Source organism: Pararhodobacter aggregans, from assembly GCF_003075525.1.
GTDB classification, from domain to species: domain Bacteria; phylum Pseudomonadota; class Alphaproteobacteria; order Rhodobacterales; family Rhodobacteraceae; genus Pararhodobacter; species Pararhodobacter aggregans.
In genome coordinates this window covers 168966-271142 of record NZ_QDDR01000008.1, presented here as the reverse complement: position 1 = coordinate 271142, position 102177 = coordinate 168966, and the positions used below count along the sequence as shown (strand labels likewise).

101 protein-coding genes, 1 tRNA gene, 1 other RNA gene and 1 pseudogene are annotated in these 102177 nt (G+C 68.4%); 55 read left to right on the top strand and 49 right to left on the bottom strand.

Features of this window, described 5'->3' with window-relative positions; translation table 11 throughout:
• The first annotated feature begins 197 nt into the window (after positions 1-197).
• Positions 198-629: a hypothetical protein gene (locus DDE23_RS16240; RefSeq protein WP_107752971.1), complete on the top strand. Its 432-nt coding sequence runs from the start codon at positions 198-200 to the stop codon at positions 627-629.
• Between the two features lie 142 nt (positions 630-771).
• On the top strand, positions 772-1314 hold the full coding sequence (locus DDE23_RS16235) for a VOC family protein (RefSeq protein ID WP_107753010.1): 543 nt from the start codon (positions 772-774) through the stop codon (positions 1312-1314).
• A 100-nt stretch (positions 1315-1414) separates the two neighbouring features.
• Here the strand turns inward: DDE23_RS16235 and DDE23_RS16230 are convergent, their stop codons facing one another.
• The gene (locus DDE23_RS16230; RefSeq protein ID WP_107753008.1) at positions 1415-2098 is read right to left on the bottom strand and encodes a M48 family metalloprotease; all 684 of its coding nucleotides are present in this window, start codon (positions 2096-2098) and stop codon (positions 1415-1417) included.
• Between the two features lie 40 nt (positions 2099-2138).
• A complete protein-coding gene (locus tag DDE23_RS16225) occupies positions 2139-3113 on the bottom strand; it encodes a glucokinase (protein WP_107752969.1) in 975 nt (324 codons plus the stop codon).
• Positions 3114-3265: 152 nt separating this feature from the next.
• Between DDE23_RS16225 and DDE23_RS16220 the strand changes: the two genes are divergently transcribed.
• On the top strand, positions 3266-4288 hold the full coding sequence (locus tag DDE23_RS16220; protein WP_107752966.1) for a TDT family transporter: 1023 nt from the start codon (positions 3266-3268) through the stop codon (positions 4286-4288).
• A gap of 28 nt (positions 4289-4316) precedes the next feature.
• On the opposite strand, the gene DDE23_RS16215 is transcribed toward DDE23_RS16220, so the two are convergent.
• The 8 genes from DDE23_RS16215 to DDE23_RS16180 all read right to left on the bottom strand — a co-directional run bounded on the left by DDE23_RS16215 (position 4317) and on the right by DDE23_RS16180 (position 10032).
• Positions 4317-5408 carry a 2'-deoxycytidine 5'-triphosphate deaminase gene (locus DDE23_RS16215; RefSeq protein WP_107752964.1) on the bottom strand — a complete coding sequence of 364 codons (1092 nt, stop codon included), beginning with the start codon at positions 5406-5408 and terminating at the stop codon, positions 4317-4319.
• A 57-nt stretch (positions 5409-5465) separates the two neighbouring features.
• A tRNA-Pro gene (locus DDE23_RS16210) sits at positions 5466-5543 on the bottom strand.
• 105 nt (positions 5544-5648) lie between these two features.
• Positions 5649-6542: a MerR family transcriptional regulator gene (locus DDE23_RS16205; RefSeq protein ID WP_107752962.1), complete on the bottom strand. Its 894-nt coding sequence runs from the start codon at positions 6540-6542 to the stop codon at positions 5649-5651.
• Between the two features lie 3 nt (positions 6543-6545).
• Complete coding sequence (gene ihfA / locus DDE23_RS16200) at positions 6546-6857, bottom strand: integration host factor subunit alpha (protein WP_107752960.1); 312 nt, start codon at positions 6855-6857, stop codon at positions 6546-6548.
• A gap of 117 nt (positions 6858-6974) precedes the next feature.
• Entirely contained in the window at positions 6975-7961 is a 987-nt protein-coding gene (locus tag DDE23_RS16195) for a beta-ketoacyl-ACP synthase III (RefSeq protein ID WP_107752958.1), read from the bottom strand.
• Positions 7958-9076 carry a phosphate acyltransferase PlsX gene (gene plsX, locus DDE23_RS16190; RefSeq protein WP_107752957.1) on the bottom strand — a complete coding sequence of 373 codons (1119 nt, stop codon included), beginning with the start codon at positions 9074-9076 and terminating at the stop codon, positions 7958-7960. Before plsX ends, DDE23_RS16195 begins: the two co-directional genes overlap by 4 nt.
• Before the next feature lie 23 nt (positions 9077-9099).
• Positions 9100-9303 (bottom strand): 50S ribosomal protein L32, encoded by a 204-nt coding sequence (gene rpmF, locus DDE23_RS16185; protein WP_107752955.1) that lies wholly within the window; start codon positions 9301-9303, stop codon positions 9100-9102.
• 159 nt (positions 9304-9462) lie between these two features.
• On the bottom strand, positions 9463-10032 hold the full coding sequence (locus tag DDE23_RS16180) for a YceD family protein (protein WP_107752953.1): 570 nt from the start codon (positions 10030-10032) through the stop codon (positions 9463-9465).
• 181 nt (positions 10033-10213) lie between these two features.
• On the opposite strand from DDE23_RS16180, the gene DDE23_RS16175 reads away from it, so the two are divergent.
• The 5 genes from DDE23_RS16175 (at position 10214) to DDE23_RS25730 (ending at position 14655) form a co-directional block, all read left to right on the top strand.
• A complete protein-coding gene (locus DDE23_RS16175; RefSeq protein WP_238150013.1) occupies positions 10214-10705 on the top strand; it encodes an outer membrane protein assembly factor BamE in 492 nt (163 codons plus the stop codon).
• A 40-nt stretch (positions 10706-10745) separates the two neighbouring features.
• Positions 10746-11504 (top strand): GNAT family N-acyltransferase, encoded by a 759-nt coding sequence (locus DDE23_RS16170; RefSeq protein ID WP_107752948.1) that lies wholly within the window; start codon positions 10746-10748, stop codon positions 11502-11504.
• Between the two features lie 148 nt (positions 11505-11652).
• Positions 11653-12426 (top strand): 30S ribosomal protein S2, encoded by a 774-nt coding sequence (gene rpsB, locus DDE23_RS16165; RefSeq protein ID WP_107752946.1) that lies wholly within the window; start codon positions 11653-11655, stop codon positions 12424-12426.
• A gap of 103 nt (positions 12427-12529) precedes the next feature.
• The gene (tsf, locus tag DDE23_RS16160) at positions 12530-13438 is read left to right on the top strand and encodes a translation elongation factor Ts (RefSeq protein WP_107752944.1); all 909 of its coding nucleotides are present in this window, start codon (positions 12530-12532) and stop codon (positions 13436-13438) included.
• A gap of 341 nt (positions 13439-13779) precedes the next feature.
• The gene (locus DDE23_RS25730; RefSeq protein WP_170121877.1) at positions 13780-14655 is read left to right on the top strand and encodes a helix-turn-helix transcriptional regulator; all 876 of its coding nucleotides are present in this window, start codon (positions 13780-13782) and stop codon (positions 14653-14655) included.
• Between the two features lie 270 nt (positions 14656-14925).
• Here the strand turns inward: DDE23_RS25730 and rpe are convergent, their stop codons facing one another.
• On the bottom strand, positions 14926-15627 hold the full coding sequence (gene rpe / locus DDE23_RS16150; protein WP_107753006.1) for a ribulose-phosphate 3-epimerase: 702 nt from the start codon (positions 15625-15627) through the stop codon (positions 14926-14928).
• A gap of 87 nt (positions 15628-15714) precedes the next feature.
• Here rpe and DDE23_RS16145 point away from each other — a divergent pair, with 87 nt between their 5' ends.
• Together DDE23_RS16145 and DDE23_RS24930 are read left to right on the top strand one after the other, a co-directional pair.
• A complete protein-coding gene (locus DDE23_RS16145; protein ID WP_107752940.1) occupies positions 15715-18267 on the top strand; it encodes a DUF2339 domain-containing protein in 2553 nt (850 codons plus the stop codon).
• Between the two features lie 452 nt (positions 18268-18719).
• On the top strand, positions 18720-18944 hold the full coding sequence (locus tag DDE23_RS24930; RefSeq protein ID WP_133239581.1) for a hypothetical protein: 225 nt from the start codon (positions 18720-18722) through the stop codon (positions 18942-18944).
• Here DDE23_RS24930 and betC read toward each other — a convergent pair whose 3' ends face one another.
• Positions 18945-20450: a choline-sulfatase gene (betC, locus tag DDE23_RS16135; protein ID WP_107752936.1), complete on the bottom strand. Its 1506-nt coding sequence runs from the start codon at positions 20448-20450 to the stop codon at positions 18945-18947. It lies immediately after the preceding gene.
• A 150-nt stretch (positions 20451-20600) separates the two neighbouring features.
• Here betC and DDE23_RS16130 point away from each other — a divergent pair, with 150 nt between their 5' ends.
• Entirely contained in the window at positions 20601-21437 is an 837-nt protein-coding gene (locus DDE23_RS16130; protein WP_107752933.1) for an alkaline phosphatase family protein, read from the top strand.
• A gap of 103 nt (positions 21438-21540) precedes the next feature.
• Here the strand turns inward: DDE23_RS16130 and pgi are convergent, their stop codons facing one another.
• Both pgi and DDE23_RS25150 read right to left on the bottom strand, forming a co-directional pair.
• Positions 21541-23163: a glucose-6-phosphate isomerase gene (pgi, locus tag DDE23_RS16125; protein WP_107752931.1), complete on the bottom strand. Its 1623-nt coding sequence runs from the start codon at positions 23161-23163 to the stop codon at positions 21541-21543.
• Positions 23163-23336, bottom strand: a complete 174-nt coding sequence (locus DDE23_RS25150; protein ID WP_157958047.1) for a hypothetical protein — start codon at positions 23334-23336, stop codon at positions 23163-23165. The genes pgi and DDE23_RS25150 overlap by 1 nt, the downstream gene beginning before the upstream one ends.
• On the opposite strand from DDE23_RS25150, the gene DDE23_RS16120 reads away from it, so the two are divergent.
• The 5 genes from DDE23_RS16120 to pgl all read left to right on the top strand — a co-directional run bounded on the left by DDE23_RS16120 (position 23335) and on the right by pgl (position 27586).
• Positions 23335-23964: a DNA-3-methyladenine glycosylase family protein gene (locus DDE23_RS16120; RefSeq protein ID WP_107752929.1), complete on the top strand. Its 630-nt coding sequence runs from the start codon at positions 23335-23337 to the stop codon at positions 23962-23964. The genes DDE23_RS25150 and DDE23_RS16120 overlap by 2 nt on opposite strands.
• Positions 23965-23975: 11 nt before the next feature.
• Positions 23976-24638, top strand: a complete 663-nt coding sequence (locus DDE23_RS16115) for an alpha/beta hydrolase (RefSeq protein ID WP_107752927.1) — start codon at positions 23976-23978, stop codon at positions 24636-24638.
• Between the two features lie 139 nt (positions 24639-24777).
• Complete coding sequence (locus DDE23_RS16110; RefSeq protein WP_107752925.1) at positions 24778-25362, top strand: HNH endonuclease; 585 nt, start codon at positions 24778-24780, stop codon at positions 25360-25362.
• Positions 25363-25469: 107 nt separating this feature from the next.
• A complete protein-coding gene (gene zwf / locus DDE23_RS16105) occupies positions 25470-26918 on the top strand; it encodes a glucose-6-phosphate dehydrogenase (protein ID WP_107752924.1) in 1449 nt (482 codons plus the stop codon).
• Positions 26918-27586: a 6-phosphogluconolactonase gene (pgl, locus tag DDE23_RS16100; protein WP_107752922.1), complete on the top strand. Its 669-nt coding sequence runs from the start codon at positions 26918-26920 to the stop codon at positions 27584-27586. The genes zwf and pgl overlap by 1 nt, the downstream gene beginning before the upstream one ends.
• 3 nt (positions 27587-27589) lie before the next feature.
• On the opposite strand, the gene olsA is transcribed toward pgl, so the two are convergent.
• From olsA to DDE23_RS16085, 3 genes are all read right to left on the bottom strand, one after another.
• Positions 27590-28486 carry a lyso-ornithine lipid O-acyltransferase gene (gene olsA / locus DDE23_RS16095; protein WP_107752920.1) on the bottom strand — a complete coding sequence of 299 codons (897 nt, stop codon included), beginning with the start codon at positions 28484-28486 and terminating at the stop codon, positions 27590-27592.
• Positions 28452-29261: an L-ornithine N(alpha)-acyltransferase gene (gene olsB, locus DDE23_RS16090; protein WP_107752918.1), complete on the bottom strand. Its 810-nt coding sequence runs from the start codon at positions 29259-29261 to the stop codon at positions 28452-28454. Before olsB ends, olsA begins: the two co-directional genes overlap by 35 nt.
• A 73-nt stretch (positions 29262-29334) precedes the next feature.
• Positions 29335-29508 carry a DUF3553 domain-containing protein gene (locus tag DDE23_RS16085; protein WP_107752916.1) on the bottom strand — a complete coding sequence of 58 codons (174 nt, stop codon included), beginning with the start codon at positions 29506-29508 and terminating at the stop codon, positions 29335-29337.
• Between the two features lie 46 nt (positions 29509-29554).
• Between DDE23_RS16085 and DDE23_RS16080 the strand changes: the two genes are divergently transcribed.
• Entirely contained in the window at positions 29555-30118 is a 564-nt protein-coding gene (locus DDE23_RS16080) for a histidine phosphotransferase family protein (RefSeq protein ID WP_157958046.1), read from the top strand.
• Here the strand turns inward: DDE23_RS16080 and DDE23_RS16075 are convergent.
• From DDE23_RS16075 to rplU, 6 genes and pseudogenes are all read right to left on the bottom strand, one after another.
• A complete protein-coding gene (locus DDE23_RS16075) occupies positions 30108-31370 on the bottom strand; it encodes a glutamate-5-semialdehyde dehydrogenase (protein ID WP_107752913.1) in 1263 nt (420 codons plus the stop codon). The genes DDE23_RS16080 and DDE23_RS16075 overlap by 11 nt on opposite strands.
• A gap of 9 nt (positions 31371-31379) precedes the next feature.
• Entirely contained in the window at positions 31380-32504 is a 1125-nt protein-coding gene (gene proB, locus DDE23_RS16070; protein ID WP_107752911.1) for a glutamate 5-kinase, read from the bottom strand.
• On the bottom strand, positions 32492-33526 hold the full coding sequence (gene obgE, locus DDE23_RS16065; protein WP_107752909.1) for a GTPase ObgE: 1035 nt from the start codon (positions 33524-33526) through the stop codon (positions 32492-32494). The genes proB and obgE overlap by 13 nt, the downstream gene beginning before the upstream one ends.
• A gap of 105 nt (positions 33527-33631) precedes the next feature.
• Positions 33632-34189, bottom strand: coding sequence for a GNAT family N-acetyltransferase (locus DDE23_RS16060; protein WP_107752907.1), 558 nt, complete (start codon positions 34187-34189; stop codon positions 33632-33634).
• 89 nt (positions 34190-34278) lie between these two features.
• On the bottom strand, positions 34279-34548 hold the full coding sequence (gene rpmA / locus DDE23_RS16055; protein ID WP_107752905.1) for a 50S ribosomal protein L27: 270 nt from the start codon (positions 34546-34548) through the stop codon (positions 34279-34281).
• Between the two features lie 63 nt (positions 34549-34611).
• Positions 34612-35013 (bottom strand): annotated as a pseudogene (gene rplU, locus DDE23_RS16050) (50S ribosomal protein L21); the annotation flags it as partial.
• Positions 35014-35418: 405 nt separating this feature from the next.
• Between rplU and DDE23_RS16045 the strand changes: the two are divergent.
• The 9 genes from DDE23_RS16045 to DDE23_RS16005 all read left to right on the top strand — a co-directional run bounded on the left by DDE23_RS16045 (position 35419) and on the right by DDE23_RS16005 (position 44599).
• Positions 35419-36924 carry a glycosyltransferase family A protein gene (locus tag DDE23_RS16045; RefSeq protein WP_157958045.1) on the top strand — a complete coding sequence of 502 codons (1506 nt, stop codon included), beginning with the start codon at positions 35419-35421 and terminating at the stop codon, positions 36922-36924.
• A 9-nt stretch (positions 36925-36933) separates the two neighbouring features.
• Complete coding sequence (locus DDE23_RS16040) at positions 36934-37695, top strand: hypothetical protein (RefSeq protein ID WP_107752899.1); 762 nt, start codon at positions 36934-36936, stop codon at positions 37693-37695.
• Positions 37692-38480 (top strand): sulfotransferase family protein, encoded by a 789-nt coding sequence (locus tag DDE23_RS16035; protein ID WP_107752897.1) that lies wholly within the window; start codon positions 37692-37694, stop codon positions 38478-38480. The genes DDE23_RS16040 and DDE23_RS16035 overlap by 4 nt, the downstream gene beginning before the upstream one ends.
• On the top strand, positions 38477-39244 hold the full coding sequence (locus tag DDE23_RS16030; RefSeq protein ID WP_107752895.1) for a sulfotransferase domain-containing protein: 768 nt from the start codon (positions 38477-38479) through the stop codon (positions 39242-39244). The genes DDE23_RS16035 and DDE23_RS16030 overlap by 4 nt, the downstream gene beginning before the upstream one ends.
• Before the next feature lie 2 nt (positions 39245-39246).
• Positions 39247-41298, top strand: a complete 2052-nt coding sequence (locus tag DDE23_RS16025) for a glycosyltransferase family 32 protein (protein ID WP_107752893.1) — start codon at positions 39247-39249, stop codon at positions 41296-41298.
• 45 nt (positions 41299-41343) lie between these two features.
• The gene (locus tag DDE23_RS16020) at positions 41344-41970 is read left to right on the top strand and encodes a class I SAM-dependent DNA methyltransferase (protein WP_107752891.1); all 627 of its coding nucleotides are present in this window, start codon (positions 41344-41346) and stop codon (positions 41968-41970) included.
• An 8-nt stretch (positions 41971-41978) separates the two neighbouring features.
• Positions 41979-42872, top strand: a complete 894-nt coding sequence (locus DDE23_RS16015; protein WP_107752889.1) for a PfkB family carbohydrate kinase — start codon at positions 41979-41981, stop codon at positions 42870-42872.
• Complete coding sequence (locus tag DDE23_RS16010) at positions 42869-43765, top strand: pseudouridine-5'-phosphate glycosidase (protein WP_107752887.1); 897 nt, start codon at positions 42869-42871, stop codon at positions 43763-43765. Before DDE23_RS16015 ends, DDE23_RS16010 begins: the two co-directional genes overlap by 4 nt.
• Before the next feature lie 126 nt (positions 43766-43891).
• Positions 43892-44599 (top strand): DUF502 domain-containing protein, encoded by a 708-nt coding sequence (locus tag DDE23_RS16005; protein WP_107752886.1) that lies wholly within the window; start codon positions 43892-43894, stop codon positions 44597-44599.
• Here the strand turns inward: DDE23_RS16005 and DDE23_RS16000 are convergent.
• Positions 44592-45632 (bottom strand): patatin-like phospholipase family protein, encoded by a 1041-nt coding sequence (locus DDE23_RS16000; protein ID WP_107753004.1) that lies wholly within the window; start codon positions 45630-45632, stop codon positions 44592-44594. The genes DDE23_RS16005 and DDE23_RS16000 overlap by 8 nt on opposite strands.
• A 68-nt stretch (positions 45633-45700) precedes the next feature.
• On the bottom strand, positions 45701-46483 hold the full coding sequence (locus tag DDE23_RS15995; RefSeq protein ID WP_107752884.1) for a 3-hydroxybutyrate dehydrogenase: 783 nt from the start codon (positions 46481-46483) through the stop codon (positions 45701-45703).
• A gap of 249 nt (positions 46484-46732) precedes the next feature.
• Between DDE23_RS15995 and DDE23_RS15990 the strand changes: the two genes are divergently transcribed.
• Both DDE23_RS15990 and DDE23_RS15985 read left to right on the top strand, forming a co-directional pair.
• Positions 46733-48568 carry an extracellular solute-binding protein gene (locus DDE23_RS15990; protein ID WP_337589837.1) on the top strand — a complete coding sequence of 612 codons (1836 nt, stop codon included), beginning with the start codon at positions 46733-46735 and terminating at the stop codon, positions 48566-48568.
• Entirely contained in the window at positions 48565-48687 is a 123-nt protein-coding gene (locus DDE23_RS15985; protein ID WP_107752882.1) for an entericidin EcnA/B family protein, read from the top strand. The genes DDE23_RS15990 and DDE23_RS15985 overlap by 4 nt, the downstream gene beginning before the upstream one ends.
• Positions 48688-48704: 17 nt before the next feature.
• Here DDE23_RS15985 and DDE23_RS15980 read toward each other — a convergent pair whose 3' ends face one another.
• Positions 48705-49328 (bottom strand): helix-turn-helix domain-containing protein, encoded by a 624-nt coding sequence (locus tag DDE23_RS15980; protein ID WP_107752880.1) that lies wholly within the window; start codon positions 49326-49328, stop codon positions 48705-48707.
• A gap of 122 nt (positions 49329-49450) precedes the next feature.
• Here DDE23_RS15980 and DDE23_RS15975 point away from each other — a divergent pair, with 122 nt between their 5' ends.
• The 3 genes from DDE23_RS15975 to DDE23_RS15965 are packed head-to-tail and all read left to right on the top strand — an operon-like array spanning position 49451 to position 52817.
• Positions 49451-50983 (top strand): class I adenylate-forming enzyme family protein, encoded by a 1533-nt coding sequence (locus DDE23_RS15975; protein ID WP_107752878.1) that lies wholly within the window; start codon positions 49451-49453, stop codon positions 50981-50983.
• Entirely contained in the window at positions 50980-51618 is a 639-nt protein-coding gene (locus DDE23_RS15970; protein ID WP_107752876.1) for a DsbA family oxidoreductase, read from the top strand. The genes DDE23_RS15975 and DDE23_RS15970 overlap by 4 nt, the downstream gene beginning before the upstream one ends.
• Positions 51615-52817, top strand: a complete 1203-nt coding sequence (locus tag DDE23_RS15965) for a multidrug effflux MFS transporter (RefSeq protein WP_107752874.1) — start codon at positions 51615-51617, stop codon at positions 52815-52817. The genes DDE23_RS15970 and DDE23_RS15965 overlap by 4 nt, the downstream gene beginning before the upstream one ends.
• On the opposite strand, the gene DDE23_RS15960 is transcribed toward DDE23_RS15965, so the two are convergent.
• The 5 genes from DDE23_RS15960 to DDE23_RS15945 all read right to left on the bottom strand — a co-directional run bounded on the left by DDE23_RS15960 (position 52805) and on the right by DDE23_RS15945 (position 58353).
• The gene (locus DDE23_RS15960; RefSeq protein ID WP_170121876.1) at positions 52805-53950 is read right to left on the bottom strand and encodes an NUDIX domain-containing protein; all 1146 of its coding nucleotides are present in this window, start codon (positions 53948-53950) and stop codon (positions 52805-52807) included. The genes DDE23_RS15965 and DDE23_RS15960 overlap by 13 nt on opposite strands.
• A complete protein-coding gene (locus DDE23_RS24925) occupies positions 53940-54398 on the bottom strand; it encodes a TrgA family protein (RefSeq protein WP_133239580.1) in 459 nt (152 codons plus the stop codon). Before DDE23_RS24925 ends, DDE23_RS15960 begins: the two co-directional genes overlap by 11 nt.
• Before the next feature lie 28 nt (positions 54399-54426).
• On the bottom strand, positions 54427-55638 hold the full coding sequence (locus DDE23_RS15955; RefSeq protein WP_107752870.1) for an SAM-dependent methyltransferase: 1212 nt from the start codon (positions 55636-55638) through the stop codon (positions 54427-54429).
• A 70-nt stretch (positions 55639-55708) separates the two neighbouring features.
• Positions 55709-57115 carry a cryptochrome/photolyase family protein gene (locus DDE23_RS15950; RefSeq protein WP_107752868.1) on the bottom strand — a complete coding sequence of 469 codons (1407 nt, stop codon included), beginning with the start codon at positions 57113-57115 and terminating at the stop codon, positions 55709-55711.
• 17 nt (positions 57116-57132) lie between these two features.
• Positions 57133-58353, bottom strand: a complete 1221-nt coding sequence (locus DDE23_RS15945) for an aminotransferase class V-fold PLP-dependent enzyme (protein WP_107752866.1) — start codon at positions 58351-58353, stop codon at positions 57133-57135.
• A gap of 145 nt (positions 58354-58498) precedes the next feature.
• Between DDE23_RS15945 and DDE23_RS15940 the strand changes: the two genes are divergently transcribed.
• The 12 genes from DDE23_RS15940 (at position 58499) to DDE23_RS15885 (ending at position 67625) form a co-directional block, all read left to right on the top strand.
• Positions 58499-59299, top strand: coding sequence for a FadR/GntR family transcriptional regulator (locus DDE23_RS15940; protein ID WP_107752864.1), 801 nt, complete (start codon positions 58499-58501; stop codon positions 59297-59299).
• 2 nt (positions 59300-59301) lie between these two features.
• Positions 59302-60084: an ion transporter gene (locus DDE23_RS15935; RefSeq protein WP_107752862.1), complete on the top strand. Its 783-nt coding sequence runs from the start codon at positions 59302-59304 to the stop codon at positions 60082-60084.
• 12 nt (positions 60085-60096) lie between these two features.
• Positions 60097-60452, top strand: a transfer-messenger RNA (tmRNA) gene (ssrA, locus tag DDE23_RS15930).
• Between the two features lie 57 nt (positions 60453-60509).
• On the top strand, positions 60510-61289 hold the full coding sequence (locus DDE23_RS15925; protein WP_238150012.1) for a DUF1194 domain-containing protein: 780 nt from the start codon (positions 60510-60512) through the stop codon (positions 61287-61289).
• A 78-nt stretch (positions 61290-61367) separates the two neighbouring features.
• Positions 61368-61832, top strand: coding sequence for an SspB family protein (locus DDE23_RS15920; RefSeq protein WP_107752858.1), 465 nt, complete (start codon positions 61368-61370; stop codon positions 61830-61832).
• Positions 61833-61925: 93 nt separating this feature from the next.
• Complete coding sequence (locus DDE23_RS15915) at positions 61926-62390, top strand: YbaK/EbsC family protein (RefSeq protein ID WP_107752856.1); 465 nt, start codon at positions 61926-61928, stop codon at positions 62388-62390.
• Positions 62387-62824, top strand: a complete 438-nt coding sequence (locus tag DDE23_RS15910; RefSeq protein ID WP_107752854.1) for an RDD family protein — start codon at positions 62387-62389, stop codon at positions 62822-62824. Before DDE23_RS15915 ends, DDE23_RS15910 begins: the two co-directional genes overlap by 4 nt.
• A gap of 150 nt (positions 62825-62974) precedes the next feature.
• On the top strand, positions 62975-63835 hold the full coding sequence (locus tag DDE23_RS15905) for an arginyltransferase (RefSeq protein WP_107752852.1): 861 nt from the start codon (positions 62975-62977) through the stop codon (positions 63833-63835).
• A gap of 306 nt (positions 63836-64141) precedes the next feature.
• On the top strand, positions 64142-65911 hold the full coding sequence (locus DDE23_RS15900; protein ID WP_107752851.1) for an acetolactate synthase 3 large subunit: 1770 nt from the start codon (positions 64142-64144) through the stop codon (positions 65909-65911).
• 78 nt (positions 65912-65989) lie between these two features.
• On the top strand, positions 65990-66559 hold the full coding sequence (gene ilvN, locus DDE23_RS15895; RefSeq protein WP_107752849.1) for an acetolactate synthase small subunit: 570 nt from the start codon (positions 65990-65992) through the stop codon (positions 66557-66559).
• On the top strand, positions 66556-66996 hold the full coding sequence (locus DDE23_RS15890) for a hypothetical protein (protein WP_107752847.1): 441 nt from the start codon (positions 66556-66558) through the stop codon (positions 66994-66996). The genes ilvN and DDE23_RS15890 overlap by 4 nt, the downstream gene beginning before the upstream one ends.
• A complete protein-coding gene (locus tag DDE23_RS15885) occupies positions 66993-67625 on the top strand; it encodes a 5'-methylthioadenosine/S-adenosylhomocysteine nucleosidase (protein WP_107752845.1) in 633 nt (210 codons plus the stop codon). The genes DDE23_RS15890 and DDE23_RS15885 overlap by 4 nt, the downstream gene beginning before the upstream one ends.
• Here the strand turns inward: DDE23_RS15885 and lpdA are convergent.
• From lpdA to DDE23_RS15865, 4 genes are all read right to left on the bottom strand, one after another.
• On the bottom strand, positions 67615-69009 hold the full coding sequence (gene lpdA / locus DDE23_RS15880; RefSeq protein WP_107752843.1) for a dihydrolipoyl dehydrogenase: 1395 nt from the start codon (positions 69007-69009) through the stop codon (positions 67615-67617). The two genes, DDE23_RS15885 and lpdA, sit on opposite strands and share 11 nt — an antisense overlap.
• Positions 69010-69133: 124 nt before the next feature.
• Positions 69134-69712, bottom strand: a complete 579-nt coding sequence (locus DDE23_RS15875) for a DUF924 family protein (protein WP_107752841.1) — start codon at positions 69710-69712, stop codon at positions 69134-69136.
• Between the two features lie 62 nt (positions 69713-69774).
• Positions 69775-71007, bottom strand: a complete 1233-nt coding sequence (locus DDE23_RS15870) for an MFS transporter (RefSeq protein ID WP_107752839.1) — start codon at positions 71005-71007, stop codon at positions 69775-69777.
• 165 nt (positions 71008-71172) lie between these two features.
• Positions 71173-71550 carry a rhodanese-like domain-containing protein gene (locus tag DDE23_RS15865; RefSeq protein WP_107752837.1) on the bottom strand — a complete coding sequence of 126 codons (378 nt, stop codon included), beginning with the start codon at positions 71548-71550 and terminating at the stop codon, positions 71173-71175.
• Positions 71551-71769: 219 nt separating this feature from the next.
• Here DDE23_RS15865 and uvrA point away from each other — a divergent pair, with 219 nt between their 5' ends.
• On the top strand, positions 71770-74634 hold the full coding sequence (uvrA, locus tag DDE23_RS15860; RefSeq protein ID WP_107752835.1) for an excinuclease ABC subunit UvrA: 2865 nt from the start codon (positions 71770-71772) through the stop codon (positions 74632-74634).
• Positions 74635-74747: 113 nt separating this feature from the next.
• On the opposite strand, the gene DDE23_RS15855 is transcribed toward uvrA, so the two are convergent.
• A complete protein-coding gene (locus DDE23_RS15855) occupies positions 74748-76730 on the bottom strand; it encodes an oxidoreductase (protein ID WP_107752833.1) in 1983 nt (660 codons plus the stop codon).
• A 139-nt stretch (positions 76731-76869) separates the two neighbouring features.
• On the opposite strand from DDE23_RS15855, the gene DDE23_RS15850 reads away from it, so the two are divergent.
• Positions 76870-77586: a dienelactone hydrolase family protein gene (locus DDE23_RS15850; RefSeq protein WP_238150011.1), complete on the top strand. Its 717-nt coding sequence runs from the start codon at positions 76870-76872 to the stop codon at positions 77584-77586.
• A gap of 3 nt (positions 77587-77589) precedes the next feature.
• Here the strand turns inward: DDE23_RS15850 and DDE23_RS15845 are convergent, their stop codons facing one another.
• A complete protein-coding gene (locus DDE23_RS15845) occupies positions 77590-78015 on the bottom strand; it encodes a VOC family protein (RefSeq protein WP_107752831.1) in 426 nt (141 codons plus the stop codon).
• A gap of 4 nt (positions 78016-78019) precedes the next feature.
• Entirely contained in the window at positions 78020-79240 is a 1221-nt protein-coding gene (locus tag DDE23_RS15840) for an acyl-CoA dehydrogenase (RefSeq protein ID WP_107752828.1), read from the bottom strand.
• Positions 79241-79327: 87 nt separating this feature from the next.
• Here DDE23_RS15840 and DDE23_RS15835 point away from each other — a divergent pair, with 87 nt between their 5' ends.
• Positions 79328-80209: a LysR family transcriptional regulator gene (locus tag DDE23_RS15835; RefSeq protein ID WP_202863274.1), complete on the top strand. Its 882-nt coding sequence runs from the start codon at positions 79328-79330 to the stop codon at positions 80207-80209.
• Position 80210: 1 nt separating this feature from the next.
• Here the strand turns inward: DDE23_RS15835 and DDE23_RS15830 are convergent, their stop codons facing one another.
• Positions 80211-81353, bottom strand: coding sequence for an MFS transporter (locus DDE23_RS15830; protein WP_238150010.1), 1143 nt, complete (start codon positions 81351-81353; stop codon positions 80211-80213).
• A 190-nt stretch (positions 81354-81543) separates the two neighbouring features.
• Between DDE23_RS15830 and DDE23_RS15825 the strand changes: the two genes are divergently transcribed.
• Positions 81544-82161 (top strand): 50S ribosomal protein L25/general stress protein Ctc, encoded by a 618-nt coding sequence (locus DDE23_RS15825; RefSeq protein ID WP_107752822.1) that lies wholly within the window; start codon positions 81544-81546, stop codon positions 82159-82161.
• Between the two features lie 100 nt (positions 82162-82261).
• Here the strand turns inward: DDE23_RS15825 and DDE23_RS15820 are convergent, their stop codons facing one another.
• Together DDE23_RS15820 and DDE23_RS15815 are read right to left on the bottom strand one after the other, a co-directional pair.
• Complete coding sequence (locus DDE23_RS15820; RefSeq protein ID WP_157958044.1) at positions 82262-82420, bottom strand: Rho termination factor N-terminal domain-containing protein; 159 nt, start codon at positions 82418-82420, stop codon at positions 82262-82264.
• 60 nt (positions 82421-82480) lie between these two features.
• Positions 82481-82735: a DUF7218 family protein gene (locus DDE23_RS15815; protein WP_107752818.1), complete on the bottom strand. Its 255-nt coding sequence runs from the start codon at positions 82733-82735 to the stop codon at positions 82481-82483.
• 113 nt (positions 82736-82848) lie between these two features.
• Between DDE23_RS15815 and pth the strand changes: the two genes are divergently transcribed.
• Genes pth through hemF form a run of 3 tightly spaced genes read left to right on the top strand, consistent with a single transcriptional unit; the run spans position 82849 to position 85481 of the window.
• Positions 82849-83538: an aminoacyl-tRNA hydrolase gene (gene pth, locus DDE23_RS15810; RefSeq protein WP_107752816.1), complete on the top strand. Its 690-nt coding sequence runs from the start codon at positions 82849-82851 to the stop codon at positions 83536-83538.
• On the top strand, positions 83535-84560 hold the full coding sequence (locus DDE23_RS15805) for a DUF2332 domain-containing protein (protein WP_107752814.1): 1026 nt from the start codon (positions 83535-83537) through the stop codon (positions 84558-84560). The genes pth and DDE23_RS15805 overlap by 4 nt, the downstream gene beginning before the upstream one ends.
• A 54-nt stretch (positions 84561-84614) precedes the next feature.
• Positions 84615-85481: an oxygen-dependent coproporphyrinogen oxidase gene (gene hemF / locus DDE23_RS15800; protein ID WP_107752812.1), complete on the top strand. Its 867-nt coding sequence runs from the start codon at positions 84615-84617 to the stop codon at positions 85479-85481.
• A gap of 351 nt (positions 85482-85832) precedes the next feature.
• On the opposite strand, the gene DDE23_RS15795 is transcribed toward hemF, so the two are convergent.
• The 4 genes from DDE23_RS15795 to DDE23_RS15780 form a co-directional block, all read right to left on the bottom strand.
• Positions 85833-88571 (bottom strand): ATP-binding protein, encoded by a 2739-nt coding sequence (locus DDE23_RS15795; RefSeq protein ID WP_107752810.1) that lies wholly within the window; start codon positions 88569-88571, stop codon positions 85833-85835.
• Complete coding sequence (locus DDE23_RS15790; RefSeq protein ID WP_107752808.1) at positions 88568-88864, bottom strand: DUF6611 family protein; 297 nt, start codon at positions 88862-88864, stop codon at positions 88568-88570. Before DDE23_RS15790 ends, DDE23_RS15795 begins: the two co-directional genes overlap by 4 nt.
• 7 nt (positions 88865-88871) lie before the next feature.
• Positions 88872-89315 (bottom strand): response regulator transcription factor, encoded by a 444-nt coding sequence (locus DDE23_RS15785; protein WP_323021931.1) that lies wholly within the window; start codon positions 89313-89315, stop codon positions 88872-88874.
• A 121-nt stretch (positions 89316-89436) separates the two neighbouring features.
• Positions 89437-90768 carry a helix-turn-helix domain-containing protein gene (locus DDE23_RS15780; RefSeq protein ID WP_107752806.1) on the bottom strand — a complete coding sequence of 444 codons (1332 nt, stop codon included), beginning with the start codon at positions 90766-90768 and terminating at the stop codon, positions 89437-89439.
• Between the two features lie 210 nt (positions 90769-90978).
• On the opposite strand from DDE23_RS15780, the gene accB reads away from it, so the two are divergent.
• The 3 genes from accB (at position 90979) to aat (ending at position 93612) form a co-directional block, all read left to right on the top strand.
• Positions 90979-91473 carry an acetyl-CoA carboxylase biotin carboxyl carrier protein gene (gene accB / locus DDE23_RS15775; protein WP_107752804.1) on the top strand — a complete coding sequence of 165 codons (495 nt, stop codon included), beginning with the start codon at positions 90979-90981 and terminating at the stop codon, positions 91471-91473.
• A 10-nt stretch (positions 91474-91483) separates the two neighbouring features.
• Complete coding sequence (accC, locus tag DDE23_RS15770; protein WP_107752802.1) at positions 91484-92830, top strand: acetyl-CoA carboxylase biotin carboxylase subunit; 1347 nt, start codon at positions 91484-91486, stop codon at positions 92828-92830.
• A gap of 149 nt (positions 92831-92979) precedes the next feature.
• Positions 92980-93612, top strand: coding sequence for a leucyl/phenylalanyl-tRNA--protein transferase (gene aat, locus DDE23_RS15765; RefSeq protein WP_107752800.1), 633 nt, complete (start codon positions 92980-92982; stop codon positions 93610-93612).
• On the opposite strand, the gene DDE23_RS15760 is transcribed toward aat, so the two are convergent.
• The 3 genes from DDE23_RS15760 to DDE23_RS15750 all read right to left on the bottom strand — a co-directional run bounded on the left by DDE23_RS15760 (position 93607) and on the right by DDE23_RS15750 (position 97705).
• Complete coding sequence (locus DDE23_RS15760; RefSeq protein ID WP_107752798.1) at positions 93607-95130, bottom strand: phospholipase D-like domain-containing protein; 1524 nt, start codon at positions 95128-95130, stop codon at positions 93607-93609. The two genes, aat and DDE23_RS15760, sit on opposite strands and share 6 nt — an antisense overlap.
• Positions 95127-95846, bottom strand: a complete 720-nt coding sequence (locus DDE23_RS15755; protein ID WP_107752796.1) for an endonuclease/exonuclease/phosphatase family protein — start codon at positions 95844-95846, stop codon at positions 95127-95129. The genes DDE23_RS15760 and DDE23_RS15755 overlap by 4 nt, the downstream gene beginning before the upstream one ends.
• 65 nt (positions 95847-95911) lie before the next feature.
• Complete coding sequence (locus tag DDE23_RS15750; RefSeq protein WP_107752794.1) at positions 95912-97705, bottom strand: bifunctional helix-turn-helix transcriptional regulator/alpha/beta hydrolase; 1794 nt, start codon at positions 97703-97705, stop codon at positions 95912-95914.
• A 457-nt stretch (positions 97706-98162) separates the two neighbouring features.
• On the opposite strand from DDE23_RS15750, the gene DDE23_RS15745 reads away from it, so the two are divergent.
• Positions 98163-99749: a gamma-glutamyltransferase family protein gene (locus DDE23_RS15745; RefSeq protein WP_107752792.1), complete on the top strand. Its 1587-nt coding sequence runs from the start codon at positions 98163-98165 to the stop codon at positions 99747-99749.
• A gap of 152 nt (positions 99750-99901) precedes the next feature.
• Here the strand turns inward: DDE23_RS15745 and edd are convergent, their stop codons facing one another.
• Positions 99902-101707: a phosphogluconate dehydratase gene (gene edd / locus DDE23_RS15740; protein WP_107752790.1), complete on the bottom strand. Its 1806-nt coding sequence runs from the start codon at positions 101705-101707 to the stop codon at positions 99902-99904.
• A 220-nt stretch (positions 101708-101927) separates the two neighbouring features.
• Here edd and DDE23_RS25145 point away from each other — a divergent pair, with 220 nt between their 5' ends.
• On the top strand, positions 101928-102095 hold the full coding sequence (locus DDE23_RS25145) for an RSP_7527 family protein (RefSeq protein ID WP_157958043.1): 168 nt from the start codon (positions 101928-101930) through the stop codon (positions 102093-102095).
• Positions 102096-102177 lie beyond the last annotated feature (82 nt).

The following is a 102177-nucleotide window of genomic DNA, read 5'->3' as shown; positions in this document are numbered from 1 at the left end:
CATACCGGCACCGTCAGCCAGACCGGCGGCAACAACGCCTATGGCCTCTTCCAGTTCGGCCAGAACACCAACGCCGCCGTCAGCCAAAACGGCGGACAGACCGGACTCACCCTCCTGTTCGGGTGGTGAGCCGCCCCCAAGACCGCCAGCCCAAGACCAAGACCCCTCCTGCAACCCCTGTTGAAAGGAATTTCCCCATGACCCGCTTTGCTTCGATCTCCGCCCTTGCCGCCGCCGCCGCCCTGAGCGCCGGGGCGGTGGGCGCCACGACCATCATCTCGACCCAGGGCAGCAACACGCTGCGCATCCAGCAATCGCCGATGGGCACCGTGATCCGTGACGGGATCGGCACGCATTACGTGGCGCCCTCGACCATCAGCCATGAGCCGCTGGTCCTGCGCCATCCGGCCCGCGACCGCATCGAGGAGCCGAGCGGCCTGGCCCGGCTCTTCATGTGGCTGAACCCGTTCGACGGTTTCTTCCGCGACCGCAGCCGCAACCGCGTGATCGAGGATCTGCCGCCCGAGGTCACCACCCGCGGCCGGGCTCGGGCGATGTTCGACGATGTCCCGGGCGAGAACCGGGCGGTCGACATGATGCGCTCGATCATGATCCGCATGGATCGCTGAGCCTGATACACCGGTGGAAGCGGGCCCCCTGACCGGGGCCCGTTTTCATTGTATCAGCAACGATCTTGACAGGGCGGGGCGATTCGTGGTTCCTCACACCATATTGTTGCACTTGCAATGAATGGAGGAAGCCATGCCCGAACTGAAGATCCAGCAGATCCATCACGTCGCCTATCGCTGCAAGGACGCGAAGGAGACGGTCGAGTGGTACAAGAAGAACCTCAACATGGATTACACGCTGGCTTTCGCCGAGAACCACGTGCCCTCGACCCATGAGCCCGATCCCTACATGCACATCTTCCTCGATGCGGGCATGGGCAATGTGCTGGCCTTTTTCGAACTGCCGACCAAGCCCGAGATGGGCCGCGACGAGAACACGCCGAAATGGGTGCAGCATCTGGCGCTGAAAGTGGCCGACCGCGACACGCTGGTGGCCTACAAGGAGCATCTGGAGGCCAACGGGGTCGAGGTGCTGGGCGTCACCGACCATTCGGTGTTCCACTCGATCTATTTCTTCGACCCGAACGGCCACCGGATCGAGCTGGCCTATGACGACCCCGGCGCGGCCGAGATGGCGGCCAAGGCGGCGGCGGTCAAGGATGAGATGCTGGAGGAATGGAGCCGCACCAAGCGCGCGCCGCGTCAGGCCGCCTGGCTGCACGAAAAGGAAATGGACAAGGTCTGAGCGTCACGCGATTGTCACGGCCCTGGGGCAGGGTGACGGCGTTTCGAGCACCTAGTGATCGCCTTTCAGGGCGCGGGGCCTTCGGGCCTCGCGTCTTTTTTCAATCCACCCGCCAGCGCTGTTCCAGGGCTTCAATGGCGGCCACGCGATCCTCGGTCCGGGGATGCGAGGCCAGCCAGACCGGCGGGCCGCCCCGGGCGCCGGTGAGCGACGACAGGCGCGACAGCAGCGATTTCTGCGGCGCCGTGCCGATCCCGGCCTTGGTCAGCAGCGCCGCGGCGTATTCATCGGCGGCGTATTCGTCCTTGCGGCTGAGGCCCGCGGCCAGCATCGACACCAGCACATTGGCGATCATCACGCCCAGACCCGGGATCAGCCGCCCCAGCACCGCCGCCAGCGCCATCCGTACCGCGTTCTGTCCCGAAAAGTCGATCATCCGCCGCCGCGTATGCCCCAGCGCCACATGGCCCAGCTCATGGGCGATGACCGAGGCCAGTTCCTCGGCGCTGACCTCGCCCGCGCGGTAGCGGTCCAGGAAGCCGCGCGTCAGGAAGATCCGTCCGTCCGGCGCCGCCAGCCCGTTGATGACCGGGGTTTCATGGACATGGACGGTGATGACCGGCAGGTCCAGCACCGCCGCCATCTGGTCGGTCAGCCCCTGCAGCGTGTCGTCCTTCAGCGGCGTCGAGCTTTGATCCAGCTCGCGCTTGGTGCGCCAGGCCGAGAAATGCCAATATGCCAGCCCGTAGAGGGCGGCGAGGATGAAGGGGAGGAGGCGCAGCAGCATGCCTCCGATATGGCGGCTCGGGCCCGCCCTGGCAAGGTCAGTGCGGCCGGCCGGCCAGATGCGCGGCGCAGCCCAGGAGGGCCGCGTAATCGTCCTCGACCATGGCGACCGGGAATTCGGCCATCATCGGGCTGAACCGGCCCATGTCACGGAAGGCCTCGCCCATGCCGAGCGCCACCAGATGCGGGGCCATGGCCCGGGCCACGCTGCCGATCAGGAAGATCCCGCCATAGGGCAGGTGCACCAGCGCCAGCGTCGCCAGCGACCGGCCCATGATCCGGGCGTAAAGTTGCCCGGTCTTGCGCGCGGCGGGCTCGCCCGCGGCGATGGCGGCGGTCAGCGCGTCGCCCGCCAGTTCCTGCCCGCTGAGCCAGCGGTGCAGCGCCACCAGACCCCGGCCGCAGAGCACCTCCTCGATGGTGGCGATGCCGTGCAGTTCGGCCAGATGGCGGGCCAGCGCCGCCTCCTGCTCGCCCTTGCGGGGCAGGTGGATATGCCCGCATTCCGAGGGCGCCACATGGGTGCCGCCCGGCAGGTGATGGACCGGCGCCGCGTTGAAGCCGGTGCCGGCGCCGACGACCAATTGCGTGGCGCCTGCGGGGGCGGGCTGGCCGGGCAGCAGCACCCGCAGATGCCGTGGGTCGAGCGAGGCCAGCGCGTGCCCCTGCGCCTGCAGATCGTTCAGAATCGCCACGCGGTCGGTCCGGCCGACGCGGGCCAGATCCCCGGCGGTGATCTCCCAGTCGAGGTTGGTCATCCGCGCCACCCCGTCGCGCACCGGCCCCGCCGCCGCGACGCAGACCCCGGCGCAATCGCCGGTCGCGGTTTCCGCCAGATATTGCTGCAGGATCTCGGCCAGCGAGGCCCGGCCGTGGTTGGGATATTTGCGGATCGAGCCCTGCCTCAGCACCCCGGCATCGGCCAGCGCCACGCGGGTGTTGGTGCCGCCGATATCGGCGACAAGCTGGGGCGCGGGCGTGAAGGGCCAGGAATGCAGGGGTCTGTCGGACATATTTCCCTCGGGTCTTTGCCCCTTCATAGCGGGAACCCGGGCCGCGCTCCACGGGCTTTGTGGGCGGGCAGGGCACCGGCGCGACGCAAAGTCCTCTTGCGCGCCCGGGGTGCAGCGGGTTCAGTGGCGCCGATCCCTGCCGGAGAGCCGCCATGACAGACAGCCCGCGACCCGTTCCCTCGATCAAGCCGCGGCATTTCCCGCCACCGCCGCCGCTGGTGCAGAAGACACCGGGCCTGTGGCGGCGCACGCCACCGGCGATCTTCTCGCCGGTGATGGGGATGTTCGGACTGGGGCTGAGCTGGCGCAACCTCGCGCTGCAGCCGGGCATGGCCCCGCTGCAGCCGGTGGGCGAGGCGATCCTGGGCGCGGTGCTGCTGCTCTATGCCTTCGCGCTGGTCGCCTGGCTTTCGAAACCGCTGCGCCGCCCCGGCGTGGTGATGGAGGAGCTGGCGGTGCTGCCCGGTCGCGCGGGTACCGTGGCTATGGTATTGTCCTTCATCCTCGCCGGTGCCGCACTCAGGCCCTATGCGCCGGATCTGGCCTTCTGGATGGCGGTCGGCGGCATGGGCGCGCTGGCATTGGTCGGCAGCCTGATCACCTGGCGGGTCGGCACCGGACCGAAGGAGGGACGCGGCGTCACGCCGGTCTTTCACCTCACCTATGTCGGCTACATTCTGGCGCCGCTGACGCTGATCCCGCTGGGCTATGTCGAGGCGTCGACCTGGATCCTCTGGCTGACCATGCCAGCCGCGGCGCTGATCTGGCTGGCGAGCCTGCGGCAGCTGATCCGCACCATCCCGCCCGCGCCGCTCCGGCCCTTCATGGCGATCCACGCGGCGCCTGCCTCGCTTTTCGCCACGGTCTCGGCGCTGCTGGGCTATCAGAGCGTGGCGCTGGTCTTCGCGATCGTCGCGCTGGCGCTGATGGCGGTGATGATCGTCAAGGCCAACTGGCTGCTGCACTCGGGCTTCTCGCCGCTCTGGGCGTCGCTGACCTTCCCGATGGCGGCGGTGGCTTCGGCGGCGATCTGGGCGCTGGGGGCACCCGGGCTCTGGATCGGCGCGGCGATTCTGGCCTTTGCCACCGGCTTCATCCCCTGGATCACCTTCCGGGTCTATACGATGTGGGCCAAGGGCGAGCTGGGCCCCAAGACCAACGCCGCCACGGCATGACGGAAAAGGGGCCCGCGAGGGCCCCGTTTCATTTGAAGTGCTTGGCGAGTTTCAGGCCCTGGCCCTGATAATTCGACGCGATCCCCGCACCATAGAGCCGGTCAGGCACCGCGCTCATCCGCTCGTAGACCAGACGGCCGACGATCTGCCCGTCCTCCAGCGCGAAGGGCGCCTCGTGGCAGCGGACCTCCAGCACGCCCCGTGCGCCGACGCCATCCGCCGCGGCATGGCCGAAGCCCGGGTCGAAGAAGCCCGCGTAATGCACCCGGAACTCGCCGACCATGGCCAGGTAGGGCGCCATCTCGGCGGCATAGCCCGGCGGGATGCAGACCGACTCGCGGCTCACCAGGATGTAGAAGGCGCCGGGATCGAGGATCAGCTGCCCGTTCGAGCTGTGCAGCTCCTCCCAGAAATCGGCGCGGTCGTAATGGCCGATACGGTCGAGGTCGATGACCCCGGCATGGGGCTTGGCGCGGTAGCCGACCAGCGTCGTCCCCTCGGGCCGCAGATCGACGGAAAAGCCGAGGCCCTCGGAAATAACCGCCTCGCCGGAGACCAGCGGCACCTCGGCGTTGAGCGCCTTCAGCTCGGTATCCGACAGCACCGCCTGACCCTGCCGCAGCCGGATCTGATTGAGCCGCATCCCCGGCCGCACCAGCACCGAGAACGAGCGGGGGCAGATCTCGGCATAGAGCTTGCCCTTGTAACCCGCGGGAATCCGGTCGAATTCGACGCCGTGGTCGGTGATGACCCGGACCAGCAGATCGAGGCGGCCGGTCGAGCTTTTGGCATTGGTCACCGCGCTCATCCCCTCGGGCAGCGCCAGTGTCTCGGCCAGTTCGACGACATAGACGCAGCCTTTTTCCAGCACCATGCCGGCGCCGAGGGGGAATCGGTGCATCTCGAATTCCGGGAGGCGCTCGGCCACCGTCCGGCCCTTGCCCGGCAGGAACGAGGCGCGCAGCCGGTGGGCCGTGCCGCCCAGCCGCAGGTCCAGGCTGGCGGGCTGCACCTGATCGGGCAAGATGGCGGGACTTGCGCCCAGCACGCCGCGGTCGATCAACAGCCGCAGCGCCTGCGAGGGCAGGACACCCGGGTTCGCCACTGGGTTCTGGGTCATCTCAAGCCTCCCGAAAAGCAAACCGCCCGCAGCCAGAAGGCCACGGGCGGATTGTGATGGTCGGGCTGGCGAGATTCGAACTCACGACCTTCCGCCCCCCAGACGGACGCGCTAACCAGACTGCGCCACAGCCCGACGAGGCGCTTTCTACCCGTTTTCGCGGCGGGGGCAAGCGCCAAAATGCCGGGTCGGACGGGAAATTTTCACGGCCCGCCAAGGCCCCTGCCAGAGCGGCCGGAATCACCAGCGCCCGGCGCCCGAAGCCTCGGACATCCGTTCCAGAAGCGCGTCGATGCGCCGCGCCAGCATTTCGGCCCGGTCGCGCCGGGGGCCGAGACCACCGCGCGCCATGCCCCGCAGCCGCCGCGCCAGCATGGCCCGCTCCGAAGGCTCCATCGCCTCGATCCCGGGGGCGGGCTGGGCCGCAGGGGCAGGGGGCGTCTCCGGGACGGGCTCGGCGTTCGCGGCCACCGGCTCGGGCGCGGGCGCCACGGCGGGCGATTCCGGGGCCTCCTCCAGCCCCTCGGGCAGGATATCGGCCGCGGATTCGGGCGCGAGGTCCAGCGCCTCGGCGGGTTCGATCTCGTCCTCGGTCAGCGTCCCCAGCGGGGGCTCCTCGGGCAATCCGGCTTCGGCCGGACGCGCGCGCGCTTCTGCGAGGACAGGCTCGGGCGTCAGCGCCACGGGCTCATCCTCAACCGGGGCGAGGGTCGCGGTCACCGGCCGGGTGGCGGGCGCGGGGATTCGGTCGGACAGCGGCGGATCGCTGACGATCTCGGCCTCGTCGATGGCAGGATCCTCAAGGTCCTCCGACAGGTCGAAATCCTCGTCTTCGCCAGCGGTTACGGGCTCAAGCTCACGCAGCGGGCCGCCCAGACCCGCGACATGCTTCACGCCCTGTTCCTGCAAGACCCGCTGCACGCCACGGATGGTCATGCCCTGGCTTTGCAGCAGGGCCTTGATGCCGTTTATCAGCGCCACGTCGTCGGGCCGGTAATACCGACGCCCGCCCGCCCGCTTCACGGGCCTGATCTGATAGAATTTGCTTTCCCAAAACCGCAGCACATGCGCCGGGGTATCCAGGATATCGGCCACTTCGCTGATCGTGCGAAAGGCCTCTGGCGCCTTTTTCATGCCTTAGGCCTTGTTGCGCAGGTTCCCGCTGGAGACGCGATCCTTCATCAGATGCGACGGCCGGAAGGAGAGAACACGACGCGGGCTGATCGGCACTTCTTCACCGGTCTTGGGATTGCGCCCCAGCCGTTCGGCCTTGGAGCGGACACTGAAGGTGCCGAAGGACGAGATCTTGACCTGCTCGCCCTCGACCAGTGCATCCGACATGTACTGGATCACCGCCTCGACAAGAGCGGCGGATTCGTTGCGAGAGAGTCCCACTTCGCGGAACACTGCTTCGCTCAGATCCATCCGTGTCAGAGTTTTTTCGCTCATCTCAATCTCCCCGGTGATTGACTGGCTGCACCGCAAGGATGCTGCAAGGAATTTTGACTGTCAACACCGGGGTTTGCGGTGCGTTGTTTGCACAAGGTCTCAAGCGCGGGGCCTTGCCTACCAGCGCAGCACCACGGCGCCCCAGGCCAGACCGCCACCGATGGCCTCGGTCACGATCAGGTCGCCCTGCTTCAGTTTGCCCTGCGCCGCCCCCACCGACAGCGCCAGCGGAATCGAGGCGGCCGAGGTGTTGCCGTGATCCTGCACGGTGACGATCACATGATCCATCGACACGCCCATCTTCTTGGCCGTGCCCTGGATGATGCGGATATTGGCCTGATGCGGCACGATCCAGTCGACATCGCCGGGCGCGACCCCGGCCTTGCCGAGCGCGGTTTCGGCGGTCTCGGTCAGTTTCTCGACCGCGTGGCGGAACACCTGGTTGCCCTGCATGCGAAGCTGCCCGGCGGTCCCGGTCGAGGACACGCCGCCATCCACGTAAAGAAGGTCGCGGAAGCGCCCGTCGGAATTGAGATCCGTGGACAGGACGCCCCGGTCCGAGGGCAGGCCCTGACCCGGCTGCGCCTCGAGGATCACGGCGCCCGCACCGTCGCCGAAGAGGACGCAGGTGCCACGGTCGGTCCAGTCCATGATCCGGCTGAAGGTCTCGGCCCCGATCACCAGGATCCGCTTGGCCTGGCCCGAGACGATCAGCGCATTGGCATTGGCCAGCGCAAAGACGAAGCCCGCGCAGACCGCCTGCACGTCGAAGGCATAGGCCTTCTGCGCGCCGATCTCGGCCTGAACCATGGTGGCGACCGAGGGGAAGGTGAAATCGGGGGTCGAGGTGGCGACGACGATGGCGTCGATCGTCTCGGCGCCGATACCGGCCTGTTCCAGCGCGGCGCGGGCGGCCTTGGCCGCCAGATGCGAGGTCATCTCGCCCTCGGCCGCGAAATGCCGCCGTTCGATGCCGGAACGCGACACGATCCAGTCGTGCGAGGTATCGAGCGTCTTCTCGAATTCCGCGTTTTCGACAACGCGCTCAGGCAGATAGTGGCCGTGACCGATGACCACGGCCCGCGTGACGTTGTTCTCTATCATGCCGACTCACCATTCCCGGGGCCCGCATCCTGAGCCGTCTTGGAAGCGATCACAAGGCGTTCGGCCATGCGACCGCGGTATCCCGATTGCGCCAGCTTGGCGGCCAGGCCGATGGCCGCCGCCACGCCGGTCGAATCGGCGGAACCGTGCGATTTCACCACCGTGCCGTTGAGGCCCAGGAAGACGCCGCCATTGACCCGGCGCGGATCGACCCGGCCGGAAAGGCGCTTCAACGCCCCCCGCGCCAGGATCGCGCCCAGGATGGCCAGCGGGCCCGAGGTCAGGCTCTGACGGGTGAAATCGGAAATGAGTTTGGCCGTGCCCTCGCCGGTCTTCAGCGCGACATTGCCGGTAAAGCCGTCGGTGACGATCACGTCCACGCGGTCGGAAGGGATGTCCGAGCCCTCGACGAAGCCCACGTATTCGTAGCGCCCCGTCTCCTCGTGCCGCGCGATCAGATCATGGGCGGCCTTGATCTCGGCCCGGCCCTTGTGTTCCTCGGTGCCGACATTCAGCAGACCGACCCGGGGCCGGGGCTCGCCGAAGCCGTTGCGGAAATAGGTCACGCCCATGATGGCGTAGGCCAGCAGATCCTCGGCCTCGGCTTTCACATCGGCGCCGACATCGAGCATGGTGTTGAACCCGTGCCGCCCGCGCGAGGGCCAGAGGCAGGCGATGGCGGGGCGGTTCACCCCCTCCATCCGCCGCAATTGCAGCATGGAGACCGCCATCAGCGCGCCGGTATTGCCGCAGCTGACCGCGGCCATGCCGGTGCCGTCCTTCAGCGCGGTGATGGCGGACCACATCGAGGTGTCCTTGCCGTGGCGCATCACATGGCTGGGTTTGTCATGCATGGTCACGATGCCCTCGGCATGGACCAGCGTAAGCCGTCCGGCCAGCGCGGTTTCCCGCGCGACCAGCGGCTCCAGCACGGCCTTGTCGCCATGCAGCAGGATATCGACGCGGGGATTGTCCCGCACCGATTGCGCGCAGCCGGAAACGACGGCCGAGGGTCCCCGGTCGCCGCCCATCGCATCGACGGATATGATGATCCGACCCGAAGCCGAACCAGGCACCGGCTCACCGGCGTGCGGATGTTCCGTCTCGGACGTCATCGTTGCACCGCCGGTCGAGACCGTCAGGCCGCGTCGTCGTCCAGGTCGACGCTGGCTTGCGCGATCACTTCGCGGCTGTCGTAGTGACCGCAGGACGGGCACACGTGGTGCGGGCGCTTCAGCTCGCCGCAGGACGGGCATTCATTCGGATTGCCCGCAACCAGCGCATCATGAGCGCGGCGCATGTTGCGACGGGAGCGGGTCACGCGGTTCTGTTGAACGGCCATGTCAACCTCTGAGTTTAGGCGGGCGCGACCGGGCGGCCCGTGACTGTGGAAACTTGCTGCGACGGGGCATTACACCGCCAGGGCGGCCATTGAAAGACCCATCGTGCATGAGGCGCGGAACATAGAAGCTTTTCCCGTCCGCGCAAGGGCAAATCGGGGCTATTCCCCGTCCTCGCCCAGGTCTTTCTTCAACTTCGCCAGCGCGGCAAAGGGGTTGGGGCGTTCCTCGGGCGGCAGTTCGGTGACCGAGTCGGGCAGTTCGGCCCCCGGCACGCGCGGGTAATCGGGCAGCGCCAGCGCCAGCGCCTCGGCCATCACCGCGCCGGGGTCGATCACTGGGCCCAGCGGCTCCAGCGTGTCATCCTCGGGGATCTCGACCTCGGGTTCGCTGGAGACCGGCATGTCGCGGACGAAACGGCGGGTGACAGGCTCGTCGATGCGGGTGGTGACCGGCTCGGCGGTAATCACGCATTCCTGGACCACGGTCGCGCCCAGCTTGCCCTCAAGCCGCCAGTCGCTGCGACCCTCGGCGACGATCTGGCCGGTGAAATCCAGCTTGCGGATCTTCAGCGCGCCGAGGTCGGCGGCCAGATCGGCCCGGGCCTCGGCCGTGGGGGTCAGGCGAAAGCGCAGGCTGCCCCGCGCGGCAAGGTCGCTCACGCGCAGGGGCAGCGTCAGGGCGTCCGTCTCGCGCAGGGTGGGATCCGGGTGTGCCGGGTGCTCGCTCATGACGTCTTCCTTCCTTGCTGGCCCTCACATGCGCGTGCGGGCGGGTCGGCGCGGGGTTCCATTCTTGAACAGCGCCCGCTCCTCTAGTAATCCAGTTGCCACACGGGGTTCCAGCCCCGAGGCGCCGGGAAGCCGGGGCCGCCGGGGCCTGACCCCGCCAGACAACAGCCGGGAGTGGGGCATGAGCGATCGCGCAGCGAAAGAAAAGACGTCTGCGGCCATGGGGTCGGGACGGCTGACCAAGGGCCGGGGCCTGATCGCCGGACTGGCGCTGGGGGTGCTGCTGGCGGCCTGCTCGCCGATCATGCGCTATCATGGCTATGCCCCCTCGGACGAGGATCTGGCCCAGATCCAGGTCGGCCGCGACACCCGCGAGACGGTGGCGCAGGCCATCGGCCAGCCCGGCATGGGCGGGGTGATGGAGGGCTCGGGCTGGTATTACGTCCAGTCCGACTGGCGCGAACGCGGCTGGCGCGCCCCCGAGGAGGTCGACCGCCAGGTGGTCGCCATCTCGTTCGACCAAGGCGACCGGGTCAGCAATATCGAACGCTTCGGCCTTGCCGATGGCCAGGTCGTGGCGCTGTCGCGGCGGGTGACCGATTCCGGTCCGCGTCCGAGCGTGATGAGCCAGGTGTTGAGCGCGCTGGGGCAGTTCACCTCGCTCGGCGGCTGACGGCCACGGGGGCAGACCGCCCTGAGAGGGAGCGACGGGCATGGCCCAGGCGGATGGCGACAGGCTTTTCGGCGCCCCCATCGTGGCGGGAACGCGCGTGGCGCGTCTGGCGGGGCCCGAGGACATGGCCGGGGTGCTGGCCTTGCGCGGCCGGGCCTTCCGCGCCGGGGCCGAGGACCGCGACGATTACGACGACCTGAGCCTGCATCTGTGGATCGGCCGCCCCGGCGGCCCGGCCGAAGCCACGCTGCGCTTTCGCCGCCATGGCGACGGCGCGGCGCTGCTGGCGGGCTATGCCGCGCGCCATTACGGGCTGGAAGCGATGGCCGCGGCCGGGGGCGAGACGCTGGAACTGGGGCGGCTGTGCACCGAACCCGGGGCAGGGGACGCGGATCTGATGCGCCTTCTCTGGGCCGGGGTGTCGCGGGTGGCGCTGGTCACCGGCGCCGCGCGGATGATCGGCTGCACCTCGTTCCACACCCGCGCGCCCGAGGCGCTGGACCCGGCCTGGGCGCTGCTCATGGCGCGCCATCAGGGCCCGGCCGCCCTGACCCCCACGCGCAAGGCGCCCGAGGTCCGCGCCTTCGAGGCGGTGACCGCCGCGCCGACGCCCGAGGCCGCGCAGCTGCTGCCCGGGCTCCTCAGGGCCTATCTGTCGATGGGGGGCTGGGTGTCGGACCATGCGGTGATCGACCGCGACCTCGGCACCTGCCATGTCTTCACCTGTGTCGAGATCGACCGCATGCCGCCTGCAAGACGCCGCGCCATGGCGCAACTGGCGGCGATAGCGCCCGAGTGACCATCCGCCCCTTGCGCCGCGCCCAAGGGTGCGGTAATGGGCGCGCACTTCACAGGCGGGGCCGGGCCCTGCGGGGAGACATCCCGCAGCGGTCCACCGGTTGGGCGAATGCCCGAAAGCCCCGTCCTAGGCGCAAACCGGAAAGGACATGGACATGGCGCTTCCCGAATTCTCCATGCGTCAGCTCTTGGAAGCTGGCGTTCACTACGGCCACCAGACCCAGCGCTGGAACCCGCGCATGGGTCAGTACATCTATGGCGACCGCAACGGCATCCACATCGTCGACCTGACGCAGACGGTCCCGATGCTGGACCAGGCGCTCAAGGTGATCCGCGACACCGTCGCCAAGGGCGGCCGCGTGCTGTTCGTCGGCACCAAGCGCCAGGCTTCCAAGCAGGTCGCCGAAGCCGCTGAAAAATGCGCCCAGTACTACATGAACCACCGCTGGCTGGGCGGCACGCTGACCAACTGGAAAACCGTTTCCCAGTCGATCCAGCGTCTGAAGAACATCGACGAGGTCATGGAACGCGGCGCTGCCGGCCTGACCAAGAAAGAACGCCTCCAGATGGAGCGCGAGCAGACCAAACTGCAGGCCTCGCTCGGCGGGATCCGCGAAATGGGCGGTCTGCCGGACCTGCTGTTCGTGATCGACGTGAACAAGGAAGACCTCGCCATCCTCGAAGCCCGCAAGCTGGGCATTCCGGTTGTCGCCGTGGTCGATACCAACTGCTCGCCCGACGGCGTGGATTACGTGATCCCCGGCAACGATGACGCCGCGCGCGCCATCGCCCTCTATTGCGACCTCGTGGCCCGCGCCGCGCTCGACGGCATGTCGGCGCAGCTGGGTGCCGCCGGTGTCGACATCGGTGCGATGGACGAAGCTCCGGCCGAGGAAGCGGTTTCGGAAGAAACCGAAGCCTGAGGCCTTTCGGGCCGCCCCGGGCGCCATCGGGCGCCGGGGCTGTCACGCGATTGACACCGGGCGGGGGCAACCCTGCCCGCATCCCCATTCAAGGAGAGAGATCATGGCGATTACCGCTGCGATGGTGAAGGAACTGCGCGATTCGACCGGCGCGGGCATGATGGACGCCAAGAAGGCGCTGACCGAGACCGACGGCGACATGGAAGCCGCCGTTGACTGGCTGCGCACCAAGGGCCTGGCGAAAGCCGCGAAGAAAGCCGACCGCGTTGCGGCCGAGGGTCTGGTGGGCGTTGCCGTCGACAACGGCCGGGGCGTCGCCATCGAAATCAACTCGGAAACCGACTTCGTTGCCAAGAACGAGGACTTCCAGTCGCTGGTGCGCGAAGTGGCGAAAGTCGCGCTGCAGACCGGCGAGTCGGTCGAGGTGGTGAAAGCCGCCGACCTGAACGGCGACACCGTCGAGAACGTCATCAACGGCGCCATCGCCCGCATCGGCGAGAACATGACCTTCCGCCGCATGCATGTGCTGGAAGGCGACACCGTGGTCTCCTACGTGCACAACGCCGCGACCGAAGGCATGGGCAAGATCGGCGTGCTGGTCGCGCTGAAGGGCCCGGCCGAGGCCGCGCAGGCGATCGGCAAGCAATTCGCGATGCACATCGCCGCCACCTCGCCGCTGTCGCTGTCGGAAGCCACCATGGACCCGGCCGTCGTCGAGCGTGAGCTTCAGGTGCAGACCGCCAAGGCGCTGGAAGAGAACGCCGCCGCCGCCAAGCCGAAGCCCGAGCAGGTGATCCACAACAACATCATCCCGGGCCGGATGAAGAAGTTCCTCGCCGAGAACACGCTTCTGGGCCAGGCCTTCGTCATCAACCCCGACCTGACCGTCGAACAGGCGGCCAAAGAGGCCGGCGTCGAGATCACCGGCTATGCCCGCGTCGCCGTTGGCGAAGGCGTGGAGAAGAAGCAGGAAGATTTCGCCGCCGAGGTTGCCAAGACCCTCGCCGGCTGAGCCGCCGCGCCCCGGGGGAGGATCCCGGCGCGACGACGAGAGGGGGCAGAGCCGCGGGCTCTGCCCCTTTTTCTTGTGAGGCCCGTGATTCGGCCCCAAAGGACCATGCTGGCAAAAGGGGTTTCTGCCGCAAAATCTGCGGCCTCCCCGGGCATTTTCGGGTGTGTTTTTATTGAATCAAGGCAAGCCCTTGAATTATTTTGGTAAAACTTGACTAATTGGAAAAATAACGCCCCCGTTCGACGCGGGTTTCAGAAAGGCGGTGTCCGGGTGCCTCGACAAAGGAACAAAATTGGTCCAGCACTCTTATGATATCGAATGGAATATCCCGGGCGCCAAACATGGAGCACCAGAGTTTTCGTCACGTTCCAAGTGACAAGGCCGTTCCCAGCAGGCCGGGGTCGTCTCAGTCGTTTCCGCCGGGAACGGCAAGGCTGCTGGCGCGGATCCTGTCCTGCGGCGATGCCGAACTGATCTGGCGCGACATCTGCGACTTCTTTTCCGGGTTCGGTTTCGAGCACGTGCTCTACGGCTATTCGCCGGATTCGCGTGGCGCCATCCTCGGTGCGCCCGAGGATTATCTGGTCCACAGCACCCTGCCGCAACCCGTGGTCCATGAAATGGTGACCGAAGGCTATTTCCGCATGAGCGTCACCTTCAACTGGGCACTGCGGAATGTGGGCGTGGCCAGCTGGGCGTTGACCGCCAGGGAAGCCGGGCTCGACGAGGATATCCCGGTTTCGGCCGCCGGGGCCGATTTTTTCATCCGCCACGGCCTGCTGACCGGCTGCACCATTGGCTTCATGCCCGAACGGACGCGGGGCAGGGCGGCGATGGCGCTCATCGCCCCGCCGGATGTGCCCCAGCACCATGTCGACGCCATCCTGGCCGAAATGCAGGACCTGATCTTCGCCGTCGCCGCCGTGGCGCATCGCTGCCTGTCGGCCTTGCCTTATCACGCCCCCGGCCGCAGGCTGACCCGGCGTCAGCGCGAGGTGCTGGAATGGGTGGCCGAAGGCAAGACCTCGGCCGATATCGCGGTCATCATGGGCATCACCACGCCGACGGTCGAGAAACACCTGCGTCTGGCCCGCGAAACGCTGGGGGTCGAGACGACGCCGCATGCGCTGGTCAAGGCAACTTTCCTGAACCAGATGTTCGTGACCTCACCGCTTGACACCGGCGTGCGGCGCACCCTGGTCCCCTGGGGCATGTAACCGCGGCAACTTTTCGCAGTTTGCTAAGTTTATGACCTTCCAAGGGTATGGATTCTCATACTGACGCGCTGGAAGCGAAGACTTTACTCTGAAAAAGTTAACGAGTGGCCGGAAGTGCCGCGTCCGATCCCCCAACCTGGACCGGGCGTTTTTTGGCACGACTGGAATGCGTTCTCTTGCCGTGTCCTTTCCCAACCCGATGCAGCAAGACAATCCGGTGCAGCACGCTGCACCGGAATGTCTGCATCAGGTGTTTCCGGGGGAAGGGGCTCAGGCGAGCCGGGCGTTCGTGGCCAGAGCCGCCGCGTCACGGATGGCGCGGATATTGGCGCCATAGGGCGCGGGATTGGCGACCGAGCCACCCTTGAACACGGCAGAGCCCGCGACCAGCACATCGGCTCCGGCCCGGGCCACCAGCGGCGCGGTTTCGGTCGTGACGCCGCCGTCGATCTCGATATGCACCGGCCGGTCGCCGATCATGCTGCGCAGCGTGCGGATCTTGGCGGTCATGTCGATGAACTTCTGGCCGCCGAAGCCCGGGTTCACCGTCATCACGCAGATCAGATCGGTCAGGTCCAGCACATGGGCCACGGCCTCGGCCGGGGTCCCGGGATTGAGCGCAACACCCGCCTTTTTCCCTGTCGCGCGAATGGCTTGCAGGGTCCGGTGAATGTGGGGGCCAGCCTCGACATGGGCGGTGATGATATCGGCCCCGGCCTCGGCGAAGGCCTCGATATAGGGGTCGACCGGCGCGATCATCAGATGCACGTCCATCACCGTCTTCACATGTTTGCGGAAGGCCGCGACGGCGGGCGGGCCAAAGGTCAGGTTCGGCACGAAATGGCCGTCCATCACGTCGACATGCACCCAATCGGCGCCCTGGGCCTCGATGGCCTGGATCTCGCGTCCGAAATCGGCGAAATCGGCGGAGAGAATTGAGGGGGCGATCTTGATCGCGCGCGAGAACACCATGACTTTCTCCATGGGGTTGTGGCAAGGTCCGAGGTCTCCGCCCTATGCCAACGCATCCCGGGCGTCCACTGAAAAAGCGAGGGCGCCATGCTCGAGATTCTGTCCCTGTCGGTCGCCGTCATCGCCCTGATCGTGGCGCAACGCGCGCATGGGCGGATCGCCTGGCTGACCCGCCGGATCGCCGCGCTGGAGGCCGGGCAGGGCGCTCCGGTTGCGGAAACGGGCGCCGTCGCCACGGCCCCCGTTAAGGATGTTCCCCCAGCCCCCGAACCCCGCCCGGTGGTGGCGCGGAAACCGGCGCGTCCCTCGATCGTCGCCCGGTTCCTGCCTTGGCTCAGGGCCAACTGGATCTATCCGGTGGCGGGGCTGTCGCTGGTCATGGCGGCCGTCTTTCTGGTGCAATATTCCATCGAGAAGGGCCTTCTGTCGCCCGCCATGCGCATCGCGCTGGCGCTGGCCCTGGGCCTGTCGCTGGTGGCTGGCGGCGAAGCGCTTCGCCGCCGCTGGGGCGCGGGGCAGGCCGGGCTGGTGCCCGCGACGCTGGCCGGGGCGGGGGTCTTCACGCTCTTTGCCGCGGTGCTGGCGGCCTATCACCTCTATGCCATGCTGGGCGCCGAGGCAGCGCTTCTGGTGCTGGCGCTTGTCGCTCTGGGCGCCATGGCGCTTGGCTGGGTGCATGGGCCGATGCTGGCGGCGATGGGTGTCATCGGCGGCTCGGCGGCGCCGTTCCTGCTGGGCGGCGGCGGCCCGCCACCGGTCCTGCTGTTCGGCTATTTCGGCGCCGTGGCGACGCTGGGGCTGGGCATCGACGGGCTGAGGCGCTGGGGCTGGGTCTCGATCCTGGCCGTGGCGCTGCCGCTGGTCGCGGGGGTGCTGATCGCCGGGGGCGGCGCGCCGTCCTGGGGTCTGGCGCTGCTGGCGCTCTGGATCGCGCTTCTGGGCACGGCCTTGCCCGGCGGCCGTCTGGTCCCGGGGGCCGAGGGCGTCCCGCTGCACCGCTGGCGTGCCCGCCCGGGCCTTGAGGTGATCGTCGCGGGCCTGTCCGTCCTCGGCGCGACGCTCGCCATCCTCACCCAGGTCAAGGCCCCGGAGAGCCTGCTGGCGATGGGCGCGCTGGCGGTGCTGCTGCCGCTCTGGACCGCACGGGCCCCGGCGCTGGCCGATCTGTCGCTGATCCCGGCGCTGGGCCTGCCGCTGGCGGTGCCGGTCGCCGGGATCACCACGCCCTTGCTGCTGTCCATGATCCTCAACCTGCAAAGCTGGTTGCCGCAGGGCAGCGTGGCGCTGGCGGTGCTGGCGGGCCTCGCGATGCTCTGGCGCAGCGAGCGGGCCGGGGGGCTGGCGCGCGACCTCTGGGCGATCCTCGCCGTCGCCACGCCCGGCGCCACGCTGGTCGCGGTCGAGGTCTTCTGGAAACCGATGTCGCTGCTGGGCGCCGCCTGGCCGTTCACGGTGATGGCGCTGGCCGCGGGCTATACCGCGCTGGCGCTCTGGGCGGCGCGGCGCGACGGCGGGCAGGGCGCCCGTCTGGGGGCGGCCGCGGCCGCCGCCATCGCCACCATCGCGCTGGCCCTGATGCTGATCCTCTCGGCCGGGGCGCTGACCGTGGCACTGGCCGTGCTGCTGGCGGCGACGGCGGCGATGGACCGGCGTTTCGACATTCCCTATCTGGGCTGGATCATCGGCCTCGGCACCATGGCGATGGGCTGGCGGCTGCTGTTCGACCCCGGGCTCGACCCGATCCTGCTGGGCGAGATGTCGGCCCTCGATACCGGGCTCACGCTGCTGGCAGTGCTGGCGGGACCGCTGGCGGCGCTGGCGCTGATCCGGGGCCTGCCGGCGCATCCGGCCCGCGACTGGGGCCGGATCATCGCCGAGACCGGGCTCTCGGGCCTGATCCCGGTGGTGCTGGCCGTGGCCATCGCGCGCTTCGTCGACGGGCTGAGCCCCCATGCCTCGCTGGGCCTGCAGGCGAGCGTGCTGATCGCGCTGGCCGCGGTGCAGATGGCGAGGGCCAGGGCGCTGCCGGGCAGCCGGGCGATGCTCTGGCTCCGGCGGGGGTTGGCGGGCCTGCTGGGTTTCGCCGCCGGGCTTTGCCTGCTGGCGAACCTGACCCTGTTCTCACCGCTGGCCGGTCCCGGTTTCCTGGCCTCGCCGGTGCGCGGCTGGCCGGTGCTGAACGATCTGGTGCTGGCCTATCTGGCCCCGGCGCTGATGCTGGCCTGGACGCTGCGCCACCGCCCGCGCGCGCGATTCCTGGCAGCGATCCCGGGCATCTATTGGCTGGCGCTGGTCATCCGCCACCTGTGGCACGGGGGCGCGCGCATGGGCCTCGATACCGGTTTCGCGCAGGGCGAGCTCTACGCCTATACCGTCGCGCTGCTGGTGGCCGGTGCGCTGGCGCTGGCGCTGGCCCTGCGGCTGGGCGTGACCGGCTACCGCATCGCCGGGCTGGCGCTGATCGGGCTCGCGGCGGCCAAGGCCTTCCTGATCGACGCGTCGGGGCTGACCGGCCTGATGCGGGTGGGGGCGTTCCTGGCGCTGGGGCTCTCGCTGGTGGGGCTGGCCTGGCTCAATGCCTGGGTCACCGGGCGCATGGCGGGCAGTCCGGCGGAGCCCCCGGAGGGGGTCATCCGATAGTCCTATAATAGGTATTATGTAATTTATATGGTTAGCCAGAACACCGATCTATGGCTGCGTTTTGCAGTGTTCTTGCCATGAAAACCCCAAATCTTGTTGCAAAACGAGAATGCTGGTTGCCAAAATGCAACAAATCGAACAAACCCGCGCCCGGACCAGGCATCGCCGCTTGTCCTGCCGCCAAATGCAGCGAATTGTTTACCTGTTCTTAAATGTTGCAACGGCATAAGGGCCTGAACAAAGATCGGCGCAATCCAGAATGGATGTCCCGCCAGGAGATTACGGTCGGAATGATACAGGGCAAGCTTCCTCAGGAGGACTGCACCAAGCTGGTTCCGGCTCCGCGGTCAATCAAAGACGCGGGCACGGTCCTGCTCATCTACGCGGCTGAGGCCCTGTCCCTGGTGACGCCACGGCGCGACCGGCAGTCCATCATCTTGACGCAGATGCGCATGCTTAACAGCGGCATGCTGCAGAACATCGCCCCCGAGGCGATCGTGGCCCCCTTGATAACCGCCGATTACGACATCGTCGATCTCGGCATCCTGCTCGAGGATCTGGGCTATGCCGGCGATCTCTACGCGCTGACCAGACCGCTGCCGCGGGCCGAGCTGGTGATCCGCGAAGTCGGCGCTGCCTGCCCGCGTCTCACCGTCCGCCTGCTGGAAATCGGCTGATTATTCCCCGCGCGGAAAGCGCTGGGATTCCTCCAGAATGTTCAGATCCATGTGGTTGCGCATGTAGCGCTGGCTGGCGTCGCGGTGCGGCTGGAAATCCCAATCGGCATAGCACCCGGCTCTGAGCGCCTCGTAAACCACCCAGCGCCGCGCCTGGCTGGCGCGAACTTCGCCGTCGAAGTCCTTGAGACTCCAGCGTGCTTTCGCCATGACGCGGAAGCGGTCCAGCACCGGCGCGAACCCCGGATCGCCCGCCAGATTGACCCGCTCGTCCGGGTCGCTGTCGAGGTTGTAGAGCGTCTCGGGATCGGCGGCGCAGGCAATGTATTTCCAGGGCCCGTCGATCAGCGCCACCATCGGCGCCACCGTCCCCTCGGCCGCGTATTCCATCGGCACCGGCCCCCGGCCGCCGGTGCCATGCATCAGGGGCAGCAGGCTTTCGCCATCGGTCCAGGGCGCGATCCGCCCCATGTCGAGTCCTGCCAGATCGCACAGCGTCGGCAGCAGATCCAGCGTCGAGACCGGCTGATCCACCCGCTGCGCCTTGATCCCGGGGCCCTTGATGAACAGCGGCACCCGGGCCGAGCCCTCCCAGAAATTCATCTTGAACCACAGCCCGCGCTCGCCCAGCATCTCGCCATGATCCGACAGGAAGACGATCACCGCCTCCTGCCGGGTGCGTTCCAGCACATCGAGGATCTCGCCGATCTTGTCGTCGATATAAGAGATATTCGCGTAATATCCTTGCCTTGCACGACGAACTTCATGCTCCGTCGCTTCGAAGTTCCGGTAGTCGAAACTCTCCAGCAGCCGCTTGCCATGGGCGTCCTGATCGGCAAAGGCGATGGCCTCGGGCGGCGTCAGCTCCGGGCAATCCTCGTAAAGATCCCAGTATTTCCGCCGCGCCACGAATGGATCGTGCGGATGGGTGAAGCTGACCGTCAGGCACCAGGGCCGCGCGTCATGCCCCCGCGCCAGATCATAGAGTTTCTGCCCGGCCAGATGCGCCACGTCATCGTCGTATTCCAGCTGGTTGGTGATCTCGGCCACACCCGCCCCGGTCACCGAGCCGAGGTTGTGATACCACCAGTCGATCCGTTCGCCCGGCTTGCGGTAATCGGGGGTCCAGCCGAAATCGGCCGGGTAGATATCCGTCGTCAGCCGTTCCTCGAAGCCGTGCAGCTGATCGGGACCGACGAAATGCATCTTGCCCGCCAGCGCCGTCTGATATCCCGCGCTGCGCAGGTGATGGGTGAAACACGGCGTATCGGATCTGAACTCGGCCGCATTGTCATAGACCCCGGTGCGGCGCGGCAATTGCCCGGCCATGACGCTGGCGCGGGCGGGCGCACAGAGCGGACTCGGGCAATAGGCGCGCGAGAACCGGGCCGATCCCGCCGCCAGCTTCCGCAGATTCGGCGCATGCAGGAAATCGGCCGGGCCATCGCCCATCAGCGTGCCGGTCAGCTGGTCCACCATCAGGATCAGGATGTTCGGGCGGGTCATGGCGGGCCTTTCGTCAATCGGATGCCGGGCGATCCTGACCTACGCCCGACACCCCTGCCCCGTCAAATGCGACCCCGCCGCGCCCGGTTTGCGACGGCGCCCGCGAGCGGCTAGTCTCGGCCCGACTCGCATCGCCAGAGAGGCCCCGCAATGGACACCAAACTCCTGCTCATCATCCTCGACGGCGTGCCCTACGCCAATTGGCGGCGCTATTTCGGGTGTCTCGAGGGCTGGGTCGCCTCGGGCGAGGCGCGGGTCTGGAAGATGCGCTCGGTCCTGCCCTCGATGTCCGGCCCCTGCTATGCCTCGATCCATTCGGGCGTGGCGCCGCAGGTGCATGGGGTGCTGTCGAACGGCCATATCCAGCGGGTCGAACTGCCCGACGTCTTCAGCGAGACACGCAAGGCGGGCGGCGTCACCGGCGCCGTGACCCATAGCTGGTGGTCCGAATTCTTCAACCGCGCGCCCTTCCAGTATGTGCGCGACATCGAATACGACGAGCCCGAGAGCCCCAGCATCAACCACGGCCGGTTCCACACTATGACCGGCTACGACCACCTGAACCAGACGACCCCCTCAGATGTCGATCTCTTCGCCACGCTGACCTCGCTCTGCCTGCGCTTCGGGCTCGATTACGGCATCCTGCACACCTGCACGCTGGATTCGATGGGCCACCGCTTCGGCCATGATTGCCCCGAGATGGACCATGCCTGCGCGCTGCTCGACGCGATGCTGGCCAAGTTCCTGCCCGACTGGCTGGCCATGGGCTATGAGGTGATCGTGACCGCCGACCACGGCCAGTCGCTGCGCGGCCATCACGGCGGCACGGGCGAGGATCAGCAGGATTTCGCGCTCTATTACTTCGGCAAGGGCGAAGGCCCGTCGAAGGACACGCTTCTGGACCAGCGTCAGCTCGCGCCCACGATCCTGACCCGCCTCGGCGCCCCTGTCCCCGAGACGATGAAGCACCCCAGCTTTCTCAGCTGAGCCGCAAAGCCTTATCTTTGTTCTCTAAATATCCTCGGGGGTTTCCAAAGGGGGTGGAAAACCCCCTTTGGCGGGGGGTGCGGGGGGCGGCGCCCCCCGCTTCCTAGACCCCGAACTCGCGCAGCCGCGCCACCAGCGCCGCCGTCGACCCGTCACGGCCCTCCGTCGTGGCCTTGCCCTCGATCATCGGCAGCAGTTGCGAGGCCAGTTCCTTACCCAGTTCGACGCCCCATTGGTCGAAGGAATTGATCCCCAGCACCACGCCCTCGACGAACACCCGGTGTTCATAAAGCGCGATGATCGCGCCCAGCATGGCGGGCGTCAGCTTGGGATAGAGCAGCAGGGTCGAGGGCCGGTTACCCGGAAAGACCCGGTGCCGCGCCTGCCGCTCCAGCTCCTCGCCCGAAAGCCCCTTGGCCGCCATCAGCGCCCGGGCTTCCTCCAGCGTCCGGCCCTGCATCAGCGCCTCGGCCTGGGCCAGGCAATTGGCGGCGAGCAGGCGGTGCTGATGGGCGAGTGCAGGCTCATGCCCCTGCCCCGCCAGCAGGAATTCGCAGGGCACGACATCGGTGCCCTGATGGATCAGCTGATAGAAGGCATGCTGGCCATTGGTCCCGGGCTCGCCAAAGACCACGGGGCCCGAGGGCACCGTCAGATCCTCGCCATCCATCGACACCCGCTTGCCGTTCGATTCCATCTCCAGCTGCTGCAGATAGGCGGGCAGCCGGGCCAGCCGCTGGTCATAGGGCAGCACGGCGCGCGCGGCATGGCCGCAGACCTGCCGGTGCCAGACGCCGACCATGGCCAGCGCCACAGGCATGTTCTCGTCCAAGGGCGCGCTCAGGAAATGCTGGTCCATCGCCGCGGCACCGGCGAGGAAGGCGCGGAAATCCTCGGGCCCGATGGCGATCATCAGGCTCAGGCCGATGGGCCCCCACATCGAATAGCGCCCGCCGACCCAATCGGCGAAACCGAAGACCCGCGCCGGGTCGATGCCGAAGGCCGAGGTCTTGTCCAGCGCCGTCGACAGCGCCACGAATTGCCGGGTGGGCTCGGCCACCGCGCGCGACATCCAGGCCTTGGCCGTCTGGGCATTGGTCATCGTCTCGATGGTGGTGAAGGTCTTCGAGGCGACGATCACCAGCGTCGTCTCCGGGTTCAGCGCCTCCAGCACGTCATGGATATGCGCCCCGTCCACGTTCGAGACGAAATGGCAGCGCGGCCCGTCGGCATAGGGCGAAAGCGCCTGCACCGCCATCGCCGGGCCCAGATCCGAGCCGCCGATGCCGATATTCACCACATCGGTGACCCGGCCGCCCGCGGCGCGGATCCGGCCGTCGCGCAGGTCGCGGGCGAAGCTCTCCATCCGGGCCAGCGTGGCGCGGACCTCGGGCATGACGTCCTGACCGTCGACCATCACGCTGCCTTGCAGGTTGCGAAGGGCCGTGTGCAGGACCGCGCGGTCCTCGGTCTCGTTGATCCGGGCGCCCTGGAACATGGCGTCGCGACGGGCCTCGACACTCCGGGCCCGGGCCAGATCCAGCAATGCGGCACGGGTCGCCTCGTCGATATTCGTCTTTGAATAATCGAACAGAATCGGCCCGGTCGCCGGAGTTTCCAGAATCGCCGAAAAGTTTTGCGCCCGGTTCGGATCGGAAAACAGCGCGCGGATCGGCCGGTCGGCGGTCTCGCGCAGGCGGTCGCTCAATGCGGCCCAGTCGTTCATCAAAACACTTCCAAGAGGTTGCTTCGCTCCTTTCTGCCAAGATGCGCCCGGGTTTCCCAGCGCAAAAGCGCCGGGCGTCTTTTCCCCGCGCCGGTGCTGTCTTCCAGCAACAGGCCGGACGCCCGGTTTCCGGGCCTTGTGGCGGGCGCGACCCCGTGCAGAATGGCGCGCATGACTCCGCGTATCCTGCACAGCGAGGCCTGCATGGCCGAGGGCGCCGAATGGCTTGCCGCCGCCCATCCGCCCTTTGCCCGGGCGCTGGCGCTCTGCGGCCCGCCGCCCTTGCGTCGTCGCGGCGACGGGTTCGAGGCGCTGGTCGGCGCCATCGTCAGCCAGCAGGTTTCGGTCGCCTCGGCCCGCGCCATCGCCGCCAAGCTGCAGGCCGCCGGTCTGGTCAGCGCCGCGCAGTATGCCGCGGCCAGCGAGGAACATCTGCGCGCGAACGGCCTGTCCCGCCAGAAAGCCCGCTATATCAAGGCGCTGGCCGAGGCCGAGATCGACTTCGACGCCCTGCGCGAGGCGCCCGAGGACGCGATCGTCGCCACCCTCACCGCCGTGCCCGGCATCGGCCGCTGGACGGCCGAGATCTATGTCATGTTCAGCCTCGGCCGCGCCGACACCTTCGCGCCGAACGACCTTGCCCTGCAGGAGGCCGCGCGGCTCCTGTTCGATCTGCCCGAGCGGCCGAAGGAGAAGCCGATGCGCGCCATGGCCGAGGCCTGGTCGCCCTGGCGGACGGTTGCCGCGGGGATGCTCTGGCACTACTACCACCATGCCAAAAGCCGTGAAGGCGTTACCTGAAAGGACGATCCATGCCCCCTCGCCCGCTGAAATCCGCCCGCAAGGGGGCGCCGAAGGGCTCCGCGACCTCGGTGGTGATCTTCCTGCATGGCTATGGGGCGAATGGCGCCGATCTGCTGGGCCTCGCCGACCCGCTGGCACCGCATCTGAAGGGCACCGCCTTCTACGCCCCCGATGCGCCCGAGAATTGCCAGGGCAATCCCTTCGGCTTCCAGTGGTTCCCGATCCCCTGGCTGGACGGCTCGTCGGAAGAGGCCGCGAGGGCCGGGGCCGAACAGGCGCGCGCCGATATCGACGCTTTCATCGATCAGGTGCTGGCGGATGAAGGCCTGCCGCCCTCGGCCCTGGCGCTGGTCGGCTTCTCGCAGGGGACGATGATGAGCCTCGCCACCGCGCCCCGCCGGGCCCAGCCCATCGCCGCCGTGGTCGGCTTTTCGGGCCGGCTGCTGGAAAAGGACGGGAGCGACTGGATCGTCACCAAGCCGCCGGTGCTGCTGATCCATGGCGACTCCGACCCGATGGTGCCGGTGCAATCCCTGCCCGAGGCGGCGGACGCCCTGACCAAGGCGGGCGTCGAGACCTATGCCCATGTCTGCAAGGGCCTTGGCCATTCCATCGACAACGAGGGGCTGTCGCTGGCTCTGGGCTTTCTGCACGATAAATTGCCGCGCTGAAGCGCAACTGTCGCCTCTTTGTGATGCAGGACCGGCATCCTGCGCCCGGCACCCGATCTCGCGGGCTTGTCAGAGGCGCAACACCGGATATAGTCGGGGCAACTTCCGCTTCGGCCGGTCCTGCCAGGAGAGACGAGGAATGGACGGCGACTTCAGGCAAAGTTTCGTGCACGAACCCGCGGCGCTGCGGCAATATCCGGCGCTGGTCCTGAACGCCGATTACCGGCCGCTCAGCTATTATCCGCTGTCGCTCTGGCCCTGGCAGGAGGCGGTGAAAGCGGTCTGGATGGACCGGGTCACCATCGCTGCCGAATACGAGCAGACGGTGCGCAGCCAGCGGATGGAAATGCGAATACCCTCCGTCGTGGTGCTGAAAGACTACGTCAAACCCCGAAAGCGCGTGGCCTTCACGCGCTTTAATCTTTTTCTGCGCGACGAATTCGCCTGCCAGTATTGCGGCTCGCGCCATGACCTGACCTTCGACCACGTGGTCCCCCGGGCCATGGGCGGCGTCACCAGCTGGGAAAATGTCGTCGCCGCCTGCGCGCCCTGCAACCTGCGCAAAGGCTCGAAAAGCCTGCGCCATTCCGGCCTGTCGCTGCAGCGCCTGCCGCACCGGCCCTCCTCGGCCGAGCTGATCGACAAGGGCCGCCGTTTTCCGCCGAACCACCTGCATGAAAGCTGGGCGGATTACCTCTATTGGGATACAGAACTGGACGCCTGAGCCGGTTCGTCAAACCCGCCTTAACCTGATACGGCGAGGCTGGACTTTCCCGCCCGCGCGCCCTATTCAAGCGCCGAGTTACCGCTAACAATTCGCAGGAGCCCGGCATGGTCGCCCGCGTCATTCCCGTCGATCCCTTCGATCTGGTGGTGTTCGGCGCCACCGGCGACCTGGCCCGTCGCAAGATCCTGCCCGCCCTCTGGCAGCGCTTTGCCGAGGGGCAGATGCCGCCCGAAGCCCGCATCATCGGCGCCGCACGGACCGAGCAATCGGCCGCGGACTTCCGCCAGATGGTGTCCGAGGCCTTTGACGAATTCATGGGCGACAAGGCGCCCGAGCCCGCCGCGCGCGCCGATTTCCTGGACCGGCTCGATTACGTCGCGGTCGAGGCCACCGGCGATGAGGGCTGGGCGGAACTGGCCGCAAAACTCCGCGACGGCGTGGTGCGGGCCTTCTATTTCTCGGTCGGACCCTCGCTGTTCGGCCCGCTGGCGGCGGGCCTTGGCAAATATGGCATGGTCACGCCCGAGACGCGGATCGTGGTGGAAAAGCCCTTCGGCAACGATCTGGAGACGGCGCGCGCGCTGAACCAGACGCTCGCCGCGCATTTCACCGAGACGCAGATCTACCGGATCGACCATTATCTGGGCAAGGAGACCGTCCAGAACCTGATGGCGGTCCGCTTCGGCAATATCCTGTTCGAGCCGCTGTGGAACGCGCGGTTCGTCGACCATGTGCAGATCACTGTGGCGGAAACCGTGGGCGTCGGCGGCCGCGGCCCCTATTACGACAAATCGGGCGCCATGCGGGACATGGTGCAGAACCACCTGATGCAGCTTCTGTGCCTGATCGCCATGGAGCCGCCGCACAAGTTCGAACCCGACGCGGTGCGGGACGAAAAGCTGAAGGTCATTCACGCGCTGGACCCGGTCGAGCCGCAGCATGTGGTGCGCGGCCAATACGGCGGCGGGGCGGCGACCCCCTCGTATCGGGACGAGGTGGAGAACCCCGCCTCGACCACCGAAAGCTATGTCGCGCTCAAGGTCGGCATCTCCAGCTGGCGCTGGAAGGGCACGCCTTTCTACCTGCGCACCGGCAAGCGGCTGCGGTCCCGCGCCTCGGAAATCGCCGTGATCTTCCGCGACCCGCCGCATTCGATCTTCGGCGAGGATGCGCCCTGGAAGGCCAACATGCTGGTCATCCGCCTGCAACCGGACGAGGGCATGACGCTGAAGGTGATGATCAAGGAACCCGGCCCCGGCGGCATGCGTCTGAAGGACGTGGCACTCGACATGTCCTTTGCCGAGGCTCTGGGCGACGACATGCATATTCCCGATGCCTATGAGCGGCTCATCATGGACGTGATCCGCGGCAACCAGACGCTGTTCATGCGCGGCGACGAGGTCGAGGCCGCCTGGGCCTGGACCGATCCGATCATCGCCCACTGGCAAAAATTCGCTGACCGGCCCTTTGCTTACGACCCGGGCTCGTCGGGACCGGATGAAGCGCTTAAGTTGATCCATCTGGACCAACGAAGCTGGCGCGAGATCCGTTGATGGACTTTATCGAATATTCCGACGCCGACATGATGATGCTGTCCCTGGCCCGCATCCTGTCGCGCGACCTGCGCGAGGCGCTGCTCAGGCGCGACCGGGCGCTGTTTGCGGTGCCGGGCGGCACCACGCCGGGGCCGGTCTTCGACATGCTCTCGGCGGTGGACATCGACTGGGACCGGGTGGATGTGGTGCCCGGCGACGAGCGCTGGCTGCCCGAGGATCACCCCCGCTCGAACGCCGGGCAACTCCGCGCCCGGCTTCTGCGCGGCAAGGCCTCGGCGGCGCATCTGCTGCCCCTCTGGCGCGACCTGCCGCCGGCAGAGGGCGCGGCGCTGACCGCCGCCGATCTTGAGCCGCTCTTGCCCATCGACGTGGCGCTGGTCGGCATGGGCGCCGACATGCACACCGCCTCCATGTTCCCGGGCGCGCCGGAACTGGCCCTGGCGCTTGCCAATGACGCGCCGGTCATCGTGCCGATCACCGCCCCCGATGCGCCCGAACCCCGGGTGACGATGAGCGCGCGGGTGCTGAAAGGCGCCTTCGCCCTGCATGTTCTGATCGTCGGCGCCGAGAAGCGCGAGGCGCTGGAACGCGCGCAGAAACTCTCGCCGACCGAAGCGCCGATCAACGCGCTCCTGTCCAAGGCCAGCGTTCACTGGGCGCCCTGAGACCTAATCCCTGAGGCTGCCCTCGGGCAGTCCCGCGATCAGCCCCGCTTTCACCGCCGCCTCGCACCGGCTGGCCATGGCCTTGCGGCTGGGCGTTTCGGCCACCGGGATCGGCGGGTGATAGACCACCTCGACCTGGCCCTGACGGATCTGCGCCAGCACCCGCACCAGATGCCCGCCGAAGCCCAGCGTCCCCCACCAGGCGTAAAAGCGCGGGTCGCGCCCCGGCGGGCCGGTATAGACCAGCGTCACCGGCTGAATGGACAGGAGCCCCGCCAGATCGGGATCGAAGAAGGCGGCAAAGAGCGTGGGCTTGAAGGGCAGGATCCTGAGCCCGTCGGAACTGGTGCCCTCGGGAAAGAAGCACAGGTGATGCCCGGCCCTGAGCCGCGCCTCGAACACCAGCTTCTGCGCCTTCGCCTCGCGCGGGTCGCGGCGGATGAAGACGGTGCCGGTGGCCTTGGCCAGCCAGCCGATCCCGGGCCAGCCCGCCACCTCGTTCTTGGCCACGAAGTAGATCCGCTGCGGCGCGTTCATGGCGAAGATATCGAGCCAGCTCACATGGTTGGCGACCACCGCGCCGCGGCCCTGCATCGGCCGGCCCCGGGTGCGAAAGCCGATCCCCAGCACCAGAAATGCCGCCCGGCAGACCGCCTGCGTGACGAAGGGCGTGACCGGCCGCTTGAGCCCGAACAGCGGGCGCTCCAGCAGCCGGAGCGTCAGATGCAGCGCCAGCCCGCCGAAGACCACCAGCCCCAGAACCGGCAGCCGCAGCGCCAGCACCAGCCAGCCCAGCGGCCCGATCCTGACCGGCGGCGGATCGCCATCGGGCGAGACCCAGGTGGGATCGCGGGGAGCGGGCGTTTCAGCCGCGAGGGGTTTTGCGGGTGTAGAAGTCAACGGCTCGCTCGGACATGGTGGAGGTGTCCATGATCAGGCACACATCCGTGGTGTTGAAATCATGGTCGATGAAGGCGCCCTGCCCCACGAACCCGCCCAGCCGCAGATAGGCGCGGATCAGGGGCGGAATGGCGGCCAGCGCCCGGGCCCGGTCCAGTGCCGCGGGGTCGATCAGATCCATCCGTTGCACCTGAGGGCCGGGACGGACGGTGACACGCAGGGCCTCGGGCGCCAGATGATGGGCGTTGAGCCAGCTCAGCGCCTCGGCATGGGGCGCGGGATCGGCGCCGTGGAACGAGGCCACACCGAACATGATCTCGATCCCGCGGGCGATCACGTATTCGGCCAGCCCGTTCCACATGAGCAGCATCGAAGCGCCGCGTCGATGGGCGGGATGCACGCAGCTGCGCCCCAGCTCGACCAGCTTGCGACCCGAAGCCCTGAGGGGCGCGAGGTCGTATTCGGCATCGGAATAGAACCGCCCCAGCGCCGCGGCCCGGTCCTGCGGCAACAGGCGATAGACGCCGACCACATGGTCCAGCGTCTCGGGATCGGCGTTGCGGTCAATGAGCAGCAGATGGTCGAAATGCGGGTCCAGCGCGTCCCGCTCCAGCCGGGCGGTGTGATCGGCCCCTTCGCAGCGCGCGCCCAACTCCTCGACAAAGACCGCGTAGCGCAGCCGCTGCGCCGCCTTGAGGTCGCGCTCGTCCTGCGCCAGACGCACCTCATAGGCGATCTCGCGCGGGGCGGCGGCGGGGCGTTGTACATCATTCATCGCTGTTCCTCCCCTCCCGGGGTGCCGTTGACTTGGGGCGGGCTTCGGTCCTAGGCTCGGCCGGATTTCCCGGCTAAAGCCCCGGCACCCAATCGAGATTGATGACCCGTGTATCCACCACGACCTTCCCTGCTTCTTCGAAATTCACCGTCACGCGGTCGCCCACCACGGATTGAACCTGCCCAAGGCCCCAATCGGGCTGGGTCGGGTGGCGGACAAACATGCCGGGCTCCAGCAGCTGGGCCATGGGATCGCTCCTGTGCAGGGGCCGGCCAGACCGTCGAGGCGGGCGCATGAGCGCGCCCGATCTCGCCGCGCTGGTCGGCTCGCGGCTTTGCCATGATCTGGTAAGCCCTCTTGGCGCGATCGGCAACGGGGTCGAGCTGCTGAAAATGCTGCACGAGGGCTCGGACGAGCTGGCCCTGATCGAACAGGCGGTGGCGGCGGCGCAGGCCCGGGTCCGGCTTTACCGGCTGGCCTTCGGCGCGGCGCATCCGGGGCAGGAGGCGAAGGCCGAGGATCTGGCCGAGGCCTTGCAGGCGCTGTCGCTGAACGGCCGCCTGACGGTCGAATGCGGGCTGCGCGGACCCCTGCCCCGCGTGCAGGCGAAACGGCTGGCCCTGGCCGCGCTCTGCCTGGAAACGGCGCTGCCCTGGGGCGGCACGGCGCAGGTCACCGGTCAGCGCGTCAGCGCCCGGGCCGCGCGGATGAAGCTGGACCCCGACCTGTGGGAGGCGCTGGCCACCGGCACCCCGCCCGAGGCCCCGGCGGCCGCCACGGTGCATTTCGCGCTGCTGGCCGAAGGCGGCGCCGTCGAGGTCACCCGGGACGACGGCGGGATCGCGATCAGCCTCTGATCGTGCCCTCGCCGGTCACCAGATATTTGAAGCTGGTCAGCTGCTCGGCGCCCACCGGGCCGCGGGCATGCATCTTGCCGGTGGCGATGCCGATTTCGGCGCCCATGCCGAACTCCCCGCCATCGGCGAATTGCGTGGACGCGTTGTGCATCAGGATCGCGCTGTCCAGCCGCTGGAAGAAACGGTCCGCAGTCGCTTGATTTTCCGTCAGAATCGACTCGGTGTGCTGGCTGCCGTAGCGGCGGATATGGGCGATCGCCCCGTCCACCCCATCGACCAGCCTGGCGGCGATAATCATGTCCAGGAACTCGCGGCCGAAATCGTCAGCTTTGGCCTCTATCGTACCGGGAATGCTGAGCAATTCGCCTTCGGTCCGCACCTCGACACCCGCCTTCAGCAGATCCTCGATCAGCACCCCGCCATGCCTGGCATAGAAGGCCCGGTCAATCAGCAGGCATTCGGCCGAGCCGCAGATGCCGGTGCGCCGGGTCTTGGCGTTCAGGACCACGCGGCGGGCTTTATCCAGATCGGCCTCGCCATCGGCGTAGATGTGGCAGATCCCCTCCAGATGGGCGAAGACCGGCACCCGGGCCTCGGCCTGCACGAGGCCGACCAGCCCCTTGCCACCCCGGGGCACGATCACGTCGATGTACTTGACCATGCGCAGCATCTCGGACACCGCCGCCCGGTCGCGGGTCGGCACCATCTGGATCGCGCCTTCGGGCAGGCCCGCGGCTTTCAACCCCGCGACCATGCAGGCCAGCAGCGCCTGCGAGGAATGATAGCTCTCGGACCCGCCGCGCAGGATCACTGCATTGCCGGATTTGAGGCACAGCGCGGCAGCATCCGCTGTCACATTGGGGCGGCTTTCATAGATCACGCCGATCACGCCCAAAGGCGTGCGGACCCGGCGGATATGCAGCCCGCTCGGCATGTCCCATTCGGCGACGACCGCGCCCACCGGATCCTCCTGCGCCGCCACCGCGCGCAGCCCCGCGACGATGCCCGCGACGCGCGAGGCATCGAGCTTCAGCCGGTCGAGCATGGCGTCGCTGAGGCCCTTGTCGCGGCCGAAGGCCATGTCCCTGGCATTGGCCTCGAGGATCTGCGGCAGCGAGGCCTCGACCGCCTCGGCCGCAGCCAGCAGCGCCGCTTCCTTGGCTTGCGGCGGGGCGAAGGCCAGCTCGGCCGAAGCCTCGCGGGCGCGCGCGCCGAGACCTTCCATCAGCGTGGCGATATCCATGCCGTCCATCTGCCCCTCCTAGAGAACCATATCGTCGCGGTGAATGAGCGCGGCGCGCCCGGCGTAGCCCAGCACCGCCGCAATCGCATCCGACCGCTTGCCCTTGATCTTGCGCGCTTCCTCGGCGGTATAGCGGACAAGGCCGATCCCCAGCGCCCCCTCGGGCCCCTGGATCGCCACCGGCTCGCCCCGGCCGAACGCGCCCTCGACCGTCGTGACGCCCGCGGGAAGCAGCGACTTGCCCTGCCCCAGAGCCTGCGCCGCGCCCGCGTCGATCCGCAGCACGCCCTTGGGCTTCATCGCCGCGATCCAGCGCTTGCGGGCGGCCTGCGGGTCGCCGAGCGCCCCGAACCAGGTGCAATTCGCGCCCTGCTCGATGGCCGTCAGCGGCCGCAAGGGTGCCCCCGCGGCGATGACCATGGCGCAGCCACCATGCGTCGCGGTGCGCGCGGCCATGACCTTGGTCTTCATCCCGCCCTTCGACAGGCCGGAGACCGGATCACCGGCCATCGCCTCGATCTCGGGCGTGACATCGGCCACGTAGTCGAGGCGCCGGGCCGTCGGGTCGACATGCGGGTTGCCGGTATAGAGCCCGTCCACATCGGACAGCAGCGCCAGTTGGTCGGCGCCGATGGTGATCGCCACCTGCGCCGCCAGCCGGTCGTTGTCGCCGTAGCGGATCTCGTCCGTGGCGACGGTGTCATTCTCGTTGACGATGGGCACGACGCCGAGGGACAGAAGCGTCTCCATCGTCGCGCGGGTGTTCAGATAGCGGCGGCGGTCCTCGGTATCCTCCAGCGTCACCAGCACCTGCGCGGTGGTGATGCCATGCGGCTGCAAGGCTTCCTCATAGGCCCGCGCCAGACGGATCTGGCCGACGGCGGCGGCCGCCTGCGATTGCTCCAGCGCCAGCTCGCCCTTGGGCAGGCCCAGCACCCGCCGCCCCAGAGCGATCGAGCCCGAGGAGACCAGCACCACATCGGCGCCCCGCGCCTTGGCCTCGGCCACATCCTCGGCCAGAGCGCGCAGCCAGTCGGATTTCAGCTGACCGCTGGCCGCATCGACCAGCAGCGCCGAGCCGATCTTGATGACCAGCCGCCGCGCCTGGGTCAGCGACAGCCGGGTCTCGGTCAGGGTTGCCACGATTCGTCGTCTCCCTCGGCCGCAGCCTCGGCCCGTTGCGCGGAAATCTCGGCCCAGAGGGCGCGCAGCACCTCGGTCACGCCCTTGCCCGTCGCCCCCGAGAGCAGATAGACCCGCCCGCCCGAGGCCTCTTCCAGCGCGGCGCGCTTCTCGGCGATCTCCTCGTCCATCAGCGCGTCGATCTTGTTCAGCCCGACGATGCGCGGCTTGTCGTAGACCACCTCGGAATAAAGCTCCAACTCGTGGTCGATGATGCGGAAATCCTCGGCCACATCCTCGGACGTGCCGTCAACCAGATGCAACAGCACGGCGCAGCGTTCGATATGGCCAAGGAACTGGTCGCCCAGACCCCGGCCCTCGCTCGCGCCCTCGATCAGGCCGGGAATGTCGGCCAGCACGAATTCGCGCTGGTCGATGCCGACGACACCAAGGTTCGGGTGCAGCGTGGTGAACGGGTAATCGGCGATCTTCGGCCGGGCGTTCGAGGTGGCGGCGAGGAAGGTGGATTTGCCGGCGTTCGGCAGGCCCGCCAGCCCGGCATCGGCGATCAGTTTCAGCCGCAGCCAGATCTCGCGCTCGACGCCTTCCTGCCCGGGATTGCCCTTGCGCGGCGACTGGTTGGTCGAGGTCTTGAAGCGCAGATTGCCCCAGCCGCCGTTGCCGCCCTTGGCCAGCAGCACCTTCTCGCCGATCGTGGTCAGGTCGGCGATCACCGTCTCGCCGTCCACGTCGAGGATCTCGGTCCCCTGCGGCACCTTCAGCACGATGTCGTCGCCGTCCTTGCCGGTGCGCTGGCTGCCCATGCCGGGACGGCCGTTGCCGGCGAAGAAATGCTGCTGGTAGCGGAAGTCGATCAGCGTGTTCAGCGCGGGCACCACTTCGGCCCAGACATCGCCGCCCGAGCCGCCGTCACCGCCGTCCGGGCCGCCGTATTCGACGAATTTCTCGCGCCGGAAACTGACGCAGCCGTTGCCGCCGGAACCCGAACGGATGGTAACCTTGGCGAGATCGAGGAATTTCATGAGACGGTCCAGTTTGGCGCAAGACTTGGCGATAGCCCCATGCGCGCGGCGGATCAAGGCCCGCGCGACGGCGCGGGCCCCGGAGGAAAGGCGCGGCTGGCCCTCTCAGGCCATCTTGCGCAGATAGGTCCAGGTTGGCACGGCGCCAGCCCGGGCGACCGACCAGGCCTCGGCATCGCCGATATATTCGAACCCGGCATTGGTCAGGATCCGCGCCGAGACGGGATTGTCCTGAAACACCTCGGCGAAGACCGTGCAATTGGCATGCGGATTGGCATCGAGCAGCGCCCGCACCGCCGCCGAAGCGATGCCGGTGTGCCAGAAGGCCGGCGCCACCCAATAGCCGATCTGGCTCTGCTTGCGGTCGAGCGCCTTGAGCGAGACGACCCCCACCAGCGGATCGCTGCCGCCGGGGGTGCCGTCGATGGCCCAGACATCCTCGTCCCGGCCGGGCGCGAGGGCCGTGGCGACAAAGGCCTCGGCCGCCCCCTCGGGCAAGGGATGCGGGATCGAGCGCGTGCCCTGCGCCACCCGGACATCGCCGACGTGACGCGCCAGCGCCGGCACGTCGGCCGGGGTCAGCGGGCGCAGCAGCAGGCTGCCGGCCTCGATGGTGGTTTGGGGTGCGCGCGGCAGCGCGGCGAGACTCGGACGGGCGTTCATGACGCGACTCGGACAGGGGAAGAACAAAAGCGAGGGGGCCGGCAGTTTCCTGTCGGCCCCCGGAGTATCAGTCGATTGTATCTACTGAGTTACTCGGCGGCCTCGGCCACCGGAACGATCGACACGAAGCTGCGGCCCTTGAGGCCCTTGGTGAAGGTCACGCGGCCATCCTGCAGCGCAAACAGCGTGTGATCCTTGCCCATGCCGACACCGGCGCCGGCCCAATGCTTGGTGCCGCGCTGGCGCACGATGATGTTGCCGGCGATGCAGACCTGACCGCCATAGATCTTCACGCCGAGACGGCGACCGGCCGAGTCGCGGCCGTTGCGGGACGAACCGCCTGCTTTTTTGTGAGCCATGGGGTCTTACTCCTGCGCTTCGGCCGCCGCTTTTTTGCGGGGCGCCCGTTTCGGTTTCTCGGCAGCGGCTTCCGCGGCCGGGGCGGGCTCGGCCTCGACCGGGGCTTTGGTGCCCGAGCCGATGGCGGCCTTCACGCCCGACGTGTCCGCGCCTTCGGCGAGGATGTCGGTCACGCGGACCAGCGTCAGCAGCTGACGGTGACCCTTGGTGCGCTGCGAGCTGTGCTTGCGGCGACGCTTGACGTAGTGGATGACCTTCTCGCCCTTGATCTGGTCGATGACTTCGGCCTGCACCGCCGCACCCGCGATGAGCGGCGCGCCGATGACGGTCGAATCGCCGCCCAGCATCAGGATCTCGTTGAACTGGATCTTCTCGCCGGCATCAGCGGCGAGACGTTCGACGCGCAGCACGTCGCCCGATTGGACGCGGTATTGCTTGCCGCCGGTCTTGAGGACTGCGAACATGTCCTGTCTTCCTTTTCGTTTCCGCGTTCTGTGGCCCCCGTTGCCGGGCGTTATGGGCTTGCGCCGCCTCGAACTGCGCCCCTTCAAGGGGTGATAAACAACGCGCCCCGCATCGGCGACAACGCGACGAGAGCGGGGCGTGGCGGTCCTCTACCCTCAAGTGGTGGCACAAGTCAAGCCGTCGCCCGGGGAAACCACCCGGCGGAAGGGCGGCAGACGCGACCCTGCGCGCGGCCTGTCCGGGGTCGGCGGGCGGGGCCGATCTGGCACGGAATGCCCCCGCCCCGCAACCGCATGCGCTGTGGCTTTTCGGGATGGACCGGGACTTGGCGCTTCGCATACTCTACGCCCGAGGCGGGTTCAGGGGCCCGCGATCCTTGCGCAGTCAATCGGTTGTCCCAGAACATGACTTCTTCCGCTCCGCGTGTCGGCATCGTCATCCGCACCAAGGACAGGCCGCTCTTCGTGACCCGCGCGCTGCACAGTGTGCTGGCGCAGACGACGGACAGCTGGCGGGTGGTGCTGGTCAACGACGGCGGCGATCCCGCGCTTCTGGAGGCCGCGCTGCAGGCCGCGGGCCTGCTGCCTGCCTTCGACGGCGGCGCCATGCAGCTGCTGTCGCTGCCCCGCTCCATCGGACGCTCGCTCGCCTTCAACCTCGGGGCCGAGGCGCTGGCGACCGAGTTCGTCTGCTGCCTTGACGACGACGACACCTGGGACCCTGAGTTTCTGCAAGCGCTGCTGGGGCTCTACGACCAGACGCGGGAGATGGCGCCCGATCTGGGCGGCGTGGCCTCGCTGGTGACGGCGATCCGCGAGGATCTGCTGGTCGAGGACGGCGCTGAAACGCTGGTGCCGCAGGGCGAGGACGAGCTTCCGGCCTCGTTCCGGCGGCGGGATTTCTTCCTCGACCCGGTGGCCTATGCCACCTATCGGCACGACCTCTATCCGGTGCAATGGATGCTGCGAAGGGCCGAGGCGCTGGAGGTCGGCGGTTTCCCCGCCGCCTTCAACGTCATGGAGGACCGGGCCTTCATGACGCGTTTCCTGCAACGCTGGCGGGTGGCGATCCTCGACCGCAAACTGGCCTTCCACCACCGCCGCACCCGGCGGCAGGACGACACGGCGCAGAATGTCGCGCTGAACACGCTCGACAATCCCTCCTATGACTGGCGGCTCTATTCCGATCTGGCGAAAATGCCGCTCAACTCGGCTCCGGGCGAGGCGGATGCCGGCGTCCTGATCCGCGCCACCGCCGCCACCGTCATCAAGGAGCTGAACGACGAGACCAGCGCGCTCTGGCACAAGATCAACGGCGAGGCGGCGACGCTCAGGGCCAAGATCGACGCGCTCGAGGCCCGGGTCAGTGCCGTCAGCCTCCATGACGAGGTGACCGCCCCGCTCGAGTCCCGGGCATGGTCGCTCTGGCCCACGGTGGGCGAGCTGAACCTCGGCTACCGGCTGGGGGCGGGCACGCCCTTCCTCGACCGGTTCGAACTGTCGCTGGCCGAAACCCGTCCGGGCCTGCTGATGCATGCCTCGCCGGTGGAACGGCGGATGGTGGTGCAGATCCCGCAGACGCTGGATTGGGCGGCCGTGGAACTGTCGCTCGCGGGGCTGGCCCGGCGCGGCGAGGGGCTGCGCTGCGAGGTGATCGTCAGCCATCCGCAAGGTTTCCTCTTCGAGACCGCGCTGTCGGTCTGGCACAAGGATCTGATCGGCCGCCGCAGCCATGCGTTCGAGGAGAACCACGTCCATTCCTGCCCGCCCGGCGGCGCGCTCAAGATCACCCGCGAGTTCAGTGCCAGGCAGCTGGCCAAGGCCGAGACGCCGAAACTGTCGATCGCCCTGCCCCGTCAGGCTCAGGACTTCCGCTTCACCTGCCACGACCTCGTGGTCAGCCGGATCTGAGGGGGGCGCATGTTCGACGACGAATTGCCCGAATTTGCCGTCCGGGGCGAGGCGGGGATCGACCTCTTCGAACGGCGGCCCATGGACAGCCAGCGCCGCTCGAGATTCCGCTGCCTGGCCACGCTGACCCCGGACGGACGGCTTCAGGACCACAGCGGCACCGCCACGCCGCAGGCCGAGCGGCTTGCCACGCTGGCGCGCGCGCTTGCGGAGGATCCGCTGCTGGCGCCGATGTCGCTGGGCGATGCCGGTGCCTGGCCGCGCGCGGCGGCGGCGTACGACCCGCTGCGCCTGTTCCTCTATCTCGATTTCTTCCGCGCCTGGCAGGTGGCCGATCTGGCGGGCGCCCGGTTCGAGGCGCAGCTGGCCCGCGAACCGGGGGCGTTGCCGGTCGATCCCGGGCAGCTGGCGGGTGCCATCACCCCGGTCTTCGACTTCAATCGCCTGTCGCGCGGCCTGGCGCTGGCCCGGGCGCTGGTGCCGCTTCTGCGCCCGGTTCTCGCGCAGCCGGGTGGCGAAGAGCGCCATGAAGGCATCGGCTTTGCCCTGCGCATGCTGGGGGATCTGTGCCTCAGGGCCGGGGCCCCGATCGAGGCGCTGGCCTGTTTCGACACCGCCGTCGCCGCCGGAGACAACCCTTTCCGCCGCCGCAAGGCCATCGAGGCCGCGCGCGCGGCGGGCGATGCCGAGGCGCTGCGCCACCACCGCGCGGGCTATGCCGCCCGCTGGAAACTTCCGGCCGATCTGGCCGAAACCGGAGACACCGAATGAGCCGTGAGAATGCCGCCGATATCCTCGGGATCGGGGCGCAACGAGCCATGACCTCGTGGCTGCATCAGGCGCTGTCGGCCCATCCCGGCACCTGGGCCTTCCCCGATTTCCACCCGGTCACCTCGTCGACCAAGGAGGCGCATTACTGGGACTGGAACCACAAGCGCGGCCCCGATTGGTACAAGGTGCTGATGCGGCCGCTGGATGAGCGGCTGAAAAGCCTGGACGTCACGCCGGAATACGCCTTTCTCTCCGACCGCCAGATCGAGGAATGCAAGGCGCTGAACCCCGGCGCGCGGGTCATCTACATCCTGCGCGATCCGCTGGCCCGCGCCGTCTCGGGGATCCGCATGCACACGCTCTGGGCCAGCAAGAACGCGCCAGCCGAGGAGGTCTCGCTCGAGATGGACCAGGCCTTCCTCGACCGCTGCGAACGGGCGCGGATCTGGGACCATGGCGCCTGCGCCGCGAACCTCAAGCGCTGGCGGCGGCGCTACCCTGACCTTCTGGTCCTGAATTATGAGGAATTGCGCGCCGATCCCCTGGCCGGGTTCCGCAAGATCCTGACCCATTGCGGGCTCGACTGGCAGGGGCTGGACCAGGCCGTGCGCGACAGCCTGACCGAACGCGCCCGCCGCCATGTCTGGGCCACGCCGCGCTACGCGCTCTCGCCCGATTGCCTGCATTTCCTGGCCGGGGCCATGTGGCCCCTGCGCGAGGCTCTGACCAAGGAGACGGGCATCACCTTCGAGGAAGGCGACGCGCTGCTGGAGGGCCTGGCATGACGCGCGAGAACATCACCGACATCCTCTGCATCGGTTGCCAGAAGGGCTCGACCTCGTGGCTGCATTCGGTGCTGAGCACCCATCCCGGCACCCATGTCTTTCCGAACATCGACCCGGTCACCTCGACCAACAAGGAAGCGCATTTCTGGGACTGGAACCACAAGCGCGGCGTGGACTGGTATCGCACCCTGATGGCGCCCGAGGATCCGGCGTTGAAATCCATGGATTTCACCCCCGAATACGCCTTCCTGAACGACGTGCAGATCGCCGAATGCAAGGCGCTCAACCCCGGCGCCAGGGTCATCTACATCCTGCGCGATCCGCTGGCCCGCGCGGTCTCGGCGATCCGCATGCACATGCTGTGGCGCTTCGGCAAGGACCACGCCGAGCCGCTGCACATGGACGACACCTTCCGCTTCTTCCTCACCGCCGCGCGGTTGACCCAGCACGGCGATTACCTGCGCAACCTGACGGCCTGGCGGCGCCATTACCCCGATCTGACGGTCCTGAATTACGAGGATTTCCACACCGACCGCGAGGGCAGCGTGCGCCGCATCTTCGCCGATCTGGACCTCGACATCGAGGCCGCCAACCAGCAGCGGCTGAAAAAGCTGATGGGATCGCGGGTCTGGGAATCCGCCAAGTTTCCCATCGACCGCCCGGTCCTGATGTTCCTGCAAGGCCTCACCTGGCGCTTCCGGCAGGAAACGCAGGCCGAACTCGGCATGCGCTTCGCCGAGGGCGAGCGCCTGCTGGCCGACTGAGCATGGAGGATCTGGCGCGCCAGCTCTGGACCGGGCCGCTGCCGGACCCGTCCGCGCCGGGGCGCGATCTGGCCGGGGTTGCGGATTACCAGACCGCGTTGACCCGGGCCCGGGCGCTGGTCGGCTGGGGCCTGCCGGTCGATCTGGCCGCGCTCAGGGCGCGCTGGCCCTGGTCCATCGACCTCGCCCGGCTGGCGGTCGAGGCCGAGGGCGATCTGGCCCCGCTCCGCGCTGCGGTCACCACTGCCGGCCGCCGCCATGGCGTGCTGGCGCGCGCGCTCTGGGCACGGGGCCAGACGGACGAGGCGCTGACCTGCCTCGACGCACTCGATCCCGCATCCGAGACCTTCGCCGAGGATCACGCCACCCGCGCCGAACTCCGGATCCTCGGCGATCTGCCCGCCGATCCCGTCCCCGGCCCCCGCGGGGTGCACCTGTCGCTGCTGGCCCTCTGGCGGGCCGAGGGGGCCGGGGCCCTTGCCCGCCGCCTGACGAACGAGGCCGCCGACCTGCCCGCCCATCCGCCGCTCTGGTCCTGGCTGATCGACACCTTTCTGGCCGAGCGTGACATCGCCCATGCCCGCGATGCCCTCGACGGTTTCGCCGCCCGCCTGCCCGCCCATCCCGACCTCGCCGCCGCCCGCATCCGCTTGGCGCTGGAGGCAGAGGATCGCACACGCGCCCTCGCCCTGCTCGACGCGCAGGGCGCGGCGGACGCCCCCTGGCGCTGGAATGCGCGGCGCCATGTCCAGCACCTGCGCTGGCTGACGGATGACATCTCGGCCGCCGACCAGCCGGATTTCACCCCTTTGCGCCAGCAGGCCGAGGCCGCGCTGCGCCTCTATCCCCGGAACGCCATCCTGCAGGGCCTCTGGCTCATGGCGCGCGAGCTGACCGAGGAGGGGGACGCCCTCGCCCGCGACCTGACCGACTGGCCCGACGCCCGCGCCGCCGCCGCGCTGCTTCTGCGGCTTGGCCTGCCCGATGCGGCGCTCACGGCCCTCGACCGCGCGGCGCCAGCCCCCCCGGACGAGGCCTTCCGCACCCGTCTGCGCCGCGCCGAGGCGCTGCTGCGCAAGGGCGCGCTGGTCGAGGCGAGGGCGGCCCTTGGCCCCTGCCCCAAGGCCGCGCCGCTTGCCGCCGATCACGCCTATTGGTCGGCCGAGATCGCCGCCGCCGCCCGCGACCTGCCCGCCGCCCGCGCTGCGCTCGCCCCGGCGCTGGCGCAGAGCCCCGGCCGCATGGGCCTGTGGCTGAGTGCCGCCCGCGTGGCCTTCCTGTCAGGCGACGATGCCGGCGCCGCCGAGGCGCTGACCCGCTTCCGGGCGCTGAAAACCGAGCAGCTCGGCGCCCCGCCGCCCGATGATCTGCGCGACCTGATCGCCCGGGACGCCGCGACAGGCCAACCCGGCCCCGGCCTCGCCGCCCGCGCCTTCGCCCGGGCGCTTCCCGTCTTCCGGCCGCTGGACGGCCCGCCGATCCCGCCCCGCATCGCCCATTACTGGGAAGGCCCTCGCTCCGCCCCGCTTGAGCGCGGCCTCCGCGCCTGGGCCGGGCTTTATCCCCAGAGGCTTTACGACGCGGTCAGCGCCCGGGCGTGGCTGGCCGCAAACACCGACCTCGCGCGGCTCTTCGACCGGCTGACCCAGCCCGCCACCCGCGCCGACCTGTTCCGCGTGGCGCTGATGGCGCGGGAAGGCGGGCTTTTCGCCGATCTCGACGAATATCCGCGCGCGCCGCTGGATGATTGGCTGGAGGGCGCGGCGGCCGTGCTGGTGGTCGAGGAAGGCCATGCCACCATCGCCAACAATTTCCTCGCCGCCCGCCCCGGCCTGCCCCTGTTCACCCGGCTTCAGGACCGGATCGCCGCGACACTCGGCGCCACCGACCAGCCCTATCCCTGGTGGCATTCCGGCCCCGCCCCCCTGACGGTCGAGGCCAATGAGGCCCGCGACACCCCGGGCCTCAGGTTCCTGCCGCAGCCCGCCTATGAGGCGCGGATCGCCACCAACCTGCCCTTCCCGCACAAGCGCGGCCCCGGCCATTGGCGCTGAAGGCGGGGGCTGGACAAACCGCCGCCCAGAAGGTCCAATCGCCCTATGGAAAAGCCAGACCTTTCCAACGCCTATGCGCTGAGCGGCGCCGAGGATATCCGCCGCCTCTATGCCGGTTGGGCCGACAGCTATGACGCGGATTTCGCCCAGGGCATGGATTACCGCCTGCCCGCCGAAGTCGCCGCCGCCTTCCTGCGCCATGCGCCGCCAGCGGGGCCGGTGCTGGACGTGGGCGCGGGCACCGGGCTGCTGACGCAGGCGCTGCGGGCGCTGGGGCACGCGGGCCCGGTCGATGCGCTCGATCTTTCGGCCGAGATGCTGGCTCGGGCCGGGACCAAGGGCCTTTACCGCGCCCTGATCGCCGCCGATGTGACGAAACCCCTGCCCTGCAAAGGATATGCCGGGATCGTCAGCTCCGGCACCTTCACCCATGGCCATGTCGGGACCGAGGCCTTCGGTCCCCTGCTGGACGCCGCCCTCCCCGGAGCGCTTTTCGCGCTGTCGGTCAATCAGGGGGTCTGGGACAGCCTCGGCTTCGGCCCGGCGCTGGCCGCGCTGCCCGTCACCGGGCTTGACCGCGCCGAGGTGGCGATCTACGGGCAGCGGGCGGCCCGCAAAGACCCGTTGCATGCCGCCGACCGCGCCCTGATCGTCACCTTCCGCAAAGCCTGAGCCCCCGCGTGACCCGCCCCGACATCCTCTGCATCGGCTCCGTCCTGTGGGACATCATCGGCCGCACCGATACCTCGCTGCGCGCGCGCGGCGATGTCGCGGGCCATATCACCCGGCTGCCCGGCGGCGTCGCCCTCAACATCGCCATGACCCTGGCCCGCTTCGGGCTGCGCCCCGCCGTCCTCAGCGCCATCGGCGCCGATACCGAGGGGACGGAGCTGCTGGCCGCCTGCGAGGCGCTGGGCGTCGAGACCCGCTTTGCGCTCAGGACCGACCTGCCCACCGACCGCTACATGGCCATCGAGGATACGACCGGCCTCGTCGCCGCCATCGCCGACGCCCATTCGCTGGAGGCCGCCGGGGCCTCGATCCTCGAACCGCTCTCGGACGGGCGCCTCGGCACCGCTTCGGCGCCCTGGACCGGCCCGATCGCCGTGGACGGCAACCTGACCGAGGCGCTGCTGGCCGAGATTGCCGCCTCGCCCCTGTTCCGCGCCGCGGATCTCCGCATCGCGCCCGCCAGCCCCGGCAAGGCCGAACGGCTGATCCCGGTCATGCGCCACCCCGGCGCCACGCTCTATGTCAACCGGCAGGAGGCGGGCCTCATCGCCGGCTGCACCCCTACCACCGCCGCCGAGGCCGCGCAGGCGCTGATCGCCGCCGGGGCCGCCCGGGCGCTGGTCACCGACGGGGCCCATCCCGCCGCCGATGCCGCCCGCGGCCAGCCGCTCCTCACCTGCGCCGCCCGCCCCGTGCAGGCCCGTCGCATCACCGGCGCGGGCGACACGTTCATGGCCACCCATCTCTTCGCCGAAACCCGCGGCCACGACCGGACCGAGGCGCTGACCCGCGCCCAGGCCGCCGCCGCCGCCTATGTCGCCTTCGAGGACTTTGCCCCATGATCCATTATTCGCCCGAAGTTGCCGAGGCCCGCGCCAAGGGCCTGCCGCTGGTCGCGCTGGAATCGACCATCATCACCCATGGCATGCCCTTCCCGCAGAATGTCGAGGCCGCGCGCGCGGTCGAGGCCGCGGTGCGCGCGGCGGGTGCGGTGCCCGCCACCATCGCCGTTCTGGACGGGCAGATCTTCGTCGGCCTGACCGACGCGCAGCTTGACCATCTGGGTCAGGCGCAGGACGTGATGAAGCTGTCGCGCGCCGATCTTGCGGTCTGCGTCGCCACCGGCCGCACCGGCGCCACCACCGTCGCCGCGACGATGATCTGCGCCGAACTGGCCGGGATCAAGGTCTTCGCCACCGGCGGCATCGGCGGCGTGCATCGCGGCGCCGAACTCAGCTTCGACATCTCGGCCGATCTGCAGGAGCTGGGCCAGACCGCCGTCACCGTGGTCGCAGCGGGCGCCAAGGCGATCCTCGATCTGCCGAAGACGCTGGAAGTGCTGGAAACCCTGGGCGTGCCGGTCATCGCCGTGGGTCAGGACGAGCTGCCCGCCTTCTGGTCGCGCGCCTCGGGGCTGAAAGCGCCGCTACGGCTGGATACCGCGGCCGAGATCGCCGCCGCCCACCGTACCCGCGCCGCGTTGGGCCTGAAGGGCGGGCAGCTGGTCACCAACCCGATCCCGGCGGCCGACGAGATCCCGCGCGCCGAGATCATGCCGGTGGTCGAGGCCGCGCTGGCCGAGGCCGAGGCGCAGGGCATCAGCGCCAAGGCGGTGACGCCCTTCCTGCTGGACCGGATCTTTGCCGCGACCGAGGGCCGCTCGCTGACCGCCAATATCGCGCTGGTGCTGAACAACGCCCGGCTGGCGGCGCAGATCGCCCGCGAATTGGTCTGACATTCAACGCGCTTTCCGCCCGAATTATGTCTGACATTCGTGACGCCCCGAGCGGCCCTTGCGCCGCCTCGGGGCGCTGCCTATTTAGGGGTTAACGCCCCTCGCCCCAGTGACGAACCGCCTGACATGTCCACGCCCCCCCGCCCGCATCGCCGCGGGTTCTTCGCCGGACTTCGGGCCTCGTTCCTGACCGGTCTTGTCGTGGTCGCGCCCGCGGTGCTGACCATCTGGCTCATCACCGCGGTGGTGGAATTCGTCGACAGCCGGGTCATTCCGCTGATCCCGCGCGAGACGTTGCGCCGCTTCCTGCCGGAAAACCTGGCGCATATGGACCTCATCAGCCTGCCCGGAATCGGGCTGGTGATCGCGCTTCTGTTTACCTTGATTGTCGGCTTCTTCGCCAAGGGCTTCATCGGCCGCAGCCTGATCCAATGGGGCGAGGATCTGGTCTCGCGCATGCCGGTCGTGCGCTCGATCTACAATGCGCTGAAGCAGATCGCCGAGACGGTCTTCGCGCAAAGCTCGACCTCGTTCAACCGGGCCTGTCTGGTGCAATATCCCCGCCCCGGTCTCTGGGCCGTGGCCTTCGTCTCGACCGACACCAAGGGTGAGATCGCCCAGAAGATCGGCGGCGAGAAGCTGATTTCGGTCTTCCTGCCGACCACGCCGAACCCGACCTCGGGCTTCCTGCTCTTCGTGCCGGAAAAGGACGTGATCGCGCTGGACATGTCGATCGAGGATGCGGCGAAGCTGATCATCTCGGCGGGCCTCGTCGCCCCCGACCCGGCGAAACCGGGTCAGGTGGTGCGCAAGAAGCGCGACGAGATCAGCTGAACATCGCCGCCAGATCGACGGTCGCGGTTTTGTTCAGGTCCTGACCATGGGCCCTCAGGAACCGTCCCGCCGCCCGCCGTCCAGACCGGAACAGCCGCTCGATCAGGTCGGGCGTGGGCGAGACCTTGGTGCGCACCGAAAGCTCCCGCATCAGCCGGTCGTCGGCGATGAAATGCACCAGCACATCCTTCATCGCCCCCTTGGTCACATGCCCCTCGGCGATCAGCCGCTTGACGAAGGCAATGGCGCGCAGATCGCGCAACAGCGCCGCGTTGAAGCTTACCTCGTTGATCCGGTTCATGATTTCCTGAGAGGTCTGGGGCACCTCCGGGCGGTATTGCGGGTTCAGCGAGACGATCACCACGTCATCGGGCAGCGCCGGATCATAGAGCGGATGCAGCGCCGGATTGGCCGAATAGCCGCCGTCCCAATAGAATTCGCCCGCGACCTCGACCGCGCGGAAGAAGGTCGGCAGGCAGGCCGAAGCCAGGAGCGCCTGATGCGTCACCTGCGCGCCGGAAAACACCCGGACCTTGCCCGTATGCACATTGGTCGCCGCCACGAACAGCTGCGGCCCCGCGTCCGCGCAGACATTGTCGATATCGAGCGCCAGCACCGCAGGCTCCAGCGGGTTCTTCCACAAGGGGCCCCAATCGTAGGGGCTGAAGACCTGCGCGGCGATATCGGCGGGGGTCACCGGCATCACCGTCTCGGCCAGCCGCGCGGCATAATCGAAGGGATAGAAGAAGGCCCGCATCCACTCGGCGGTGGGCGGCAGGCCGGGGACATCTGGCAAGCCGTCATAGGCGCCGCGTCCGACCCGCTCCCAGAGCGCGCGCATCGTCGCCCGCGCCCCCTCGCGCCCGCCCTGGGCCATGCCGGACTTGAAGGCCGCGCCGTTCAGCGCCCCAGCCGAGGTGCCGGAAATCGCCGCGATCTCCAGATCCTCCTCGTCCAGCAGCCGGTCCAGCACGCCCCAGGTGAAAGCCCCGTGCGCCCCGCCGCCTTGCAGCGCGAGGTTGATGCGTCGCATTCGGGTCATGCCCTGATTCCTTGAAAGACGGATAAGAACGGGGCCGGCATCGCGCCGGCCCCGGGGCGTCACATGGCGGTCCAGCCGCCGTCGACGCTGATCGTCGTACCGGTGATCTGCGCCGCGGCGTCCGAGCACAGGAAGGCCGTCGTGCCGCCGATCTCCTCGGTGGTGGCGAATTGGCGCGAGGGCTGGCGGTCCAGCATGACCTCGCGGATCACCGTCTCGCGGTCCATGTTGTGGGTCTTCATCTGGTCGGGGATCTGCGCCTCGACCAAGGGGGTCAGCACATAGCCCGGGCAGATCGCATTGGCGGTGACGCCCTTGCCCGCCGCCTCGAGCGCGGTGACCTTGGTGAAGCCGACCACCCCATGCTTGGCCGCCACATAGGCGCCCTTGAAGGGCGAGGCGCGCAGCCCGTGCGCCGAGGCGATGTTGACGATCCGGCCCCAGCCCTTGTCGTACATCCCGGGCAGCGCCGCCGCGGTGGTGTGGAAGGCCGAGGACATGTTGATCGCGATGATCGCGTTCCACTTCTCGATCGGGAAATCCTCGATCTTGGCGACGTGCTGGATACCGGCGTTGTTAACCAGGATATCGCAGCCACCGGCCTTTTCGACTAGGGCGCGGCATTCCTCGGGCTTGGACATGTCGGCCTTGATGTAGGTCACGGTGACGCCGAACTTGGCGGCCATGTCGCTGGCCTGCTGGTGGTCGGCCTCGGTATCGGAGAACGAGTTCAGCACGACATCGGCGCCCGCGGCGGCCAGCGCCTCGGCCACCCCGTGTCCGATGCCCGAGGTCGAGCCGGTGACGATGGCGCGGCGGCCTTTGAGAAATTTGTCGGTCATGATTGCCTCATGGAATCTGATGCTGCATGTGCAACATAGACCTCATATAGGGGGGCGCGGCACAAAAAAAAACGCCCGCGCAAGGCGGGCGTCAGTCGTTGAGGCAGGTTTCATACAGGCAAGAAACCTATCGAGCAGTGAGATACTTATAGCGCTTTGTTCAGACTGGGCCAAGCTTAAAGTTTACAGGCACCTAGCCGGGGGAGTACCCAGAGAAACCCCCTCCGCGACGCCAGGATTGTTTCGCCCATGACCTTCTTTTTCCCCTTGCGAGCCTCGGGATTCGCGCTTGCAGCACTGCTGTCGGCGCTGGCCGGCGCGCCGCAGGTTCTGGCGCAGGACGGCCAGAGTCACGGTATCGCTATGTACGGAACCCCTGCGCTACCACAAGATTTCGTGTCCCTGCCCTATGCCAATCCGGAGGCCCCGCAGGGTGGCCGATTCGTTTTCGCCGAAATCGGCAGTTTCGATTCGCTCAACCCGTTCATCCTGCGCGGGTCCGCCCCCTGGGGAGTCAACCTGTTGACGGTTCAGAGTCTTCTGGGCCGTTCTTATGACGAGCCCTTCGGCCTCTACCCGGTTCTGGCAGAATCACTGCGGACCGATTCGTCCCGCTCCTTCGTCGAATTCACCCTGCGCGAGGGCGCGCGCTTCTCGGATGGCTCACCGGTCACTCTCGACGATGTGATCTGGTCCTTCGAGACGATGGGCACCGAAGGCCACCCGCGCTACCGCAATGCCTGGACCAAGATCGCCTCGATGGAACGGGTGGGCGAGCGCACGCTGCGCTTCACCTTCACCGAACCCGACCGCGAATTGCCCCTCATTCTGGGCCTGCGGCCCATCGTGCAGCGGGCTCAATTCGACGTGAGCGCCGGTGGGCGGAGTTTCGCCGAAAGCTCGCTCACCCCGGTCATCGCCTCGGGGCCCTACGAGGTTTCGGCGGTCGATCCCGGCCGTTCGGTCACCTTCCGCCGGGTCGCCGATTGGTGGGCCGCCGACCTGCCCTTCTACCGCGGCCAGATGAACGCGGACGAGATCCGCTACGAATACTACAGCGACCTCTCGGTGGCGTTCGAGGCTTTCAAGGCCGGGCTGATCTCGGTCTGGCGCGAGGTCAACGCCGCCCGCTGGGCCGACAGCTATGACATTCCCGCCGTCCATGACGGGCGCATCCGGCTGGTCGAGGTGCCGCATCAGCGCCCCTCGGGCATGTCGGGGCTGTTCATCAACACCCGCCGCGCGCTCTTCGCCGATTGGCGGGTGCGCGAGGCGCTGCTGCTGGCCTTCGACTTCGAACGCATCAACCAGGTGGTGACCGGCGGCGCCGAGCCGCGCATCGCCTCGTATTTCGGCAATTCCGTGCTGGGCATGCGCCCGGGCCCGGCCGAGGGGCGCGTGTCCGAGCTGCTGGCGCCCTTCGCCGAAGAGCTGCCGCCCGGCGCGCTGGAGGGCTACGCGCTGCCGGTCAGCGACGGGCGCTCCAACCGGCGCAACCGGCGCGAGGCGATGCGCCTTCTGGCCGAGGCCGGGTGGGAACCCGACGCGCAGGGCATCCTCAGGAACGCCGAGGGTCAGGCCTTCACCTTCGAGATCCTGCTCCTGCAGGGCCAGGCCGAGATCCAGTCAACCGCCGCCGCCTTCGCCGAGGATCTGCAGGCGCTGGGGATCCGGGCCCGCGTGGCGCTGATCGATTCCGCTCAATATGTCGAGCGGACCAATCGCTATGACTTCGACATGACCTATTCGCTCAGGCTGATGACCCTGTCCCCCGGCAACGAGCAGGTGCTCTATTGGGGCGCCGAGGGCGTCGACAGCCCCGGCAGCCGCAATTTCGCGGGCGTCCATGACCCGGCGGTCGAGGCGATGATCAACGCCATGCTCACGTCGACCACGGATGAGGATTTCACCGCCGCCGTCCGGGCGCTCGACCGGGTGCTGATGGCGGGGCGCTACGCGATCCCCTTCTGGTTTTCGCCGGTCAGCCGGATGGCGGTGCAGAGCAACTTGCACTTTCCCGACATTTTGCCGATGTATGGGGACTGGACGGGCTTTCTGCCCGAAGTCTGGTGGTATCAGGAATGAAAACGGCTTTCGCGATTGCCTTTGCCCTTCTGACGCTCACGGCCTGCAACACGGTCGAGGGCGTCGGTCAGGACATCTCGGGCGGCGCCAATGTGGTGCGGGGCTGGATGGGGCGCTGACGCCCCCGGCCTCGGCCCTATTCCAGCGAGGTCACCCAGAGGATGGTCGCATCCTCGGGGCTGAGGCTGATGACGTTGTGACCCATCGAAGCATCGTAATAGGCGCTGTCGCCGCGTTTCATGTCGATGGGGGCGTAGAACTCGGTGTAAAGCCGGATCTGCCCGGTCAGCACATAGAGGAATTCCTCGCCGTCATGGCGCACCCAGCCGTCGAAATCCTCGAACCGGCGGGCATGGATCGTGGCGCGGTAGGGCAGCATCGCCTTGCGGGTCAGCGCCCCCGCCAGCAGCTCGTGCTCATAGGTCGTGGTGACATGCGCCTCGCCCTCGCCCGCCTTGGTGAGGGTCATGCGCCCGCCCGGCGAGCCGTGGCGAGGCGGGGTGAACAGCTGCGGCACGCTGATGCCCAGCCCCTCGGCCAGTTTCTTCAGCCCGTCATAGGTGGGCGACATCTGGCCGTTCTCGATCTTCGACAGCGTGGAGCGCGCCAGCCCCGCCGCCTGCGCCGCCTGTTCCAGCGTCCAGCCACGGTCCTTGCGCAGGGTCCGCACCCGTTCGGCAAGGTCGATCGGCGCGGCCAGCGCCTCGCCGCCGTCGGAACGGGCGATACGGATGATGGCGGGGTTGGTCAGATCGCTCATGAACGTGGCCTTGCTCAGGGTAAGGCGTTTTGCGCTATTGTCTCGGCGTTGTCGAGAGGACCCGCCGCCGCGCCGGGCACTCTGGCCTTGCCCTTGCGGCCCCACCGGATTAGCTGGATTTCATGCACGCGTTAATCGATTCAAGCCCCTTTGACCCCTGCCCCGCGCCTTTCAACCTGGCCGCCTATGTGCTGGCCCAGGCCGAGGTCACGCCCGAGAAGATCGCCTTGCAGATCGTCAGCCTGACCGGCGCCGAACGCTGGTCCTATGGCGCGCTGGCACAGGCCGTGCGCGGCATCGGCACCGGGCTTCTCCGGGCCGGGCTGGAACCCGGCGAGCGCGTGCTGCTCAGGCTGGGCAATACCGTCGATTTCCCGCTCGCCTTCCTCGGCGCCATCGCCGTGGGGCTGGTGCCGGTGCCCACCTCGTCGCAACTGACGGCCGAGGAGATCACCGCCATGGCCGCGCAGATCACCCCCGCCGCGGTGATCGCCGCCCCGGGCATCGCGCTGCCCGATGCCGCGCTGCCGGGCGGCACGCTGCCGGTCATCACCACCGAGACGCTGCACCGCTGGCGCGACAATCCGCCCTGCGACTGGGCGATGGGCAGCCCCGATAGGCTCGCCTATCTGATCTTCACCTCGGGCACCTCGGGCAATCCGCGCGCGGTGATGCATGCCCATCGCGCCGTCTGGGCGCGGCGGATGATGTGGGACGGCTGGTACGGGCTCACCCCCGGCACCCGGCTGCTGCATGCGGGCGCCTTCAACTGGACCTATACGCTGGGGACCGGGCTCATGGATCCCTGGGCCAGCGGCAATACCGCGCTGATCCCCGGCGCCGGGGTCACGCCCGCGCAGCTGCCGCTCTTGCTCAAACGCTTCGACGTGTCGATTTTCGCTGCCGCCCCGGGGGTTTACCGGCAGATGTTGCGCGCGCCCCTGGCGCCGATGCTGCATCTCAGACACGGGCTTTCGGCCGGCGAGAAACTGCCCGAGCAGACGCGCGAGGCCTGGACCCAGGCCACCGGCACCCCGATCTATGAGGCGCTGGGCATGTCCGAAGTCTCGACCTATATCTCCGCCTCGCCCGGGCACCCGGCCAGTGCCGGGGCCTCGGGCTATCCGCAAAGGGGCCGCAAGGTCGCGGTTCTGGGCGAGGACGGTCAGCCCGTCCCGCGCGGCGAGGCCGGGGTCATGGCCGTGGGGCGTGACGATCCGGGCCTCTTCCTGGGCTACTGGGGCCAGGAGGCCGAGACCGCCGCCAAGTTCCGGGGCGCATGGTTCCTGACCGGCGACACGGTCAGCATGGACGAGGACGGCGCCATCCGCTACCTGGGCCGCGACGACGACATGATGAACGCGGGCGGCTTCCGCGTCTCGCCGCTGGAAGTCGAGAAAGCGATGAACGCCCATCCCGGCATCGTCGAGTCCGCCGCCATCGAGGCACGGGTCAGCGACACCACCAGCATCCTCGCCCTTTACTATGTCCCCGGCGCCGATGCCCCCGGCAGCGCCTCGCTCGCCGCCCATGCCGAGGCGCATCTCGCCCGCTACAAGCAGCCCCGCCAGTTCATCGCGGTCGAGGCGCTGCCCAAGGGCGCCAACAACAAGATCAACCGCCGCGCCCTGCGCCAAGGATACGAAGCCCCATGAGCACCAAACTCGACATCTTCTCCGACCCCGTCTGCCCTTGGTGCTATATCGGCAAGGCCCGTCTGGAACGCGCGCTGGAACAGCGGCCCGACCATCCGTTCATCATCGAATGGCATCCCTTCATGCTGGCCCCCGACATGCCGCCCGAAGGCATGGACCGGCGCGAGTACCTGCAAGCCAAGTTCGGCCCGCCCGAACAGGTGGCCAAGCTGCATGTGCCGATCCTTGAAGCCTGCGAGGAGATCGGCCTGCCGCTGGCGTTGGAAAAGATGGAGCGCAACCCCTCGACGCTGAACGCCCACCGCCTGATCCATTGGGCGGGGCTGGAGGGGCGGCAGCACGCCGTGGTCAGCGCCCTTTTCCGTGCCAACTTCGCCGAAGGCCGCGACATCGGCGACCGCGAGGTGCTGCTGGACATCGCCGAGGCTGCGGGCCTCGACCGGGCCATGACCGCGCGGTTGCTGGACAGCGACGCCGACGTGGCCGAGATCCGCGCCCGCGACGCCGATATCCGCGCCCGCGGGTTGCGCGGGGTGCCGGGCTTCCTGCTGGGACGGCAATACGTCTTGTCGGGCGCCCAGCCGGTCGAGACCTGGCTCGACGTCATCGACCAGATCACGGCGGCCAGCCAATGACCGGCCCGACAAGGCCGCTTCCGTTCGGCGAATTCATCGCGCTCTTGGCGCTGCTGATGGCGACCGTCGCCTATTCGGTCGATGCCATGCTGCCGCTTCTGGACCCGATCGGCCGGGAACTCGCCCCCGCCACGCCGGAAAACGCCCAGCTGGTCATCACCGTCTTCATGTTCGGCCTCGGCCTCGGCACTTTCGTCATGGGGCCGCTCAGCGATGCGCTGGGGCGGAAATCGGTGATCCTGGGCGGCATCACCCTCTATATGGTCGCGGCCGGTGTGGCCGCCGTCTCGAACGACCTGACCATGCTGCTGGTCGCCCGCTTCGTGCATGGCGTCGGCTGCGCCGCGCCGCGCGTCGTGGCCCAGGCCCTGGTGCGCGACCTCTATTCCGGGCGGCAGATGGCGCGCGTCATCTCCTTCGGGATGACCATCTTCACCCTGTTTCCCGCCGTCGCCCCCTATATGGGCGCGGAACTGGGCGCCCTCTTCGGCTGGCGCGCGATCTTCTGGAGCTTCATCGCCTTCGGCATCGTCTCGTTCCTGTGGATGGCCCTGCGCCAGCCCGAGACGCTGGCCCCCGAGAACCGCCGCCCGCTGGCGCTGGGCCCGCTTTGGCGGGCGCTGGTGACGGTGCTGTCGCATGCCCGCGTGCGGCTTTACCTGATGGCGCTGACCTTCGTCTTCGCCACCATGCTGACCTGGCTCAGCGCTGTCGCCGCGATCTTCGACCAGAGCTTCGGCCGCCTCGACCAATTCCCCGCCTGGTTCGCGCTGGTGGCGCTGCTTTCGGGCACCACCAGCCTTATCAACGCCAAACTGGTCGTGCGGCTGGGCATGCGGCGGCTGATCGGTATCGCGCTCAGCGTGCAGATCGCCATGGTCGCCGTGACGCTGCTGGGCTTCGCGCTGGATCTGCCGCTGGCCGGTTTCGGGCTTTTCATCACCTTCATGGCCCTGCAATTCCTGTCGCTGGGCTTCCTGATCGGCAACATGAACGCGCTGGCGCTGGAGCCGATGGGCCATGTCGCGGGCATGGCCGCTTCGGTGATCGGCGGCGTCTCCACCGTCGTGGCGGCGGTGCTGGCGGCCGGGCTCACGCTCTTGGCCAATGGCACGCCGGTGCCGCTGGCGGCCAGCGTGCTGGGCTGTCTGCTGGCTTCGGGCGCCGCGATGCTGGCCGCGCGGCGCTACGCCGACTGAGCGCCGCGCAGCCGCGCCCGGTTCAGCGCCAGCCATTGCAGCGAGATCACCAGCGGCCCGTTGGCGATCTCGCCCGTCTCCAGCATCGCCATCGCCTCGGCGAAGGGGATGAGGTGGGTGCGGATATCCTCGTGCTCGGATGGCAGGCCATGGATGCCCTCCGCCCCCTCGGGCAGGTCGACCAGCGCCAGATAGCTGTAGAGGAACTCGGCCACCGCGCCGGGGCTTGAGTAATAACGCGCCACGCGATGCAGCGCGCGGATCTCCAGCCCGGCTTCCTCGGCCGCCTCGCGCCGCGCGGCGGCTTCCGGCGTCTCGCCCGCGTCGATCCGCCCGGCGATGGCCTCCAGCGTCCAGGGGTTCGCGTCGTCGCGCACGAAAGGCGCGAAGCGGAATTGTTCGACCAGCAGCACGAGGTCGCGCGTCGGGTCATAGGGCAGCAGCGTCACCGCATCGGTCAGCACAAACGCCGCCCGCTCGACCGGGGCGCTGTCGGTGCCGTCGTGATGGCGAAACCGCACGCGGTTCTCCTCGACCGCGAAGACCATGGCATAGGGCGTCCGGCGCTCCTCGACCGTGACATCCCCGGGCCGGGCAGCGCGGCGCCGCGTCGCGGGCGCGGCGTCGTTTCGGGCCCGGCGACGGCTGGCCACATGCCCGGCCAGCAAGGGGTAGCGCCGCCGCAACACCGCAGCCGGATGCTCGCGCGACAGCGCCATGACCTCGGCCGCGACCTCGGCCGCCAGCCCGCCATGCGCGGCTGCCCAGGCGTCGAGCGACCAGTCCGGTCCGGGCAGCCAATGCTCATCCGCGGTCTGATAGAGCAAGGCCTCGACCGGTCCCCCGGCTGTCTGCGCGATCACCTGCACCGGATGATACTCGAAGATCCGCTCATAGAGGTCGAGCGCCGCCCGCGCCGCCGCCCCCGGCCGGATCAGCGCGCCCGGCGCTTCGGCCCCCGGCCGCGCCACCAGCAGCGGGAAATGCAGCGTGCCGCCGCCCGGCGCCTGCGCTTCGGTCACGGCATGGTCGGAAAGCGTGGCGGGTTCATAGTCAAGCCGGACGCCCGCGACCGCTTCCAGAACCGGCGGATAGCGCAGGGTTCCGAACAGAAACAGCGGCTTATCGGTCATTCCTGCGACGCTCCATGCCGCGGTTAATGACATGCAGGACCAGCCCCAGCGCCAGACCGCCCCCGCCCAGCAGGAGCAGGTATTCCTGCACCATCGCCTTGCCGAACCAGCCGACGAGGATGTCGAAATAGCCGGTCAGCGCGTCCATCACCTCCGGGTAACGGCGGCGATAGCCCAGGATGAACACCTCGCGCACGCCCATGAGCATCGCCGTGAACAGCGCCGTCAGCACCACCGCCTGCACACCCACGTAAAGCGAGAACCACAGCCTGCGGTCCAGCCTGCCGCCCAGGAACACCCAGCCGGTGACGCCGCCCACCCCGGCGGTCCAGAGCGCGAAATTCCCCATCACCGCCTGCGGATCATAGAGCGGCTCATAGGCTTTCGCCGCGTAAAAGGCGAAGATTGCCAACAGGATGGCGGCCACGGGCCGGATCAGCGTGAACATCGCCGCTCCTCGGCAAAGGCCGCCGGGATCAGGCCGGCCGGCGCAGGGTTATCTGGGTCACGTCACAGATACCCGTGTGGAACGCCCCGGCGCAAGAGGTCAGGTAGAAGTCCCACATCCGCCGGAAGCGTTCGTCATAGCCCAGGGTCTGGATACGGTCCCATGCCCCGGTAAAGGAATCGTGCCAGCGCCGCAGGGTCAGCGAATAGCTCTCGCCGAATTCGAGCGAGTCGAGCCAGCCCAACCCCGCCTTCTGCGCCTCGGCGGCAAAGCGCGCGGGCGAGATCAGCATGCCGCCCGGAAAGATGTACTTCTGGATGAAATCCACGTTTTTCCGGTAGGTTGGAAAGCGTTCATTGGGCACGGTGATGACCTGGATCGTCGCCTTGGCACCCGCTTTCAGCCGCTCGCGCAATGTTTCGAAATAGGCGGGCCAGTATTTCTCGCCCACCGCCTCGAACATCTCGATCGAGGCGATGCCGTCGTAGCGGCCCCGCTCGTCGCGGTAATCCTGCAGCTTGATCTCCACCCGGTCGGCCAGCCCCGCGCGCGCCATCCGCTCCACCGCGAAATCGTGCTGCGCCTGGCTGATGGTCAGGCCCGTCACCTTCAGCCCCCGCTGACCGGCGGCATATTCAGCGAACCCGCCCCAGCCGCAGCCGATTTCCAGCACGTGATCGCCCGGTTTCACCCCCAGCGAATCCACCAGCGCGGCGTATTTCTGCTCCTGCGCGCGTTCCAGGCTCTCTTGCCCGCTGCGGAACAGGGCCGAGGAATAGGTCATGCTGTCATCGAGCCACAGACGGTAGAATTCATTCCCTAAATCATAGTGATAGGCGATGTTCTTCTTGGCCTGGGCCCGCGAATTTCCGCGCAGCCAATGCCGCGCCCGTTCATAGGCGCGCACCAGCGCCATGCCGGTGAATTCATCCAGCAGCGCCGGGTTGTCGTGGAAGATGACATCCATCAGTGCCTGCAGATCGGGTGTGGACCACCAGCCCTCGAGATAGGCATCGGCAAAGCCCAGCTCGCCCTCGCGGATCAGCCGGGCGAAGGCATCGGCGTTGTGCACGGTGATCTCGGCGGCGAGGCCCGGCTTCTGGCCCTGGGCGCGAAAGCGGCGGCCATCGGGCAGGATCACGTCCAGCCGGCCCCGCCCCATGCGGCCCAGCTGGGCGAAGACCGGTTTGAAATAGCGCGGCAGCCCGCCCTGTCCCTCGGTCGAAATCAGATGATCCATGCGCGTCCCCGTCGGCTCTTTTGCCTTTTACGACAGACTAATCCGCTTGGATCTTCGTGCAAAAAGAAATTTACGTCTTCTTCAGCGCGGCATAGGCCGCGAGCGCCCTCTCGCGACCCCGGGCCAGATCGACCATCCGCTCGGGATAGGCCCTGGCGGGGTCGAGGCCCCAGGACCGCGGCACCGCCTCGAAATAGGCCAGCGCCTCGGGCCCCGGATTGCGGCTGAGTTCGGCGATGAAGGTCTTACGGTAAACCCCCTTCTGGTCGAACTTTTCCGCCTGCGTCGCCGGGTTGAACACCCGGAAATAGGGCGCCGCATCCGGCCCCGATCCCGCCACCCATTGCCAGCCCATCGCGTTCGAGGCCGGGTCCCAGTCCGTCAGGCAGTCCGCGAACCAGTCGAGGCCGACTTTCCAGTGCGTCATCAGATGCTTGGTCAGATAGCTGGCGACGATCATCCGCACCCGATTATGCATGGTGCCGGTCACGAACATCTGCCGGAGCCCGGCATCGACGATCGGCTCGCCGGTCAGGCCGCGGCGCCAGCGCTCGGCATCGGCGTTGTCGATTTTCCAAGAAAAATCATTCCATTCCGGGCGCCAGTTCGCGTCCAGAAGATGCGGGAAATGGTACATCAGATGATGGGCGAAGTCGCGCCAGACCAGTTCCTTGCGGAAATGCGTGGCGCCGTCGCCCGCCAGCGGCAGGGCGGCATGCCAGATGCGGCGCGGGCCGATCTCGCCATAGGTCAGGTTCTCTGACAGACCCGAAACCGCGTCAAGAGCCGGGAAGTCGCGGTCCTCCCGGTAGCCCTCGACTTTGGATTTCAGAAACGAGTCCAACCGCTTGCGGGCCGCTTCCTCGCCTATCACCGCGTAGCGCGCCAGCACCGGCGCCCCCCGGTTCATCGCCGCGCCCAGCGTCCACCCGGCCAGATCCTCGCTGCCGGGCCATGTCTCGGGCGCCCTGAGCGCCTTGGGTGCGGGCAGCGCCTCGGCCACGTCACGGGCAGACAGGGCCTTCCAGAAGGGCGTGTAGACCTTGTAGGGATCGCCTTGGCCGGTGGCGATTTCCCAAGGCTCGACCAGGGTGTGGCCGTGGAAGGAACGCGCCTCAAACCCTTTGGATTTCAGGGTTTCCTTGATGTCGGCATCCCGCTCGCGCGAGAAGGGATCGTAGAGCCGTGTCCACCAGACACCCCCGGCGCCGATCTCCTCGGCCAGCGACAGCAGCACCGGCAGCGCCGCGCCGCGCCGCAGGATCAGCCGCGAGCCCTGCCCCGTCAGCCGCCCGGCAAAACTCGCCACCGCCTCGCCCCAGCGCCAGCGGGCGGCGGCGCCGATTTCGGTGACCGAGCGGTCGGCAATGAAGACCGGCAGCAGCGGCCGCCCGGTGGCGGCTGCGGCGGACAGCATGGGATGGTCGTCCAGCCGCAGGTCGCGGCGGAACCACAGGATCAGGGGCGTCTGGGACATGGAACCTCGGAGGGGCGTTACAGCTCCCGATCTAGCGCCCCGATCAGTTGGTCAACCTCGGCCCGGGAGGTGTAATGCACGAAACTCAGCCGCAGGACGCCCTGCGCGGGGTCAATCCCCTGCGCCTTCAAGGCGCGCAGCGCGTAGAAATCCCCGGCCCCGGCCATGATCCCGTGCCGCGACAGCCGCGCCGCCAGATCGCCGGCCGGCGCCTCGACCTGCACCGCCACGGTGGGGGCGCGCCCCTCGGCCCGGCGCGGCCCCAGAAGCCGTACCTCGTTGCGGCTGCTCAGATAATCGAGGAGCGGCTGCAGCAGCGCGGTTTCCTGCGCGCGCATCAGGTCATGGGCCAGCGCCGCCTTGCCGCGCGGGTCGAGCCCGGCGCCACCATGGTGATCCGCCAGCCCCTCGATGTAATCGGCCAGCCCGGCGCAGGCCGCGACCTGGGCATGGTCGGGCCCGGCCGGGGTGAAGCGCTTGTAGAGAACCTCGCCGTTGAAGACATGCCCCTGATTGGGCAGCGCCATCCCCGGCGCGCGGCGGATCGCCATGATCCCCTGATGCGGGCCATAGGTCTTGTAGGCGGAAAAGAGGTAGATATCCGCCCCCAGCGCCGCCACATCCGGCAGGCCGTGCGGCGCGTAGCTGACGCCATCGACGCAGACCATTGCGCCCGCTTCATGGGCCATGGCGGTGATCTCGGCCACCGGATTGACCTCGCCCACCACGTTGGAACAATGCGGGAAACACAGAAGCCGCGCGCCGGCCAGCAGCTTCGGCAGCCGGTCCAGCGGCAGATGGCCGGTCACCGGGTCGATCTGCCATTCGCGCACCTCGATCCCGCTGTCCGCGAGCCGCCGCCAGGGGCCGGTATTGGCCTCGTGGTCCTGATTGGTGACCACGATCGCCTCGCCCGGTTTCAGGTGCTGGCGAAAGGCCTGGGCCAGCACATAGGTATTGGCGGTGGTCGAGGGGCCGAAGCTGAGTTCGTCCGTGGCGATCCCCATCATCGCGGCGAGCCGGGTGCGCGCCTCGTCCATCTCCGCGCCGCCCAGGCGCGATGCCTCGAACGGGTGATAGGGCTGGACCTTGCGCTGGTGATAAAAGCGCGTGAGGCGGTCGATCACCGGCTTGCAGGCGTAAGAGCCGCCCGCATTCTCGAAAAACGCCTGCCCCTGAAGCGAGGGTTCGGCGAAAGCCGGAAACTGCGCGCGCACGAAATCAAGGTCCAGCTGCATCCGAATCCCCCCTCACTGTGGTTTCCGCGACCCTAGACCGCCGGCTCGCCCCCCGCCAGACCGGCCCGCGATTGACACGACTCGCCGGACCTGCCATCCTGATTGACAGACATTAAAAAGAACACAAAGACAGTGGGTTGAGGCGATGAGCAGCACATCGGCCCCTGAAGGACGGGCGCCCGACCGGGCCAGTGCGATTGCCACGCTTCTTCAGGAGAACATTCTTTCGGGACATTATGGGCCGGGCGACCGCCTGCCGTCCGAGGCCGACCTCTGCGCGCATTTCAAGGTCTCGCGCCCGACCCTGCGCGAGGCTCTGGGCCGGTTGACCGCGCGGGGCCTGATCGCGGCGCGGCGCGGTGCGGGGGGTGGCGCTTTCGTCACCCAACCCAGCGCCGCCGTGGCGGGCGAACAGATCGCCACGCTGATCGCCCTGTCGACCCGGGCCGAGGACAATGCCCATCGCCCCCTGCTGACCGAGGCGCGGATCCAGCTGCAGCTGGGCTGTGCTGAACTCGCCGTTTTGCGCAAGGCCGATATCGCCGACCTCAGGGCCGAGATCGACCTGCAATCCGATTTCTCCATCCCCGACAGCGATTTCGTCGCCTCCATGCGGCGGATGAATCTGGCGCTGGCAGTGGCCTCGGGCAATCCGGCGATGGCGATGGTGGCCCAGGGGCTGATCGAGGCCGAATTCGCCGTGACGCCGCAGACCGGCTATGCCACGCGGATCCGGGCGCGCTTTCTCTCCTATCACGTGCGCATCGCCAATGGCATCGCCGGGGGGCGCGCCGATGACACGAGGGCCGCCTTGATGGAGCTGTGGAGCTTCGAATCCGACCGCGCCGGGGCCGGCGAGGGCGAGGCCCAGCCGGTCGAGCGCCCGCCGAGGATGCGCGACCTCCGCCTGCCGCCCGTGCAACGACTGAACCCGCTCTCCGAGTAGCCATGGACCTCGCGTCGCTGCGTCATCGCGTATCGGCTGCCATCGACCCCGAGATGAGGGTGCAACCGGGCTTGTCGCCCTTCAACCGGCTGGTCGTGACCGGGATCATCGGCTTGATCGTCATCGCCGTGCTGGAGACCGAGATCCATGTGATCCGCCATTACGGCTGGCTGATGGAGGCGCTGAAGATCGGCCTCTTCCTGTTCTTCGCCGCCGAATACGCGCTCAGGCTCTGGGTCGCGCCGCTGAACCCGAAATACACCAGCCTCTGGCGCTTCGTCCGCACCCCGGCGGCCTTGCTGGACCTGGTGGTGCTGGTGACCTTCGTCACGCCCTTTCTGGGGCTCGAGGCCTCGGTGTTCCGGCTGTTGCAGCTGACCCGGATCCTGCGGCTGGCCCGGCTCGGGCGCTATTCGCGGGCGCTGAACCTGCTGTTCGACGCCTTCCGCTCGCGCGGGACGGAGCTGTTGCTCAGCGCCATGCTGGCCCTCGGCCTGATGCTGGGCGCGGCCACCCTGCTCTATCTGGTCGAGCGCGAGGCCCAGCCCGAAGGCTTCGGCTCCATCCCCCGCGCCATGTGGTGGGCGGTCGAGACGCTGACCACCGTGGGCTATGGCGATGTGGTGCCGATCACGCCGCTGGGGCGGTTCCTCTCGGCCATCACGGCGCTCTGCGGCATCGGCATCATCGCCCTGCCCACCGGCGTTCTGGCCGGGGCCTTTTCCGACGCGATCCGCCGCGCGCGCGAGGACCGGCTGCACGAGCATCCCCACGGACGCGAGTGACCCCGCAGAGCCCCCCTTGAGGCCCGCCCTTCGGCACCCTATATTGACCCTGTTCCGGGCAACCGGGACTATGGACATAAACGCGCTCGTAATAATCGGATCGGACCCGGGGGCGGTACCCGGCGGCTCCACCAAAACGTCCTTCATTGGGGGCGAATGGGGCCGAAACAGGATCGACGAACGTCTAAAGGGGTTTGCTTTGTCCCGGTGAGCTACCACCGATATCGGTGCAAAACGTACAGTTGCCAATGACAACCGTGCTCCGGTGGCCGTCGCTGCGTAAGCAGTTGACCTAAACCGATCTTAAGTCCCTGCGGTTAGCCCCGTAGGGCGGGGTTCGGAGGTACCTGGCAACAGAAACCTCCACTTCCCCCCTCCTTTCACCGACCCGATCACGGCTTCGTGAATGCGCCTGCACGCCCTGCATGGCACCCTACCCCATGCCTGCCGGTCCCGACCCACGCCGACCGACTCTGCGCCGCCTGCTCGGCGCCCTTGCGCTGGCGCTGCCGCTGGCCGCCGCCCCGCAGGCCCGGGCCTGCGATATCGCGCTGATGCTGGCGGTCGATGTCTCGGGCTCGGTCGACAGCTATGAATACGCGCTCCAGCTTCAGGGCATCGCCAATGCGCTCAGGGACGAAGATGTCCGCGCCGCGCTCCTGCAGGGACAGGTCGCGCTCGGGGTCATGCAATGGTCGGGCGCCATGGAACAGACAGTCTCGGTTCCCTTCACCCGCCTCACGGAACCCGCCGAGGTGGCGCAGCTTGCCGCCCGCATCGGCACGCTGCCCCGGGCCCATTCCGGGGGCAACACCGCCGTGGGCGAAGCCATCGCCGTGGCGGTCGAGCAATTCGGCCAGGTCCGCGACTGCGCCCATTGGGTGATCGACATCTCGGGCGACGGGGACGAGAACGAGGGCTATACGCTGGGCACCGAACGCCGCACGGCCTATGCCCGGGGGATCACCATCAATGGCCTCGCGATCGAGGCGGCAGGCACCGGCCAGCCGATCACCAATTTCTACCGCCGCAATGTCGTCACCCCGGGCGGTTTCGTCATCACCGCCCATCAGCACAGCGATTTCGCCCGTGCCATGCGCCAGAAAATGCTGCGCGAACTGATCCCGCCGATGGCCCTCGCCCCGGCCCCGCGCGACACGCAACTGGCCAGCCTGTCGGGTTTTCTGCACCTGCACCCCCGCTGAAGGCTTTTCTTCGGTCGCGAAACGCCTATGCTCAGGGGCAGACGACCCCGACCATCCGGGGGTTCGAAGGGGATGACGATGACGCGCGGAATCGACTACGGAAACCTGATGCACCAGGCCATGCGCGGCCTGATCCGCGAGGTGATGATCCGCACCGCCGAGCACGGCCTGCCGGGGGCGCATCACTTCTTCATCACGCTGAACACCCAGTATCCGGGCGTCGAGATGGCCGATTGGCTGAAGGCGCGCTACCCGGACGAGATCACCATCGTCATCCAGCACTGGTTCGAGAACCTCGCCGTCGATGACCAGGGTTTCGCGGTGACGCTGAATTTCGGCAACCAGCCCGAGCCGCTGTACATCCCCTTCGACGCGATCTCGACCTTCGTCGACCCCTCGGTCGAGTTCGGCCTCAAGTTCGAGACCCATGTCGATGACGACGACGAGGATGAGGACGACGACGAGGAAGCGCCGATGCTGCATTCGGTGCCCGAGGCCCCCAAAGCGGGCGAAGTCGTGAGCCTCGACAAGTTCCGCAAGTAGGCTGCCCTCCGACGTTCATCCCCCCGACGTTCAGCCCACCGTCTTGCAGCCCGGCACCTTGATGCCCATGTTGACCGCAAGACGGAGACAGACATGAGCAAATCGCTGGCGCGCGTCGCCAAGGCCATCGAGGACATCGGACTTCGGGCGGAAATCCTGAACCCCGGCCCCAGCCGCACCGCCGAAGCCGCCGCTGTGGCCTGCGGCTGCGAGCTGGACCAGATCGTCAAATCGCTGATCTTTCAGGGCGAAAGCGGGCAGATCTATCTGTTCCTGACCGCTGGCGGCAACCGGCTGGACCCCGATCGTGCTGCCCTGCTTGCGGGCGAGGCGCTGAGCCGCGCCGACGCCGCCACGGTGCGGGCAGTCACCGGGTTCGCCATCGGCGGCGTGGCCCCGGTCGGGCATCTGACCCCGCCCGCGATCTTCGCCGATCCCCGCCTGCGCGACTTCGCTCTTGTCTATGCCGCGGCCGGAACGCCTGACCATGTGTTCTCGGTCGAGCCCGGCGCATTGATTGCAGCCTGCGGCGCGCGCGAAGGAGCTTTCACCGCATGACCGCCCTGCCCGATCCCTATGACGATCCCGCCTTCTACGACGATCTGATCCCCAAGCGCTTCCTCGCCTGGGTGGTGGATCTGGCGATCACGCTGATCCTGGTGGTGCTGGCCCTGGCGCTGACCGGCTTCATCGCCATCTTCATCCTGCCTCTGGTCTGGATGGGCGTCGCCATCACCTACCGCACGCTGATGCTCGACCGGTTCGGCGCCACCGCCGGGATGATGCTGGTGGCGCTGGAATGGCGCAGGCTGGACGGGCGGCAGCCGGACACGGCGCTGGCGCTCTGGCATTCGGCGATCTACGCGCTGTCGATGAGCTTCATCCTCGGCCAGCTGGTCTCGGTGCTGCTGATGGTCATGACGCCCTACAAACAGGGGCTCAACGACAAGATCCTCGGCACCGTGATCGTCAACCGGAGCCTGGTCTCCTGAAGCCGCGCTCCTGTCGCGCAAGCGTCAAACAATCCCTTGGCGAGGACAATTCGCCTTGCTACGGTAGCTCGGAAACCCGCCTGACCCCGGTCAGACCGGGGCCTCGCCAGTGACAACCACAGCCTCGACCAGGAAGGACGGGCGCCCATCATGCGCCATTCGCTGCCTATCGCGCCGCAGTTCTATGTCACGGCGCCGCAGCCCTGCCCCTATCTGCCGGGGCAGAGCGAGAGGAAATTGTTCACCGCCCTGACCGGCGAAGGCGCGCGCGCGCTCAACGACACGCTGTCGAAACAGGGCTTCCGGCGCTCGCAGAACGTGCTCTATCGCCCGGCCTGTTCGGAATGCGCGGCCTGCCTGTCGGCCCGGATCCGGGTCGCGGATTTCGAACCCTCGCGCAGCCAGCGCAAGAACCTGCGCCGCAACGAGCATCTGAACCGCGAAGCGACCAGCCCCTGGGCCACGGATGAGCAATTCACCCTCTTCCGCCGCTATCTGGACAGCCGGCACGCCGATGGCGGCATGGCTGACATGGATATCTTCGAATTCGCGGCGATGATCGAGGAGACGCCGGTCCGTTCGCGCGTCATCGAATACACCGAAAAGCCCGAGGTCGCCCCCAAGGGCCAGCGCGGTTCCGGCCGCAAGCTGGCGGCTGTCTGCCTGACCGATGTGCTCGATGACGGGCTGAGCCTGGTCTATTCCTTCTATGATCCCGACCGGATCAAGGACGGGCTTGGCACCTACATGATCCTCGACCATGTGGCGCTGGCCCGGCAGGTGGGCCTGCCCTACGTCTATCTCGGCTATTGGGTGCCGGGCAGCGTCAAGATGGCCTACAAGGCCAGTTTCGGCGCGCTCGAGGTCTATCGTGACGGCCAGTGGCGCGATCTGGGCAATCCGGCGGATTACACCGAGCAGCCGCATCCCTTGGCGGTACGGCCGATTACCGAACAAGTGGCGGCGATCACCCTGCCGCCGACCGAATCAGGGCTGAAGCCGGGGCGCTGAACCGCCCCGATTTCCATTTCCTGCGCCGGAAAGCGGCCTTGCGCAACTTTCGCAAAGATTTACCGCCGAATTCGCATCAAACACCCCGCTTTGACGGTTGACGCTGCTTTGCGGCAGACGTAAATTCCGCCCGAACCAAGAGGTGACGAATGCGCTTCGTACTTATCAGTTCCGGGGGCCTGAACGGATCGGTGTAACACCGAAACCGAACGTCCCCCGCATGCCCCCCCTGACCCGGGGGTTTTTTATTGCCCGCGTTGCCGGCCTGAGGCACAGACCGGACCCAGACCAGAGGTGGAGAAGACCATGTCCCAGCAGAAGACCACGTCGCAGATGACCGGCGCGAAGATGGTCGTTCAGGCGCTCAAGGACCAGGGGGTCGAGGTGGTCTTCGGCTACCCGGGCGGCGCGGTGCTTCCGATTTACGACGAGCTGTTCCAGCAAAACGAGATCCGCCACGTGCTGGTGCGCCACGAACAGGGCGCGACCCACATGGCCGAGGGCTACGCGCGCTCGACCGGTAAGCCGGGCGTCGTGCTGGTGACCTCGGGTCCGGGGGCGACCAACGCCGTGACCGGCATCACCGATGCGCTGATGGATTCGATCCCGATGATCGTGCTGTCGGGTCAGGTGCCGACCTTCCTGATCGGCACCGACGGCTTCCAGGAGGCCGATACCGTCGGCATCACCCGTCCCTGCACCAAGAACAACTGGCTGGTGAAGGATCCCGACCGTCTGGCCGAGACGATCCATCAGGCGTTCCACGTCGCGACCTCGGGCCGCCCGGGTCCGGTGCTGGTCGACATCCCCAAGGACGTGCAATTCGCCGAGGGCACCTATACGCCCCCGCAAAAGGCCAAGGTCGACCATTACCAGCCCCGCGTGAAGGGCGATATCGACGCGATCACCGCGCTGGTCGAGATGCTGGAACAGGCCGAGCGCCCGATCTTCTATACCGGCGGCGGCGTCATCAACTCGGGCCCCGCCGCCTGCCAGCTGCTGGTCGAACTGGCCGATGCCACCGGCATCCCGGTCACCTCGACCCTGATGGGTCTGGGCGCCTATCCGGCGTCCGGCAAGCAGTGGATCGGCATGCTGGGCATGCATGGCCTCTACGAGGCCAATATGGCGATGCATGATTGCGATCTGATGGTCAACATCGGCGCCCGCTTCGACGACCGCATCACCGGCCGGGTCAATGCCTTCAGCCCGAATTCGCGCAAGGTCCATATCGACATCGACCCCTCGTCGATCAACAAGGTGATCCGCGTCGATCTGCCGATCCTGGGCGATGTCGGCCATGTGCTGGAGGACCTGCTGCGGATCTGGAAATCGCGCGGTCGCAAGACCAACCGCGAGGGGCTGGCCCAGTGGTGGAAGCAGATCGACGCCTGGAAAGCCGTCAACTGCCTCGCCTACAAGGGGTCGGAATCGATCATCAAGCCGCAGCTGGCGCTGCAGCGGCTGGAGGCGCTGACCAAGGGCCGCGACCGCTACATCACCACCGAGGTCGGCCAGCACCAGATGTGGGCGGCGCAATACCTCAATTTCGACGGCCCGAACCGCTGGATGACCTCGGGCGGTCTGGGGACCATGGGTTACGGCCTGCCCGCCTCGATCGGCGTGCAGATCGCCCATCCCGACGCGCTGGTCATCAACGTGGCGGGTGAGGCCTCGTGGCTGATGAACATGCAGGAGATGGGGACCGCGGTGCAGTTCCGCACGCCCGTCAAGCAGTTCATCCTCAACAACGAGCGTCTGGGCATGGTCCGCCAGTGGCAGCAATTGCTGCATGGCGAGCGCTATTCGCATTCCTGGTCGGAATCGCTGCCCGATTTCGTCAAACTGGCCGAGGCTTTCGGCTGCAAGGGCATCCGGGCCGAGCATCCCGATGAACTGGACGACGCGATCATGGCGATGCTGGACTACGACGGGCCGGTGATCTTCGACTGCCTGGTCGAGCGGCACGAGAACTGCCTGCCGATGATCCCTTCGGGCAATGCGCATAACGACATGCTGCTGCCCTCGGACGATGTGCGCGGCGCCATCACGGGCATCGGCCTGACGCTGGTCTGATCCTGACGGACCCGGCGGCCCCCCAGCGGGTCGCCGGACCCCGGCCCCTGTCCTTCCCGCTTACCGAACGGAACCCCCATGTCCCCGCTACACATCCAGCAAGGTTCGTCCAAGCACTCCGCCTATGACCTTCGCGACCCGCATTCGGACATTATCGAATCCCACACCCTGGCGGTGATCGTCGCCAACGAACCCGGTGTCCTGGCCCGTGTCATCGGCCTCTTCTCCGGGCGCGGCTACAACATCGAAAGCCTGACGGTCGCCGAAACCGACCACAAGGGCCACCTGTCGCGCATCACCATCGTGACCAAGGGCACCCCCGCCGTCATCGAGCAGATCAAGGCCCAGCTCGGCCGCATCGTGCCGGTGCACGAGGTGCATGATCTGACGGTCGAGGGCGCGTCGGTCGAGCGGGAACTGGCGCTTCTGAAGGTCGAGGGCAAGGGCGACGCCCGCATCGAGGCCCTGCGCCTGGCCGAGATCTTCCGCGCCAATGTCGTCGATTCAACGCTGGGCAGCTTCGTGTTCGAAATCACCGGCGCGCCGTCGAAAATCGACGCCTTCGCCGATCTGATGCGCCCGCTCGGCCTGACCGAACTGGCCCGCACCGGCGTCGCAGCCCTGCCCCGCGGCGGGGCCATGGGGTGATCCGCCGGGCGCTGCCCCTGGTCACGGGGGCGGCGCTGACCGCGGCGCTGGTGCTCTGCCTCGTCGCCATAGTTCAAAGCTTGCAGCTGCACCGGCTACGCCCGCCCGGCCACCGGACCGAGGCCGTGGTGCTGATTACCGATCTGCGCGAACCCAGCCGCGAGACGCCCTGGCCCCGCGGCGAGGTCCGGCTTTTCGTCTCGGACAGCGAGGCCGGGACCTTCACCGCCAGCCTCGACCATCCGCCCGCCTCGCTGACCACGCTCTGGGCCGGCGGCACGGTCGCGGTCGCCGTCCTGCCGGGCGATCCGCCGCAGGTCGCCTTCTGGCCGGTGATCCCCGAGGCCCGGCGCCGCGTCACGCTGATCGCCCTTGCCCTGGCGCTGGGCCTTGCGGCAGTCTCGGGCCTGGCCGACCGTCTGATGAGAAGCCGATGATGTTGACCCGCCTCTCCGACCATGACGTGCTGTTCGTCATGGCCGCCCGCGCCGAATTCGGCCCGCATCTGCGGGCCCGGATCACGCCCCTGATAACCGGCGTCGGACCTGTTGAAGCCGCCATCGGCACCGCCACGGCGCTGGCGCGGCTCTCGGCCGCCGGGACGCCGCCGGATCTGGTGGTCTCGCTCGGTTCAGCCGGATCGGCGCGGCTGGCCCATTGCGGGCTCTATCAGGCCAGCGCCGTCGCCTGGCGCGACATCGACGCCTCGCCCCTGGGGTTCGAGAAAGGCTTGGTGCCGTTCCTGGACCTGCCGAAGGTGCTGCCGCTGCCCCTGCGCCTGCCGGGGATCGAGGAAGCGACGCTCTCCACCGGCGGCAACATCGTCACCGGCCTCGCCTATGACGGCATCGCCGAGGATATGGTGGATATGGAGACCTACGCCGTGCAGCGCGCCTGCATGCAGGCCGGGCTGCCGCTGATCGCGCTGCGGGGGATTTCGGACGGGCAATCGGACCTGACCGGCCTGCACGACTGGACCGACTACCTGCACATCATCGACGAGAAACTGGCTGGCGCGGTCGACATCCTGTCCACCGCGCTGGCCGAGGGCTTGCTCAGAAGTTGATGACGCGGCCGTAGGCGTCCAGAACGCTCTCGTGCATCATCTCGCTCAGCGTCGGATGCGGGAAGACGGCGTGCATCAGGTCTTCCTCGGTCGTTTCCAGCGTCTTGCCGACGACATAGCCCTGGATCATCTCGGTCACTTCCGCGCCGATCATGTGCGCGCCCAGCAATTCGCCGGTCTTGGCGTCGAAGATGGTTTTCACCAGCCCCTCGGGCTCGCCCAGAGCAATCGCCTTGCCGTTGCCGATGAAGGGGAAGCGGCCGACCTTCACGTCATAGCCCTGTTCCTTGGCCTTGGCCTCGGTCAGGCCGACGCTCGCCACCTGCGGATGGCAATAGGTGCAGCCGGGGATCGAGGTCGCCTTGACCGGATGGGCGTGCAGCCCGCCGATCAGCTCGGCCACCATCACGCCCTCATGGCTCGCCTTGTGAGCCAGCCACGGCCCGCCGGCGATATCGCCGATGGCCCAGAGGCCCGGAACCCCGGTGCGGCAATATTCGTCCGTCACCACATGGGTGCGGTCGATCTTGACGCCCAGGTCCTCGAGCCCGAGGTCTTCGACATTGCCGACGATGCCCACGGCGGAAATCACCGTGTCGAACTCGGCCGTCTCGGTCTTGCCGCCGGCCTCGAAATGGGCCACGACCTTGCCGTTGCCGCGGTCCAGTTTCTTGACCGTGGTCTTTTCCTTGATGACCATGCCCTGCTTGACGAAGGATTTCTTCGCCAGCGCCGAGATTTCCGCGTCTTCCACCGGCAGCACGCGATCCATCACCTCGACAACCGTGGTCTTGGCGCCCAGCGTGTTGAAGAAGCTGGCGAATTCGATGCCGATGGCGCCCGAGCCGATGACCAGCAGGTTCTTCGGCATGCGCTTGGCGACCAGCGCGTGGCGGTAGGTCCAGACCAGATCGCCATCCGCCTCCAGCCCCGGCAGTTCGCGCGCCCGGGCACCTGTCGCCAGGATGATGTCCTTGGCCTTCAGGCTTTCCGAGCCCTTGTCGGTCTTGACCGAGACCACGCCGCCCTTGCCCAGCGTCGCGGTGCCCATGACGACGGTGATCTTGTTCTTCTTCATCAGATGGCCGATGCCACCCGACAGCTGCTTGGCCACCCCGCGCGAGCGCTTGACCACGGCATCCAGATCGAACCCGACCGAGCCCGCGCTCAGCCCGAATTCCTTGGCCCGGTGCATCAGGTGGAACACCTCGGCCGAGCGCAGCAGCGCCTTGGTCGGGATGCAGCCCCAGTTGAGGCAGATGCCGCCCAGGTTCTCGCGCTCGACGATGCAGACCTTCTTGCCCAGCTGCGCGGCGCGGATCGCCGCGACATAGCCGCCCGGCCCAGACCCGATCACGACGACATCAAAGCTCTGCTCGGCCATGGATCCCTCCCGCATGGAATATAGTTCAGCACTAAACTACTTTTGCCGCCGGCGCAACCGCGACCTGCTGCCGGGCGCGTTTCGGCAGGCTGCCCTGCGCCCTTGGCAAGGCTCGCCACGGCCCTCAGCCCTGCAATTCCCGCACGATGGCCATATAGCCGCCCGCCTCCAGGAAGGCCCGCTCCTCGGGCGTGGTCTCGCGGCCCAGGGCCTCGTTGCGGAACGGGAAGCGGCGGAAGCGGCGGATGATCTCGCGATGCGCGCGGGCGTGCAGCAGCGTCTCCGCCCCCGTCTCGGGCATCCGGGCCTTGATGAGCGCCACGGCGCGGTCCTGATCGAACGGGCTCTCGGAATGCTCCAGCGGCAGATAGAAGAACTGCCGCATCGGCTCGTCGATCCTCAGGTCCAGCTGATTCTGCCAGGCGTAATGCGCCGCCCGCCGCGCCAGCGGATCGGTGGCAAAGGCCTTGCCCTGCCCGCGGAACATGTTGCGCGGGAACTGGTCGGTCAGCAGCAGGAAGGCCAGGATCCCCTCGGGGCAATGCATCCAGCTGCGATGCCCGCCGGAGAGGGCGGTGTTCCAATCCTCTTCGAACCGGGTGCGGATCTCGGCGTCCAGTGACTCGCCGCCCGCGTACCAACCGGCGGGGCCAAGATCACGCCAATAGCCAAGCACGGCCTTGGCGCGGGGGCTGATGGGCATGGGAACCTCCGTTTTGCCTCAGCCTGCGACGGCGGCGCGAGGGGGTCAACCCCTCGCCCCCCTCAGCTGTCGGACTCTGCGCGTTCCATCGCCGCCTCGACCGTGACCACCGAGGCCGTGGGCGAGAGCGCGGTATAGCTGCCCTGCTGCTCGGGCGTGCGGCGGCGGCGGGTCATGCGGAACATCGCATAGGCGGTCAGCAGCGCGAAGATCACCGCCATGAACAGGAAGAAGCCCGAGGGCCCGATCACCCCCATCATCCAGCCGGTGATGATCGGACCCGAAATGGCGCCCAGCCCGTTGATGAAGATCAGCCCGGCCGAGGCCGCCGCCATGTCCGACTTCTCAAGGTAATCGTTCACATAGGCCAGCAGCAACGAATAGAGCGGGTTGGAGATCCCGCCCATCAGCGCCCCCACCCCGATCAGCAGGATGAAGGGCAGATCGAAGATCACCGGCAGCATCAGCACCGCAGCCCCCACCGCCGCCAGCCCCAGGATCAGCATCCGCCGGTCCATCCGGTCGCTGACCCAGCCGATCGGGAATTGCAGCACCAGCCCGCCGACATAGATCGAAGCCACGAAGATCGACAGGTCGCGGATGCTGAGCCCCGCCTGCGTCCCCCAGACCGAGGCCATGCCGAACTGCGCCGAGAAGATGCCGCCCAGCAGGAACATGCCGACGCAGCCCAGCGGCGAGGCCTGATAGAGGCGGCGGAAGCTGAGCGGCCGGGTCGATTCGAAGGCCGGCGCCGGCGAGACCGACAGCAGGATCGGCGTGAAGGCCAGGGACACCAGCACCGAGGGGATCACGAACAGGATGAAGCCCGAGGGATCGGCGAAATTCAGCAGGACCTGCGCCGCGATGATGCCGATCATCTGCACGATCAGATAGAGCGACAGCGCCTGTCCCCGCGTCTCGTTGGTCGAGGCGTTGTTGAGCCAGCTTTCGGCGGTGATGTAGACGCCCGAGAACGAGAAGCCGATCAGCACCCGCATTGCTGCCCAGGCCATCCAGTTGGGCCAGGCGGCATAGAGGATCAGCACGGCCGAGATCATCGTCCCCAGCGCGGCGAAGACGCGGACATGGCCCACGCGGCGGATCATCTCGGGCGCGAGGCGGCTGCCGAACAGGAAGCCGATGAAATAGCACGACATCACGATGGACATCTGCGTGGTCGAGAAATGCTCGATGGCGCCGCGGATGCCCAGCAGCGTGCCCTGCATCCCGTTGCCCAGCATCAGCAGCATCAGGCCGAACAGAAGCGCCCAGGTCGAGGAAAGAACTTTGAGCATGGGGTCTCCGGGCAGGCAGGCGCAGGGGGCAGGCACGACGAGGCGGGCCAGAGTGACCCACCCGCCTAGACCTAGCACAGATCGGGCGCAAGACCGGAGAGAAAGCGGCACTTGGCCACCCGGTTGGTCACTTTCCCGCCGGGTGGCCTTATGTGCCCCTGCCCCTCAGCGCTGGACCGCGCCGCCGCCCCGGGCCCAGGCGTTGAGCGTGCCCAGATTATGGACCTCGGCGAAGCCATGGTTGCGCAGGATGCCCGCCGCCCGCCCCGACCGCGCGCCCGAGGCGCAGTAAAGATAGACCGGCAGCCCGTCCTTGCGCGCCGCCGCCAGACGCTTGTCGAAATGGCCGGAATTCGGGTCGGCGGTCAGATTCAACCGGCTCAGCGGCAGGTTCAGCGCGCCTTTCGCCCGGCCCGAGGCCTGAACCTCGGCCTCTTCGCGCACGTCGATGACCAGCGCGCGTTTCTCGGCCACGGCCTGCACGGCCTCGGCAGCGTTGACGGCAGGAGCGCTGCCCATCAGGGAATTGAACAGGTTGAACATTCTGCGTCTCCGGGGGTGTGGGAGGAGGTCAGGATCCGTTGAGCCTCAGATAGCATGGCCCCCATACACATTCAAGTCATCGCATGTGTATTTTCGCGGCGTTGCAGCATCGTGATGCCGCCGCTGCGGAAGTTTCCTTTTTGTTCACGAATACGCATTGGAGACTCGCGACAAACGCACTATGTTCCCCGCGCAGAGGGATTGCGCCGGGTATGGGACATGGCTGAACAGAAGTTCATCGAGATCAGGGGCGCGCGCGAGCACAACCTCAAGGGCGTGGATGTCGACATTCCGCGCGATCAGCTTGTCGTGATGACCGGGCTTTCCGGCTCGGGCAAGTCGTCGCTGGCCTTCGACACGATCTATGCCGAGGGGCAGCGCCGCTATGTCGAATCGCTGTCGGCCTATGCGCGGCAATTCCTCGACATGATGCAAAAGCCCGATGTGGACCATATCGCGGGCCTTTCCCCGGCGATTTCCATTGAGCAGAAGACCACCTCGAAGAACCCGCGCTCGACCGTCGGCACGGTGACCGAGATCCACGATTACCTGCGGCTGCTCTTTGCCCGCGCCGGCACCCCCTATTCACCCGCCACCGGCCTGCCCATCGAGGCGCAGCAGGTGCAGGACATGGTGGACCGCGTGTTGCAGATGGAGGAAGGCACCCGCGCCTTCCTGCTGGCCCCCATCGTCCGCGACCGCAAGGGCGAGTACAAGAAAGAGATGCTGGAGCTGCGCAAGCAAGGCTTCCAGCGGGTCAAGGTCGACGGCGTGTTCCACGAGCTGGAAACGCCGCCGGAGCTGGACAAAAAGTTCCGCCATGACATCGACGTGGTGGTCGACCGGATCGTGGTTCGCCCGGGGATGGAGACGCGTCTGGCGGATTCCTTCCGCACCGCGCTGGATCTGGCCAGCGGGATTGCCGTGCTGGAAATGGCCTCGGCGCCCGAGGGCGAGACGCCCGAACGCATCACCTTCTCCGAGAATTTCGCCTGTCCGGTCAGTGGCTTCACCATCCCCGAGATCGAGCCGCGGCTGTTCAGTTTCAACGCGCCCTATGGCGCCTGCCCGGTCTGCGACGGGCTCGGCGTGGAGCTCTTCTTCGACGAACGGCTGGTCGTGCCGGATGCGATGCTGCGGCTGGAGGACGGCGCCATCGCCCCCTGGCGCAAGGGCAAGACGCCCTATTTCCTGCAAACCATCGAGGCGCTGGCCAAGCATTACAAATTCAGCGCCAAGAAGCCGTGGCGCGATCTTCCGGACAACGTCAAGGACGTGCTGCTGCACGGCTCGAAGGGCGAGGAAATCCCCTTCCGCTATGACGATTCCGGCCGGGTCTATCAGGTGACCCGGGTGTTCGAGGGCGTGATCCCGAACATGGAGCGCCGCTGGAAGGAAACCGATTCTGCCTGGGTGCGCGAGGAATTCGAGCGCTACCAGAACAACCGCCCCTGCTCGACCTGCGGCGGCGCCCGGCTGAAGCCCGAGGCGCTGGCGGTCAAGATCGGCGGGATGCACATTTCGCAAGTTTCCGAAATGTCGATCAAGGAGGCGCTGGCCTGGATCGAGGACGCGCCCAACCATCTGACCAAGCAGAAGAACCAGATCGCCACCGCCATCCTGAAAGAGATCCGCGAGCGGCTGGGCTTCCTGGTCAACGTGGGCCTCGATTACCTGACGCTCAGCCGCGCGGCGGGCACGCTCTCGGGCGGGGAAAGCCAGCGGATCCGTCTCGCCTCGCAGATCGGCTCGGGGCTGACCGGCGTGCTCTATGTGCTGGACGAGCCCTCGATCGGGCTGCATCAGCGCGACAACGACCGGCTGCTGACCACGCTCAGGAACCTGCGCGATCAGGGCAATACCGTGCTGGTGGTCGAACATGACGAGGATGCGATCCGCACCGCCGACTATGTGCTGGACATCGGCCCCGGCGCCGGGGTCCATGGCGGGCGCATCGTCAGCCAGGGCACGCCCGAGGAGATCGCCGCCGACCCGGCCAGCCTGACCGGGCAATATCTGTCCGGCCAGCGCCGGATCGAGGTCCCCGCCCACCGGCGCGCGGGCAACGGCAAGGCGATCCGGGTGGTCAAGGCCTCGGGCAACAACCTGCATGACGTGACGGTCGATTTCCCGCTGGGCAAATTCGTCTGCGTGACGGGCGTGTCCGGCGGCGGCAAGTCGACGCTGACCATCGAGACGCTGTTCAAGACCGCCTCCATGCGGCTGAACGGCGCCCGCCAAACGCCCGCCCCCTGCGAGACGGTGCAGGGGTTGCAGCATCTGGACAAGGTGATCGACATCGACCAGCGGCCCATCGGCCGCACGCCGCGCTCGAACCCCGCCACCTATACCGGGGCGTTTGGGCCGATCCGCGACTGGTTCGCGGGTCTGCCGGAATCGAAGGCGCGGGGCTACAAGCCGGGGCGGTTCAGCTTCAACGTCAAGGGCGGGCGCTGCGAGGCCTGTCAGGGCGACGGCGTGTTGAAGATCGAGATGAACTTCCTGCCCGATGTCTATGTCACCTGCGAGACCTGCAAGGGCAAGCGCTACAACCGCGAGACCCTGGAGGTATTGTTCAAGGGTAAATCAATTTCCGACGTGCTCGACATGACCGTCGAGGAAGCGCAGGATTTCTTCACCGCCGTCCCCTCAATCCGCGAGAAGATGGACGCGCTGATGCAGGTGGGGTTGGGCTATATCAAGGTCGGCCAGCAGGCGACGACGCTGTCCGGCGGCGAGGCGCAGCGGGTGAAACTGTCCAAGGAACTGGCGCGGCGCTCGACCGGCAAGACGCTCTATATCCTGGATGAACCGACCACCGGCCTGCATTTCGAGGATGTGAGGAAGCTGCTGGAAGTGCTGCACGAACTGGTCGAGCAGGGCAATACCGTGGTGGTCATCGAGCACAATCTCGACGTGGTGAAGACCGCCGACTGGATCATCGACATCGGCCCCGAGGGCGGCGACGGCGGCGGCCGGGTGGTGGCCGAAGGCACGCCCGAAGAGGTCGCCAAGGTCAAGGCCAGCCATACCGGCCATTACCTGGAGCCCTTGCTGAAGCAGCGGCGGCGGGCGGCGGAGTAATCCGGGGCTCGCAGGGGCGGCCCTCGGGGGCATCGAGCCCCCTCGGGGCCGCTCAGGGGGCGCTGCCCCCTGCGGCCTGCGGCCTACCCCCGGGATATTTGCAGAACGAAGATTTACAGGGTCCGGGCGATCTTGCGGCCGTCGTGGAAGGCGAAGGGGGCGAGGCGCGGGGCGGCGGCGTCGCCGATCAGCTGCGGATTGAGGTCGGCGAGGTCCTCGCTGAACGGGTCGAAGGCGCGGTTGGTGGTCGCCATGACCAGGGCCGAGGCGGGGATCGTCTGTTCCTCGCCGGTCAGGAGCGAGGCGACGCGCGCCCCAGCCCCGTTGCCCAGCCATTCGGCGATCACATGCTCGGTCAGGAAGCGCACCCCGCGCCGGGCCAGCGCCGCGCGGGCCGGGCCATCGGCGGCGGTGCGGGCGAGGTCGCGGGCCACCATCGCGTCGGGCGTGACCAGCGTGACATGGTGTCCGGCCTCGGCCAGGTGCCAGGCGGTGCCGATGCCCTTCCAGTGCCCGCCCTCGTCGTAGAGCACCACCTCCGCCCCCAGCCGCGCCTCGCGCCGCATCACCGCCTCGGCGCTGTGGACGGCGCCGCGGTGGAGCCCGGGAAGCTGGTCGTGCTGCGGCAGCCAGCGCTGGAAGCCCTCGTCATCAGGCAGGGAGCCGGTGGCGAGGACCAGCCGGTCCGGGCCGAGGGCGCGGATCGCGTCCACGTCGAGGAAGCTGTTGAGGCGCAGGTCGACGCCGAGGCGGGTCAGTTCCCGTTCGTACCAATCCAGCAGGTCGAGGATCTGCGCCCGGCGCGGCTGCTGCCCGGCCAGCCGGAACTGGCCGCCGATCTGCGGCTGGGCCTCGGCCAGCACCACCCTGTGGCCGCGGATCGCGGCGACACGGGCGGCCTCGAGCCCCGCGGGGCCGGCGCCGACCACCAGCACGTCGAGCGGCGTCTCGGCGGGCGTGAAGCGGTCGCCGCCCCATTCCCATTCCCGGCCGCTCGAGGGGTTCACCACGCAGGAAATCCAGTAATCGCGGGACCGCCGCCCCCAGCACATCTGGTTGCAGCTGAGGCAGGGGCGCACCCGATCCGCCTGCCCCGCCGCGGTCTTGGCCGCCAGATGCGGGTCGGCGATCTGGCCGCGGACGATGCTGACCAGATCGGCGGCGCCCGAGGCGATGACCTGCTCGCCGGTATCCGGCGTTCGAATCCCGGCCTCGGCGGTGATCTTCGCGTGTTGCACCACCCCTTTCAGGAGCTGGGTTACGGGGACGGTCAGCGTGTCGGGTTCGGTGAAGGGCGGGATGATCCGGGCGAAATCGAGGTAGGAGCCCGCGCCGCAGGTGACGTAATCGACATGCCCCGTGGCGTCGTGCAGCGCCACGATCTCGCACAAGGCCTCGGCCTGCAGCGACACCGAATATTGCGCGTCATGGCTGATGGCGAGGCCGAGGATGAAATCCTCGCCGCAGGCACGGCGCACGCCCTCGATCAACTCGCGCGAAAACCGGGTGCGGTTTTCCAAGGAGCCGCCCCAGCGATCCTCGCGCCGGTTGGACCAGGGCAGCCAGAACTGGTCGATCAGGGAATTGTAGGCGGCCCAGATCTCGACCCCCTGAAAGCCCGCCTGCTGCGCGCGGCGGGCGGCGGCGACATGGGCGGCGAGCAATTCCTCGATCTCGACCTCCGACATCGCGTGGGAACCGTCCGCGTCATGATACGAGGGCCGGCCGGAGGGCGACCAATGCGGCTGGAAGCTGAGGTCGGAATCGCCGTGCCCGCCGACGTGATAGATCTGCTGGATGATGACCGCGCCCTCGGCCCGGACCGCCTCGGTCACCTTGCGGAAAGCGGGGATGATGCTGTCGTCTTCATGCCGGTAATTGCCGCGGGTGAGGACGCCGGTGCGATGCGCGGGAACCGGCTCGCAGACCACCATCCCGGCGCCCCCCAGCGCACGCTCGCGCAGATAGGCCAGCGTCCGGGCGCCGGGCAGGCCGTCTTCCGCCATGTTGTTGGTATGGGCGCCGAACACGATGCGGTTGCGCAGCGTCTCGCCTCTGAGGGTGAGGGGCGACATCAGGCGGGGATGGCGGGTCATCGGAACCTCCGGGCTGGGGTCAGGATGCGGGGCGTGGCCCCGGGTTTCGCGACCGGGGCCGTCGCCCGGAGGGTGAAAAGCGACCTTGACGCGGCTGGCGGGCCTGCCAAGTTGCGGCACAACCATAGGGAGGAACAGCATGATCCAGCGCGAGACGCTCGAATGGACCGATGGCACGACGCCGATGCGGGGCATCCTGCTCAGCGACGACGACCTGCCGGGTCCCGCCCCCGGCATCCTGATCGCCCCCGCCTATGCCGGGACCGGCCCGGTCGAGGAGGAGCGCGCCGAAGTCCTGGCGCGGGCGGGCTATGTCGTGCTTCTGGGCGATTACTATGGCGAGGGGAAACGCGCCGCGGATGCCGAGGAGGCGACAGCGCTGATGTTCGGGGTCGAGGCGCAGCGCCCGGTTCTGGCCCGGCGCATGGCGGCGGCGCTGGCCGCGCTCGCCGCGCAGGAGAGCGTGGACGCGACGCGGCTCGGCGCCATGGGCTATTGCTATGGCGGCAAGGCGGTGCTGGATCTGGCCCGCAGCGGGGCGGATCTGGCGGTGGCGGGGTCACTGCACGGGGTGCTCGACCGGCCGCCGCAGCCGACGCAAGCCATCAAGGCCTCCGTGCTGGTCATGCATGGCTGGGACGATCCGCTGGCCAAGCCCGAGGCGGTGGTGGCGCTGGCGCAGGAGCTGACCGCGGCCGGGGCCGAATGGCAGCTCATGGGCTTCGGGCAGACCGGGCATTCCTTCACCAACCCGCGCGCCAACAGCCCCGAAAACGGCATGGCCTATAGCGCGGCGGCGACGCAGCGGGCCTATGCCGCGCTCGACCGGCTGTTTGCCGAGAAGCTGGGGCGCTGAGGCTCAGGCCTGTTCCAGTTCCAGAAGGTTCCCTTCTGGGTCGCGCAGATAGACGGCGAGGATCGGCGCGGCCTCGGACCCGAGGTTGGTGATCGCGCCCTGCGCGCTGCCGCCCGCCGCCAGAACCCGCTCGCGCGTCGCGGCCAGATCGGTCACGCGAAACGCGAGATGCCGCAGGCCGGGCGCGTCAGGGCCTTGGGGTGTGGTCCAGACCGGGGCATCGAAGTCAAAGATTTCGAGGAAGGGCCCGCCCTCGGGAAAGCCCAGCCATGTGCTGTGGAAAGCCCGCGCCAACCCCATGCCCCGGAAGAAAACGGGCCCGTCGACCAAGCGACGGGCCCGCAGAACCTGCAAGCCGAAGGCGGCGACGTAGAAGGCCGTCAGGCCCTCACCGTCGCGCGCCACCAGATTGACATGCGAAAGGCGCATCGCCTCAGAAGAAGGCCTGCAGCCCGGTCTGCGCCCGGCCCAGGATCAGCGCATGAACGTCATGCGTGCCCTCGTAGGTGTTGACCGTCTCCAGGTTCACCATGTGGCGAATGACCTGGAATTCCTCGGAAATCCCGTTGCCGCCGTGCATGTCGCGGGCCACGCGGGCGATATCCAGCGCCTTGCCGCAATTGTTGCGCTTGATGAGCGAGATCATCTCGGGCGCGCCCTGCGCCTCGTCCATCAGGCGGCCCACTTGCAGCGCCGCCTGCAGGCCCAGCGTGATCTCGGTCTGCATGTCGGCGAGCTTCTTCTGGAACAGCTGCGTACCAGCCAGCGGCTTGTCGAACTGCTTGCGGTCGAGGCCATATTGCCGCGCGGCGTGCCAGCAGAACTCGGCGGCGCCCATCACGCCCCAGGCGATGCCATAGCGCGCGCGGTTGAGGCAGCCGAACGGACCCTTCAGCCCCTCGACATAGGGCAGCAGCGCGTCTTCGCCGACTTCCACGTTGTCCATGACGATCTCGCCGGTGGTCGAGGCACGAAGCGACAGCTTGCCCTCGATCTTCGGCGCGCTCAGGCCCTTCATGCCCTTCTCCAGCACGAAGCCGCGGATGCGCCCGCCATGCGCCTCGGACTTGGCCCAGACGACGAAGACATCGGCGAAGGGCGCGTTCGAAATCCACATCTTGGTGCCGGTCAGCTTGTAGCCGGTGGCGGTCTTCTCGGCGCGGGTCTTCATCCCGGCGGGGTCCGAGCCCGCATCGGGCTCGGTCAGGCCGAAGCAGCCGATCAGATCGCCCGAGGCCAGACCCGGCAGGTATTTCTGGCGCTGTTCCTCGGAGCCGTAGGCATAGATCGGGTACATCACCAGCGAGGATTGCACCGACATCATCGAGCGATAGCCGGAATCCACCCGCTCGATTTCCCGCGCCACCAGACCATAGGTCACGTAGCCCGCGCCAAGGCCGCCGTATTCCTCGGGGATCGTGGTGCCCAGAAGCCCGGCCTCGCCCATCAGCTTGAAGACGCCCGGGTCCGAGGTCTCGTCGCGGAAGGCCTGGATCACGCGCGGTTGCAGCACCGATTGCGCGAATTCCTTGGCCGCGTCGCGCAGCATGCGCTCGTCCTCGGTCAGCTGGCTGTCCAGCCGCAGCGCGTCATCCCATTGGAAACGGCTGAGGTCCGGGGCGTCCTTGGGTTTCAGTTTGGGGCGGTCGGTCATGAGGGATCCTCCGTTGCTGGCGGTGAAATACCATGAGACAGCGGGCGTGAAACCGGATAAATCGGCATGGAACCATGAGGGATTGTAATGATACCGCGCCGCCTTCTGCCCAACACCCCCGCGCTGCTGGCCTTCGACGCCGTGGCGCGGACCGGCAGCTTCACCGCTGCCGCAAGGGATCTGGGCCAGACGCAGGGGGCGATCTCGCGGCAGGTGGCGCAGTTGGAGGGGCAGCTGGGCGTGGTGCTGGTCGACCGCGGCGCGCGGGCCGCGCGGCTGACGCAGGCGGGTACGGCCTATGCCCGCGCTGCCAAGGCCGCCCTCGATGCCTTGGGCCGCGGCGCGATGGAGGCGCTGGGCCAGACGCAGGAGCGCGGGCTGCAACTGGCGATCCTGCCCACCTTCGGCACCCGCTGGCTGATGCCGCGCATCCCCCGTTTCGTCCGCCGCCACCCCGAGATCACGCTGCATTTCACCACCCGTATCGGCCGCTTCGATCTGGGCGCCGAGGGGATCGACGCCGCCATCCACTCGGGCCGCGGCGACTGGCCGGGCGCGCGGCTGACGCTCTTGATGGAGGAGCGCGTGATGCCGGTCGCCGCGCCCGGTACGCCGGGCGTCGCGGGCCAGCCGCTCTTGGCGCTGGCGACCCGGCCGCAGGCCTGGGCCGATTGGTGGGCGATCAGCGCCATGGCCGGGCCCCTGCCCGCACCCGCGATGCGGCTGGAACAGGTCTCGACCCTGGCGCAGGCCGCCGCCGCCGGGATGGGCGTGGCGCTGATGCCCGCCTTCCTGATCCGGCCGGAACTCGACGCGGGCGCGCTGGTGCCCTTGGGCCCCGAGACCGCCACCGGCTTCGGCTATTGGTTCGCCGAGCCGGACCTCGCCCCCGGGGAGCGCGCCAAGCCCTCGGTCGCGCGGTTCAAGGACTGGCTGATTACCGAGATCGACCGCGAGACCGTGGTCTAGCTCACGCCCGCCTGAGCAGCGCCCGTGCCACCAGCATGGCCAGCGCCAGCACCCCCGCCACCAGCGCGAAGGAGGCGCGCAACCCCGCGACCTCGGCCATCAGACCCAGCATCGGCGGGCCGAGGAAATAGCCCAGATAGCCCAGCACCGTGGCCCGGGCGATGGCGCGGCCGCGCAGCGCGGGATCGGCCAGCCGCCCGGTCAGCGCCATGGCGGTCGGCACCACCACCGAGCCCCCCAGCCCCATGACCACGAACCCCGCATAGGCCATCAGCGGCCCCGTCGCCCCGACCACCACCAAGAGCCCCGCGACCGACACCGCCATGCCGCCCATCAGCAACCGGCGTTCCGGCAGGCGCCGGGACAGTCCCTGCCCCATCAACCGCCCGAAGCCCATGGTCAGCCCCATCAGCGCCGGCGCCAGCGACCCCGAACCGGTCGCGCCGCCCAGATCGCGCTCGACATAAAGCGCCGACCAGGCCTCGACTGCGTTCTCGCTCATCAGCCCGGCCAGGATCAGCGCCCCGCCCAGCCAGGGCACCAGCCCCAGCGCCCCGCTGCCCGCGCCTCGGCCCCCGCCCATCCCCTCGATCCGCCCGTCACGCTCGATGGACACGAGCGCCATCGCCACGCAGACCCCCGCCGCCACGCCCAGGATCTGCGGCGCGCCCCACCCCCCGGCGCGGGCCAGCCCGGTCAGCGCCGCCGCCGCCGCGAAGGCCAGCGAATAGAGCCCGTGGCTGAGGTTCATCAAGGGCTCGCCCCGCGCCGCCTCGATGGCCGAGAGCCGCGCGTTCATGTAGACGTCGAGCGCGCCCGAGGTCAGCCCCATCCCCATCAGCGCCAGAAGGAACGCGAGCGGCGCGCCGACCTGCCCCATCAGTGCCAGCGACAGCCCCATGCCGGCCACGAAGACCGGCAGCGCCCAGCGTCCCAGCAGGGGCGCCACCCGGGGCGCCACGCTCATCGCCGCGATGGCCGCAACCGAGCCCCAGATCAGCAAGAGGCCGAAAGGCCCGTCCTCGACCCCCAGTGCTGCCTTGAGATCCGGCATCGCGGCCATGAAGGCGCCCCAGACCACGCCCATGCCGACGAAACACGCCGCAGGCCCGCGCGAGGCCGCAAGTTGCAGACGAAAGGACACGCGGCTAACCTCCGACCCGGGAACGGCCGCATCCGATCACGCGCGCGGGGCAAGGTCCAGCGCCCCCGCAGCGGCGCGCGGCCGACGATTTCCCCTTTCCTTCCTGGCGCCCTTGGGCTATGGCCAGCCGCGCTGCGCATCCACCCTTGGAGGGGCGTGGCCGATAGCAACCAATTCTAGGAGAACCGATATGGCTGGTGAGATCCAGGATCTGATCGCCGAGGTCCGGACGGGGTCGGGCAAGGGGGCCGCTCGTCAATCTCGTCGTGCGGGCAAGGTGCCGGGCGTTCTGTACGGCGGTGGCGCCGATCCCGTGAACCTCGACTTCGACTTCAACTATCTGCTCAAGAAGCTGCGTCAGGGCCGCTTCAAGTCGCAGCTGTGGAACCTCAAGGTCGAAGGCCAGGAAGACGTTCGCGTCATCTGCCGCGACGTGCAGCGCGATGTCGTCAAGGACATGCCGACCCACGTCGACCTGATGCGCCTGCTCCGCACCTCGCGCATCAACCTCTTCGTGCACGTGGAATTCATCAACCACGCCGCCGCGCCGGGCCTGAAAAAGGGCGGCACGCTGACCGTCGTGCGTCCCGACGTCGAGCTGAACGTGCTGGCCGGTGACATCCCCGAAAAGCTGGTGGTCGATCTGACCGGCCACAACATCGGCGACGTCATCCACATCAGCGACATCAAGCTGCCCGAAGGCGTGCAGCCGGTGATCCACCGCAACTTCGTCGTCGCCAACCTTGCCGCGCCCTCGGGCCTGCGCTCGGCCGGTGCCGATGAGGCCGAGGAAGCCGAAGAGGCCTGATCGCCCCTTCGATGCATCCCCCTCTTGCATCACGGAAAACCCCGCCCCCTCAGGGCGGGGTTTTTCCTTGCCCGGCTCACGCTGTCCGGCGGAGGGCCCGTCACTCGCGCAACAGGGCCGAGATCAGCTCCTCGCGCGTCATCATCGAGCGCCCCTCGATCCCCAGATCCTCGGCCAGCGCCACCAGATCCGCCCGCGTCCACCCCGCATAGGGCTCGCGCGGCGGCATCGGGGCCGGAATGCCGGGATAAAGCGGCATGACGCGCCTCCTTTCAGCCAGCCAACGCATGGGCGACCCGGTGAGTTCCGGGGCGCCGCCTCAATGGTTGCGCAGCGCCGCGATCAACGCGGCCTTGTTCATCGTCGAACGGCCGTCGATCCCGATCTCCCGCGCGCGTTGGTAAAGCGCGTCCCGGGTCCAGTCCTCATAGGGGCTGGCCCTGCCGCCCTTCTCGGACGGGTGCTGGTCGGGATTGGCCCGCGCGTTCGAGATGCGGGCGGCCTTTTCCTTCGACATCCCCTCGTCGCGCAGCGTCCGGTAGAAGTTTTCGTCCTTGAGGCTCGGGTCGGGCATGGGCTCTCTCCTTTCCCGAACCAACCGCCGGGGCCCGGGCCAGGTTCCCCAAGCCGCGGTTCGCGGCGCGCGCCAGATGGACAGGCCCCCGCCCAGGCGCTAGAACCCGGGCCATGAAACTCTTCGTCGGCCTCGGCAATCCCGGCGCGCAATACGCGCAGAACCGTCACAACATCGGCTTCATGGCGCTGGACCGCATCGCCGGGGATCACGGATTCGGGCCGTGGAAGGCGCGGTTCCAGGCGCAGGTGAGCGAGGGACGATTGGGCGGCGACAAGCTGGTGCTGTTCAAGCCCCAGACCTTCATGAACCTCTCGGGCCAGGCGGTCGGCGAGGCGATGCGCTACCTGAAACTGAGCCCCGCCGATGTCGTCGTGTTCCATGACGAGCTGGACCTCGCCCCCGGCAAGCTGCGCCTGAAAGAGGGCGGCGGGCACGCCGGTCACAACGGCCTGCGCTCGATCCACCAGCATATCGGCGAGGCCTATGGCCGCGTGCGCCTCGGCATCGGCCATCCCGGACACAAGGACCGCGTGGCAGGCTATGTGCTGCATGATTTCGCCAAGGCGGACGAGGCATGGCTGGACGATCTGCTGCGCGGCATCTCGGACGGGGCCGATGCGCTCGCCGCCGGTGACGGCCCGCGGTTCCAGAACGCGGTCGCCGCCCGCACCGCCCCCGCCCGCAACGCCGGCCGCGATAAACCGGCCGTGCCCGCGCCAGCCCCGGAACAGACGCCTCCGCCCCCGGCGACCGAGGACACCCGCTCCCCCCTCCAGCGCCTCGCGGACAGGTTCCGATGACCGCGCTCGCTGACGCCTTCCGCGCCCAGGCCCAGGCCTGCGACAGCCTCGGCTCGCCCTTCATGGCCCGGCTCTGCACCCTGCTGGCCGAGCGGCTGGCGCCCGACAGCCCCCTCACCCGCCGCCTCTTCGCCTGGCAGGGCGACCTGACGCCGCGCGGCGACTCCGTGCCCTTGCGCCTCGCAGGCGCGCTGCATGCGCTGGTCCTGCAGGGCGATCCTCTGGCCGAGGCCTATCCGCCGCAGCAGGTCGATGACCCGACGCTCTGGACGGCGGTGGCCGGGGCGATGGACCGCCAGCAGGGCTTCATCGACCGTTTCCTCGACAGCCCGCCGCAGACCAACGAGGTCCGCCGCTCCGCCGCCCTCATCGCCACCGGCCAATGGCTGGCCGCGCGCCACGGGCTGCCCCTCACCTTCTCCGAACTCGGCGCCAGCGCCGGGCTGAACCTGAACTGGGACCGTTTCGCCCTGGCGCTGGGCGAGCAACGCTTCGGCCCGGGCGACGCACGCCTCACCCTGCGCCCCGACTGGCAGGGCGCCCCCCCGCCCGCGGCCCGGATCACGGTGGCCGAACGGGCGGGCGTCGACCTCAACCCGATCGACGCAAGGGATCCCGCGCAACGGCTCCGGCTCCTCGCCTATCTCTGGGCCGACCAGCCCGAACGCCTCGCCCTGACCGAAGCCGCGCTTGCCGCAGGCCCGCCCCTGCCCGAGCAGGCCGACGCCATCGACTGGCTGCAAACCCGCCTCGCGACCCCGCGCGAGGGCCAACTGCATCTGATCTGGTCGACAATCGCCTGGCAATACATCCCCGAAGCAGGCCAGAAACGCGGCACCGCCCTGATCGAGGCCGCGGGCCAGCACGCGACCGCGACCGCCCCCCTCGCCTGGTTCCGCTACGAAAACGACGGCCAGAGCCCCGGCGCCGCGCTCACGCTGCGGCTCTGGCCCGGCGATCTGACCATTGAACTCGGCCGGGCCGATTTCCACGGCCGCTGGATCGACTGGCGCGCGCTCTGATTTCATTCTGCTGAAAATACGCCCTTCTTCCGACGCCAGACCCGAGGACCGCCGATGGACCAGACCGAAGCCCGCAAGACCCAGGCCGCCGAATGGTTCCGCAGCCTGCGCGACACCATCACCCAGGCTTTCGAGGCCCTCGAGGACACGACCGACAGCGACTTGCCCCCCGGCCGGTTCGAGGTGACGCCGACCACCCGCGACGAAGGCCGCGGCGGCGACGGCATCATGTCGGTGATGCGCGGCGGCCGGCTGTTCGAGAAGGTCGGCGTGAACTGGTCGGCGGTACATGGCACTTTGGGCGAGCGCGCGCAGAAAGCCATGGCCGCCCGCGGCGTGCCCGGCATGGCCGAGGATCCCCGCTTCTGGGCCTCGGGCATCAGCCTCGTCGCCCATATGCGCAACCCGCATTGCCCGGCGGTGCACATGAACACGCGGATGTTCTGGACCCCCGGCGCCTGGTGGTTCGGTGGCGGCGCCGACCTCAACCCCTGCCTCGAATACGCTGAGGACACGGCGCATTTCCACGGCCGGATGCAGGCAGCCTGCGACGCCCATGACCCGGAGTACTACCCGCGCTTCAAGGCCTGGGCGGACGAGTATTTCTTCATCCCCCACCGCGGCCGCGCCCGGGGCGTCGGCGGGATCTTCTACGACGACCTCAACACCGGCGACTGGGAGAAGGATTTCGCCTTCACCCGTGCCGTTGGGGAAGCCTTCCTGCCCGCCTTCGCGCCGCTGTGCGAAAAGCGCCGGGGCGCGGCATGGTCCGAGGCCGACCGCGACGCGCAACTGGTCCACCGTGGCCTCTATGCCGAATACAACCTCGTCTACGACCGCGGCACCAAGTTCGGCCTGGAGACCGGCCATGACGCGAATGCGGTGCTGATGAGCCTGCCGCCGCTGGCCAAATGGATCTGAGGGTTTTCGCCCTCGCCCCCCGCTGACGCGGGCGCCTCGGGCGACCAGCGGCGCGGCGTGCCGCCGCGCCGAAGAAGGGGGGCTTTCTGCCCCCCTCTTGGCCTGACGGCCAATTCACCCCCCGAGGATATTTGAAGAACAAAGATGGGGCCTAGTACCCTCTTAACCTTCATCTTTGTTCTTCAAATATCCTCGGGGGTTTCCAAAGGGGGCCCGAGGGTCCCCTTTGGCGGGGGGTGAGCGGCGTCTCGGAAACGCGCCAGTGGCGCGTTTCGGCCGCGAACGCCGCGCCCTTGGCGCGGCCGGGAGTCGAGGGGGCTGGCCCCCCGCCCCCTCCCCACCCGTCCGACCCTATTCAGCAGCCCGCGCCCGGGCCTCCAGCCGCGCCGGGAAGCTCACGCGGAAGGCGGCGCCCCCCTGGCCCGGCAGATAGGCGATGTCGCCGCCCAGATTGTGCATGATCTCCCGGCAGATGGCGAGGCCGAGGCCCGCGCCGCCGGCCTGATGGGTATCGGTCAGCCGGGCGAATTTCTCGAAGATCAGCATCTGGCTCTTCTTGGGGATCCCCGAACCGTTGTCGATGAAATCGACCACCACCTTGCCGCCCCGCTGGCGCACGGCGATGCGCAGCTCCGGCGCCGTCGCATCGCAATATTTCCGGGCGTTCGACACCACATTGATGAACACCTGCGTCAGCCGGCCGATATCGGTGCTGAGCGCGATCTCTTCATCCGCGCTCTGGCGGCGCAGGGTGAAGTGGCGGTGCGGCAGAACCGAATTCGAGGCCATCAGCGCCCGGTCGATCAGATCGCCCAGCAGGGCCCGCTGTATGTCGAGATTGACCTGCCCGTTCTCCAGCACGCTCAGGTCCAGCAGGTCATCAAGCAGCCGGGTCAGCCGGATCGATTCGTCGTGGATGATGCGGGCGTAGCGGGTGATCTCGTCGCCGGTCACCTCGTCGTCCATCAGGATCTCGGAAAAGGCCCGGATCGAGGTCATCGGCGTCCGGAGTTCATGGCTGATCTGGCTGAGGAAACTGTCCTTCTGCACCGAGAGCTTTTGCAAAAGCTCATTGGCTTCGCGCAGCTGGCGGGCGGTGCGGGCCAGTTCCTCGGACTTCGCCTCCAGCTGGGCCGAATGCTCCATGATCATCGCGGTTTCCGAGGCCACGGCCATCAGGTCATCGACCGTCACCAGCCGCCCGCCGACGATCTGGGCGATCATCGCATGCGCCGTGGCCGCGCCGACCGAGCCCGCCAGCTCGCGCTCCAGCTTGTCGAGGAAATCGGGCGTCGGGTCGGGCAGGAACCCCGCCTTGCCCTGGCCGCGGGTCTGGGCCTCGAAAAAGCTCTGCGCCTCGGCCGCGCCCAGGATGCGCTGGGACATGGCCAGCAGATCCTCGGCCTCGTTCTCGGCCGCCTCGCGCGACCAGCCGCGGGCGCCGGGGCTCTCGTCGCCCTGGCCGATGTCGTAGACATTGACGAATTGCGCCGATTGCACGCGTTCCACCGGGCTGGGGAAACTCAGCAGCGAGCCGGTGATGAAGGCGGTGGCGTTGAGCGCCAGCGACCAGAAGAGCGCGTGCAGCAGCGGGTCCAGCCCCTCGACCCCGAAAAGCGCGTGCGGCCTCAGCCAGCCGATGCCCAAGGGCCCCTCGGCCATCAGCTCGGCGCCGAGGATCACGCCCGGACCGAAGGACGGCAGGAACAGCGTGTAGAGCCAGGCAAGCCCGCCCACCACCAGCCCCGCCGCGGCGCCGATGCGGCTCGCGCCCCGCCAATAGAGCGCGCCGATCAGCGCGGGCAGCACCTGCGCCATGCCGGCGAACGAGATGAGGCCGATGGCGGCGAGCGCCCGTGACCCGCCCGAGATGGCGAAATAGAGGTAACCCAGCCCCAGGATCACACCGATGGACAGACGGCGCGCGTTCAGCACAAGCCCCCGCATGTCGCTGGCATCGCGCGCGGGCGCCAGCCCCCGGTCGGCGGCGCGCTGGCGGGACGCCAGCCACATCGGCACGACGATATGGTTCGACACCATCGTCGCCAGCGCAATCGCGGCGATGATGACCATCGAGGTGGCGGCGGAAAATCCCCCCAGGAAGGCCAGCATCGCCAGACCGTTCTGTCCCAGCGCATGCGGCAGGGTCAGCACGAAGAGGTCGGGGTTCGATCCTTCCGGCAGCAGCATCAGCCCCGCCGCGGCAATGGGCAGCACGAAGAGGCTCATCGCCATCAGATAGAGCGGAAAGGCCCAGGAGGCGACGGCGAGATGGCTCTCGTCGGCGTTCTCGACCACCATGACCTGGAACATGCGCGGCAGGGTCAGGATCGCCACGCCCGCCAGAAAGGTCAGCCCCATCCAGCGTCCGGGTTCGATGGCCCATTCCGGCCGCTCGGCCTGCGCGATGCGGGCCAGCATGTCGGTGGGCCCCTCGGCCAGGCCCCAGACCACCCAGATCCCCACCGCCAAGAGCGCCACCAGCTTGACCACCGCCTCGACCGCGATGGCGGTGACGACACCGTGGTGCTGCTCGTTGGAATCGAGGTTCCGGGTGCCGAAAAGGATGGTGAACAGCGCCAGACCCACCGCCACCCACATCGCAAGTTGCTGCGGCGCCAGCGTCTCGCCCGCGGTGAAGGCGCCGAAGCTGAGGGCGATGGATTGCAGCTGCAGGGCGATATAGGGCGTGGTGGCGATGACCGCGATCACCGTGACGATGACGCCGACCGCGTTCGACTTGCCATAGCGCGACGAGATCAGGTCGGCGATGGAGGTCACGCGCTGCGCCTTGCCGATCCTGACCAGCTTCCGCAGAAGCCACCACCAGCCGACGAAGACCAGCGTCGGGCCCAGGTAGATGGTCATGAATTCGAGGCCCGAGCGCGCCGCATAGCCCACCGCACCGTAGAACGTCCAGGCCGTGCAATAGACCGACAGCGACAGCGTATAGACCAGGGGCGAGCGCAGGAACCGGGCCTGCCGCCCGCTGGCGCGCAGCGCCTCGGCCCGGCGTTCGGCCAGCGAGGCGATGGTGAACAGGAAGATCACATAGGCCAGCGCCGCCGGGACCAGGATGTTGAGGGTCATGGCGCGCCCTCATCGGGGGCGGGGCTGGCCCGCCGCTCGGCCGCCTCGGCATCGCGCTTCAGCGCCGCGCGCAGGGGCCGCGACAGCGCCGCCGCCGCCAGTACCAGCACCAGCCAGAGCACGAACAGATAGACCGCCTCTGCCGCCGTGCTCAGCGCCCGCCCCCGGGTCCAGAGCACCGGCAGCAGGATCAGCACGAAGCCCACCACCGGCAGGATCCGCGCGGCATCCATGATGCGACGGCGGCGATAGGTCTCGCGTTGGAGGAACAGGGGGGCGCGGGGCGGCTTCATGCGCCGATCATACACCGACCAGCTGGCGCACCGCAGCCAGCAATTCGGCATTGGCAAAGGGTTTGGCGATGAACATCGAGGCGCCCGCCGCCATCGCCTGTTCGCGCACCTGGGCCGAGCCCTTGGCGGTCAGCAGGATCACCGGCAGGGGAGCGGTGCCCGGCTGGCCGCGCAAGGCGCGCAGGATGTCGAAGCCGCTGGCGCCGGGCAGCATCACGTCCAGGATCACCAGATCGGGCACCTCGGCCCGGATGCGGGCCAGCGCGCCGGTGCCGGTGGCCTCGATCGCCACCTCCCAGCCGTCGCGGCGCAGGATGAAACGGATCGCTTCCGAGATGTTGGGCTCGTCCTCGACCACCAGCACGCGGCGTCCGACGCCGCGCCTGCCCGGCAGCGGCGCCATCGACGCCGTGCCGCCGCCCCCCGAGGCTTCGGCCCCGTCGTGGCTCATGCGATGGTCCTCCCCGGTGGTCCACCCGGGCGGCGCGTCCCTCCCGGCCGGCCTGCCCCGGAAACTATCGCGGCAATTCACAAAGCTGTCAAAGGCTGCGTGAGGCGGCGCGCCCTGCCCCTCAGCCCGAGACGATCGAGGGTTCGCGCCGCCCCGGGCAGAACTCGCGCGGGCAGACCCGGCAGCTCGATCCCAGCGCCCGCACCGCCTCGCCCTCGGCCGCGCCGCCTGCGACCGAGGCGGGCGTGACCAGCATGCTGGCCTCCCAGACGAAGGGCGGCTCGAACCGCAGCGGGTCGCGGGCGCCTGCCACGGCATGGGCGATGAACCGCCCCGGCGGGCGACCGGCGAATTCCACCGGGGCGCGCACCGGACGGTCGGGCCGCAACAGCGCCTCGTAAAGCGGCCAGAGCGGGCAGGCACCGCCGAAGCGCGGCAGCTGGAAGCCCTCGATCGGGCGGCGGAAGGTCAGCGTGCCCGACCCGTCGCAGATCGCCAGCCCGAAGCGCGGGATCCCCGGTTCGGGCGGCAGCGTCGCCAGCCGCCGGAACAGCTGCGCCAAGCCGACGCCGAAATGCCGCGCCAGTTCCTCGGGCGCGAAACCGGCCCCGGCGGTGAAGACCCGCACCAGCACCGGCATCAGCCGCCCCAGCGGCAGGGCGCGGGCATCCTCATGGGCGCGGGCCAGCCAATCCTCGGCCAGACTGCGCGCCGCGGCCGAGGCGAGTTCCGCCTGCCCGGCGATCAGCGCCGCCCAATCGCCGCCCGCTTCGACCGCGGCGACGTGGAAGCCCTGCCGCTCGAGCCAGCTTTCCAGCTCCTCCTGCGGGGCGGCGAGGCCGGTTTCCTCGCTCGACGTGTCGAGGAAGGCGACAAGCGCCTCGGCGGCATTGGCCAGCCGCACGGAATCATCGTGAACGTTGCGGTGGAAGAGCGCCCGCCACTCGGGCTCAAGATCCTCGGATTCGGCCAGAATCGCGGCGGTGGATTGAACCGAGGTCACCGCCGAGACGATCTCGTGCAGCGAGGCCGAGAGATTCGGGTCATGCGCCATCCGGTCGGAGAGCCGCTCGATGATCCGCTCCTGCGCCTCGGCCAGGGTCTGCAATTGCGCCAGCAGTGCCGCCCAGCCGGGGAAACGGCCGACCAGTTCATCGGCGCGGTCGACCTCGGGCTCGGTGCCGGGCTGGGCCCGGGCGGCGGCGGTGCGCAGGGCCTGGATCTGCGCGTCGCCCGCCCGTTCGTCCAGCGCCTCGGCCGGGATCTGCAGGGCCCTGGCGATGGCCTCCAGCACCGGGGCCGACGCCCGGCGGCGGTTGTGTTCTATGAGGTTGAGGTAGGAAGGCGAGACCCCGGCCATCCGCGCCAGATCCGCCTGCCCCAGCCGCCGCGCGGTGCGCAGGGCGCGGATGCGCGTGCCGGACAAGGCGGGTCTGGGTGCGGGTCTGGGCATGGCCCTTGCCTCCTCGATCCCGCTGTTACACCATGCGGCCGACCGGCACGCAAGCGCCGCCGCCCGACCCCGCGCGCGCCGATGGAATCCCCGACCGGGAGAATGGCACTTTTCACGCGACGGGGCCTGACGTATAACCCCGCGGCACAACGCGGGACGCGTCAGACAACATCGCAGGCCGGGACAGCACCCGCCGCAACGAGGATGTCCATGAGCAAAGATCACATCACCTCCGACGTCGCCTTCATCAAGGCATTGGCGGAACTTCTGAACCAGAACGAGCTGACCGAGATCTCGGTCAAGCGCGAATACGGCGAGAATGACACGCTGAACGTCAAGGTTGCCAAGCAATCGCAGATCGTCCAGGCGGCGCCGGTCAGCTACGCGGCCCCGGCCGCGGCGCCCTCGGCCGCGCCCTCGGCCCCGGCAGCAGCAGCCGCCGCTCCGGCCTCGGCCGATCCGGCCGACCATCCCGGCGCCGTCTCCTCGCCGATGGTGGGCACGGCCTATCTCGCGGCCGAACCGGGCGCCGATCCCTTCGTCGCCGTCGGCCAGCAGGTCAGCGCCGGGCAGACCGTGCTGATCATCGAGGCGATGAAGACCATGAACCACATTCCGGCCCCGGCCTCGGGCGTGGTCAAGCGCATCCTGGTGACCGATGGCACGCCCGTTGAATACGGCGCGCCCCTGATGATCATCGAATAAGGCCCTGGCAATGTTCGACAAAATCCTCATCGCGAACCGGGGCGAGATCGCGCTGCGCGTCATCCGCGCCTGCCGCGAGATGGGCATCCAGTCGGTCGCCGTGCATTCGACCGCCGATGCCGACGCCATGCATGTCCGCATGGCCGACGAGGCGATCTGCATCGGCCCCGCCCCCTCGGTCGACAGCTATCTGCATATGGCGGCGATCATCTCGGCCTGCGAGATCACCGGCGCCCAGGCGATCCACCCGGGCTATGGCTTCCTGTCGGAAAACGCCAATTTCGTGCAGATGGTCGAGGATCACGACCTGACCTTCATCGGCCCCCGGGCCGAGCACATCCGCCAGATGGGCGACAAGATCACCGCCAAGGACACCGCCAAGGCGCTGGGGATCCCGGTTGTGCCGGGCTCGCCCGGCGGCGTGCCGGACATGGAAACCGCCAAGAAGACGGCGGGCGAGATGGGCTATCCGGTCATCATCAAGGCCACGGCGGGTGGCGGCGGGCGCGGCATGAAGGTCGCCAAGTCCGAGGCCGAGCTGGAAATCGCCTTCCGCACCGCGCGCTCCGAGGCGAAGGCCGCCTTCGGCAACGACGAGGTCTATATCGAGAAATACCTGCAGAAGCCGCGCCATATCGAGATCCAGGTCTTCGGTGACGGCAAGGGCGGCGCGGTGCATCTGGGCGAACGCGACTGCTCGCTGCAGCGCCGCCACCAGAAGGTGCTGGAAGAGGCACCCGGCCCGGTCATCACCGAGGAACAGCGCGCCCGCATCGGCGCGATCTGCGCCAATGCCATCGGCAAGATGCAGTATTCGGGCGCCGGCACCGTCGAATTCCTGTTCGAGGACGGCGAGTTCTATTTCATCGAGATGAACACCCGGCTGCAGGTCGAGCATCCGGTGACCGAAGCGATCTTCGGCGTCGATCTGGTGCGCGAACAGATCATGGTCGCCGCCGGCAACCGCCTGTCGTTCCGGCAGGAGGATCTGACGATCCGCGGCCATGCCATCGAGGTGCGGCTGAACGCCGAGAAGCTGCCGAACTTCACCCCCAGCCCCGGCCGGGTGAACACTTTCCACGCGCCCGGCGGCCTGGGCGTGCGGATGGATTCGGCGCTCTATTCCGGCTACCGGATCCCGCCCTATTACGACAGCCTGATCGGCAAGCTGATCGTCCACGGCCGCGACCGGCCCGAGGCGCTGGCCCGGCTGAAACGCGCCCTGGGCGAGCTGATCATCGACGGGATCGACACCACGGTGCCCTTGTTCGATGCGCTCCTCGACAACCCGGATGTGCTGGCCGGGCGCTATGACATCCATTGGCTGGAGAAGTTCCTGGCCAACGAGCTGGGGTGAGACGGGTCGAGTGCAAGCGGGGGGCTGCCGCCCCAAGTTCATACAATGGGCGGGGGGCTGCCGCCCCCCGCACCCCCTGCTTCAAGGAGGGTTTTCCACCCTCCTTGAAAATCCTCCCGAGGATATTTTCAGAACGAAGATGAGGCGGAATGCGGCTGACGCCTGAGGTGATCGTCAGGGCCTATGCGGGCGGGGTCTTCCCCATGGCCGAGACCGCCACCGATTCCGACATCCACTGGTTCGAACCCAAGCGCCGCGGCATCCTGCCGATCGAGGGGTTCCATGCCTCGCGCTCGCTGGCGCGCAGCCGCAGGCGGGGGCATTTCCGCTTCTCCTGCGACGGCGATTTCACGGGCGTGGTCCGGGCCTGCGCCGACCGTCCCGTCACCTGGATCAACGCCGAGATCTTCGGCGTCTTCGAGGCGCTGCACGGGCTGGGTCTTGCCCATTCCATCGAGGTGCGCAGCCCCGACGGAACGCTGGCGGGCGGGGTCTACGGGCTGGCCCTGGGCGGCGCCTTTTTTGCCGAGAGCATGGTCAGCCGGGTCACCGACGGCTCGAAACTGGCGCTGGCCGAGCTGATGGCCCGGCTTCGCCGCGGCGGGTTCCGGCTGGTCGATACGCAATACCTGACCCCGCATCTGGCGAGCCTGGGCGGGATCGAGATCCCCCGCCACGCGTACCGCACCCTGCTGGCCGAGGCGCTGGAGGCCGAGGCGCGGCCGGATCTGGCCTTCGTCCCGGTCAATCCCGACCGCGAGGACGGGGCCTTCTGGTCATAGGAAGCCGTGGATCGGCAGATGGCCGATGCAGAAGGTCAGCGCCCGTTTCCACCAATTGGTGCCGGGTTCCTGATGGGTGCGTTCCTCGCCCCGGGTCCAGAGCAACAGATGTCGGTCGCGGCTGACCCGCCAGCCCTGCCCCGGCGCGCAGGCCTCGTCGATGATGGCGTCGAGGCGGCGGATCTGGTCGGGATCGTCAAACAGGATGCCCAGTTCGGTGTTCAGGAAGGCCGAGCGCAGGTCGAAATTGAATGAGCCGACGAAGGCGCGCTCATCATCGACGATGAAGCTTTTCGCGTGCAGCATCGTGTCCGGCTGGTCGGGCCGCGCGTATTCGATCAGCCGGATCCCGGCCTTCAGCAGCCGCGGGCGATACCAGCGATAGGCGCCATAGACCAGCACGCTGTCCGAACGGCCAAGGCCGTTGGTCACGATCTCGATCTCGACCCCGGACCCGGCCAGTTCGATCAGCGCCGCCATGCCGCGTTTGCCGGGCACCAGATAGGGCGTCATGATGCGCAGCTTGCGCTTGGCCGAGCGGACCACCGGCATGATCGAGCCCGGCATCCAGCCCTCGCGCCGCCGTTGCAGCGCCTTTTCCGGCGGGTCGCCGATGAACTCGATCCCCTCGATCCAGTCGAGCCGCTCGATGCCCAGGCTCTCGATCGCCGTCTCGGCCGGGGGCAGGCGCAGGCGCTCGATCAGGCTGCTGTTGCGCGGCTCGCTGAGGAAGCGCTGCAGGTAGAGGCGGAAGCGGCGCAGCCGGGTCGCCCGGCCGATGCGCAGAGAGCGCACCGGCAGCGCCACATTCGAGTTCCAGAAGGCGTCGAAGAGATCACCCATCGAGCGCAGCACCGGCCCGGCCAGGATCACGTCGAGGTCGTCGAAGGTGATCCCTGCCCCGCGCTGCGCCCCGAAATAGGGATCGCCCACATTGCGCCCGCCGGTGATGGCCAGCCGGTTGTCGGCCAGGAACATCTTGTTGTGCATCCGCCGGTTGTAGGGCAGCAGGTTGACCACCATCTCCAGCCCGCGCAACAGGCTGCGGTCACGGTTGCGGATCGGGTTGAAGAGCCGCACCTCGATCGAGGGGTGACGGTCAAGCGCCCGGTAGGCCGGCACCCGGCGGATCAGGTTCACGTCGTCGATCAACATGCGCACCCGCACGCCGCGGTCGGCGGCGGCCAGAACCTCGCCCGCCAGCAGCCGGCCGGTCACGTCGTCTTCCCAGATGTAATACATCAGATCGAGGCTGCGCTCGGCGCCGCGGGCCAGCGACAGGCGCAGGGCCAGCGCCTCGCGTTCATCGGGCACCAGCCGCATCCCAGAGCGGCCGAGATGCCCGCGCTCCAGCGGCTCCAGCAGGCGGTCGTATTCGGTATCCGAGCCCTGCGGCAGCACGCTCGAGGCCTTGCCATGCCGCGTCTTGGCAAAGCGCCCGGCCAGCCAGAGCCCCGCCAACGTCAGCACGACGAGGATGCCGAGCGCCCAGAGCGCCCCTTCGAGCCATGGGTTCATGCAGCGACCCTCAGCCGGGCGCGGATCGGCAGATGGTCGGAGGCCAGCCGCGCCAACGGCGAGACATGCGGCGAGAGGTCCAGCACCTCGGCCCTTGTGCAGCCGATGATCCGGTCGAGGGCCAGCATCGGCCGCCCGGCCGGGAAGCTCGCCACGGTGGCGGCGCGGTCCACGGCGTCGAGCCCGGTCTTCAGCGGCATCAGCGAGCAGCCGGGCCCCTGCCGCCATTCGTTCAGATCGCCCATCATCAGCGTGGGCCGGTCGGGGCTGATCTCATCGGCCAGGCGCCGGGCCTGTTGCAGGCGGGAGTTCTTCAGCAATCCCAGATGCGCGGCGATCACCCGGATCGGCAGGGTGCCGAAGCGCAGGTCGGCGACAATGGCGCCGCGCGGCTCCAGCCCCGGCAGGTCGATGACCCGCGCCTCTTCCAGCTCGGCGCCGCGAAACAGCAGGAGGTTGCCGTGCCAGCCATGGGCCAGCGCGCCCTTGCGGCTGGTCAGCGGCACCGGCACCAGCCCGGTCGTGCGCTCCAGCTCGGCCAGATCCAGGATGCCACGCCGGTCGCCAAAGCGGCGGTCCACCTCCTGCAACGCCACCAGATCGGCCCCCAGCTCGCGGATCACCGCGATGGTGCGATGCGGATCGCGCCGCCGGTCGGTGCCGACGGCCTTGTGCACGTTGTACGAGCCGATAATCAGGTCATTGCTGGAGGGCATCAGGGTTTTCCCGGGTTGCCCTGACTATATGGGGTGCCCTGCCGATCCGGCAATGGCGCCCGGGCTCAGGGCGTCGCCAGGCAGCGGCGCGCGAAATCCGCGACCTCGGCCAGCACCGGGCCGGGCTTGGCGTAGAGCAAGAGCTGCCCCTCGCCCTCGATCTCGATGACATGGGCGCGGGCCCGGGCCTGGGCGAATTCCCGCACGCTGCGCAGGCTGACCACCGGGTCCAGCTCGCCATGGATCAGATGCAGCGGGCAATCCGAACCCGCCACCAGCGCCGACCAGTCGCGGGTCACGTGCCAGGCGTCGATCTGGAAGGCCTTCTGGCCCTGGGCCACGGTATAGCGATAGCCTTCGATGATGCGCTCGGCGATGGCCGGGCGGCTGACCACCTCGCGGTCGCGCGAGCCGGTCGGATAGAGCGGCGTCATGAATTTCTCGGCGCTGCTGGAATCGATCTGGGCGATGCCCGCGCGCAGCACCGCAGGCAGCAGCGCCGGGGCGAAACGCGCGGTATAGGCCACGGCCCGCTGGCGCGGCGTCATGGCGGCGAATTGCTCGATCGAAGTGATCGGCACGCACCCCGCCACCCCCACCATCCCCGCCACCGCGCGCCCCAGCCGCCCCGCCGCCGCATAGGCATAGATCGCCCCGGCCATATGTCCCAGCAGCACCACCCGCGGCAGGTTCAGCGATTGCAGCACGATGCCGAGGTCGCGGGCGAAAAGGCCCGGCGCCTCGCGGATCCGCGGATCGACGAAGGAGGCGCCGAAATTGGCCCGCATCGGCGCGTAAAGCCGGATCCCGGCCGCCTGCAACGCCGGCCCGAGCTGCGAGAGCGAGGCCAGCCCCTCCAGCATGCCATGCACGAAGATCACCGGCAGGCCGTCCGCGGGACCGGTGGTCAGCACCGGCATCAGCCGCCCGTCGCCGACATCGACGACGATCTCCTGCTCGCTGGCGGCGGGGGCGGCGTCGGGGCGGCTGTCACCGTCAGGGCCATGCAGCACCAGCGCCGCGACCAGCCGCATCAGCTCGGATTGCGCGCCGGTGCGGGTCTTGGCGAAGACCGATTTCAGCTGCGCCCTCAGCGTGTTGAGCGAGCGCCCGCTGCGCAGCGAGACGGCGGGCAGATCGCCGCCCCGGGTCAGTTCGCGCACCAGCTCGACCTCGCGCGGGGTCAGGCGGAAACTCTCGACCAGAATGCCCGACAGCGCCGGGCTCCAGCCGACGCTCAGCGCTTTCAGTTCGGTGACGAAACCCTCGCCCTCGGGCGCGCGGACCGTCACCGCCGCCACCAGCCCGCCGCCAGGCAGCGCCGCCTGGGCCGGCGCCTCGGCCAGCGACAGGACGGTGAACCGTCCCGAGGCCGGGGCACGGTCGGCAGCGGTGAGATAGGCCGCAAGCCGGGCGACGCTGTCGGGCTCGAGCGCGGCGCGGATCCCCTCGGCGGTGACCGGGCTGCCGAACAGCGTCTCGGCCTCGGCCCCGGCCGACAGCACCACACCGCCCCGCCCCAGCCGGACCAGCGGCCCCCGGCCGTCGCCCGCCCCGGGCAGCACCGTCTCGCCGCGCCCCATCCGTTCGAACAGCGCGAAGGCCCGGCGGAAATGCGCCTCGATCACCGGATCCTCGAGCGTGCGGGCCGAGGGTTCGTCGGTCACCTGCATCTCGCCCAGCCGCCGGGCCAGCTGATCGACGAAATCCGACCAATCGGCCATGAAACTGTCGAAATGCTCGGGGTTCAGCACCACCTCGTAGATGCTGCCGATAAGGCGCGCGCGGCCGGGGTCCAGCGCCTCGGCCGCGTCGGGGGATGCGACGCTGTAGGCGGGAACGGAATGCTCGGCGGTCACGAAACCCTCATGGTCAAACGGCACGGCCCTGAACAGGCGGGGGTCAAGAATGCCCCAGTTTTCCTGCTCTGGCGAGCGTTTTAACCCGAATGGGTGAAGCCGATAACGACGAATCCGGTCATCGTCGGACTCGTTTCAGCACCCAGGATTTTTTACTCAATCCTTTTTCCGTCGGGTCGCGTCAGGAAGGCCAGCGAACTGTCGCTGTCGGGTGTGGTCCCCAGGATCACGGATCGGTGGCGGGAGTGATTTCATCAGCGGCCGCGCCTTCTTGCGTCACTCGCCCGTCGGACCTTCAGGCTGGCGCCGTTTGCGGCGTCGGCGGTCGCTGCCCAAGCGATTCTCTGGCCGGCCCGGTTCCTGCTGACCGGGCCGGTCAACATGCTTTCCGCCATCCGGGACTTTTCAATCCCGGCCCCGCACCGCATCCTGCCGGTCCAAGCCTCAGGAGGATTCGATGCGCGATTTCCAGACACCCGGGCGGTCGGCCGTCTATGCCGACAACGGCATGGTCGCCGCCTCGCATCCGCTGGCCTCGCAGCTGGCGATCCGGCTCCTGCAGGAGGGTGGCAATGCCGTCGATGCCGCCATCGGCGCAGCCATCCTGCAAGGGTTGCTCGAACCGCAGATGACCGGCCTTGGCGGCGATCTGTTTGCGCTGGTCAAACCGGCGGGCGAGGAGAGCGTCCATGCCCTGAACGGCTCGGGCCGCGCGCCCGCCGGTCTGTCGGCCGCGGCGATGCGCGCGCGGGGGCTGGCCACGGTCCCGGTCCACGGGATTGACTCGGTGACCCTGCCCGGCGCGGTCGATGGTTTCTGCCGGATGCACGAGACCTGGGGCAGGCTGGAACTGGCGCAGATCCTGGCCCCGGTGATCGCCTATTTCGAGGCCGGTGTGCCGGTCGCGCCCCGCGTCGCCCAGGACTGGGCCCAGGCCCGCCCGCTGCACGGCGCTGCCGGGATGCACTACCTTCCGGGTGGCAGGGCGCCGGTCACCGGCCAGCGCTTCGCCCTGCCCGGACAGGCCGAGGTCCTGCGCCGCATCGCCCGCGAGGGGCGCAAGGGGTTCTACGAGGGCGAGGTGGCCGAGGACATGCTCGCCGCGCTCCGCGCCCAGGGCGGCAGCCACACGGCCGAGGATTTCGCCGCCGTCGCGGGCCATCTCGGCCAGCCGGTCAGCGGGAGCTACAGGGGCGTCGAGCTGATCGAACACGCGCCGAACGGCCAGGGCGCCACGGCGATCCTGCTGCTGAACATCCTGTCGCATTTCGACCTGTCGCGGCTGGATCCGTCCGGTGTCGAGCGCACCCATATCGAGGCCGAGGCGACGCGGCTGGCCTATGACGCCCGCAACCGGTTTCTGGCCGATGCCGATCACGTCACGCGGCTGGAGCACATGCTGGCGCCCGAGACGGCGGCCGGGCTGGCGGCGCTGATCGACCCCGGGCGCGCCATGGCCGAACCCGCGCCCCTGACCGAAGCGGTGCACAAGGAGACGATCACCCTGTCGGTGGTGGATCGCGACCGGATGGCGGTATCGCTGATCTATTCGATCTTTCATGATTTCGGCGCCGGCATCGCCTCGGACCGGTTCGGGATCCTGTTCCAGAACCGGGGCGCCGGTTTCACGCTGGAGGCGGGCCACGCCAACGAGGCCGCCGGCGGCAAGCGGCCGATGCACACGATCATCCCGGGGATGCTGCGCAAAGGTGGCAAGGTGGTGATGCCCTTCGGCGTGATGGGCGGGGCCTATCAGCCCTGCGGGCACGCGCGGGTCGTGTCGAACCTCCTGGATTTCGACATGGAGCTGCAGGCGGCGCTGGACGCGCCCCGGGCCTTCGCCGGGCTCTTCTCGGGCGTCGACGGGCTGGCGCTGGAGCAGGGTCATACCCCGGCCGTGGCCGAGGCGCTGGCGGCGATGGGCCACAAGACCCGCTGGTCGCCCGAACCGCTGGGCGGCGCCCAGGCCATCGAGATCCGGGAGGATGGGGTTCTGGTCGGCGCCTCGGACCCGCGCAAGGATGGCTGCGCGTTGGGATACTGACAGGGAGGGCGGGCGCCGGGGGGCATCGAGCCCCCCGGCGCCCGGCGGGTTGCCACCCGCCCCCGCCCGGGGAGGGTTTTCCACCCTCCCCGGACCCCTTCCGGAGGATATTTTCAGAACAAAGATGGAAAAAGGGCGTGGCGCGGCCGCGTTCAGAACAGGATCGAGGCGCCTTCGGTGGCGTCGCTGGCCCCGAGGCGCAGCCGGGCGAAGAGTTCGCGGCCGACGCCCACATCATTGGCGCTGAGATCGGCGGTGACCGCCGGGCGGTCGGCGAAGCCCTCGGCCAGCACCTCGAGCCGTCCCGTCACCGCGTCGAGCCGCACCAGATCGCCGTCCCGCACCCGGGCGATGGGCCCGCCCGCCGCGGCCTCGGGCGCGACATGGATCGCGGCGGGCACCTTGCCCGAGGCGCCCGACATCCGCCCGTCCGTGACCAGCGCCACCTTCTGCCCGCGGTCGAGCAGCACCGACAGCACCGGGGTCAGCGAATGCAGTTCCGGCATGCCATTGGCCCGCGGTCCCTGGAAGCGAACCACCACCACCACATCGCCGGTGAATTCCCCGGCCTTGAAGGCGGCTTTCACCGCCTCCTGATCGTGGAACACCCGGGCCGGGGCCTCGATCACATGGTTCTCGGGCTTGACGGCCGAGACCTTTATCACCCCCTGCCCGAGGGTGCCGTTGAGCTGTTTCAGCCCGCCGGTGGGCGCGAAAGGATCGCGGGCCGGGCGCAGGATCCGGTCGTTGAGGCTTTCGCCCGTCCCCTCGACCCAGGACAGAGTGCCGTCGATCAGCCTCGGTTCCTGCGCGTAGCGGGCAATGCCGGTTCCGGCGACGGTCTCCACATCCTCGTGCAACAGGCCCGCGTCGAGCAGTTGCCCCACCAGATAGGCCAGCCCCCCGGCGGCGTGGAAATGGTTCACATCGGCCAGGCCGTTGGGATAGACCTTGGCGAGCAAGGGCACGGCCCGGGCCACGGCATCGAAATCCTCGAGCGTGAGGGTGATCCCGGCGGCCTTGGCCATGGCGGGCAGGTGCAGGATCAGGTTGGTCGAGCCCCCCGTCGCCATCAGCCCGACCATGCCGTTGACGAAGGCGCGCTCGTCAAGGATCCGCCCGGCCGGACGCCAGTCGTTGCCCAGAAGGGTGATCGCCGCGGCGCGGGACACCGCCGCCCGCGTCAGCGCCTCGCGCAGGCCGGTGCCCGGGTTGACGAAGGCCGCGCCCGGCAGCATCAGGCCCATGATCTCCATCAGCATCTGGTTGGTATTGGCCGTGCCGTAGAAGGTGCAGGTTCCCGGACCGTGGTAGCTGGCCATTTCGGACGCCATCAGATCGGCACGGCTGGCCTTGCCCTCGGCGAAGGCCACGCGGACCTTGGCTTTCTCATCGTTGGGCAGGCCCGAGGTCATCGGCCCCGCCGGAACGAAGACCGCCGGAACATGGCCGAAGGTCGCCGCCGCCATCACCAGCCCCGGCACGATCTTGTCGCAAACCCCGAGCCAGAGCGCCGCGTCGAAGCAATCGTGCGACATGGCCACGGCCGAGGCCAGCGCGATCGTGTCGCGCGACATCAGCGACAACTCCATCCCCGCCCTGCCCTGCGTGACCCCGTCGCACATCGCCGGAACCCCGCCCGCCACCTGCGCCGTGGCCCCCGCCGCCCGCGCCGCCTCGCGGATCAGGGCGGGATAGGTCTCGAACGGCTGATGGGCCGAGAGCATGTCGTTATAGGCGGTGACGATGCCCAGATTGGGCTGCCGGTCGGCGGCCAGCGCCGCCTTGTCCTCGCCCATCGCCGCGTAGGCATGGGCGGCGTTGGAGCAGGACAGATGCGCCCGCGCCGGGCCCTGCGCCGCCGCCCGGTCGAGCCGGGCGAGATAGGCCTCGCGCGCGGGACGCGAACGCTCAATGATCCGGTCGGTGACGTCACGGATACGGGCATCGAGGGGCATGGCGGGCCTCGTCGGTTCAGAACGGGAGGGGTTTGCGCCCCCTATACGCCGTTATCGCTAACGCCGCAAGGGCGGCAGGCGCCCGTCCCGGCACCCGGCGGCGAGCCTTGCACGGCGTGCAATACGGCTTTGCCGCATCGGCACTGGCGGATTGCTGCATCGCGGCGTAACTTGGGTTCAGACAAAGACTAACGACGCCCCCGAGCAAAGGATGTCAGACATGACCGCTTATCCCTATGAACTCAGCAAGATGGAAGACCTGGACCTGATCGCGCTGGAGCGCCAGGCGCGCGCCATGCAGGCCCAGGCGCTGGTCGAATCCTTCGCAGCGCTGCGCCGCGGCATCGCCGGCCTCTTCGGCCGCGGCACCGCTGCCCGCACCGCCTGATACCGATCACAGGAAAGCCGGGGTCCCTCGCCCCGCGCCGAGCAGCCGCCCCGCCCCGGAGTTCCCGGGCGGGGCGGTGTCG

Excerpts from the sequence above, each read along its gene's own strand:
- DDE23_RS16240 (WP_107752971.1), top strand. The coding sequence starts at position 198 with ATGACCCGCTTTGCTTCGATCTCCGCCCTTGCCGCCGCCGCCGCCCTG.
- DDE23_RS16225 (WP_107752969.1), bottom strand. The coding sequence starts at position 3,113 with ATGTCCGACAGACCCCTGCATTCCTGGCCCTTCACGCCCGCGCCCCAG.
- DDE23_RS16220 (WP_107752966.1), top strand. The coding sequence starts at position 3,266 with ATGACAGACAGCCCGCGACCCGTTCCCTCGATCAAGCCGCGGCATTTC.
- DDE23_RS16215 (WP_107752964.1), bottom strand. The coding sequence starts at position 5,408 with ATGACCCAGAACCCAGTGGCGAACCCGGGTGTCCTGCCCTCGCAGGCG.
- DDE23_RS16205 (WP_107752962.1), bottom strand. The coding sequence starts at position 6,542 with ATGAAAAAGGCGCCAGAGGCCTTTCGCACGATCAGCGAAGTGGCCGAT.
- ihfA (WP_107752960.1), bottom strand. The coding sequence starts at position 6,857 with ATGAGCGAAAAAACTCTGACACGGATGGATCTGAGCGAAGCAGTGTTC.
- DDE23_RS16195 (WP_107752958.1), bottom strand. The coding sequence starts at position 7,961 with ATGATAGAGAACAACGTCACGCGGGCCGTGGTCATCGGTCACGGCCAC.
- plsX (WP_107752957.1), bottom strand. The coding sequence starts at position 9,076 with ATGACGTCCGAGACGGAACATCCGCACGCCGGTGAGCCGGTGCCTGGT.
- rpmF (WP_107752955.1), bottom strand. The coding sequence starts at position 9,303 with ATGGCCGTTCAACAGAACCGCGTGACCCGCTCCCGTCGCAACATGCGC.
- DDE23_RS16180 (WP_107752953.1), bottom strand. The coding sequence starts at position 10,032 with ATGAGCGAGCACCCGGCACACCCGGATCCCACCCTGCGCGAGACGGAC.
- DDE23_RS16175 (WP_238150013.1), top strand. The coding sequence starts at position 10,214 with ATGAGCGATCGCGCAGCGAAAGAAAAGACGTCTGCGGCCATGGGGTCG.
- DDE23_RS16170 (WP_107752948.1), top strand. The coding sequence starts at position 10,746 with ATGGCCCAGGCGGATGGCGACAGGCTTTTCGGCGCCCCCATCGTGGCG.
- rpsB (WP_107752946.1), top strand. The coding sequence starts at position 11,653 with ATGGACATGGCGCTTCCCGAATTCTCCATGCGTCAGCTCTTGGAAGCT.
- tsf (WP_107752944.1), top strand. The coding sequence starts at position 12,530 with ATGGCGATTACCGCTGCGATGGTGAAGGAACTGCGCGATTCGACCGGC.
- DDE23_RS25730 (WP_170121877.1), top strand. The coding sequence starts at position 13,780 with ATGGAGCACCAGAGTTTTCGTCACGTTCCAAGTGACAAGGCCGTTCCC.
- rpe (WP_107753006.1), bottom strand. The coding sequence starts at position 15,627 with ATGGTGTTCTCGCGCGCGATCAAGATCGCCCCCTCAATTCTCTCCGCC.
- DDE23_RS16145 (WP_107752940.1), top strand. The coding sequence starts at position 15,715 with ATGCTCGAGATTCTGTCCCTGTCGGTCGCCGTCATCGCCCTGATCGTG.
- DDE23_RS24930 (WP_133239581.1), top strand. The coding sequence starts at position 18,720 with ATGCTTAACAGCGGCATGCTGCAGAACATCGCCCCCGAGGCGATCGTG.
- betC (WP_107752936.1), bottom strand. The coding sequence starts at position 20,450 with ATGACCCGCCCGAACATCCTGATCCTGATGGTGGACCAGCTGACCGGC.
- DDE23_RS16130 (WP_107752933.1), top strand. The coding sequence starts at position 20,601 with ATGGACACCAAACTCCTGCTCATCATCCTCGACGGCGTGCCCTACGCC.
- pgi (WP_107752931.1), bottom strand. The coding sequence starts at position 23,163 with ATGAACGACTGGGCCGCATTGAGCGACCGCCTGCGCGAGACCGCCGAC.
- DDE23_RS16120 (WP_107752929.1), top strand. The coding sequence starts at position 23,335 with ATGACTCCGCGTATCCTGCACAGCGAGGCCTGCATGGCCGAGGGCGCC.
- DDE23_RS25150 (WP_157958047.1), bottom strand. The coding sequence starts at position 23,336 with ATGCGCGCCATTCTGCACGGGGTCGCGCCCGCCACAAGGCCCGGAAAC.
- DDE23_RS16115 (WP_107752927.1), top strand. The coding sequence starts at position 23,976 with ATGCCCCCTCGCCCGCTGAAATCCGCCCGCAAGGGGGCGCCGAAGGGC.
- DDE23_RS16110 (WP_107752925.1), top strand. The coding sequence starts at position 24,778 with ATGGACGGCGACTTCAGGCAAAGTTTCGTGCACGAACCCGCGGCGCTG.
- zwf (WP_107752924.1), top strand. The coding sequence starts at position 25,470 with ATGGTCGCCCGCGTCATTCCCGTCGATCCCTTCGATCTGGTGGTGTTC.
- pgl (WP_107752922.1), top strand. The coding sequence starts at position 26,918 with ATGGACTTTATCGAATATTCCGACGCCGACATGATGATGCTGTCCCTG.
- olsB (WP_107752918.1), bottom strand. The coding sequence starts at position 29,261 with ATGAATGATGTACAACGCCCCGCCGCCGCCCCGCGCGAGATCGCCTAT.
- DDE23_RS16085 (WP_107752916.1), bottom strand. The coding sequence starts at position 29,508 with ATGGCCCAGCTGCTGGAGCCCGGCATGTTTGTCCGCCACCCGACCCAG.
- DDE23_RS16080 (WP_157958046.1), top strand. The coding sequence starts at position 29,555 with ATGAGCGCGCCCGATCTCGCCGCGCTGGTCGGCTCGCGGCTTTGCCAT.
- DDE23_RS16075 (WP_107752913.1), bottom strand. The coding sequence starts at position 31,370 with ATGGACGGCATGGATATCGCCACGCTGATGGAAGGTCTCGGCGCGCGC.
- obgE (WP_107752909.1), bottom strand. The coding sequence starts at position 33,526 with ATGAAATTCCTCGATCTCGCCAAGGTTACCATCCGTTCGGGTTCCGGC.
- DDE23_RS16060 (WP_107752907.1), bottom strand. The coding sequence starts at position 34,189 with ATGAACGCCCGTCCGAGTCTCGCCGCGCTGCCGCGCGCACCCCAAACC.
- rpmA (WP_107752905.1), bottom strand. The coding sequence starts at position 34,548 with ATGGCTCACAAAAAAGCAGGCGGTTCGTCCCGCAACGGCCGCGACTCG.
- DDE23_RS16045 (WP_157958045.1), top strand. The coding sequence starts at position 35,419 with ATGACTTCTTCCGCTCCGCGTGTCGGCATCGTCATCCGCACCAAGGAC.
- DDE23_RS16040 (WP_107752899.1), top strand. The coding sequence starts at position 36,934 with ATGTTCGACGACGAATTGCCCGAATTTGCCGTCCGGGGCGAGGCGGGG.
- DDE23_RS16035 (WP_107752897.1), top strand. The coding sequence starts at position 37,692 with ATGAGCCGTGAGAATGCCGCCGATATCCTCGGGATCGGGGCGCAACGA.
- DDE23_RS16030 (WP_107752895.1), top strand. The coding sequence starts at position 38,477 with ATGACGCGCGAGAACATCACCGACATCCTCTGCATCGGTTGCCAGAAG.
- DDE23_RS16025 (WP_107752893.1), top strand. The coding sequence starts at position 39,247 with ATGGAGGATCTGGCGCGCCAGCTCTGGACCGGGCCGCTGCCGGACCCG.
- DDE23_RS16020 (WP_107752891.1), top strand. The coding sequence starts at position 41,344 with ATGGAAAAGCCAGACCTTTCCAACGCCTATGCGCTGAGCGGCGCCGAG.
- DDE23_RS16010 (WP_107752887.1), top strand. The coding sequence starts at position 42,869 with ATGATCCATTATTCGCCCGAAGTTGCCGAGGCCCGCGCCAAGGGCCTG.
- DDE23_RS16005 (WP_107752886.1), top strand. The coding sequence starts at position 43,892 with ATGTCCACGCCCCCCCGCCCGCATCGCCGCGGGTTCTTCGCCGGACTT.
- DDE23_RS16000 (WP_107753004.1), bottom strand. The coding sequence starts at position 45,632 with ATGCGACGCATCAACCTCGCGCTGCAAGGCGGCGGGGCGCACGGGGCT.
- DDE23_RS15995 (WP_107752884.1), bottom strand. The coding sequence starts at position 46,483 with ATGACCGACAAATTTCTCAAAGGCCGCCGCGCCATCGTCACCGGCTCG.
- DDE23_RS15990 (WP_337589837.1), top strand. The coding sequence starts at position 46,733 with ATGACCTTCTTTTTCCCCTTGCGAGCCTCGGGATTCGCGCTTGCAGCA.
- DDE23_RS15985 (WP_107752882.1), top strand. The coding sequence starts at position 48,565 with ATGAAAACGGCTTTCGCGATTGCCTTTGCCCTTCTGACGCTCACGGCC.
- DDE23_RS15980 (WP_107752880.1), bottom strand. The coding sequence starts at position 49,328 with ATGAGCGATCTGACCAACCCCGCCATCATCCGTATCGCCCGTTCCGAC.
- DDE23_RS15975 (WP_107752878.1), top strand. The coding sequence starts at position 49,451 with ATGCACGCGTTAATCGATTCAAGCCCCTTTGACCCCTGCCCCGCGCCT.
- DDE23_RS15970 (WP_107752876.1), top strand. The coding sequence starts at position 50,980 with ATGAGCACCAAACTCGACATCTTCTCCGACCCCGTCTGCCCTTGGTGC.
- DDE23_RS15965 (WP_107752874.1), top strand. The coding sequence starts at position 51,615 with ATGACCGGCCCGACAAGGCCGCTTCCGTTCGGCGAATTCATCGCGCTC.
- DDE23_RS15960 (WP_170121876.1), bottom strand. The coding sequence starts at position 53,950 with ATGACCGATAAGCCGCTGTTTCTGTTCGGAACCCTGCGCTATCCGCCG.
- DDE23_RS24925 (WP_133239580.1), bottom strand. The coding sequence starts at position 54,398 with ATGTTCACGCTGATCCGGCCCGTGGCCGCCATCCTGTTGGCAATCTTC.
- DDE23_RS15955 (WP_107752870.1), bottom strand. The coding sequence starts at position 55,638 with ATGGATCATCTGATTTCGACCGAGGGACAGGGCGGGCTGCCGCGCTAT.
- DDE23_RS15950 (WP_107752868.1), bottom strand. The coding sequence starts at position 57,115 with ATGTCCCAGACGCCCCTGATCCTGTGGTTCCGCCGCGACCTGCGGCTG.
- DDE23_RS15945 (WP_107752866.1), bottom strand. The coding sequence starts at position 58,353 with ATGCAGCTGGACCTTGATTTCGTGCGCGCGCAGTTTCCGGCTTTCGCC.
- DDE23_RS15940 (WP_107752864.1), top strand. The coding sequence starts at position 58,499 with ATGAGCAGCACATCGGCCCCTGAAGGACGGGCGCCCGACCGGGCCAGT.
- DDE23_RS15935 (WP_107752862.1), top strand. The coding sequence starts at position 59,302 with ATGGACCTCGCGTCGCTGCGTCATCGCGTATCGGCTGCCATCGACCCC.
- DDE23_RS15925 (WP_238150012.1), top strand. The coding sequence starts at position 60,510 with ATGGCACCCTACCCCATGCCTGCCGGTCCCGACCCACGCCGACCGACT.
- DDE23_RS15920 (WP_107752858.1), top strand. The coding sequence starts at position 61,368 with ATGACGCGCGGAATCGACTACGGAAACCTGATGCACCAGGCCATGCGC.
- DDE23_RS15915 (WP_107752856.1), top strand. The coding sequence starts at position 61,926 with ATGAGCAAATCGCTGGCGCGCGTCGCCAAGGCCATCGAGGACATCGGA.
- DDE23_RS15910 (WP_107752854.1), top strand. The coding sequence starts at position 62,387 with ATGACCGCCCTGCCCGATCCCTATGACGATCCCGCCTTCTACGACGAT.
- DDE23_RS15905 (WP_107752852.1), top strand. The coding sequence starts at position 62,975 with ATGCGCCATTCGCTGCCTATCGCGCCGCAGTTCTATGTCACGGCGCCG.
- DDE23_RS15900 (WP_107752851.1), top strand. The coding sequence starts at position 64,142 with ATGTCCCAGCAGAAGACCACGTCGCAGATGACCGGCGCGAAGATGGTC.
- ilvN (WP_107752849.1), top strand. The coding sequence starts at position 65,990 with ATGTCCCCGCTACACATCCAGCAAGGTTCGTCCAAGCACTCCGCCTAT.
- DDE23_RS15885 (WP_107752845.1), top strand. The coding sequence starts at position 66,993 with ATGATGTTGACCCGCCTCTCCGACCATGACGTGCTGTTCGTCATGGCC.
- lpdA (WP_107752843.1), bottom strand. The coding sequence starts at position 69,009 with ATGGCCGAGCAGAGCTTTGATGTCGTCGTGATCGGGTCTGGGCCGGGC.
- DDE23_RS15875 (WP_107752841.1), bottom strand. The coding sequence starts at position 69,712 with ATGCCCATCAGCCCCCGCGCCAAGGCCGTGCTTGGCTATTGGCGTGAT.
- DDE23_RS15870 (WP_107752839.1), bottom strand. The coding sequence starts at position 71,007 with ATGCTCAAAGTTCTTTCCTCGACCTGGGCGCTTCTGTTCGGCCTGATG.
- DDE23_RS15865 (WP_107752837.1), bottom strand. The coding sequence starts at position 71,550 with ATGTTCAACCTGTTCAATTCCCTGATGGGCAGCGCTCCTGCCGTCAAC.
- uvrA (WP_107752835.1), top strand. The coding sequence starts at position 71,770 with ATGGCTGAACAGAAGTTCATCGAGATCAGGGGCGCGCGCGAGCACAAC.
- DDE23_RS15855 (WP_107752833.1), bottom strand. The coding sequence starts at position 76,730 with ATGACCCGCCATCCCCGCCTGATGTCGCCCCTCACCCTCAGAGGCGAG.
- DDE23_RS15850 (WP_238150011.1), top strand. The coding sequence starts at position 76,870 with ATGATCCAGCGCGAGACGCTCGAATGGACCGATGGCACGACGCCGATG.
- DDE23_RS15845 (WP_107752831.1), bottom strand. The coding sequence starts at position 78,015 with ATGCGCCTTTCGCATGTCAATCTGGTGGCGCGCGACGGTGAGGGCCTG.
- DDE23_RS15840 (WP_107752828.1), bottom strand. The coding sequence starts at position 79,240 with ATGACCGACCGCCCCAAACTGAAACCCAAGGACGCCCCGGACCTCAGC.
- DDE23_RS15835 (WP_202863274.1), top strand. The coding sequence starts at position 79,328 with ATGATACCGCGCCGCCTTCTGCCCAACACCCCCGCGCTGCTGGCCTTC.
- DDE23_RS15825 (WP_107752822.1), top strand. The coding sequence starts at position 81,544 with ATGGCTGGTGAGATCCAGGATCTGATCGCCGAGGTCCGGACGGGGTCG.
- DDE23_RS15820 (WP_157958044.1), bottom strand. The coding sequence starts at position 82,420 with ATGCCGCTTTATCCCGGCATTCCGGCCCCGATGCCGCCGCGCGAGCCC.
- DDE23_RS15815 (WP_107752818.1), bottom strand. The coding sequence starts at position 82,735 with ATGCCCGACCCGAGCCTCAAGGACGAAAACTTCTACCGGACGCTGCGC.
- pth (WP_107752816.1), top strand. The coding sequence starts at position 82,849 with ATGAAACTCTTCGTCGGCCTCGGCAATCCCGGCGCGCAATACGCGCAG.
- DDE23_RS15805 (WP_107752814.1), top strand. The coding sequence starts at position 83,535 with ATGACCGCGCTCGCTGACGCCTTCCGCGCCCAGGCCCAGGCCTGCGAC.
- hemF (WP_107752812.1), top strand. The coding sequence starts at position 84,615 with ATGGACCAGACCGAAGCCCGCAAGACCCAGGCCGCCGAATGGTTCCGC.
- DDE23_RS15795 (WP_107752810.1), bottom strand. The coding sequence starts at position 88,571 with ATGACCCTCAACATCCTGGTCCCGGCGGCGCTGGCCTATGTGATCTTC.
- DDE23_RS15790 (WP_107752808.1), bottom strand. The coding sequence starts at position 88,864 with ATGAAGCCGCCCCGCGCCCCCCTGTTCCTCCAACGCGAGACCTATCGC.
- DDE23_RS15785 (WP_323021931.1), bottom strand. The coding sequence starts at position 89,315 with ATGAGCCACGACGGGGCCGAAGCCTCGGGGGGCGGCGGCACGGCGTCG.
- DDE23_RS15780 (WP_107752806.1), bottom strand. The coding sequence starts at position 90,768 with ATGCCCAGACCCGCACCCAGACCCGCCTTGTCCGGCACGCGCATCCGC.
- accB (WP_107752804.1), top strand. The coding sequence starts at position 90,979 with ATGAGCAAAGATCACATCACCTCCGACGTCGCCTTCATCAAGGCATTG.
- accC (WP_107752802.1), top strand. The coding sequence starts at position 91,484 with ATGTTCGACAAAATCCTCATCGCGAACCGGGGCGAGATCGCGCTGCGC.
- aat (WP_107752800.1), top strand. The coding sequence starts at position 92,980 with ATGCGGCTGACGCCTGAGGTGATCGTCAGGGCCTATGCGGGCGGGGTC.
- DDE23_RS15760 (WP_107752798.1), bottom strand. The coding sequence starts at position 95,130 with ATGAACCCATGGCTCGAAGGGGCGCTCTGGGCGCTCGGCATCCTCGTC.
- DDE23_RS15755 (WP_107752796.1), bottom strand. The coding sequence starts at position 95,846 with ATGCCCTCCAGCAATGACCTGATTATCGGCTCGTACAACGTGCACAAG.
- DDE23_RS15745 (WP_107752792.1), top strand. The coding sequence starts at position 98,163 with ATGCGCGATTTCCAGACACCCGGGCGGTCGGCCGTCTATGCCGACAAC.
- edd (WP_107752790.1), bottom strand. The coding sequence starts at position 101,707 with ATGCCCCTCGATGCCCGTATCCGTGACGTCACCGACCGGATCATTGAG.
- DDE23_RS25145 (WP_157958043.1), top strand. The coding sequence starts at position 101,928 with ATGACCGCTTATCCCTATGAACTCAGCAAGATGGAAGACCTGGACCTG.